99 protein-coding genes, 1 tRNA gene and 2 pseudogenes (2 of these 102 only partly in view) are annotated in these 115343 nt (G+C 65.1%); 76 read left to right on the forward strand and 26 right to left on the reverse strand.

The genetic code is table 11. The annotated features are described in order from the left end of the window. The 3 genes in view from G6N53_RS12395 to G6N53_RS12405 are tightly spaced (at most 28 nt apart) and all read left to right on the forward strand, a layout consistent with a single transcriptional unit that may run on beyond the window. Positions 1-545, forward strand: partial view of an alpha/beta fold hydrolase gene (locus tag G6N53_RS12395; RefSeq protein ID WP_163888723.1) — the 3' portion only. 250 nt of this gene lie to the left of the window's left edge; the window shows 545 of its 795 coding nt (coding positions 251-795); its start codon lies beyond the left edge, outside the window; it ends in the stop codon at positions 543-545. A 28-nt stretch (positions 546-573) separates the two neighbouring features. Next, on the forward strand, positions 574-3711 hold the full coding sequence (locus tag G6N53_RS12400; protein ID WP_163888724.1) for an ATP-dependent helicase: 3138 nt from the start codon (positions 574-576) through the stop codon (positions 3709-3711). Then, positions 3708-6962: an ATP-dependent helicase gene (locus G6N53_RS12405; protein WP_163888725.1), complete on the forward strand. Its 3255-nt coding sequence runs from the start codon at positions 3708-3710 to the stop codon at positions 6960-6962. Before G6N53_RS12400 ends, G6N53_RS12405 begins: the two co-directional genes overlap by 4 nt. Positions 6963-6976: 14 nt before the next feature. Here the strand turns inward: G6N53_RS12405 and G6N53_RS12410 are convergent, their stop codons facing one another. After that, on the reverse strand, positions 6977-7381 hold the full coding sequence (locus G6N53_RS12410) for a DoxX family protein (protein WP_163888726.1): 405 nt from the start codon (positions 7379-7381) through the stop codon (positions 6977-6979). A gap of 46 nt (positions 7382-7427) precedes the next feature. Here G6N53_RS12410 and G6N53_RS12415 point away from each other — a divergent pair, with 46 nt between their 5' ends. Both G6N53_RS12415 and nudC read left to right on the forward strand, forming a co-directional pair. Then, complete coding sequence (locus G6N53_RS12415; protein ID WP_163888727.1) at positions 7428-8507, forward strand: potassium channel family protein; 1080 nt, start codon at positions 7428-7430, stop codon at positions 8505-8507. 13 nt (positions 8508-8520) lie between these two features. After that, positions 8521-9453, forward strand: a complete 933-nt coding sequence (gene nudC / locus G6N53_RS12420) for an NAD(+) diphosphatase (protein ID WP_163888728.1) — start codon at positions 8521-8523, stop codon at positions 9451-9453. Between the two features lie 10 nt (positions 9454-9463). Here nudC and mrx1 read toward each other — a convergent pair whose 3' ends face one another. Continuing rightward, on the reverse strand, positions 9464-9718 hold the full coding sequence (mrx1, locus tag G6N53_RS12425; protein WP_163888729.1) for a mycoredoxin Mrx1: 255 nt from the start codon (positions 9716-9718) through the stop codon (positions 9464-9466). Between the two features lie 70 nt (positions 9719-9788). Between mrx1 and G6N53_RS12430 the strand changes: the two genes are divergently transcribed. The 3 genes from G6N53_RS12430 to G6N53_RS12440 all read left to right on the forward strand — a co-directional run bounded on the left by G6N53_RS12430 (position 9789) and on the right by G6N53_RS12440 (position 12654). Continuing rightward, positions 9789-11912 (forward strand): ATP-dependent DNA helicase UvrD2, encoded by a 2124-nt coding sequence (locus G6N53_RS12430; protein WP_163895817.1) that lies wholly within the window; start codon positions 9789-9791, stop codon positions 11910-11912. A 5-nt stretch (positions 11913-11917) separates the two neighbouring features. Next, positions 11918-12211 carry a hypothetical protein gene (locus G6N53_RS12435; protein WP_163888730.1) on the forward strand — a complete coding sequence of 98 codons (294 nt, stop codon included), beginning with the start codon at positions 11918-11920 and terminating at the stop codon, positions 12209-12211. 167 nt (positions 12212-12378) lie between these two features. Then, positions 12379-12654, forward strand: a complete 276-nt coding sequence (locus G6N53_RS12440) for a WhiB family transcriptional regulator (RefSeq protein WP_163888731.1) — start codon at positions 12379-12381, stop codon at positions 12652-12654. 19 nt (positions 12655-12673) lie between these two features. Here the strand turns inward: G6N53_RS12440 and G6N53_RS12445 are convergent, their stop codons facing one another. The 3 genes from G6N53_RS12445 to G6N53_RS12455 are packed head-to-tail and all read right to left on the reverse strand — an operon-like array spanning position 12674 to position 16353. Next, positions 12674-14011 (reverse strand): macrolide-binding ATPase MABP-1, encoded by a 1338-nt coding sequence (locus G6N53_RS12445; protein WP_163888732.1) that lies wholly within the window; start codon positions 14009-14011, stop codon positions 12674-12676. 42 nt (positions 14012-14053) lie between these two features. Next, positions 14054-14896: a bacteriocin biosynthesis cyclodehydratase domain-containing protein gene (locus G6N53_RS12450; RefSeq protein ID WP_163888733.1), complete on the reverse strand. Its 843-nt coding sequence runs from the start codon at positions 14894-14896 to the stop codon at positions 14054-14056. 56 nt (positions 14897-14952) lie between these two features. Beyond that, positions 14953-16353 (reverse strand): zinc-dependent metalloprotease, encoded by a 1401-nt coding sequence (locus tag G6N53_RS12455; protein ID WP_163888734.1) that lies wholly within the window; start codon positions 16351-16353, stop codon positions 14953-14955. Between the two features lie 92 nt (positions 16354-16445). On the opposite strand from G6N53_RS12455, the gene G6N53_RS12460 reads away from it, so the two are divergent. The 9 genes from G6N53_RS12460 to G6N53_RS12500 all read left to right on the forward strand — a co-directional run bounded on the left by G6N53_RS12460 (position 16446) and on the right by G6N53_RS12500 (position 30880). Next, positions 16446-17468 carry a YlbL family protein gene (locus G6N53_RS12460; protein ID WP_163888735.1) on the forward strand — a complete coding sequence of 341 codons (1023 nt, stop codon included), beginning with the start codon at positions 16446-16448 and terminating at the stop codon, positions 17466-17468. An 88-nt stretch (positions 17469-17556) separates the two neighbouring features. Beyond that, a complete protein-coding gene (locus G6N53_RS12465) occupies positions 17557-20571 on the forward strand; it encodes a UPF0182 family protein (RefSeq protein ID WP_163888736.1) in 3015 nt (1004 codons plus the stop codon). A gap of 12 nt (positions 20572-20583) precedes the next feature. Next, positions 20584-24036: an ATP-binding protein gene (locus tag G6N53_RS12470; RefSeq protein WP_205390368.1), complete on the forward strand. Its 3453-nt coding sequence runs from the start codon at positions 20584-20586 to the stop codon at positions 24034-24036. A 96-nt stretch (positions 24037-24132) separates the two neighbouring features. Then, positions 24133-24753, forward strand: coding sequence for a hypothetical protein (locus G6N53_RS12475; RefSeq protein ID WP_163888737.1), 621 nt, complete (start codon positions 24133-24135; stop codon positions 24751-24753). Positions 24754-24898: 145 nt separating this feature from the next. Continuing rightward, entirely contained in the window at positions 24899-26278 is a 1380-nt protein-coding gene (locus tag G6N53_RS12480) for an FAD-binding oxidoreductase (RefSeq protein WP_163888738.1), read from the forward strand. Between the two features lie 140 nt (positions 26279-26418). After that, a tRNA-Met gene (locus tag G6N53_RS12485) sits at positions 26419-26495 on the forward strand. Positions 26496-26760: 265 nt separating this feature from the next. Next, positions 26761-28590 (forward strand): hypothetical protein, encoded by a 1830-nt coding sequence (locus G6N53_RS12490; protein WP_163888739.1) that lies wholly within the window; start codon positions 26761-26763, stop codon positions 28588-28590. A 68-nt stretch (positions 28591-28658) separates the two neighbouring features. Beyond that, entirely contained in the window at positions 28659-29474 is an 816-nt protein-coding gene (locus G6N53_RS12495) for a GHKL domain-containing protein (protein WP_163888740.1), read from the forward strand. Then, positions 29465-30880, forward strand: coding sequence for a response regulator (locus G6N53_RS12500; protein WP_163888741.1), 1416 nt, complete (start codon positions 29465-29467; stop codon positions 30878-30880). The genes G6N53_RS12495 and G6N53_RS12500 overlap by 10 nt, the downstream gene beginning before the upstream one ends. 98 nt (positions 30881-30978) lie before the next feature. On the opposite strand, the gene G6N53_RS12505 is transcribed toward G6N53_RS12500, so the two are convergent. The 4 genes from G6N53_RS12505 to G6N53_RS12520 all read right to left on the reverse strand — a co-directional run bounded on the left by G6N53_RS12505 (position 30979) and on the right by G6N53_RS12520 (position 33219). Further along, positions 30979-31308 (reverse strand): type II toxin-antitoxin system RelB family anti-toxin, encoded by a 330-nt coding sequence (locus tag G6N53_RS12505; RefSeq protein ID WP_237166506.1) that lies wholly within the window; start codon positions 31306-31308, stop codon positions 30979-30981. Continuing rightward, a complete protein-coding gene (locus G6N53_RS12510) occupies positions 31305-31637 on the reverse strand; it encodes a type II toxin-antitoxin system RelE/ParE family toxin (protein WP_163895821.1) in 333 nt (110 codons plus the stop codon). The genes G6N53_RS12505 and G6N53_RS12510 overlap by 4 nt, the downstream gene beginning before the upstream one ends. A 77-nt stretch (positions 31638-31714) precedes the next feature. Continuing rightward, on the reverse strand, positions 31715-33034 hold the full coding sequence (locus G6N53_RS12515; RefSeq protein ID WP_163888743.1) for a site-specific integrase: 1320 nt from the start codon (positions 33032-33034) through the stop codon (positions 31715-31717). Then, positions 33031-33219 carry a helix-turn-helix domain-containing protein gene (locus G6N53_RS12520; protein ID WP_205390369.1) on the reverse strand — a complete coding sequence of 63 codons (189 nt, stop codon included), beginning with the start codon at positions 33217-33219 and terminating at the stop codon, positions 33031-33033. Before G6N53_RS12520 ends, G6N53_RS12515 begins: the two co-directional genes overlap by 4 nt. Before the next feature lie 484 nt (positions 33220-33703). On the opposite strand from G6N53_RS12520, the gene mobF reads away from it, so the two are divergent. Next, entirely contained in the window at positions 33704-36502 is a 2799-nt protein-coding gene (gene mobF, locus G6N53_RS12525; RefSeq protein ID WP_237166734.1) for a MobF family relaxase, read from the forward strand. Between the two features lie 187 nt (positions 36503-36689). On the opposite strand, the gene G6N53_RS12530 is transcribed toward mobF, so the two are convergent. The 3 genes from G6N53_RS12530 to G6N53_RS12540 form a co-directional block, all read right to left on the reverse strand. After that, positions 36690-36986 (reverse strand): hypothetical protein, encoded by a 297-nt coding sequence (locus G6N53_RS12530; protein ID WP_163888745.1) that lies wholly within the window; start codon positions 36984-36986, stop codon positions 36690-36692. A gap of 402 nt (positions 36987-37388) precedes the next feature. After that, positions 37389-37868 (reverse strand): styrene-oxide isomerase StyC, encoded by a 480-nt coding sequence (styC, locus tag G6N53_RS12535; RefSeq protein WP_163888746.1) that lies wholly within the window; start codon positions 37866-37868, stop codon positions 37389-37391. Beyond that, positions 37849-38862, reverse strand: coding sequence for an AraC-like ligand-binding domain-containing protein (locus G6N53_RS12540; protein WP_163888747.1), 1014 nt, complete (start codon positions 38860-38862; stop codon positions 37849-37851). The genes styC (G6N53_RS12535) and G6N53_RS12540 overlap by 20 nt, the downstream gene beginning before the upstream one ends. A 351-nt stretch (positions 38863-39213) precedes the next feature. On the opposite strand from G6N53_RS12540, the gene styA (G6N53_RS12545) reads away from it, so the two are divergent. From styA (G6N53_RS12545) to paaI, 21 genes are all read left to right on the forward strand, one after another. Further along, on the forward strand, positions 39214-40497 hold the full coding sequence (gene styA / locus G6N53_RS12545) for a styrene monooxygenase subunit StyA (RefSeq protein ID WP_163888748.1): 1284 nt from the start codon (positions 39214-39216) through the stop codon (positions 40495-40497). A gap of 47 nt (positions 40498-40544) precedes the next feature. Then, the gene (styB, locus tag G6N53_RS12550; RefSeq protein WP_237166507.1) at positions 40545-41033 is read left to right on the forward strand and encodes a styrene monooxygenase NADH-dependent flavin reductase subunit StyB; all 489 of its coding nucleotides are present in this window, start codon (positions 40545-40547) and stop codon (positions 41031-41033) included. Positions 41034-41064: 31 nt separating this feature from the next. Next, positions 41065-41574: a styrene-oxide isomerase StyC gene (gene styC / locus G6N53_RS12555; protein ID WP_163888749.1), complete on the forward strand. Its 510-nt coding sequence runs from the start codon at positions 41065-41067 to the stop codon at positions 41572-41574. 67 nt (positions 41575-41641) lie between these two features. Further along, positions 41642-43135 (forward strand): phenylacetaldehyde dehydrogenase StyD, encoded by a 1494-nt coding sequence (gene styD, locus G6N53_RS12560; RefSeq protein ID WP_163888750.1) that lies wholly within the window; start codon positions 41642-41644, stop codon positions 43133-43135. Between the two features lie 77 nt (positions 43136-43212). Beyond that, complete coding sequence (locus G6N53_RS12565; protein WP_163895827.1) at positions 43213-44157, forward strand: ABC transporter ATP-binding protein; 945 nt, start codon at positions 43213-43215, stop codon at positions 44155-44157. Continuing rightward, positions 44154-44933, forward strand: coding sequence for an ABC transporter permease (locus tag G6N53_RS12570; RefSeq protein ID WP_163888751.1), 780 nt, complete (start codon positions 44154-44156; stop codon positions 44931-44933). Before G6N53_RS12565 ends, G6N53_RS12570 begins: the two co-directional genes overlap by 4 nt. Positions 44934-45221: 288 nt before the next feature. Next, positions 45222-46019 carry an MlaE family ABC transporter permease gene (locus tag G6N53_RS12575; protein WP_163888752.1) on the forward strand — a complete coding sequence of 266 codons (798 nt, stop codon included), beginning with the start codon at positions 45222-45224 and terminating at the stop codon, positions 46017-46019. A gap of 1 nt (position 46020) precedes the next feature. Continuing rightward, positions 46021-46890, forward strand: a complete 870-nt coding sequence (locus tag G6N53_RS12580; protein ID WP_163888753.1) for an ABC transporter permease — start codon at positions 46021-46023, stop codon at positions 46888-46890. 5 nt (positions 46891-46895) lie between these two features. Further along, positions 46896-48113, forward strand: a complete 1218-nt coding sequence (locus G6N53_RS12585) for an MCE family protein (RefSeq protein WP_163895829.1) — start codon at positions 46896-46898, stop codon at positions 48111-48113. Beyond that, positions 48110-49153 (forward strand): MCE family protein, encoded by a 1044-nt coding sequence (locus G6N53_RS12590; RefSeq protein WP_163888754.1) that lies wholly within the window; start codon positions 48110-48112, stop codon positions 49151-49153. Before G6N53_RS12585 ends, G6N53_RS12590 begins: the two co-directional genes overlap by 4 nt. Next, positions 49150-50724 carry an MCE family protein gene (locus G6N53_RS12595; protein WP_163888755.1) on the forward strand — a complete coding sequence of 525 codons (1575 nt, stop codon included), beginning with the start codon at positions 49150-49152 and terminating at the stop codon, positions 50722-50724. The genes G6N53_RS12590 and G6N53_RS12595 overlap by 4 nt, the downstream gene beginning before the upstream one ends. After that, positions 50724-52307 (forward strand): virulence factor Mce family protein, encoded by a 1584-nt coding sequence (locus G6N53_RS12600; protein ID WP_163888756.1) that lies wholly within the window; start codon positions 50724-50726, stop codon positions 52305-52307. Before G6N53_RS12595 ends, G6N53_RS12600 begins: the two co-directional genes overlap by 1 nt. Then, positions 52304-53500, forward strand: a complete 1197-nt coding sequence (locus tag G6N53_RS12605; RefSeq protein WP_163888757.1) for an MCE family protein — start codon at positions 52304-52306, stop codon at positions 53498-53500. The genes G6N53_RS12600 and G6N53_RS12605 overlap by 4 nt, the downstream gene beginning before the upstream one ends. Beyond that, a complete protein-coding gene (locus G6N53_RS12610) occupies positions 53500-55053 on the forward strand; it encodes an MCE family protein (protein WP_163888758.1) in 1554 nt (517 codons plus the stop codon). Before G6N53_RS12605 ends, G6N53_RS12610 begins: the two co-directional genes overlap by 1 nt. After that, on the forward strand, positions 55053-55592 hold the full coding sequence (locus G6N53_RS12615; RefSeq protein ID WP_494337348.1) for an Rv1363c family protein: 540 nt from the start codon (positions 55053-55055) through the stop codon (positions 55590-55592). Before G6N53_RS12610 ends, G6N53_RS12615 begins: the two co-directional genes overlap by 1 nt. Then, complete coding sequence (locus G6N53_RS12620) at positions 55589-56548, forward strand: RDD family protein (RefSeq protein WP_163888760.1); 960 nt, start codon at positions 55589-55591, stop codon at positions 56546-56548. Before G6N53_RS12615 ends, G6N53_RS12620 begins: the two co-directional genes overlap by 4 nt. Further along, positions 56545-57099, forward strand: coding sequence for a mammalian cell entry protein (locus G6N53_RS12625; protein WP_163888761.1), 555 nt, complete (start codon positions 56545-56547; stop codon positions 57097-57099). Before G6N53_RS12620 ends, G6N53_RS12625 begins: the two co-directional genes overlap by 4 nt. Then, a complete protein-coding gene (locus tag G6N53_RS12630; RefSeq protein WP_163888762.1) occupies positions 57066-57707 on the forward strand; it encodes a mammalian cell entry protein in 642 nt (213 codons plus the stop codon). Before G6N53_RS12625 ends, G6N53_RS12630 begins: the two co-directional genes overlap by 34 nt. 22 nt (positions 57708-57729) lie before the next feature. Next, positions 57730-59307 carry a hypothetical protein gene (locus G6N53_RS12635; RefSeq protein WP_205390370.1) on the forward strand — a complete coding sequence of 526 codons (1578 nt, stop codon included), beginning with the start codon at positions 57730-57732 and terminating at the stop codon, positions 59305-59307. A 433-nt stretch (positions 59308-59740) separates the two neighbouring features. Continuing rightward, positions 59741-59941, forward strand: a complete 201-nt coding sequence (locus G6N53_RS12640) for a hypothetical protein (protein ID WP_163888763.1) — start codon at positions 59741-59743, stop codon at positions 59939-59941. A 69-nt stretch (positions 59942-60010) separates the two neighbouring features. Further along, positions 60011-60439 (forward strand): hydroxyphenylacetyl-CoA thioesterase PaaI, encoded by a 429-nt coding sequence (paaI, locus tag G6N53_RS12645; RefSeq protein ID WP_371870820.1) that lies wholly within the window; start codon positions 60011-60013, stop codon positions 60437-60439. A gap of 86 nt (positions 60440-60525) precedes the next feature. On the opposite strand, the gene G6N53_RS12650 is transcribed toward paaI, so the two are convergent. The 3 genes from G6N53_RS12650 to G6N53_RS12660 all read right to left on the reverse strand — a co-directional run bounded on the left by G6N53_RS12650 (position 60526) and on the right by G6N53_RS12660 (position 63628). Further along, entirely contained in the window at positions 60526-60837 is a 312-nt protein-coding gene (locus G6N53_RS12650; protein WP_163888764.1) for an EthD family reductase, read from the reverse strand. Between the two features lie 20 nt (positions 60838-60857). Beyond that, positions 60858-62891, reverse strand: a complete 2034-nt coding sequence (gene paaZ / locus G6N53_RS12655) for a phenylacetic acid degradation bifunctional protein PaaZ (protein ID WP_163888765.1) — start codon at positions 62889-62891, stop codon at positions 60858-60860. A gap of 113 nt (positions 62892-63004) precedes the next feature. Then, entirely contained in the window at positions 63005-63628 is a 624-nt protein-coding gene (locus G6N53_RS12660; protein ID WP_371870885.1) for a TetR/AcrR family transcriptional regulator, read from the reverse strand. A gap of 108 nt (positions 63629-63736) precedes the next feature. On the opposite strand from G6N53_RS12660, the gene G6N53_RS12665 reads away from it, so the two are divergent. From G6N53_RS12665 to G6N53_RS12745, 19 genes and pseudogenes are all read left to right on the forward strand, one after another. Next, entirely contained in the window at positions 63737-64957 is a 1221-nt protein-coding gene (locus tag G6N53_RS12665; protein ID WP_163888766.1) for a thiolase family protein, read from the forward strand. Next, entirely contained in the window at positions 64954-65694 is a 741-nt protein-coding gene (locus G6N53_RS12670) for an enoyl-CoA hydratase/isomerase family protein (RefSeq protein ID WP_163888767.1), read from the forward strand. Before G6N53_RS12665 ends, G6N53_RS12670 begins: the two co-directional genes overlap by 4 nt. After that, entirely contained in the window at positions 65691-66554 is an 864-nt protein-coding gene (locus G6N53_RS12675; protein ID WP_163888768.1) for a 3-hydroxyacyl-CoA dehydrogenase family protein, read from the forward strand. The genes G6N53_RS12670 and G6N53_RS12675 overlap by 4 nt, the downstream gene beginning before the upstream one ends. A 21-nt stretch (positions 66555-66575) precedes the next feature. Beyond that, positions 66576-67376 carry an enoyl-CoA hydratase/isomerase family protein gene (locus tag G6N53_RS12680; RefSeq protein WP_163888769.1) on the forward strand — a complete coding sequence of 267 codons (801 nt, stop codon included), beginning with the start codon at positions 66576-66578 and terminating at the stop codon, positions 67374-67376. A 36-nt stretch (positions 67377-67412) separates the two neighbouring features. After that, positions 67413-68390 (forward strand): 1,2-phenylacetyl-CoA epoxidase subunit PaaA, encoded by a 978-nt coding sequence (gene paaA, locus G6N53_RS12685; protein ID WP_163888770.1) that lies wholly within the window; start codon positions 67413-67415, stop codon positions 68388-68390. Continuing rightward, on the forward strand, positions 68390-68758 hold the full coding sequence (paaB, locus tag G6N53_RS12690) for a 1,2-phenylacetyl-CoA epoxidase subunit PaaB (protein WP_163888771.1): 369 nt from the start codon (positions 68390-68392) through the stop codon (positions 68756-68758). The genes paaA and paaB overlap by 1 nt, the downstream gene beginning before the upstream one ends. Before the next feature lie 18 nt (positions 68759-68776). After that, positions 68777-69694: a 1,2-phenylacetyl-CoA epoxidase subunit PaaC gene (paaC, locus tag G6N53_RS12695; RefSeq protein WP_163888772.1), complete on the forward strand. Its 918-nt coding sequence runs from the start codon at positions 68777-68779 to the stop codon at positions 69692-69694. Between the two features lie 5 nt (positions 69695-69699). Continuing rightward, positions 69700-70218 (forward strand): 1,2-phenylacetyl-CoA epoxidase subunit PaaD, encoded by a 519-nt coding sequence (paaD, locus tag G6N53_RS12700; protein ID WP_163888773.1) that lies wholly within the window; start codon positions 69700-69702, stop codon positions 70216-70218. After that, the gene (gene paaE / locus G6N53_RS12705; protein WP_163888774.1) at positions 70219-71319 is read left to right on the forward strand and encodes a 1,2-phenylacetyl-CoA epoxidase subunit PaaE; all 1101 of its coding nucleotides are present in this window, start codon (positions 70219-70221) and stop codon (positions 71317-71319) included. It begins immediately after the preceding gene. Positions 71320-71343: 24 nt separating this feature from the next. After that, a complete protein-coding gene (gene paaK / locus G6N53_RS12710) occupies positions 71344-72678 on the forward strand; it encodes a phenylacetate--CoA ligase PaaK (RefSeq protein WP_163888775.1) in 1335 nt (444 codons plus the stop codon). A 15-nt stretch (positions 72679-72693) separates the two neighbouring features. After that, a complete protein-coding gene (locus G6N53_RS30215) occupies positions 72694-73140 on the forward strand; it encodes an NAD(P)H-binding protein (RefSeq protein WP_237166509.1) in 447 nt (148 codons plus the stop codon). 137 nt (positions 73141-73277) lie between these two features. After that, positions 73278-73532 carry a Rossmann-fold NAD(P)-binding domain-containing protein gene (locus tag G6N53_RS30220; RefSeq protein WP_237166510.1) on the forward strand — a complete coding sequence of 85 codons (255 nt, stop codon included), beginning with the start codon at positions 73278-73280 and terminating at the stop codon, positions 73530-73532. Between the two features lie 249 nt (positions 73533-73781). Then, positions 73782-75062: a styrene monooxygenase subunit StyA gene (styA, locus tag G6N53_RS12720; protein ID WP_163888776.1), complete on the forward strand. Its 1281-nt coding sequence runs from the start codon at positions 73782-73784 to the stop codon at positions 75060-75062. An 89-nt stretch (positions 75063-75151) separates the two neighbouring features. Continuing rightward, positions 75152-75559, forward strand: coding sequence for an SCP2 sterol-binding domain-containing protein (locus G6N53_RS12725; protein ID WP_163888777.1), 408 nt, complete (start codon positions 75152-75154; stop codon positions 75557-75559). A gap of 51 nt (positions 75560-75610) precedes the next feature. Further along, entirely contained in the window at positions 75611-76060 is a 450-nt protein-coding gene (locus tag G6N53_RS12730; RefSeq protein WP_163888778.1) for a hypothetical protein, read from the forward strand. Between the two features lie 20 nt (positions 76061-76080). Next, positions 76081-76191 (forward strand): annotated as a pseudogene (locus G6N53_RS30225) (CAP domain-containing protein); the annotation flags it as partial. 78 nt (positions 76192-76269) lie between these two features. Next, positions 76270-77100 (forward strand): alpha/beta hydrolase-fold protein, encoded by an 831-nt coding sequence (locus G6N53_RS12735; RefSeq protein ID WP_237166511.1) that lies wholly within the window; start codon positions 76270-76272, stop codon positions 77098-77100. Positions 77101-77868: 768 nt separating this feature from the next. Beyond that, a complete protein-coding gene (locus G6N53_RS12740; RefSeq protein ID WP_163888781.1) occupies positions 77869-78093 on the forward strand; it encodes a hypothetical protein in 225 nt (74 codons plus the stop codon). Between the two features lie 75 nt (positions 78094-78168). Next, a complete protein-coding gene (locus G6N53_RS12745; RefSeq protein WP_163888783.1) occupies positions 78169-79338 on the forward strand; it encodes a GAF domain-containing sensor histidine kinase in 1170 nt (389 codons plus the stop codon). Here the strand turns inward: G6N53_RS12745 and G6N53_RS12750 are convergent. Further along, entirely contained in the window at positions 79310-79972 is a 663-nt protein-coding gene (locus tag G6N53_RS12750; protein WP_163888786.1) for a LuxR C-terminal-related transcriptional regulator, read from the reverse strand. The two genes, G6N53_RS12745 and G6N53_RS12750, sit on opposite strands and share 29 nt — an antisense overlap. Before the next feature lie 140 nt (positions 79973-80112). Between G6N53_RS12750 and G6N53_RS12755 the strand changes: the two genes are divergently transcribed. The 6 genes from G6N53_RS12755 (at position 80113) to G6N53_RS30740 (ending at position 85538) form a co-directional block, all read left to right on the forward strand. Next, the gene (locus G6N53_RS12755) at positions 80113-81651 is read left to right on the forward strand and encodes a ferritin family protein (protein ID WP_163888788.1); all 1539 of its coding nucleotides are present in this window, start codon (positions 80113-80115) and stop codon (positions 81649-81651) included. After that, positions 81651-82730, forward strand: a complete 1080-nt coding sequence (locus G6N53_RS12760) for a ferritin family protein (RefSeq protein ID WP_163888790.1) — start codon at positions 81651-81653, stop codon at positions 82728-82730. The genes G6N53_RS12755 and G6N53_RS12760 overlap by 1 nt, the downstream gene beginning before the upstream one ends. Then, positions 82727-83053: an MmoB/DmpM family protein gene (locus tag G6N53_RS12765; protein ID WP_163888792.1), complete on the forward strand. Its 327-nt coding sequence runs from the start codon at positions 82727-82729 to the stop codon at positions 83051-83053. The genes G6N53_RS12760 and G6N53_RS12765 overlap by 4 nt, the downstream gene beginning before the upstream one ends. Beyond that, positions 83050-84066 (forward strand): 2Fe-2S iron-sulfur cluster-binding protein, encoded by a 1017-nt coding sequence (locus G6N53_RS12770; RefSeq protein WP_163888793.1) that lies wholly within the window; start codon positions 83050-83052, stop codon positions 84064-84066. Before G6N53_RS12765 ends, G6N53_RS12770 begins: the two co-directional genes overlap by 4 nt. Positions 84067-84127: 61 nt before the next feature. After that, positions 84128-85240 (forward strand): NDMA-dependent alcohol dehydrogenase, encoded by a 1113-nt coding sequence (locus tag G6N53_RS12775; RefSeq protein ID WP_163888796.1) that lies wholly within the window; start codon positions 84128-84130, stop codon positions 85238-85240. 13 nt (positions 85241-85253) lie between these two features. Next, positions 85254-85538: a PaaD-like zinc ribbon domain-containing protein gene (locus tag G6N53_RS30740; protein WP_435405294.1), complete on the forward strand. Its 285-nt coding sequence runs from the start codon at positions 85254-85256 to the stop codon at positions 85536-85538. 372 nt (positions 85539-85910) lie between these two features. On the opposite strand, the pseudogene G6N53_RS12780 reads toward G6N53_RS30740, so the two are convergent. Then, positions 85911-86128: pseudogene (locus tag G6N53_RS12780) on the reverse strand (IS3 family transposase); the annotation flags it as partial. A 611-nt stretch (positions 86129-86739) separates the two neighbouring features. Continuing rightward, a complete protein-coding gene (locus G6N53_RS12785; protein WP_163888798.1) occupies positions 86740-87474 on the reverse strand; it encodes an SDR family NAD(P)-dependent oxidoreductase in 735 nt (244 codons plus the stop codon). A gap of 691 nt (positions 87475-88165) precedes the next feature. Between G6N53_RS12785 and G6N53_RS12790 the strand changes: the two genes are divergently transcribed. Both G6N53_RS12790 and G6N53_RS12795 read left to right on the forward strand, forming a co-directional pair. Continuing rightward, positions 88166-89383, forward strand: a complete 1218-nt coding sequence (locus tag G6N53_RS12790) for a PE-PPE domain-containing protein (RefSeq protein ID WP_371870821.1) — start codon at positions 88166-88168, stop codon at positions 89381-89383. Between the two features lie 245 nt (positions 89384-89628). Next, positions 89629-91170, forward strand: a complete 1542-nt coding sequence (locus G6N53_RS12795) for an alkaline phosphatase D family protein (protein WP_163888800.1) — start codon at positions 89629-89631, stop codon at positions 91168-91170. Between the two features lie 76 nt (positions 91171-91246). Here G6N53_RS12795 and G6N53_RS29895 read toward each other — a convergent pair whose 3' ends face one another. The 5 genes from G6N53_RS29895 to G6N53_RS12815 form a co-directional block, all read right to left on the reverse strand. Further along, complete coding sequence (locus G6N53_RS29895) at positions 91247-91390, reverse strand: hypothetical protein (protein WP_205390371.1); 144 nt, start codon at positions 91388-91390, stop codon at positions 91247-91249. Between the two features lie 389 nt (positions 91391-91779). Further along, positions 91780-93264 (reverse strand): NAD-dependent succinate-semialdehyde dehydrogenase, encoded by a 1485-nt coding sequence (locus tag G6N53_RS12800; protein ID WP_205390550.1) that lies wholly within the window; start codon positions 93262-93264, stop codon positions 91780-91782. Positions 93265-93272: 8 nt separating this feature from the next. Beyond that, positions 93273-96188 (reverse strand): FAD-binding and (Fe-S)-binding domain-containing protein, encoded by a 2916-nt coding sequence (locus G6N53_RS12805; RefSeq protein WP_163888802.1) that lies wholly within the window; start codon positions 96186-96188, stop codon positions 93273-93275. Between the two features lie 46 nt (positions 96189-96234). Then, on the reverse strand, positions 96235-97554 hold the full coding sequence (locus G6N53_RS12810; RefSeq protein WP_163895839.1) for an aspartate aminotransferase family protein: 1320 nt from the start codon (positions 97552-97554) through the stop codon (positions 96235-96237). Between the two features lie 32 nt (positions 97555-97586). Beyond that, on the reverse strand, positions 97587-98681 hold the full coding sequence (locus tag G6N53_RS12815; RefSeq protein ID WP_163888804.1) for a phosphotransferase: 1095 nt from the start codon (positions 98679-98681) through the stop codon (positions 97587-97589). Positions 98682-98962: 281 nt separating this feature from the next. Between G6N53_RS12815 and G6N53_RS12820 the strand changes: the two genes are divergently transcribed. The 7 genes from G6N53_RS12820 (at position 98963) to G6N53_RS12850 (ending at position 107040) form a co-directional block, all read left to right on the forward strand. Further along, a complete protein-coding gene (locus G6N53_RS12820; RefSeq protein WP_163888806.1) occupies positions 98963-99634 on the forward strand; it encodes a GntR family transcriptional regulator in 672 nt (223 codons plus the stop codon). A 279-nt stretch (positions 99635-99913) separates the two neighbouring features. Further along, positions 99914-101347 carry a gamma-aminobutyraldehyde dehydrogenase gene (locus tag G6N53_RS12825; RefSeq protein WP_205390372.1) on the forward strand — a complete coding sequence of 478 codons (1434 nt, stop codon included), beginning with the start codon at positions 99914-99916 and terminating at the stop codon, positions 101345-101347. 39 nt (positions 101348-101386) lie between these two features. Next, positions 101387-101731, forward strand: a complete 345-nt coding sequence (locus G6N53_RS12830) for a RedY/HapK family protein (RefSeq protein ID WP_163888808.1) — start codon at positions 101387-101389, stop codon at positions 101729-101731. Next, a complete protein-coding gene (locus G6N53_RS12835; protein WP_163888811.1) occupies positions 101728-103464 on the forward strand; it encodes a phytoene desaturase family protein in 1737 nt (578 codons plus the stop codon). The genes G6N53_RS12830 and G6N53_RS12835 overlap by 4 nt, the downstream gene beginning before the upstream one ends. 20 nt (positions 103465-103484) lie before the next feature. Then, entirely contained in the window at positions 103485-104969 is a 1485-nt protein-coding gene (locus G6N53_RS12840) for an APC family permease (RefSeq protein ID WP_163888813.1), read from the forward strand. Positions 104970-105309: 340 nt separating this feature from the next. Then, positions 105310-106659, forward strand: coding sequence for an NAD-dependent succinate-semialdehyde dehydrogenase (locus G6N53_RS12845; RefSeq protein WP_163888815.1), 1350 nt, complete (start codon positions 105310-105312; stop codon positions 106657-106659). A 27-nt stretch (positions 106660-106686) separates the two neighbouring features. After that, complete coding sequence (locus G6N53_RS12850; RefSeq protein WP_163888817.1) at positions 106687-107040, forward strand: Fe-S protein; 354 nt, start codon at positions 106687-106689, stop codon at positions 107038-107040. A gap of 9 nt (positions 107041-107049) precedes the next feature. Here G6N53_RS12850 and G6N53_RS12855 read toward each other — a convergent pair whose 3' ends face one another. Then, a complete protein-coding gene (locus tag G6N53_RS12855; RefSeq protein WP_163888819.1) occupies positions 107050-107847 on the reverse strand; it encodes an SDR family NAD(P)-dependent oxidoreductase in 798 nt (265 codons plus the stop codon). A gap of 67 nt (positions 107848-107914) precedes the next feature. On the opposite strand from G6N53_RS12855, the gene G6N53_RS12860 reads away from it, so the two are divergent. Next, positions 107915-109882 (forward strand): flavin-containing monooxygenase, encoded by a 1968-nt coding sequence (locus G6N53_RS12860; protein WP_163888822.1) that lies wholly within the window; start codon positions 107915-107917, stop codon positions 109880-109882. 14 nt (positions 109883-109896) lie between these two features. Continuing rightward, positions 109897-110679, forward strand: coding sequence for a glucose 1-dehydrogenase (locus G6N53_RS12865; RefSeq protein ID WP_163888824.1), 783 nt, complete (start codon positions 109897-109899; stop codon positions 110677-110679). Here the strand turns inward: G6N53_RS12865 and G6N53_RS12870 are convergent. Together G6N53_RS12870 and G6N53_RS12875 are read right to left on the reverse strand one after the other, a co-directional pair. After that, complete coding sequence (locus tag G6N53_RS12870; protein ID WP_237166513.1) at positions 110676-113450, reverse strand: helix-turn-helix transcriptional regulator; 2775 nt, start codon at positions 113448-113450, stop codon at positions 110676-110678. The two genes, G6N53_RS12865 and G6N53_RS12870, sit on opposite strands and share 4 nt — an antisense overlap. A 54-nt stretch (positions 113451-113504) precedes the next feature. Next, positions 113505-114488, reverse strand: coding sequence for an NADPH:quinone oxidoreductase family protein (locus G6N53_RS12875; RefSeq protein ID WP_163888828.1), 984 nt, complete (start codon positions 114486-114488; stop codon positions 113505-113507). A gap of 94 nt (positions 114489-114582) precedes the next feature. Between G6N53_RS12875 and G6N53_RS12880 the strand changes: the two genes are divergently transcribed. Next, positions 114583-115343, forward strand: partial view of an alpha/beta fold hydrolase gene (locus G6N53_RS12880; RefSeq protein ID WP_163888830.1) — the 5' portion only. It continues 310 nt past the right edge of the window; the window shows 761 of its 1071 coding nt (coding positions 1-761); it begins with the start codon at positions 114583-114585; its stop codon lies beyond the right edge, outside the window.

The following is a 115343-nucleotide window of genomic DNA, read 5'->3' on the forward strand; positions in this document are numbered from 1 at the left end:
TGCGCGACGCGGTGTTCGTCGGCAACTCGGTCGGCGGGTTCGCAGCGTGCCGACTCGCCCTCAGAGATCCCTCCCGGGTGGCCGGCCTGGTGCTGGTCAACGGTTCCGGCTTCACCCCGTGGACCCCGGTCAGCCGGGCGTTCTGTGCGTTGATGGGCCATCCGGGCACCATCGGCGCGGTGTTCCGCTTTTCGGTGCCGCTGTACATGGCGGCGAGGACCGACGCAGACCGTGACGTCGTCGCGCGGGTGCTCGCCCGCGCCCGCACCCGCGTCGGCAGGCAGACCGCGGCGGCGATGTGGCGCAGCTTTCCCGACCCCGCGGCCGACCTGCGCGCACTCGCCGACAGGATCACCTCGCCCACACTGATCACCTGGGGCACTCGGGACCGCACGCTGCGCAGGTCCTGGGGGCGTGCCATGCACCACGCGATCAGCGGCTCGGCCTACGTCGAGTTCGACACCGGCCATCTTCCCTTCACGTCGGATCCGCAGGGCTGGCTCGGCGTCGTCGAACCCTTCCTGGAGCGCGTGCTGGACCGCTGATGTCAGACCCTCGTGGTGTCATGCCAACATGTCTGCGCCACACACCGAGCTGACCCCTGACGCACTGGGTCGTCCCGAGATGCGCGGCACCATCCGGGTGCTCGGTGGTGCCGGCACCGGCAAGAGCCGCCTGCTCGTAGACACGGCCGTCGCACACCTGTCCGCGGGCTGTGATCCGGAATCGGTTCTGCTGCTGACGGGTTCGGCGCGCCTCGGCGCGCAGGCCAAGGCCGCGATCACAGCGACGCTGCTGAGCTCGGGCGCACGTACGGTGGTGCGGGAGCCGCTGGTGCGCACCGTGCATTCCTACGCGTTCGCGGTGCTGCGGCTGGCTGCGCAACGCAACGGGACCCCGCCACCGAGGTTGATCACCAGCGCCGAGCAGGACGGCATCATCCGGGAACTGCTGGCCGGCGACATCGAGGACGGTGCTGCATCGCCGGTGCGTTGGCCGGAGCGGCTGCGGCCGGCGCTCGGCACTGCCGGTTTCGCCGCCGAACTGCGTGATCTGATGGCGCGGTGCGGCGAGCGCGGAGTCGATCCCGCTGAGTTGCAACGCATCGGCCGGCTGGCTGGTAGGCCCGAATGGCGGGCGGCAGGCCGGTTCGCCCGGGCCTACGAGCAGATCATGTTGTTGAGATCGGCGGTGGGCATGGCGGCTCCGCAGGCCACCGTGCCGGCATTGGGCGCCGCCGAACTCGTCGGCGCCGCGCTCGAGGCGTTCGCCATGGACGCCGACCTGCTGGCCGCCGAGCGCGCGCGGGTCAAGCTGCTGCTGGTCGACGACGCCCAGCACCTCGACCCGCAGGCCGCTCGACTGGTGGCCGTGCTGGCGAGCGGGGCCGAGCTCGCCGTGATCGCCGGAGATCCGCACCAGACCGTGTTCGGGTACCGAGGGGCCGACCCGGCGCTGCTGCGTGGTGACGGACCGGTGTTGTCGCTGACCGAGTCACACCGGTGCGCAGCCCCGGTGGCCGATGCCATCGGTGCGGTCGCACGCCGGCTGCCGGGCCAGGAGAGCACCCGTCGGCTCACCGGCACCGACGTGCCCGGTGCGCTGACGGTGCGGATCGCCGCGTCACTGCACGCCGAGGCCACGCTGATCGCCGATGCGCTGCGCCGCGCCCATTTGATCGACGGAATGGCTTGGTCGCAGATGGCGGTGATCGTCCGGTCGGTGCCCCGGATGGGTGCCGGACTGGGGCGCGCGTTGGCGGCCGCAGGCGTGCCGGTTGATGTGCCACAGGCTGATTCAGCGCTGGCGGATCAGCCTGCGGTGCGCGCGCTGCTGACCGTGCTGGAGGCGACCGCGGACGGTCTGGACGGGCAGCGGGCCCTGCAACTGCTGACGGGTCCGATCGGTCGGGTGGATCCGGTGTCGCTGCGGCAATTGCGGCGGGCGCTGCGCCGGGCGGCCGAAGCCGGCTCGTCGACTGGGTTCGGGGATCTTCTCGTCGCCGCGCTGCACCGCACCTCCAACCCACTCTCCGACGAGCAGGGGCGGGCGCTGGGACGGGTACGCGCGGTGCTGGCAGCCGCGCAGCGCAGCGCCGACGAGGGCCGGGATCCGCGGCACACGCTGTGGCAGGCGTGGCACCGCTCCGGTTTGCAGCGACGGTGGTTGGCCGCGGCCGAGCGCGGTGGGCCGGCCGCGGCCCAGGCCGAGCGTGACCTCGACGCCGTCACCGCGGTGTTCGACGTCGCCGAACAGTACGTCGCGCGGACGGCGGGGGCCTCACTGCGCGGACTGATCGACCACGTCGCCGCACTCGCGCTGCCTCCCGTCCGCCGCGACGACGCTCCCCGCACCGACGCGGTCGCGGTGCTCAGCGCGCACTCGTCGTTGGGCCGCGAGTGGGACTTCGTGGTGATCGCCGGACTACAGGAAGGTCTGTGGCCCAACGTCTCTCCGCGCGGCGGGGTGCTCGCCACCCAGCAGCTGGTCGATGTGATCGACGGTGTCGCCGATGCCGGGGAGCGTGGACTCTCCAGCAGGGCGCCGCTGCTCGCCGAGGAGCGGCGGCTGCTGATCGCGGCCATGGGTCGCGCGCGCAGCAGGCTGTTGGTGACGGCCGTCGACAGCGATGACGGGGATGACGCGATGCTTCCGTCGTCTTTCTGTCGCGAGCTCAGCGCGGTGGCGACCGAACCGCTCGCCGAGGACGCCGTCCCGGTCCGGGCCCCGCGGGTGCTGGCCCCGGCGGCGCTTGTCGGACGCCTGCGGTCGGTGGTCTGCTCGGCTCCCGGCGCGGTGTCCGACGAGGAGAGATGTTGTGCGGCAGCACAGTTGGCCCGCCTCGCCGAGGCCGGTGTGCACGGTACCGACCCGGCGTCCTGGTTCGGCATGCGCGCACTGTCCACCGAGGAACCACTGTGGGACGGTGGAGAGGGCGATGCCCATGTGGTGACGTTGTCGCCGTCGACGTTGCAGATGCTCTCGGACTGCCCGCTGCGGTGGCTGCTCGAACGGCACGGCGGGTCCGCCGGGCGCGATGTGCGCTCGGCTCTCGGGTCGTTGGTGCACGCCCTGGTGTCCGAGTCGGGCAAGACGGAGTCCCAGATGCTCAACGACCTCGAGAAGGTCTGGAGTGAACTGCCTTTCGACGCGCAGTGGCACGCCGACAACGAGCTGGTCCGGCACCTGGAGATGCTGTCGACGTTCTTGCGCTGGCGTGCCGACACCCGCCACGAGCTCACCGAGGTCGGCACCGAGGTCGAGGTCGACGGACAAGTCGCCCATCCCGGCGACGGGTCCCCCGCGGTGCGGGTGCGCGGCCGCCTCGACCGCCTCGAGCGCGACAGCGAGGGCAGGCTCGTCGTCGTCGACATCAAGACCGGCAAGAGCCCCGTCAGCAAGGATGACGCCCAGGCCCATGCCCAGCTGGCGATGTACCAGCTGGCCGTCGCCGAAGGGCTGCTCGCCGAGGGCGACGAGCCCGGGGGAGGGCGCCTCGTCTACATCGGCAAGGCCCGCGGCGGCGGGGCGACCGAACGCGATCAGGCGCCGATGACCCGCGACGGCCATGCCGAGTGGCACTCGCTGATTCACCGGGCCGCCGCGGCGACGCAGGGTCCGCAGTTCCTCGCGCGGGTCAACGACGGCTGTGCGCACTGCCCGGTCCGGACCATGTGCCCGGCCCAGGAGACCAGGAGTGAACAGTCATGACGCCGCGGTACAGCCCCACCGAGTTGTCCTCCGCTCTCGGTCTTTTCGCACCGACCGAGGAGCAGGCCGCGGTCATCGCCGCACCGCCGGGTCCGCTGGTGGTGATCGCCGGCGCCGGTGCGGGCAAGACCGAGACGATGGCGGCGCGGGTGGTGTGGTTGGTCGCCAACGGATACGCCCGCCCTGGCGAGGTGCTGGGTCTGACGTTCACCCGCAAGGCAGCGAGCCAGCTGTTGCGCCGGGTCCGCTCCCGGCTGGCCCGCCTCGCCGGTGCCGGACTGCTGATTCCCGGCACCCCCACGCCCGACCTCAGCGACGACCCCGTCACGGTCGGCACCTACCACGCATTCGCGGGCACGCTGCTGCGTGAATACGGCCTGCTGCTTCCGGTCGAGCCCGACGCTCGGCTGCTCGGCGAGACGGAGCTGTGGCAGTTGGCGTTCCGGGTGGTGTGTGAGCATCCCGGCGCGCTGGACACCGAAAAGTCACCCGCGGCGATCACCGCGATGGTGCTGCGGCTGGCCGGTGCGCTGGCCGAGCACCTCGTGGACACCGAGCAGCTCTGTGACACCCACGTCGAGCTCGAGCGGCTGGTGCACACGTTGCCGGCCGGCCGGTACCAGCGCGACAAAGGACCCAGCCAGTGGCTGCTGCAGATGCTGGCCACCCAGACCGAACGCACCGCGCTGATCCCGCTGATCGATGCGCTGCACCGGAGGATGCGCGACGAACGGGTCCTCGACTTCGGCATGCAGATGGCCTCGGCCGCGCGGTTGGCGTCCCGGTTCCCCCAGGTCGGTGAGCAACTGCGGCAGCGCTACCGGGTGGTGCTGCTCGACGAGTACCAGGACACCGGGCATGCGCAGCGGGTGGCGCTGTCGTCGTTGTTCGGCGGCGGCGCCGACGATGGGCTGGCGCTGACCGCCGTCGGCGATCCCATCCAGTCGATCTACGGATGGCGCGGCGCCTCGGCGACCAACCTGCCGCGGTTCACCACCGACTTCCCCCTGTCGGACGGCAGCCCGGCGCCCAGCCTGGAATTGCGCACCAGCTGGCGCAACCCTCCCGAGGTGCTGCACCTGGCCAACGCGGTGTCCGCGGATGCACGGCACCGGTCGGTCGCGGTGCGGTCGCTGCAGGCCCGCCCCGACGCCGGTGGCGGCGACGTGCACTGCGCGTTACTGCCCGACGTGGTGGCCGAACGCGAATGGGTGGCCGAGAAGGTGGCGCGGCTCTACCACGAGGGTGTCAGCGCGGCCGGTGCAGCTCCCACGGCCGCAGTCCTGGTGCGCCGCAACGCCGATGCCGCTCCGATGGCTGAAGCGCTCACCCGGCGCGGGGTGGCGGTGGAGGTCGTCGGACTGGCCGGGCTGCTCTCGGTGCCCGAGGTCGCCGATGTGGTCGCGATGCTGCGGCTGGCCGCCGACCCCATGACGGGAGCTGCGGCGATGCGGGTGCTCACCGGTCCCCGCTGGCGTCTGGGTGCGCGTGACATCACCGCGCTGTGGCGGCGCGCCGTACAGCTCGACGACGTCGGTGCGTCGGCGCCTCGAGGCGGGGTCGATCAGGCCCTCGCACAGGTCGCCCCGGATGCCGACGCGGCCTGCCTGGCCGATGCGCTCTGCGACCCGGGGCCCGCCGCCGATTACTCCCCGATCGGGTACTCGAGGATCGTGGCGTTGGGCCGCGAGTTGACGGGGCTGCGTGCCCACCTGGACAGCCCGTTGCCCGAGCTGGTCGCCGAGGTGCGTCGGCTCCTCGGCGTCGATGCGGAAGTCAGGGCGGCCCAACCAGTTTCGGCGGGATGGGCGGGAACCGAACACCTCGACCGCTTCGGCGACGTGGTCGCCGACTTCTCCGCCCGGCCCGGCGCCACGGTGTCGGCGCTGCTGGCGTTCCTCGACACCGCTGAACAGGTCGAGAATGGCCTGGCGCCGGCCGAGATCACGGTGGCCGCCGATCGGGTGCAGATTCTGACGGTGCACGCGGCCAAAGGTCTGGAGTGGCAGATCGTGGCGGTGCCGCACCTCAGTGGACGGGTGTTCCCGTCGACGGCGTCCCCGCGCACCTGGCTGTCCGATGCGGCCGACCTGCCGCCGCTGCTGCGCGGTGACTGCGCGACCGTGTCCGCACACGGGGTCCCGGTCCTCGACACCTCGACGGTCAATGACCGAAAAGCTTTGTCGGACAGGATTTCCGAACACAAGCGTAGCCTCGACCAGCGGCGGACCGACGAGGAGCGGCGACTGCTCTACGTCGCGGTCACCCGCGCCGAGCACACCCTGCTCCTGTCGGGCCATCATTGGGGCGCCACCGGGGCCAAACCCCGGGGCCCGTCGACGTTCCTGAGTGAACTCAAGGATGTCATCGACGAGTCCGCCGCGGCAGGGACCCCGTGCGGGGCCGTGGACGTCTGGGCCGACGCCCCTGCCGACGGTGAACCGAACCCGCTGCGTGATCAGGTCGTCGAGGCCATGTGGCCCGTCGACCCGGTCGGGGGCCGCCGCGAGCACGTCGACCGCGGCGCCGAGTTGGTGGCGCGGGCGTTGGCGGACCGAATCGAAGACGGCTCCGCCGACGTGCACGGCTGGGCCGCCGACGTCGACGCGCTGCTCGCCGAACGCGAACTCGCCGCACACCGGCCCACCCCGCCGCTGCCGACGCAGCTGTCGGTGAGCACATTGGTCGATCTCGGTCGCGATCCCGAGGCCGCAGCGCAGCGACTTCACCGGCGGCTGCCGCGGCGTCCGGATTCACAAGCGCTGTTGGGAACGGCGTTCCACGAGTGGGTGCAACGGTACTTCCAGGCCGAGAAGCTGTTCGACCTCGACGACCTGCCCGGTGCGGTGGATGCCGATCGCCAGGACCGCGGCGAGCTCGAGGAGTTGCAGGCGGCGTTCGCGGTGTCGGCCTGGGCGGCGCGCACCCCGCTCGATGTGGAGGTGCCGTTCGACATGGTGCTCGGCGGGCGGGTGGTGCGCGGGCGCATCGACGCGGTCTTCGCCGACGACGATGGCGGAGTGACGGTGGTGGACTGGAAGACCGGAGAGCCTCCGTCCACGCCGGAAGAGATGCAGCTCAACGCGGTTCAGCTGTCGGTCTACCGACTGGCGTGGGCGGGGCTGCGGGGCTGCCCGGTCTCGACGGTGCGCGCCGCATTCCACTACGTGCGCTCCGGGCGCACCATCGTCCCCGATGCGCTGCTCAGCGCCGAGGAGGTGGCCGAACTGATGGAACTGCCGGCCGCGTGACCCCGAGGGCCGGGCTAACTCTCCCGGTAGACCTTCAGCGCCTGCATGATCATCGGGATCTGCAGGGGCAACCGGGCGATGGCGATCAGGCGCATCGGCAGCGACTTGGTCGGATCGTTGAACCACATCCTGACCATGTTCACGTTCCCCGGGAACACGCCGAGGAACAGCGCGATGGCCGCCAACGCGCCCACCCGGCGGGTCTTGGGGGCCACCAGCATGCCGCCGACGGCGACCTCGGCGACACCCGAGGCGAGCGTGTAGAAGCGCGCGCTGCCGGGGAGTTCGACCGGGACGATGGTGTCGAACGGTTTCGGGGCGGCGAAGTGCAGCACCCCCATCCCGATCAGCCAGGCACCCATCTTGGCGCCACGCGACGAAGTGGTGATCTGCTGCAGTTCGGGCGGGGGGGAGGTCATGGTTACATTGTGCTGGTGTTGCAGGCTCCGACGGTGACGGACCCCCATGGTTAGAGGGCGCTTACGGCGCCGGCTCGGCAGGATCAACCGGTCACTCGCCGATCAACCGGTGCACTCGCTCGTCGATCGTGTCGAGATCCCGCACGAGGTGGCCAGTCCCTGGGTGCGGATCACCAAGCGGATCGTCATCGCGATGGGCGTGCTGTGCGCGGTGGTGCTCATCGTCTACATCGATCGCGACGGGTACAGCGACACGCAGAAGGACGGCCTGTCGCTGCTCGACTGCTTCTACTACGCGACGGTCTCGCTGTCGACGACCGGATACGGCGACATCGCCCCCATCACCGAGACCGCCCGGCTGGTCAACATCGTGATCATCACGCCGCTGAGGGTGGCGTTCCTGATCGTGCTCATCGGTACGACGGTGGAGACGCTGACCACCGAGTCGCGGCAGGCATTCAGGATCCAGCAGTGGAGGAACAACGTGCGCAACCACACGGTCGTCATCGGCTACGGCACCAAAGGCCGCACGGCGGTCGCGGCGATGGTCGGCGATGAGATGGCCCCGGCCGACATCGTGGTCGTCGACGAGAACCCGGCGGCACTCGAGCGCGCCAAGAGCGCCGGGCTGGTGACGGTCCGCGGCAGCGGCACCGACTCCGAAGTGCTGCGGCTGGCCAGCGTGCAGCACGCCAAGTCCATCATCGTCGCCGCCAATCGTGACGACACCGCCGTCCTCGTCACTCTCACCGCACGGGAACTCGCACCCAAGGCCAAGATCATCGCCGCGGTGCGCGAGGCCGAGAACCAGCACCTGCTCCGGCAGTCCGGCGCCGACTCGACCGTGGTGACCTCCGAGACCGCCGGCCGGTTGCTCGGCATCGCGGTGCAGACGCCCAGCGTCGTCGAGATGATGGAGGATCTGCTGACCCCGGATGCCGGGTTCGCGATCGGCGAGCGGGAGGTCACCCCGAAGGAGGCCGGCGGGTCGCCGCGGCACCAGAGCGACATCGTCCTCGGTGTGGTCCGCAACCAGAAGTTGCTGCGGGTGGACGACCCTGAGGTCGATGCGCTCGAGCTGGGGGATCGGCTGCTGTTCATCCGCAGCGCGGACAGCGACCGATGAGCAGAGTGTCCCGATGAGCGCGCCGGGGTTCCGGCTGCGGAACGTCCCGCTGCTGTCGCGGGTCGGTGCCGACCGCGCCGACGCGCTGCGCACCGACGTCGACGCTGCGGTGGCGGGATGGCCGGATGCCCTGCTGCTGCGGGTGGACCGCCGCAACCAGGTGCTGATCTCCGAGGGCCGGGCGGTGCTCGGCCGGGCCGCCGAGGTGGGCGACGCGCCGCCGCAGGACGCGGTATTCCTCGGACGTCTCGCCGACGGCCGTCATGCGTGGGCGATCCGCGCCGACCTCCAGCCTCCTGAGGATCCCCGTGCGCCGACCGAGGTGCTGGATCTGCGTCGGGCCGGCGAGGTCTTCGACGACGTCAGTGCGCAGCTGGTGGCGACCGCCACCGCGCTGTTGAACTGGCATGACAGCGCCCGGTTCAGCCCCGTCGACGGGTCGGCCACCACGGCGATCAAGGCCGGGTGGTCGCGGGTGAACCCGGTAACTGGCCGAGAAGAGTTCCCGCGCATCGATCCCGCGGTGATCTGTCTGGTGCACGACGGACACGACCGCGCCGTGCTGGCCCGTCAGACGCTGTGGCCGGAGCGGTTGTTCTCGATTCTGGCCGGGTTCGTCGAGGCCGGCGAGTCGTTCGAATCCTGCGTGGTTCGCGAGATCTCCGAGGAGATCGGCCTGACCGTCACCGATGTCGAGTACCTGGGCAGCCAGCCGTGGCCGTTCCCGCGGTCGCTGATGGTCGGATTCCACGCGCTCGGCGATCCCGAGCAGGAGTTCTCGTTCAACGACGGCGAGATCGCCGAGGCGGGATGGTTCACCCGCAGCGAGATCCGCGAGGCGTTGGAGCTGGGGGATTGGAGTAGCGACAGCTCCTCGCGGCTGCTGCTGCCCGGCTCCATCTCGATCGCCCGGGAGATCATCGAATCCTGGGCGGCCCTGGACTAGCAGGCCAGGGTCAGCCGGCGAGCTTGGCCTTGACCTGTGCCCCGCTCGGGTTGGTCAGCGTGGAGCCGTCGGCGAACCGCAACGTGGGCACGGTCTGATTCCCGCCGTTGGCCGAGGCCACGAATTCGGCGGCGGCCGGGTCTGTCTCGATGTCGACCTCGGTGAAGGCGATGCCCTCGTTCTTGAGGACTTTCTTCAGGCGGACGCAGTAGCCACACCACGTGGTGGTGTACATGGTCACCGCAGCGGTGTCGTCGGAGCTCATAAGCACATCAACGTAGCCGATGCCGCCCGCATGCCCGCGTCGCGGCCCACGAATGTCGGGCCGCGCTGACATGATGGTCGGCATGTCCCCAACGGCCTCGCGTGACCGGTTGCTGGGCGACCTCGACGAGGAGCAGCGGGAGGCGGTGCTCGCCGCCCGCGGACCTGTCTGCGTACTGGCCGGCGCCGGCACCGGCAAGACCCGCACCATCACCCGTCGGATCGCCCACCTGGTGACCGCCGGGCACGTCGCGCCCGCGCAGGTGCTCGCGGTGACGTTCACCCAACGCGCGGCGGGGGAGATGCGCGGGCGGCTGCGTGCGCTCGACGACGGCACCGGCACCGGGGCAGTGCAGGCGATGACGTTCCACGCCGCGGCCCGTCGCCAGCTGTCGTACTTCTGGCCCCGGGTGGTGGGAAGCACCCAGTGGCAGCTGCTGGACACCAAGTTCTCGATCGTCGCCCAGGCCGCCAACCGCGGTGGGTTGCCGACCAGCACCGACGATGTCCGCGACCTGGCCGGTGAGATCGAATGGGCCAAGGCCTCGTTGATCAGTCCCGAGGACTACGCGTCGACGGTCGCTGCGGTCGGGCGTGACATCCCGTTCGACGCGGGCAAGGTCGCCACCGTCTACGCCGGCTACGAGACACTCAAAGCCCGCGGGGCGGATCTGATGCTGCTCGACTTCGATGACCTGCTGCTGCACACCGCCGCCGCGATCGAGAACGACGCCGCGGTGGCCCAGGAGTTCCGGGACCGTTACCGCTGCTTCGTGGTCGACGAATACCAGGACGTCACCCCGCTGCAGCAGCGCGTCCTGGACGCCTGGCTCGGCAACCGTGACGACCTCACGGTCGTCGGTGACGCCAACCAGACGATCTATTCGTTCACCGGTGCCTCCCCGCGGCAGCTTCTGGACTTCTCCAGGCGCTTCCCCGAAGCCGCGGTGATCCGCCTGGAGAGGGACTATCGGTCGACGCCGCAGGTGGTGTCGCTGGCCAATCGGGTGATCGCCGCGGCCCGCGGCCGGATGGCGGGCAGCAAGCTGCACCTCGTCGGCCAGCGCCCACCCGGGCCCGAGCCGACGTTCAGCGAGTTTCCCGACGAGGTCGCCGAGGCGGCGGCGGTGGCGCGCAACATCAAGAAGCTCCTGGACTCGGGCACCGCCCCCTCCGAGGTGGCGGTGCTCTACCGCATCAACGCGCAGTCGGAGGTCTACGAGGAGGCGCTCACCGAAGTGGGTGTCCCGTACCAGGTCCGCGGCGGGGAGGGGTTTTTCAGCCGCCAGGAGATCCGGCAGGCACTGCTGGCCCTGCAACGCGCCGCCGAACGCGACACCGCAGACCTCGAGCAGCCGCTGCCGGACGTCGTACGGGCGACGCTGGAGCCGCTGGGGCTGACCACCGAACCGCCGGCGGGCACCAAGGCCCGGGAGCGCTGGGAGGCACTGGTCGCGCTGGCCGAACTGGTCGACGAGGAAGTCGCGCAGCGCCCACAACTCGACCTGCGGGCCCTGGTCGTCGAGTTGCGCCAGCGTGCCGACGCCCGCCACCCACCGGTGGTGCAGGGCGTCACGCTGGCGTCGCTGCACGCGGCCAAGGGCCTGGAGTGGGACGCGGTGTTCCTCGTCGGGCTCGCCGACGGCACGCTGCCCATCTCCCACGCGCTGTCCCACGGCCCGGACAGCGAACCCGTGGAGGAGGAACGCCGGCTGCTGTACGTCGGCATCACCAGGGCGCGAGTGCATCTGGCGCTCAGCTGGGCGCTGGCCCGGACCCCGGGAGGCCGACAGGGCCGGCGGCCCTCGCGTTTCCTCAACGGCATCGCGCCGCAGTCGCAACGCGACGACGGCCCGAGCCGGTCACGCAAACCTCGGGGCCCGGCGCCGCGCTGCCGAGTCTGCAACTCCGCGCTGTCCTCGCCTGCGGCGATCGTGCTGCGCCGGTGTGAGAACTGTCCGTCCGACCTCGACGAGCAGCTGCTCGCCGAACTCAAGGACTGGCGGCTGCGGATCTCCAAAGAGATGAGCGTGCCTGCCTACGTGGTGTTCACCGACAACACCCTGATCGCGATCGCCGAGGAGATGCCGACCGACGACGCCGCGCTGGTCGCCATCCCCGGCATCGGCGCCCGCAAGCTCGAACAGTTCGGCCCCGACGTGCTCTCGATGGTCAAGAGCCGCCAAACATCGTAAAAATCGTGCCAAACCTGCTGGTCAGAAAATCGCTTGTCGGGTTTGGCTGCTACCGTCTAGCCTCAGAACACACAGACGACGGCCATGTGCGAAAGGAGGGTGTCTCGATCATGACAAGCAACAATGTCTTCGGCGGCGTAAGCGCTGCACGCGTTGCCGGCATGCCGGGGACCTTCCACGCCTTTGCTTGGGCGCATCCCGCCGCCGCCATCCCGGCTACCGCCGCTATTGCGGCGCCGCGTAAGCGCCGCGCCGCAGCCGGCACGATTGCCGCGTCCGTGAATCGGGGCTCCATCTAGCCAGAGCCCACGAAACGCCCTCAGGCCACGGACCCGCAATCACCCGGATCCGTGGCCAGATTCGTTTCAGGGCTTCTGACAGCCTCTCGAACTCGAAGACCTGGTCGCAGATCCATCCCAGACAGATGGCCGACAGAGTCAACGAACGAGGAAGCAGAGGACTGGACATGTCTTCCCTGACATGTGAGAGAACAAGACTGGCGGTTCCGTGTCGCGATGGGGACCCCGATCTCTGGTTCGCCGAGAACCCGGGGGACCTGGAGCAGGCCAAAGCGCTGTGTGCCCAGTGCCCGATCCGGCGCGAATGCCTGAACGCTGCGCTGGAACGTCAGGAACCGTGGGGCGTGTGGGGCGGCGAGATCTTCGAGCGGGGAACCGTCATCGCCCGCAAGCGGCCCCGAGGCCGGCCCCGCAAGGACACGAAAGAGCCTGTCGCCGCGTGAATCTCGGCCGGCCCCGGCGCTACACCGCGTCGGGGTCGGCGAATCCCGGCATCGTCTCCTCGGCGATGCGGCGGGTCGGGACGTGCGCGTCGAGCTGGCAGGAGATCGCCACGATCGACGCGATCACCCGCATCGGGATTGCCAGCTTGGGCGGGATGTCCATCTGGCGGGCGGCCTTGATCTGGCCGGCGGCCTTGTCGAGCTCCAGCGTCGTCATCCGCTGCAGCCACTTGCGGGTGTAGTGGAACACCGGGACCTGCAGGGGGTCGACGTACTGCTTGAGCATGTCGTCGATCTCGGCGACGGAGACCTGCTGGCCCTTCTGGATGAACCCCATCTTCTCCATCGTGGGCAGCAGCTTGTCGTAGTTCTTGTCCACGGCGTAGCGCAGGATCTGGCCCAGCTCGGCGGGCCAGCCGCCCGGCATCGGAGCCACCGCGCCGAAGTCGATGACGCCCATCCGGTCTCCGGGCATCAGCATGAAGTTGCCGGGATGAGCGTCGCCGTGCACCATCTCGAGTCGCCGTGGCGCGTCGTTGGCGAACACGAACATCCGGGTAGCCATCAGATCGCGCTGTTCCTGGGTGCCCTCGCGGATGATCTGCGACAGCGGGATGCCGTCAATCCATTCCTGCACGACGACCTTCGGCGCGCTGGCCACCACCTGCGGCACCACGAAGTTCGGGTCGCCCTGGTAGGCCTTGGCGAAGGCGCGCTGATTGTCGGCCTCGAGGCGGTAGTCCAGTTCCATCTCGGTGCGCTCGATCAGCTCGTCGACGACGCCCTGAACGTCGGCGCCGGGGGAGATCTGTTTGAGCACACTGACCATCCGCTGCATGGTCTTGAGGTCGGCACGCAACGCCTCATCGGCGCCGGGGTACTGGATCTTGACCGCGACCTCGCGGCCGTCGGCCCATACCGCCTTGTGCACCTGCCCGATGCTGGCCGACGCGATGGACTTGTCGTCGAACGACTGGAACCGGTCCCGCCACCTGGTGCCAAGCTGCTGATCGAGGACCCGGTGCACCTTGGGCGCGGGCAGCGGCGGTGCTTCCCGCTGCAGCTTGGTCAGCGCCTCGCGGTACGGCTTGCCGTACTGCTCGGGGATCGCGGCCTCCATGACCGAGAGGGCCTGGCCGACCTTCATCGCGCCGCCCTTGAGTTCACCGAGCACGGTGAACAACTGCTGAGCGGCGCGGTCCATCAGCTCGGCGTTGACGTCATCCCTGGACTTGCCGGTCAGACGCTTGCCGAAGCCCAGTGCCGCCCGCCCGGCCATTCCCACAGGCAGCGACGCGAGCTTCGCGTTACGCGCGGCGCGCCCACGCTTGATGTCACTCACCACTCCATCATCCACGACGGCGCGGCACTTCGACCAACTAGTTGGGCACGGGTTTCGTCAGCAGGTGCAGTCGGGATGCCGCGACCATCGACGGGCGGCGATCGAGCCGGTGGCGACGTCGAATTCCAGCGTGGTGTCGATGGTCGCCGGAGGCGCCGGGGGTGTCGCTCCGGTGTCTCGTCCGCTGTCGCTGCGGACCGCGCGGACGACGTGCTCGACCTCGTTGAGTGCCAGGCCGGCGGTCGCCAGAACCGTCGCCCGGTCGGCGGTGCCCACGGTCTGGCTCAGTTGCGCCGCCACCGCAGGCCAGGCGGCGTCACGATCACTGCGGTGCAGGTCAGCGCAGCGCAGACAGCTCGTCACGCCGGGGATCACCAGCGGGCCGATCAGCCCGCTGCCGTCGCGCACCCGCACCGGCAGGTGCGGTACGCCGGCGTCGTGCAGTTCGCGCACCACGCGCGGGTCGGCGACCAGGTTGTCGGTCAGTACGGCCAGGTCGACGGCGCCGGTGCGGGCGTGGGTTCTGCTGCTCTGACTGACCCGTACCCCGCTGCACCGCAGGGACGCGGTCAGCAGATCAGACAACGGGCCGTTGCCGTGGACGCGGATCGACACCGCGCGGCTGCGCCGCGGTGCCACCACGGTGACCGCGCCGGCCTCCGCCAGGTGCGTGACCAGCCCGGCGACCACGGACGTCTCGGCGCGGTCGGGGAGCATCGCCTGCAGCTCGGGGATCGTGGCTGTCGACTGCAACGCGCGCAGCAACCCGGTCAGCACCTCCGACGACAGGCCGGCCGGTGGGTGGACGATGATCGCGCGGAGCGGATTCCAGCCCACCTGCACGGTGCCGTCGGGCCGGGACAGCACCGGCGTCGCCGGGTTGAGCGCATATCGCGTCATACGACGACACTGACACGCCGCGACGCGCCCGAGCCGGGTTATCCACAGGGGCCGGGTTACTCCCGCGGGGTTCCGTCGTCGCCGCGCTCGGGATCGGCCTCGGGGTCGGAGATGCCACGTTCGATGTCGGCTGCGTCCTTCAAGGCCGCCTCGATCTCACTGTCCATCCCGCTGGTGTCGCCACCCACCATCCGGTCGATGAAGCCCGCGGGTTCGTCCAGGTCCGATGCGCTCGGCAGCAGGTCGGGATGCTGCCAGACCCCGTCGCGGGCGTCGGCCCCGACGGCCTCGGTCAGGCGCTCCCACAGCGACGCAGCCTCCCGCATCTTGCGGGGCCGCAGTTCCAGGCCCACCAGCGTGGCGAACGTCTGCTCGGCCGGGCCGCCGGTGCCGCGCCGCCGGCGCAGCATCTCGCTGAGCGCGGGTGTACCGGGGATGCGGTCCCCGAGAGCGTCGGAGACCACCGTCTGCACCCAGCCCTCGATCAGGGCCAGCATCGTCTCCAGCCGTTCGAGGGCCACGGCCTGCTCCGGGGTGGTCTTCGGTTCGAAGATGCCCTGGTTGAGCAGTTGCTCCATCTCGGACGGATCGGTCAGGGAGGCGGGGTTGAAGCCGCGGGCGAACTCCTCGATGCCGCTCATGTCGATCTTGGTGCCCTTGGCGAACGCCTCGACGGTGCTGAGCAACTGGCCCGACAGCCACGGCACATGGCTGAACAACCGATGGTGGGCGGCCTCGCGCGCGGCGAGGAACGTGACGACCTCGCTGCGCGGGTGCTCGAGGCCCTCGGCGAGGGCCTCGACCGCTTCGGGCATCAGCGCCGCGACGCCCTTGGGGCCCAGCGGCAGGCCGATATCGGTGGAGGTCAACACTTCTCGGGAGAGCTTGCCCAACGCCTGGCCCAGCTGCGAGCCGAACGCCATGCCGCCCATCTGAGACATCATCGATAGCAGCGGGCCGGCCATGGCCTTGGCTTCCTCGGGTAACGCCGAGGCCCACACCGTCGAGATCTGCTCGGCGACCGGGTCGCACAGCCGCTTCCAGGTGTCCAGCGTGTTGTCGATCCAGTCGGTCGGCGTCCACGCCACCGACTGGGTGGTCCCGGCGGGCAGCGCGGTGGCCCCGTCCAGCCACGTCTCGGCCAACCGGACGGCGTCGACGATGGCGGTGCGGGTCTGGTCGGGCACCGGTGCCACGAACCCGATGGAGTTCGACGCGAGCTGACGGGCCAGGTCGTAGTTGACCGGCCCGGACCCGGGCGCGCCGGGCGCCGCGGTGCCTGCGCCGCTGAACATCTCACCGAGCTTGCTGAAGATCTGACCCAGTTGCGACATGTCGAACTCGTTGCCCCCCGGGAATGCACCCCCGAAGGGGTCGCCACCGGATCCAGGGTCTTTCTTGCGCTTGTCACGCTCGGGGTCGTCCCCGGCGGAGAAGCCGAAAGGCGGGTCAGCCATGCCTTCAACCGTACTCACCACGGCGCCGCCGTGCGGCGATGCGGGTCACGCTGTCAGTGAACCCGTCCGGCGGTACCTCTACTGTGGGCGGCGTGAACAGGAGGATCGCGACCCTGATCGTCGCGCTGGTGCCGATTTTGACGTTCGGCATTCTGCTGACGGCGGTGACGGTGCCCTACGTAGCGCTGGGCCCCGGTCCGACGTTCAACACCCTCGGTGAGATCGACGGAATGCAGATCGTCGACATCGAGGGCGCTGATCTGCACCCCACCACCGGTGAGCTCAGCATGACCACGGTCTCGCAGCGCGACGGACTGACGCTGGGACAGGCCCTGGTGTTCTGGGCATCGGGTCGAGACCAGCTGCTCCCGCGCGATCTGGTGTACCCGCCGGACAAGACCAGGGAAGAGATCGACGAGGCGAACAGCACCGACTTCCGGCGGTCCGAGGACAGCGCCGAGTACGCCGCGCTGGACTACCTGGAGTACCCGATGGCCGTCACCGTGCGCACCGTCGATGCTGACGGAGCGTCCGAGGGCAAGCTGCAGCCCGGCGACGCCATCGACGCGGTCGACAACCAGCCGGTGGCCACCCTCGACGAGTTCCAGGCGATCCTCGAGGACACCAAGCCCGGCGACACCATCGTCGTCGACTACCGCCGCAAGAACGCCCCGGCCGGGATCGCCGAGATCACCCTCGGTGAACACCCCGACAAGGACCAGGGCCTGCTCGGGGTCGGCGTGCTGGACGCGCCGTGGGCGCCGTTCAGCGTCGAGTTCAACCTCGCCAACGTGGGCGGACCGTCCGCGGGCCTGATGTTCAGCCTGGCCGTGGTCGACAAGCTGACCACCGGCGACATCAACGGCTCGATGTCGGTGGCCGGTACCGGCACCATCTCCGGCGACGGCGAGGTCGGCTCGATCGGGGGTATCACCCACAAGATCGTCGCCGCCAGAGAGGCCGGCGCCAGTGTGTTCCTGGTCCCTGCGGAGAACTGCGACGAGGCCAAGACCGCCGACGGGGACGGCATCGAGCTGCTGAAGGTGGACACCCTCGGGCAGACGATCGACGCGCTGCGCACTCTTTCAGCCGGGGGCGAACCCCCCCGTTGCTGACGGTGCGCTCTGGCCCAGGTGCGTACAGTGAGGGCTTAGTTATAGTCCCTGCGCAACCGCTGGGAATGTTCGAGACTGGAGTGATCGAGTGGGGATGCGGCCTGCGGCGAAAATGCCGGCGCTGACGAGACGAAGCCGAATTCTGATCGCGGTCGCGCTGGCCGTCGTGGTGTTGTTGCTGATCGGGCCCCGATTCATCGACACCTACGTCAACTGGTTGTGGTTCGGTGAGTTGGGCTACCGCTCGGTGTGGACCACCCAGATCATGACGCGCGTCGTGTTGTTCTTCGTCGTCGCAATCCTCATCGGTGCGGTGGTGTTCGCCGCGCTGGCGCTGGCCTACCGCACCCGGCCGGTGTTCGTCCCGACGGCGGGACCCAACGATCCGGTGGCCCGCTACCGCACCGCGGTGATGTCGCGGCTGCGCCTGGTGGGCATCGGGGTGCCGGCGTTCATCGGTGTGCTGTCGGGTTTCGTGGCGCAGAGCTACTGGGACCGGGTGCAGCTGTTCCTGCACGGCGGCAGCTTCGGCGTCACCGACCCGCAGTTCGGCATCGATCTGGGCTTCTATGCCTTCGATCTGCCGTTCTATCGACTGGTGCTGTCCTACCTGTTCGTCGCCGTGTTCCTGGCGTTCGTCGCGAACCTGCTGGGCCACTACCTGTTCGGTGGCATCCGGCTGACCGGTCGCGCCGGTGCGCTCAGCCGCGCGGCGCGGATCCAACTGATCACCCTCGTCGGCCTTTTTGTGCTGCTGAAGGCGGTGGCCTACTGGTTCGACCGCTACGAGTTGCTCAGCCACACCCGCGGCGGCAAGCCGTTCACCGGCGCCGGGTTCACCGACATCAATGCGGTGTTGCCGGCGAAGCTGATCCTGCTCGCCATCGCGCTGATCTGTGCGGTGGCGGTGTTCTCCGCGATCTTCCTGCGCGACTTGCGGATCCCCGCGATCGGTGTCGTGCTGCTGCTGCTGTCGTCGCTGGTCGTCGGCGCCGGCTGGCCGCTGGTAGTCGAGCAGATCAGCGTCCGGCCCAACGCCGCGCAGAAGGAAAGCGAGTACATCAGCCGCAGCATCACCGCGACCAGGCAGGCCTACGGCCTGACCGAGGAAGCGGTGACCTATCGCAGCTACCCCGGCAATGCGCCCGCGACCGCGCAGCAGGTGGCCGCCGACCGGGCGACCACGTCGAACATCCGGGTGCTCGACCCGAACATCGTCAGCCCGGCGTTCACCCAGTTCCAGCAGGGTAAGAACTTCTACTACTTCCCCGACCGGCTCAACATGGACCGCTACCCCGACGAGGACGGCAACCTGCGCGACTACGTGGTCGCCGCGCGCGAGCTGAACCCGGACCGGTTGATCGACAACCAGCGCGACTGGATCAACCGGCACACCGTCTTCACCCACGGCAACGGCTTCATCGCCTCGCCGGCCAACACGGTGCGCGGGGTGGCCAACGATCCCAACCAGAACGGCGGCTACCCGGAGTTCCTGGCCAGCGTCGTGGGCGAGAACGGTGAGGTGATTTCACCGGGACCGGCCCCGCTGGCGCAGCCGCGCATCTACTACGGGCCGGTCATCTCGAATACGCCGGCCGACTACGCGATCGTCGGCGAGAACGGGGAGCCGCGCGAGTACGACTACGAGACCAACACCGCCACCCGCAACTACACCTACACCGGTGAGGGCGGGGTGCCGATCGGGAACCTGCTCTCCCGCAGCGTGTTCGCAGCGAAGTACGGGGAGCGCAACTTCCTGTTCTCCAATGTCATCAACGAGAACAGCAAGATCCTGTTCAACCGTGACCCGTCCGAGCGGGTCAAGGCGGTGGCGCCGTGGCTGACCACTGACACCTCGATGTACCCGGCGATCGTCGACGAGCGGATCGTGTGGATCGTCGACGGTTACACCACGCTGGACAACTACCCGTACTCGGAGCTGATGACGCTGTCTTCGGCGACCACCGACTCCACCGAGGTGGCGCTGAACCGGCTGCAGTTGGACAAGCAGGTGTCCTACATCCGTAACTCGGTCAAGGCCACCGTCGACGCCTATGACGGCACCGTGACGCTGTATCAGCAGGATGAGCAGGACCCGGTGCTGCAGGCGTGGATGAAGGTGTTCCCGGACACCGTCCAGCCCAAGAGCGCGATCACCCCCGAGTTGCAGGAACACCTGCGCTATCCGGAGGACCTGTTCAAGGTGCAGCGCGCGCTGCTGGCCAAGTACCACGTCGACGATCCGGTGACGTTCTTCTCGACGTCGGACTTCTGGGACGTGCCGCTGGATCCGAACCCGACGGCCAGCAGCTACCAGCCGCCGTACTACATCGTCGCCAAAGACCTTGCGCTGCAAGACCGGACGTCGTCGTTCCAGTTGACCAGCGCGATGAACCGGTTCCAGCGGGACTTCCTGGCGGCCTACATCAGCGCCAGCTCGGATCCCGACACGTATGGCCGGATCACGGTGCTGACGATCCCGGGCCAGGTCAACGGCCCCAAGCTGGCGTTCAACGCGATCAGCACCGACACCGCGGTCAGCCAGGACCTCGGTGTGATCGGTCGGGACAACCAGAACCGGATCCGCTGGGGCAATCTGTTGACGCTGCCGATCGCCGAGGGCGGGCTGCTCTACGTGGCGCCGGTTTACGCCTCGCCGGGCAACACCGACGCGGCGTCGTCGTACCCACGGTTGATCCGTGTCGCGATGATGTACAACGACAAGATCGGCTACGGGCCGACGGTGCGGGACGCGCTGACCGATCTGTTCGGAGCGGGTGCCGACGCCACCGCCACCGGGCCGGAACCCACCGGCGGAGAGCAACCCGCGGCCCAACCGCAGGCCGACCAGCAGGCTTCGGTGACGCCACCGGCGAGCCGGCCCGGCGGCGACAACCCGCAGGCGCAGCCCGAAGCGCCGGCTCCCGCGGCGGTTCCGTCCGGGCCGACCGAGTTGTCCGGGGCGAAAGCCGCTGCGCTGGAAGATGTCAACCAGGCTCTCGATGCCATTCAGGAGGCGCAGCGCAGCGGTGACTTCGCCGAGTACGGCGAGGCACTGCAACGCCTCGACGACGCGGTGAACGAGTACCAGACCACCGAGTAGTCGCCTCCGCCGGTGCGATATCGGTTGCTCGGCCCACTTCAGGTGGTCCAGGGAGAGACCGTCCTGGACCTCGGCCCGCCCAAACAGCGGGCGGTGCTGGCGGCATTGCTGCTGGCGCAGGGCCGGGTGGTGTCGGTGGACCGGCTCATCGACGTCGTCTGGGGGGACGACGTCCCCGCCAGCGCCACGGCCGGACTGCAGGCCTACGTCTCCAACCTGCGCCGCATCCTGCGTGCCGGACCGGGTGACTCGCCGATGGCTTCCTCGGTGGCACAACCGATCGTGCGCCGGTCGCCGGGCTACTACCTCGACGTCGATGCCGAGACCGTCGACCTGACGGTCTTCACCGCCGGGTGCGTGCGTGCCGCGGCGGCAGTCGAGGCCGAGCGCTGGGACGAGGTACTGGCGGAGGCGGAGGCGGCGCTGGCCCTGGTGCGGGGCGAGCTGCTGGAAGACCTGGCAGATGGGGCGTGGGTCCGGGAAGACGCGGCTCGGGTGGCCGAGATGTCCTCGGAATGCCTGGCCAACAAAGTGATTGCGCTGCTTGCCCTGGGGCGGGTACCGCGCGCGCTGACCGAGGTGTCACGACTGCGCGAACGGGACCCGTTCGCCGACCGCGGATGCCGACTGCAGATGCTGGCGCTCTACCGCGCCGGTCGGGCTGCCGAGGCTTTGGAGACCTACACCCGGCATGCGCGGCGGCTGGATGACGAACTCGGTCTGGAACCGGGACCGGAACTGCGGGCACTGCAGACGGCGATCCTGCGGCAGGCGCCCGAACTGGCGGGATGGCCGCGCTCGCCGGAATGGACCGGCGCCGCGGCACTCCCCGCACCCGAGGCGGTGAGCGTGGTCGAGACCACGGTCGAGGCCGGTCCGCGGCGGGTGCCACTGGTGGGCCGGGGACGCGAACTGGCCAGGGCCGGCGAGATTCTGGCACGGGCGAGCGCTGGTGCGACCGGATGGCTGGTGCTGTCGGGCCCACCCGGTATCGGAAAAACCCGCCTCGCCGAGGAGATCGCGGGTCTGGTGTCCGCCGACGGCGGCGAGGTCATCTGGGTCGGCTGCCCTGATGAGGGGGCGACGCCGCCGTGGTGGCCGATGCGCCAACTGGTGCGTGCACTCGGCGGGGACGCCGACGACGTGCTCGAGGTCCCCCCCGATGCCGACCCCGACACCGCCAGATTCCTTGTCTACGAACGTATCCAGTCGCTACTGGAATCGACGCCCGGTTTACTGGCGGTGATCGTGGACGATGTCCAGTGGGCCGACACCGCCTCGGCCGGCTGCCTGGCCTATGTCGCCGGGGCGCTCCGCGGCAGCAGGGTGCTGTTGATCGTGACGGTGCGCGACGCAGAGCTGACCCCCGAGGTCGCGCGGCTGTTGAGCACCGTGGCCCGCGGGGAGGACAACCGCCACATCGACGTCCCGGCGCTGTCGTCGGCCGACGTCGCGACGTTGGCCAACGAGGTCGCCGAGGAGGTCGTGACCGCAGCCGAGGCTGCCGAGCTGGCCGACCGCACCGGCGGGAACCCGTTTTTCGTCTCCGAGTACGCCCGGCTGCCGCGCGCCGAACGGGCCGGCAACGAGATCCCGCGGGCGGTGCGCTCGGTGCTCGACCGGCGGCTGGCCGCGCTGGACCCGGCCGTCGTGTCGGTGCTGCGCACCGCCGCGGTCATCGGCGACACGATCGACGCCGCCGCGGTCCCGCTGCTCGCGCGGGCGACCGGGCTGGATCTGGACACCCTCGCCGACCACCTCGACGAGGCGGCCGACGAACGGATCATCGTCGTCTCCCACGTCGGAGACGGATACGGGTTCGCCCACGGCCTGCTGCGGGAGCAGTTGCTCGCCACAATGCCGGCGTTGCGGCGGAAAAGGTTGCACGCCAAGATCGCTGAAGTGCTGTCGGACGATGCCCAGCAGGGCGGCCCGACGCGGCGCGCGCAGCATCTCGTCGCGGCGCAGCCCCTGGTCGAGCCGGCGGAGGTGGTGCGGGCCTGCCGGGTGGCCGCCGAACAAGCCACCGCACAGTGGAGTTCGGACATCGCGGCGGGGTGGTGGCAGTCGGCGCTGGACGCCTACGACCTGCTGCCGGCGTCGGCCCGCGAGGACGGTGAGCGGGACGCGCTGACCGTGGAGCTGCTCGAGGCGCACTCCCGGGCCGGTCGGGGCCAGTTGGTGCTCGACAGCGTGCAGCGTTATCTGGGCGAGGCGTTGCGTACCGGGCGGGCCGCGACGGCGGGCCGGGTGGCCAGCGCGCTGCTGCGTGCCAGCGGGGGATGGCCGTGGCTGGCCCCCGGGCACGACCCGGGGCAGTTGATTACGCTGCTGGAGCGGGCCGCGACGCCGTCCGAGGACGCCCCGGCCTCGGCGGCCAGGGTGCTGCCGGCGCTGGCCGTGGGTCACTGTTATCACCCCGATCCCGGCATCGCTGCCGAGCTGCTGGACCGGGCCGAGCGGCTCGCCGAAGCGGCGAGTGACCCAGATGTGCTGGCCGACGTCCTGGTGGGCAGGCTCATCACCTACTCCGGGGTCTGCACGCTGAGCCATCAGACGCTGTCCTGGGTGCGGCGGTTGAATTCGCTGCGGCACAGCAGATCACGCGAGGATGCGGTGATCGCCCATTCGGTGGCGACGATGGCGGCGATGAACCTCGCGGACGTGGCCGGGGCGCGCCGCCATCTGCTCGAGGGCATCGCGGGCAGCGAGGAACTCAAGCTCCCGGTGCTGCGGGCGCAATTGCGGTGGATGGAAGCGGTACTGGCGATGTGGGTCGGAGACTTCGCCCAGGCCGCACGCCACCACGCCACTGCCGCGCACGTGCACGAGCAGACCGAGCTCTACGAAGCGGGAAGCGGGCTGCTGGCCGCGGCGTCACTGCTGCGGGAGCGGGGCGGCCCGTTGGACCCAGGGTGGACCGATCTGCATGCCAGCCAGGCGACCGGCGGACAGGGCATGGTGGGGGTGGTGCGCACCGCACTGCTCACGTTGGCCACCGGTCCCCAAGCCCGCGCCGATGCCGCCGCCACGCTGCGCAGGAGCGTGGACGCCACCGGTCGGGGTCATATCTGGACGACGCTGGGTCACCTGACGCTGTTGGCCCATCTGGCCGCTGATCACCGGTTACCGGAGTTCGCGGACCCGCTGCTGGTCCAGCTCGACCCGTTCCGCGACCGGATCGCGGTGATCGGTCAGGTCGGCCTCGCCGGACCGGTCAGCCTGGCCACCGCGCGGCTGCACGCGCTGCGGGATGACCGTCAGCGTGCGGCACAGGACGTGGCGTCGGCGCGGGACATCGCCGAGCGCAGCGGCGGCGTGCCCACGCTGCTGCGGTGCCGGTTGCTGGAGTGTGAGCTGACCGAGCCTGGCCCGGGCAGGTCCGCCCTGGCCCGCACGCTGGCGAGCGACGCCGCGGCGGCGGGAATGTCCACGGTCGTGCAGGCGGCGCGCGCTCTGGTCTGACCCCCTGCGGCCATTGCTCTGGCCCGTGTCGAAGAGGACGATGGAGTGGTCCGGCGGCGCCGCTGGGACGCTGCCGAGGACCACGGAGGCAGACCCATGTACGCACGCAGTTCCACTATTCACGCGCGGTCCTCGGAGATCGACGCCGGCATCGCCTACATTCACGACACGGTCTGGCCGGCGCTGTCCGGTCTCGACGGCTACGTCGGGTTGTCCCTGCTCGTGGACCGGCTGACCGGTCGATGCATCGCGACCACCGCCTGGCAGTCCGAGGAGGCGATGCACGCCAGCGGCCCGGTCACCAGCGACCTGCGCGACCGGGCTGCGGCGATTCTCGGCGGCAGCCCCACCGTCGACGAGTGGGAGATCGCCGCTCTGCACCGGCATCACCACTCGGCACCGGGGGCGTGCGTCCGGGTGACCTGGGCCCGGGTCGATTCCGAGCTGGCCGATCGCGCGATCGACGGCTACCGGATGGCCACCATCCCCGCGCTGGAAGAGCTCGACGGATTCTGCAGCGCCAGCCTGCTGGTGGACCGGGACTCCGGCTTCGGCGTCGCATCGGTGACGTTCGACAGCCCCGAGGCGATGAGGCGCAGCCGGATCGCGACCGATGCGCTCAAGCTCGCCACCGCCCGTGACACCGGCGCCGAGGTGCTCGACGAATGCGAGTTCGACCTGGTGCTGGCACATCTGCGGGTCCCCGAGATGGCCTGACCCGGGGTGACTTCGGCGTAGCTGGTCACCGCGGGGGTGACGAAGCACGCCGAAACCGCTTGGTTTTTTCTTGGTGTCGTAGACCAAGGGTCCGCCAAGTCCGCTGGGTGATGCTTCTCGTCGAGCATTCCCAGAAAGGACTTCGATGACGACACCAACCAATCTGACCTGCGATGAGGTGCTGCGCACGCTGCGTGATCAGGTCGCGACACCCGTGGCACTGCCCGGAGAGCCGGGCTACGAGCGGTGCACGCCGTGGAACGTCGCGGCGCCTGTGACCCCGGCGGCGGTCGTGCTGGCGACCTCGCCCGAGGATGTGGCGGGCACGGTCAGGTTCGCAGCCGCCCACGGTTTCTCGGTCACCGTCCAGGCGACCGGGCACGGCGCCGTCGGGGTGGGGCGGGACACGATCCTGGTGCAGACCTCGGCGATGAGGCACTGCGAGGTCGACGTCGTACACCGCACGGCGCGGGTGGGGGCCGGCGCGCGGTGGCAGGATGTGCTCGAGGCGGCCACCCCGCACGGCCTTGCGCCGCTGTGCGGTTCGGCACCGGGCGTCGGAGTGGTCGGCTATCTCACCGGCGGCGGGATCGGGCCGCTGGTGCGCACCGTCGGGCTGTCGGCCGATCACGTGCGGGCCTTCGACGTGGTCACCGGGGAGGGTCGGCTGTTGCACGCCACGCCGGACGAGAACGCCGACCTGTTCTGGGGCCTGCGCGGCGGCAAGGCCACGCTCGGCATCGTCACCGCGGTCGAGATCGACCTGTTGCCGATCGAACAGTTCTACGGCGGCGCAGTCTATTTCGACGGCGCCGACGTGACCGCGGTGCTGCACGAGTGGGCGGCCTGGAGCGTCCAGCTGCCCGAGACGATCAACACGTCGATCGCGGTACAGCAGCTGCCACCGCTGCCGGGGGTTCCCGAAGCCCTGGCCGGCCGGATGACGGTCGCGGTGCGCTACACCGCGGTGGGAGATTTCGCGGAGGCCGAGCGGGCGCTGGAGCCGATGCGAACGGTGGCGACGCCGCTGATGGACACCGTGGGGGTGCTGCCGTATGCCGCTATCGGCGCGGTACACGCCGACCCGGTGGATCCGATGCCGATCAACGAGGACCAGGCGTTGCTGACGGCACTGCCCGCCGAGGCGGTGGATGCGCTGCTCGCAGCCGCAGGCCCCGGTTCAGGCTCCCCGCAGGCGATTGTCGAGCTTCGGTTGCTCGGAGGAGCGCTGGCGCGTGAGCCGCGGCACCGCAGCGCGTTCTGCCAGCGCGACGCCGCGTTCTCACTCGCGGTCATCGGCGCGCTCATCCCGGAGATCGCCGACATGGTGATCGGCCACGCCTCGTCGGTGGTCCACGCCGTCGCACCGTGGTCGACCGGGGGGCAGATGGCGAACTTCGCGCCGTCGTATGACCCGGCGCGCCCGTCGCGGGTCTACAACGACGACACCCGGTACTGGCTGGCGGCGTTGGCTGAGCGCTACGACCCGGCCCGGGTGCTGGCCACCGGCCAGGTGGTGCGCTGACCGTTTCCCCGCGAGCGCGCGTGTCTGCCCGTCGCCGCGCCGGAAATCGTGTGCAAACGCGCGCGCTCGCGGCCCGCGAGGGTGCCTGAACAGGCGATTTGGAGGCGGCGCGGCAGCATGGGTAACCTTGCGTTCACCATCGCGGGGTGGAGCAGCTCGGTAGCTCGCTGGGCTCATAACCCAGAGGTCGCAGGTTCGAATCCTGTCCCCGCTACCAGGTAAAACGGCCCTCGGAGGTAACTCCGGGGGCCGTTTTCATTGGTTTTGGGAACACTTTTGGGAACATTAGCTTGACTAAGTATTCGAGTTGGTAAATCACGCGGACCCCGCAAAGCAGGCACCAATCGCAAGTCGAGTGCCCCGCGGCGGCAAGCTGAAAGAAGGAAGGCGTCGAACACGTCATCTCGCTGTCCCGTCCGATATGGTCAGCGCGAACAGCCACCCGCTAATTCTCCACTTGCGGGGAGGAGGGGCAGAAGGACATGTGGATATCGAGGATTAGGATCACCGGCGGTTTCCTGAACGGCCTCGACGTGTCCTTGGCGAAGGGGCTGAATGTTGTCGTGGGCCCCCGAGGTGTAGGCAAGACGACATTTCTCGAACTTCTGCGTCACGCTGTTGGAGCCCAACACGCTGAGCAGAGCCCAGCTGCAGAGCGGAGTCGCCAGGCATTTCTCGACGCTGTGCTCGGCGCTGGCGAGGTGATCGTCGACGTCGAGTCCGACGACGGTGGTTTACATCTCGTCGTGGATGCACAAGGCGGAGGGCGGCGTCACGACCTTTCACATCTGGTTCTTGTGTTGGGTCAGAATGAGTTGGAGGAGATCGCCTCCGATGCGGCGAGTCGGTTGAATCTGCTTGACCTGCGCACCGGTTCGTCGACGGACATTCCCGATCGCGATCGAGCAGCAGATATCAGCGAAGAAATCTTCGATTTGAGAAGAGAATTAGAGGATCGCCGCGAAGAGGCGGCCAAGCGTAGTCGTCTGACGGCCGACCGCGAGCTACTCAGGTCGCAAGAGGCTTCCCTCCTGGGGAAAAACTCAGCTCTACTGGCAGGGGAGCGAGACCGACTCCGTGTTGCTGAGGAGTTGGTCATGCAGACAGGCCAAACTCTGCAGCGGATACAATCCGTGAGCGTTGATGTCGAGGATCTGGTTGAAACCCATGTGCGCCATATTGATCGTATGGTTCGGACAGCCGAACTGGCTGTATCCCTTCTGAGTTCGAACGAGGTTGTGAACGCACTGGATAAAGCGGTCACGCTGTCTCGGGATGCTTCCTCGGTTTTGGAGTTCGCTAGCGAAAGACTCCAGGACATCGCTGCGGCAACAGAGCAAGACAACATCACGGCGCGAGGTGTTGCCGCGCCAATCAGGGACGAACTCGATCAGGCCGAGGCGGGCTTAGGGCAAATTACAGCGCAACTCCGCAATATTGAAACCGCACTCCGAAATCTCGATGAGAATGATTTGGCAATTGGCGCTCTAGAAGCGCGTCGCGCACGCCTTTCAGAGCGGCGTGCCGATGAGTTTCATCAAGCGGAGCGCGCTGAAGAACTTCTGTACGAGACTCGGGCGGCCGTCGCGCGAGCGACGACATCCCAGATTGCGAATAATGTTGTCGTAGCAGTCGACCATCTTGCTGATTCCAGCGAGTTCCGCCGATTCCTACAGGGGGCTGTCCGGCGCTCTGGCACTCGAACTAATATCGTTGACGCCGTAGCGGAGCGCGTGTTGCCGAGGCAGCTGCTTGAAATCATCGAGAACAACGACGCGAATAGCCTTGCCGCTATTGCCGGTATCGCAGTAGACCAAGCGCGCCGGCTGATCGAAAATTTGGATGACCGCGAAATTGTCCATGGACTTAGCCGGGCTCGTTTGACCGATAGCGTCGATTTTCGCCTTCGGGATGGTTCGGTTGATAAGAGTGTAGATGAGCTGTCCACTGGGCAAAAGTGTGCAGTGACGCTTCCAATAGTTCTATCTGAGCAGAAGCGAACACTGATCTTGGACCAGCCGGAGGACCACTTGGACAATGCTTTTCTTGTGACAAACATAGTTTCTGGCCTTCGAGCTAGGCGAGAGCACGGAGCTCAGACGATCGTCGCGACGCACAACGCCAACATTCCCGTCTTGGGCTCAGCAGACAACGTCGTCGTTCTAAAAAGCGATGGCAAGTCGGGCAGTGTGGACGTGCAGGGAGCCTTCGACGACGACGAGATCGTTGATCGGGTCACGCGCCTGATGGAAGGTGGACGTGACGCATTTGCGCGCCGTTCGACGTTCTACGCCGAACACGGCGGTATTTAGTGAGCGACGGACCGCAGTCGCAACTGAGCGGATTGCGTTCAGGACCGCCGAGTGAGCGCGCACGATCAGTGGCTTGGCTACTGCAGCATCCGCAGCAGATAAGCACACGCGACCTTATTCAGGCGATACAGGCCGAAACTGTTCCGCGATTGCGGAAAACGTTGATCGAAGTCTTGGAAATCAGACAGAAGGCATCCGTGTCGGGAGCCGGCGACCGGGAAGAAGTGGACACCGGGGTTGACGGTACATCTCAGCGCTCGTCACTCCCGGATCACGCCGATGTCGCAGCACTGATTCGTCATGAACTGTCGGGACCAGTCGGTTGGATTCGGCTGGCGGCAGCGGACGAAATTCCGTCGTTTGCAACGAGCATGACCAACGATGCGATCCGCAAGTTGCAGCGGCGGATTGATGGGCTGGTAACAATGATCAAGGCAAGCGAACCTTTGAAAATTCAACGGTTGAGCTTGCCGCATGTCCTAATCGAGAACTGGCCCTATACACGCGACTCGGTGTTGATCTCGCCCGCAAACGATGCGTCCAGCGATGACATCGATACGGATGAGGGTCTCTTCGCCCTGATGCTGTCGAACATATTCCAGAACGCTATGGACGCTGCGCTGGAGGTCGAGGACGAACCGAAAATTCATATCGCATGGGGATGCACCGAGCGGGACTTCTGGGTCAGGGTGACGAACCCGTTTAAGGGCGATCGGCTCTCACTTGATGACGTTGTGCCAGTTGGTAGTTCGTCCAAGAAAGCACATCAAGGTCGAGGCCTCGCTTTGATCAGGACTGTTGGCGATCGTCTGGGTTTAAGAGTCTCGCTTGAGGGCGTGAGCGGGACTGCGTCATTTACATTCAGTGGAGAGCGTTGGAATTGACCAATCCTTTGGCGGTCCTCGTTGAGGACGATCAACAGCAGCTTGAAATATCGAAACGTGAAATGCAGACGGCCGGATTTGAGGTTCGCGATTTCGACGCCGTCGCCCCAGTGCTGGATTATTTACAAAGTTCCACGGAGCTCGTCGATCTTTTCGTATTAGACCGTCGGCTCCCAGTCAACTTCGGTGACGCCGCGGGTGACGAACTCGGCGACGAACTGTTACGGGCTGTTCGCGCTGCGTATCCAGACGCACGGCTCATCGTGTTCACCGGATATGCCAGCGTGCCCCACCTGCAGCAGGCGCTCGAAGGCGGTGGGTCGCTGCCATCTCACGGTGGTCCGGCCCTGGACCGGATCACCGTTCTTGAGAAGCATCAATCGCTCGAGTTCCGAAAGCACGTCATTGAATTTCGGCAGCTGCTTCAGCTACTCAACGACATCGAAATCACCACCGAAGACCCAGCTGAGTCGCTGACTGCACTGGACAAGCGCCTGCTGCGAAGGCTTGCATTCTCTTACCACGCCGTGTCGGTTTCAGCCTTGTCGCTCAGCGGAGGATTAACCGGGGCAAGAGTGTGGAAATGTGTGCTGAGAGGCCAGGAAGGGCTCCTAGCGACAGTAATTGCCAAGTGCGTCTCGAAATCGAGCCCCCTCGGGGGGCTCCCAGCTCTCCTCCATCGCAGCGCGACAACGTCAACGATCGCTACACTCGGCGGACCAATAGCTGGCAGGTACATCAACGTGCTCCAGATTGCAGGTGAAAATCCGTATTCGTTGATGTCTTTGCTGTCGCGGGACCCAGCGCAGGCGGTCGCCCTGGCGCGGCCGCTGTGGGACGCGCTCCACGCGGTCGATTACCAGCAGAGAGCGCGGCCGGTAGCGGAAATATGCAGTTCGTTGATCGATTGGGAGGAAATTTCTGAACGGCTGTCTGATTTTGAGATCACCGTTCCTGCCGGCAGTATCACTGCTTCCACCGCCATCGGTCTCAGGCACGGCGACCTCCATCCAGGGAACATTCTGATAGACGGCACAGACGCGGTGCTGATCGACTTTGATAGCAACACCTTCGGAAGCGGATTGCTGGATCCCGTCACGATTCTGCTATCGACACTCGTCCATCCTGAATCTCCAATAGCTGGCGCGCGGTGGCCGAGCCCAGTAGACATCACCGAAAGTCTCGGCACTTCCGATTTCGGTCGCGGGCACGCCTGCGAGGCGTGGTTTCGGGCTGTGCAAGAATGGATTTCGGAATGTAGGGCTAGTGATCGCGAGTTTTGGTCACTTGTTCTTGCCTTTGCCGCGCGCCAGCTGCGCTATGCAGATGTGCTCGCAGACGCGGAAACTCTTGGGAGAGTCGTGGCGATCGCGAAGCGCGCTGCGGGTGCGCTTTCAATGACCTAGAAGCATTGGGTCCTAAGCGTCGAAGGCGTTCCCGCCACCCCGGCAAGACGATCGCTAGATGTGCCTTGCTCTCATGCGACGTCTCGTGGCAGCCATCCTCACTTGTCGGTCAACCGCATCGTGCGCTGTCCGAAGTCAGCAATAACTCGCAACTCCCCGCCAAGTGCCGCGATGTACGACTGGAGCGTCCCGAGCTCAGTGTGCGAAAGGTCTCCGCTTTCGAGCTTGGACACTCGTGCTTGCGAGACACCCATCAGGGCAGCGACGTCAGACTGGCGATGACCGTGTGCCTCGCGGATGTCGGCAAGGCGCTGGGCCTGGACTGCCTCGTGCAGGCCCTTGCGCGAGGCATCGGCTCGCGAAGAGTCGACGAGGCCACGCTTGACCGCCTCGGCGCGGATATCTCGCCAATTGCGTGCCATCGTCACTCACCTCCCATGTCGAGCCAGTCCTCGTATCGCTGCTCTGCGATCGGAATGTTCCTGTCGTACCAGGCTTTCCAATTTCCTGCCTTGTCACCGCCGAGCAACAGGATTGCCTGTCGCTCAGGATCGAAGATGAACAGAATCCGGATGCTTGTGCCCGCTGGGCGCAGCTCCTTCATGCTGTGAAACTTCGATCCCTTCACCCTGTCGACTGCCGGCCGGCCGAGCGTCGGGCCCTCCAGCTCCAGAAGATCGATGGCTCCGGTCACCGACGCGATCTCGTCGGCATCGAGGCTGAAATACCACCGCTCGACCTCCTCTAGCAGGATCACCGTCCAAGCAGTCGACACGATTATAACCTCAGAGTTATATTAATGGATAGACCTGCAGGACGATCCGATAAGGGCGGTCAGTCCTCGGCGTCCCAGGAATCCCCGAGCAGGAACGCGGCGGCCTGCTCGGCGGCCTCGCGGTCGTCGATCTCCAGGACGTGGGCGTAGGTCTCCAAGAAGAAGCCGACGTTGGCGTGGCCGATTCGCTCGCTGACGATTTTCGGGCTGATACCGGCGCGCAGGGCGCCGGTGGCATACGAATGGCGCAGATCGTGGAAGGTGATGCGGGGGAGTCCGGCAGCGACAGCCAGGCGGTCGAACCGCTGCCGAATTGAGTCGGGGTGCACCGGCCGACCGTCCTGCTGAGTGAACACGTAATCGGTTGATGGATAGTCAGTTCCGAAGAACTCGCGCTCGACGTCTTGCGCTTCCTTCCATCGCTGTAGCGCCGCCACCGTTGTCGGGTCGATGGAGATCGTTTTGTCGGCGTTGCGGGTCTTGCCGCCGGCTTTGTCGACCGCGTGGCCGCCGACGACCACTCGGTTGTCGTGGACCCTGATCCGGCCACCGTCGAGGTCGACTGCCGACCATCTGAGCCCGCACACTTGTCCGCGGCGGATACCCGTGGTCAGTTCAAGCAGAAACAGCGCTGCGAACCGGTCGTTGCGTACCGACGTCAGGAAGGTTCTGATCTCCTCGGTGTTCCAGACCTGCCGCCGGGTGCGTGGGCGGCGCGGCGGCTTCACGCGGCTGGCGGGATTGTCGATCAGGTACTTCCAGTTGACCGCATCCACGAGAGCTCGATGCAGGAACGCGTGAACGTTGCGCACGGTCTTCGGCGAAAGACCCGGCGAAAGTGGCTTAGGCACAACGCCCGAGCGGAAGCGCCGCACCGCGTCACGCGCCGCGTGGATCGACGTCCCGCAACTCTCCGATACCTGACGCGGAGTCGGCTCCTCACCGCGGGAGGTCCGCTGCACCCAGTACTTGTACATCACGGTGTTGTTGTCCCGCTTGACGCGTCCCTCCGCCAGCAGCTTCGCGTACAGCTTCAGTAGGGTCGGTTCGTCGACTTGCTGTAGGCGCATCTCGCCGATATGCGGCACGACGTACACCCGCGCATAGTCACTCCAGTTCCGCCACGTCGTTGCGTCGATCGAGGGCTCGACCGCGGTCAACCACTCACTGAGAAATTGAGCAATCGTCCGCGCCGACGGTTTGACGATGCGGCCGTGGTCGGCGTCGCGCATGGCGTCACGACAGGCCTTCCACGCTTCGCGCTCGGTGTCGAAGCCGCCCTTCGAGATCCACGCGTACTTGCCCGTCGCTGGGTCACGCTCCGTCAGGCGGAACTTGTAGTACCACTTCGACCCACGCTGTGTCACGAAGCCTTTCATGACGCGATTTCACGAAGCCCGGAGGTCACGACGTACACTCGGCCGCCGAGGCGGCGGACGGGCAGTTCGCCCGAGGCTGCCAGTCGGTAGGCCGCCGCACGACTGATTCCCAACAGTTTCGCGGCGCGCGGCACGGCGAGCAAGAGCGGGAGTTCGTTGAATACGTTGTCTTCCAATTTATTCACCACCCTCCAAAAGGGGCTAAGCGGGATTGCGCCGGCACTGCGTGGCAGGCGACCTGTGTGGTTGTGCTGGTTGTCCGGCAGCGTCGAACTGCTGCGTGGACCCTTGATCGTCCTGTGCTATCGGGACTCTCAACATGACTGTAATTCCTGCCAGGGACAACGCTGTGCACAATCTTTTCGCACCGACTCAGACCTCCGGCCGGCGCTACGGATACCTACGCGGACCCTAGCCGTCGATCGAAACGCCGACGCTAAGAAATCCACAAACAGCCCCACCTATCCACAAGTCTCCATCTATCCACAGCATCCCTCTGCATCTCACACACTCCAAAAACCCTGTCCCCGTTACACTCACACCACCACGCTCCACCGCATCTCCATGCCCAAACCGCCGAAGAAAGCGATTGGCACATTTGCACAGGGGTGCGAGAATGGTTGTGGCGCAGCAAGTGCCGCTGCTTCTAATCCCGGGTGGGTGGTTCTGTTGTTGACGATCGCGAAGCTGAAGCGGTGGTCGATCAGCTACTACATCGACACCGCCCAGGCCGCCGAGCGCGCCACCAAGGACCGGGCCCGCGCCGGAGGCGGACTGGGGGAGTACTACTCCGAACACGAGACCCGGACGCCGGTGTGGCTACTGGCCGGTGACACCCATACGACCGCCAGACTCGTCGGGCTCACCGATCACGAGCGGGCGGGCGGTGAGGCCGACCCGGAGGTGGTGGCGCGCTGGCTCGATGACGGCGTCGGACCCAGCGGTGCGCGGGGGCGCACCTTCGGGGTGCGCGGTGTGCACGGTTTTGATCTGACGTTCTGCGCACCCAAGAGTGTGTCGCTGGTCCGCGCGCTGAAAATCGACGACGTGATCGCCAAGGCGATCGCCGATGCGCACACCACCGCACTGGCGGAGGCGATGGAGTATCTGAGCGCGCATGCCGGCTATACCCGGGTGCACAACCCGGTTACTGGGGAGAAGGATTTGGTGCGGTTGCCGGGATTGGTGGCGATCGCCTATCAGCACGAGACATCGCGCTGCGGCGATCCGCACCTGCACACCCATGTCATCGTCCCGAACCGCCAGGCTCGCGGCGACGGGCAGCTGGTCTCCATTGATGGCACGTCGCTGTATCACGAGGCGCGCGCGGCCGGGGTGATCTATCAGGCCACGCTGCGTCGCGAGATGCACCGCTCGCTGGCTTTCGAGTGGGAGCCAGTGGACCCGGCGACGGGAATGGCGGAGCTGGCCGGGGTTGAGCGCGACAGTATTACCGCGTGGTCGCGGCGCTCGACCGCGCTGCGCGAGTGGGCGGCCGGAAACCTCACCCTTGTGGACGGGCAGGTGTCGGCGGCGCAGCTGGCAGCCGCGCAGAAAGCCACCCGGCCCGACAAGCCGGAAGAGCTCTCGTGGGGGCAGTTGCAGGAGCAGTGGGCGGCGGATGCGCGGGGGCTGCGGCTGGACCGCGCAGCGTTCGAGGCGGCGCGTGCGGCGCGCACGGCGCGGCGCACATCGGGGCGTGCGCTGTTTGATCGGGAGCACTTGGCCGCGGCGGCAGCCACGATTGAGAAGGCGGCGTTCACGCGTGCTGACTTGGTGGAGATCGTGGGTGCGCAGCTGCCGGTGGACACCGCACAAGCGCCGCGTGCGGTGGTCGAGGCCGCGGTCGACCAGGTGGCGGTGCGCCTGTCCGGGGTGCGCGCCCCGCATCAGCGGGAGGGTCACGAGCGGTTCACCCTGGATCTGATCCTCAATGAAGAGAAAGCGGTGCTCGATCTGGTCGATGCGCAGGAGCCGCGCGCCATCCTGTGGATCAAGCCGCAAGACACCGCTGGGCTGTCGGAGGATCAGCGGCGCGTCGTCGAGAACATCGGGCGCTCCCCGTGGGTGGTGCAACCCTTGTCCGCCCCGGCGGGTGCGGGCAAGACCACCACCATGCGCGCCCTGATGCCGGCGGTGCACCGCCGTTTCAACGGGCACGTCTTGGTCCTGGCCCCGACGGGGAAGGCGGTCGATGTCGCGATGCGTGAGGGTGTCGGCGACACCGGCCACACCGTCGCCAAAGCACTACAGATGCTGCGCGACAGGCATCTCGACCTGAGTCCGGCGAAGTTGGTCGTCGTTGACGAGGCCGCGATGGTGGGCACTGACGATCTGCGCCAGCTGCTCACCGCGACCACCGCCGCCGGCGCGAAGACTGTTCTGGTGGGGGATGAGCATCAGCTCGCCCCGGTCAAAGCCCGCGGCGGCATGTTCGCCCAACTCTGCGAGGACCTGCCCTGGACCCAGAAGTTGTCCGAGGTGTGGCGGATGCATGACCCGGACGAACGCACCGTGTCTCTCGCGTTGCGCGACGGCAATCCCGCCGACGTCGCCCGTGCGGTGCACTGGTACCGCACCCACGACCGGCTGCACTGCGGAGACGCCGTCACCATGGCCCACGACGCCCTCAACGCCTACCAGACCGACCTCACCAAAGGCCATGACGCAGTGCTGATCTGCGACACCACCGAAATGACTCGCGCGCTCAATCGACGCCTCCATGAACAACGGATCGGCAGAGACGAGCCCACCCTCACTGCGGCCAACGGGCAGCGCGTGGGAGTCGGCGATCTCATCATCAGCCGCCGCAACGATCCCAGCATCACAATTCTCCAAAGCCCGCGGGCCACCGAAGCCGCCGCGACGATGGTCCGCAACGGAAACCGCTGGCGAGTCACCGCGATTGATGAGGAGAACTACAGGATCGTGGCGGTTCGCCTTGATGACGGAGCCGGCGCAGTGTTCACCGGCGACTATTTACACGAGCACATCAACCTCGGCTACGCCGTCACCGTGCACTCCGCCCAAGGCGTCACCGCCGACACCAGCCATGCCGTCCTCAGCGAAAACACCACTCGAAACCTGCTCTACGTAGCCATGACTCGCGGGCGCCACACGAACACCGCACATCTCTACGAACGGATTGCCGATAGCCAGGAACAATCAATGACTCAGGTGCCACTGATCCGCGGAAGCTCGATGGAAGCAGCCCAATTGGTGAGATCGCTGCTCGCCCGCGATGATTGTCCGCGCAGCGCGCACGAAGTCGCGGCGCAGGCAGACCCCGCAGCAACTCCCGACAGCGTCTCGCGGTTTGTGGAGCGCCGCGCAGACGCCTTCGCGTCCCGATGCGCCAGCTTCGATGCATGGCAGGCGGTGCGGACTCATCAAGCCCGGGAAGGGAGTGTGGTCCGCGAACAGGGTGTCAGCCTGGGGCGAGACACGGGCCACAGCCTGGATCTGTAAATCCCATCGAGGATTGGAGCCGCCTCCGCTCATGCACGTCGACTCCTCATCTTTCCGCGCTTTGCCATTGTGTCCGGCGGTTGCGGCCCGCAACCTAGCGTCGCCGATCAGGCGAGAACGGCTTCTCCCTCTATCCTCTACATGTGGCTGTCGAGCAGCGCCTGCATCTTCGGGACCGCCTGCTGGATCAGCTCACCCATCGCCTGAATGTTGGTAATGCCGCCTCGGACTCGAAATCAAGGATGGGGCTGAACAGGTCGATGCGCGACTCGTTAATCCACTTGACGATGGCTGGCTCGGTTAGCCAGATGGACATGTTCACGCCGTTGGCGATCGCACAGCGCAGGTAGTCGGAGTGGTTGTAGGGCAGTGGCACGGGCCGGGTCAACTCGTTCTTGCGCTTCTCGTCAGCGTGCACGTTGCATTCGAACTTGCGGCCAGGATCGACAACGAAACGGCTGAACATCCAGGCGTCTGACGGCATGATCCATGATCGATGCTGTGTCCGCCCATCTCGGTGGAGTTCACGCCGTAGCAGGTGGAGGTCTGATGCAGTCGAACGAAGGAATAGGCATCGTTCCGAGTCCGCTTCGATAGTTTCGGTCATTCTAATATCTTCAACTCGCGCTTCAGACGCCTGTAGCACCAGAGCGTCATATGTCTTGCAACAGTGACGCTCGCGACGGCTCCGTTCGTTAACCCGCTACCAAGATGCATCGGGGCCCACGTCGACTGCGTCCAATGTCATCGGCAGATATGTTGCGCAAGAACGTAGGTGGGGTTGAGCCGATGTTGAGATGCGAGCTTCCCCGCGCCATCATGGCCAGCACGGGCATTTCGGTTACGGCCGTCGTAGTTGCGGCTCACTGGTTCCGTACGCGAAGACTCAGGGAAGCCGGTTGTTGCGCAACGCCTTCCACCCGATCACAGGTAGCGCGTAGGTCACGAGAACGCCGAACAGGTAGGCCGGCGCCAACCCGATGGTCGACCACAGATTGGCCTCACCGTGTCGGTTGCGGCCGAAGCTCAGCGCTCGATTATTCGTCAGGTTCGATGCGAAGTAGAAGATCACATTGGCCCAGCCGTCGGCGACGACGATCCATGCCAGTCGCTTCGCGCGCTTCTCCGGAAGCCCGGTCATCGGCATTACCGCCGCGGTCGCGACCACCATCATGCCGTTCAGTGCCGGGCCGGTATGCGCTCGGGCCCATCCTTCGTCCGTGCCGGGGACGTTGAACTTCACGATCTTGCCGGGGCGGACTTCCCACCCGCCGAGCAGCTTCGCCCACAACACTAGCCCCGCGAGCAAGGTCGAGAAGATCATCAAGATGCCGTGGCCGGCCATCTTACGCTGAAGCGATTCCATGCGGTTTCCTTAATTTCAGATCGACTGCGCCAGAGGCGATTTGGGCATGGGCGCGGAACTCGCGGGGGGCTTCTCCGTACGCAAGCTTGAAAAGGCGGGAGAAGTAGGACGAATCGATCAAGCCCCAGCGTGCGGCGATAGCACCGATGGACGTACCCGCGAAGCGGGGGTCAAGCAGGTCGCTGCGGCAATGCTCCAACCGGCGACTCCGGATCCAGTCGGTGACTGTCATTCCTTCGCTCTCGAACAGCTTCTGCAGATAGCGGGACGAGATGTTGTGCGCCTCAGCGATTCTCGACGAACTCAGCTCGGGATCTTCGAGCCGGGCGTCGATGAACGCCTTGATGCGCAGGATCAACGCTGCGCGGTGCGTCTCGGGCGGGACACGCGACTCGACACCGAGCTGCTCGGTGATGGCCGCCGCCAGCATGTTGATGACCGCCGACGACACCTCGAGGTTGGCGGAGAGTTCGTCACTGCGCATCTGCTTGCTCATGGTGAGAAGCAGCGGAGCGACGAGACCCCCAATGCCCTGACGACCGGAGACTCGGCGGGCCGTGAATTGACCGAGTTCGTCATTGCGCAGCGGCAGGAGCTCGCGCGGGAACATGACGACGAGACACTTGAACGTGTCGTCGAACGACAGCTGGTACTGCCGGCGAGTGTCGTACAGCGCGAAGTCACCGGGGGTCAGCGCCGCCTCGCGACCGTCCTGAGTGAGCACGCAGTAGCCGCGCAACTGCAGGCCGAGCTTGAGCAGGCCGGGGTCGCTCTGCCGAATCGTCTGTGCAGTCCGGGCGACTTCACACGAGCTGCCGCTGATCTCGCTGATATGTGTTGAGCCGACGCTCTGGCTGACCAACTCGCCGCCGAACGGGAGACCGCCAGTGTGCGCGGTCGCGGCAAGCGGCACGTAAGTCTGCGAGACAGTCTCGCTCCAGGAATCGAACTGGTCCTTGGCGGGAAGATCGGTAAACGAGACGATCGACGTCACTTCCGACCACCTCCTTCCACGAGAACACCGGAGTTGTGGTGCTCGCAGTGTGTACCACGCCCCACTCTAGCGCCAAATGTAATCACCATCACAGCGAATGTAACCGAACAGTCGGTTGGTTAATCGACGATCAATGCATTTCAGGGCGCTAATCTGCGATTTTCGACGTTGGGCGCGTCCGTCGTATCAACAGTTCGCAATAGTCCAAGACCCTTGCGGTGACCACGCCGATACTCGGTGACACGGATCACGTACGCGGAGTGCGTGAGACCTCTGTCGCCGAATTGGTCGGGCAAATGCCAACAACGTTGACCGGGGGTTGACGTCCGCGCGAACACGAAGGGGTTCTTCATGACCAAGCGCATTGCCATCGTCGGAGCCGGCACCGCCGGTCTGCAGCTGGGCCTGTATCTGCAGGACAAGGGCGTTGAATCGACGATCTTCACTGACAAGAGAATCGAGGACTACCCCCACGTTCGGCTGCTCAACACTGTGGCCCACCACCAGGTGACGGTGCAGCGTGAGGACGCACTCGGCGTCAATCATTGGCCAACAGACGGCTACTTTGGCCATTACTACTACATCGGCATGCCAGGTAACCCCATCGAGTTCTACGGGGACCTCACCACCGGGCCCAGCCGTGCGGTCGACTACCGCATCTACTTGCCGACGCTGATGAAGGACTACCAGGACCGCGGCGGGCATATCCAATACGGCGACATTAGTGTCGCCGACCTGCCCCAGCTCTCCGATGCATACGACCTCGTCGTGATCGGTACCGGTAAGGGCGGGCTCGGCACTCTCTTCGCACGCGACGAACAGAGTTCACCCTTCACGTCACCGCAGCGTCAGCTGTGCGTCGGATTGTTTAAGGGCATCGCGCAACAGGACACGAAAGCGGTCAGCTTCTGTATCTCGCCCGGCGCCGGCGAGATGATCGAAATCCCAACTGTGACGTTCAGTGGTGACGCATCGGCGCTGGTCTTCGAGAACCACCCTGGCAGCGACCTCGAGCAGCTCACTCACACGCGGTACGAGGACAACCCCCGCGCATTCCTGGATCTCGTACTGGACAAGCTGCGCACGCACTACCCGATCACCGCTCGCAGAGTCAACGAGGAGGAGTTCGACGTCGCCAACAGCCCGCTGGACATCCTGCAGGGTGCAGTCACGCCGACGGTCCGCCACGGCCACGTCAAGCTCGCGAACGGCAAGACTGCACTACTCATCGGCGACGCGCACGCGACGGTGGACCCCGTCTTGGGCCAGGGCGGAAACATGGCGTCGTACGCCGCGCATGTGGTTGGTCAGGAAATCGTCGCCACCGACTTCTTCGACGAGCGTTTCTTCGCGGAGGTCGACGCTCGCCGGGCCAATCGAGTGCTCGGTGCCACGCGGTGGACCAACTTCATGCTCGGCGCGCTGAACACCCTGCCTGACGCTTTCACGCAATTCCTCGGTGCGGTATCTCAGAATCGGGGGCTGGCGGATCGGTTCACAGACAACTTCAACTATCCCGAGAAGCAGTGGGATCTATTCTCCAACCCGGATGCAGTCAGGCTGTGGATTGACGAGAACTCCAGCGTCCCTGGGGAGGATGGTCACCCTTTCGTGCTAGCGGGGGCGCAGTCGTGACTGCGGCCCTCGTGGCCCCCGCTCCCGCCGCCGTTCCTGTCGACGAGGTGCCGTCGGCCGCGGTCGTTGCCGACGCGACGCAGTTCCGCAGTTCCGTCGCTCTCTTCGCCACAGGCATCGCCGTGGTGACGATGCCGGACGGAAAAGGGGGCGTCCATGGCATCACCGTGAACAGCTTCACTTCTATCAGCCTCGATCCGCCCACGGTGATGATCTCCCTCAAAGCCGGCCGAGCACACCAACTGATTTCCGATAGCGGTTGCTACGGCGTCAGCGTGCTCAGTGAGGCGCAGCAGGGACATTCGCGCTACTTCACCGGGAAGCGCGAGGGAGAGTGGACGCCCGAGTACGTCGAGGGCCATCGCATACCGACGCTCGCCGGAAGCCTCGCTCGCTTCGAGTGCGAAGTGGTCAACGCGGTTCCGGTGAACGATCACACGCTGTTCATCGCCCGAGTCGTGCGGTGCGAGTCGGAGACCGGCTCACCGCTCATGTTCTTCGCCAGCAACTACCACCAGCCGCTGCTGGCGCCCTGACAGCGTCCCATCTCAACGAAAGAACCTCGTAATGCTGACTTTTCAACGCAAGATGTACGGCCACGGCGTACTGATGATCTTCTCGACCCTGGTCGCCGGAGTGTTCCTCTGGATGAACCTGGTGGGCGGATTCGAGCTCGTCCCCGGCTACATCATCCACTTCAACATTCCCGGCACCCCCGAAAGCTGGGCGCGCGCACATGTCGGTCCTGCCCTGAACGGCATGATGGTCATCGCGGTCGCACTGGTTATCACCCGAGTCGACTTTCCCGAAAGGAAGGCGAGACTTCTCGCGTGGATTGTCATCCTCGACGGTTGGTCGAATGTCATCTTCTACTTCTTCGCCAACTTCGCACCCACGCGAGGACTGAGCTTCGGTGACAACAAGTTCGGCGAGACCAACATCTTCGGTGTGATAGCGCTTGCCGGTGCGTATGTCTTCGGAGTCCTAGCGCTGGTTGCCCTGGCGATGATCGGTTGGAGGTTGATCCGACAGAAGACCACCAACGACGAGTTACCTGAGAAGCTCACCGTCGCCTGACCGCAACCATTCCAGTAGCCACACCAAAGTCATCCGCTCCAGCCTGGAGCGATGCGAAAGGAAACCAATGACCATCGTCAGCGGCGCGCCGGCATCCGCTACTGCCCACCTGCCGGAGGGCACACGGACGGAACTGTTTGTGGACGGACAATGGCGGCCGGCCAGCGGCGGTGCCACGCTCCCCGACCTCAACCCCGCTAATGAGGAAACCCTAGCCGACATCGCGGCAGGTTCGGTGGAGGACATCGATGCCGCCGTACGCGGGGCACGTGCGCAGCTCGACGGCGCTTGGGGAGCACTTTCGGGTGGTGCTCGCGGCCAGATCCTCAGCCGCATCGCCGATCTCATCGAACGCGACGCGGGCAAGCTCGCCATTCTGGAAGCGCTAGACATCGGGAAACCCGTCGGGCAGCCGCAGGTGCTTGACATCCCCAATGCCGCGGCCACTTTCCGCCACTTCGCGGGGTGGGCCGACAAGATCAGCGGAGCGACGATTCCCACAGCGGGGTACATGGGCCGCCCCACCCACTCCTACACGGTGCGCGAACCCGTCGGCGTCATCGGAGCGATCATCCCGTGGAACACACCGCTGATGATCGCAGCGTGGAAGCTCGCTCCGGCGCTCGCAGCCGGTAACACCCTTGTCGTCAAACCAGCCGAGGACGCTCCGCTTTCAATCCTGGCACTCGGCCTGATTCTAGAGGAGGCAGGTCTTCCAGCCGGCACCGTCAACATCGTGCCGGGCGCCGGATCAATTGCAGGCAACGCGTTGGTCGAGCATCCGGGTGTCGACAAAATTAGCTTCACAGGTAGCCCCGAAATCGGCCGGCTGATCCAGAAGAAGGCGGCGGACACGTTCAAGCGAGTCACGCTTGAACTCGGCGGCAAGTCACCGCAGATCATCCTTCCGGACGCCAACGTCGAAGCAGCGGTGGCTGGTACGGCTATGGGCCTGTTCTTCAATCAGGGTGAGGTGTGCGCGGCCGGCACTCGCATCTTCGTGCACAGGTCGCTCTACGCCGATGTCGTGGACGCGCTCAGCGCCGCAGCCTCCGCTCAAGTGCTGGGCGACCCGTTCGACCCCGACACCACGCTCGGCGCATTGGTGAGTGCGCGGCAGCGTGATTCGGTCCTGGGTTATATCCAGCGTGGCCGAAGTGAAGGTGCTCGCGTCACAGCCGGTGGTGGCCGTCCGGACGGACCTGGCTATTTCGTGCAACCGACGATCTTCGCCGATGCGACCAACGACATGACGATTGCACGCGAGGAGATCTTCGGGCCCGTCGGAACCGTGATCGCATACGATGACGTCGACGACGCGATTCGCCAGGCCAATGACACGAAATACGGTCTTGCAGCGACAATCTGGACCAATGATGTGTCGCAAGCCCATTCGCTGGCCCGCCGTGTACGTGCCGGTGCGGTATGGGTCAACGGCTGGGCCGCCATCGATCCCGCCCTGCCCTGGGGCGGAATGAAATCCAGCGGCATCGGCCGCGAACTCGGCTGGAGCGGCATCCTCGCCAATACCGAGGAGAAGGTCGTGACAGTCGTTCTATAGTCCTGCGCGCCCGCACGGCCGACGTACGCTTTCCGGCCGTGTGGGCGCGTAACCGACCGAGGGGAGAGGTCTTGGCAATCAACGGGATTCGTGCGTCACACCAGCCGATCCTCGTTGCCGAGGGCGTCTCCAAGCAGTTCGGCGGTCTGTTGGCCGTAGATGGTGTCGACCTGGTGGTATGGCCGGGTGAAGTTGTTGCGCTCCTTGGGCCCAACGGTGCTGGCAAGACCACCACGATCGAGATGTGCGAGGGGTTCCTCGCGCCGGACAGCGGGCGCGTGCGCATCCTGGGCATGGATCCGATGGCGAGCCGGGACCGCCTACGCCCTCACCTCGGTGTCATGATTCAAGGCGGAGGCGGTTATCCGGGCATACGAACCGGAGAGATGCTCGAACTGGCGGCGAGCGCGGCTGCCGAGCCACTCGACACGAAATGGCTGCTAGGCATGCTTGGCTTGGCCGAGGCTGTTCGGACGAAATATCGACAACTCTCAGGCGGTCAGCGGCAGCGCCTTTCGCTAGCGTGCGCTCTCGTGGGACGACCCGACGTCGTGTTTCTAGACGAACCGACCGAGGGGCTCGACCCCGCTGGGCAACAGCTCGTGTGGGACATAACCCGACGTCTTCGCGCAGACGGCGTCGCAATCGTCCTCACGACACACGCGGTCGATGAAGCCGAACAAATCGCGGACAAAGTGGTCATCATCGACAACGGCCGGATCATTGCCCAGGGCAGCCCCGCCGAGGTGACTCATCACGGCGCTCAGGAGCAACTCATCTTCACTGCCTCGAGTGGGCTGAACACCGTCGAGTTGAACACTTCGCTCGGCACGCGCTACACCGTCCAGGAGTCCACACCCGGGCGATATCTGGTACTCGGACGAATCTCCCCGGCAGTCGTCGACGCCGTCACAGCGTGGGGTGCCGCGGAACGAGTTCTTCTGTCGGAACTGCACGTTCGTAGCAGTCAGCTCGAACAGACCTTCGTAGAACTGACTCATCGCGAACTGGGCGTCGGATGACCTCGACCGCGGTCGCGCCCATCGCACCGGGAACGTTCGTCCCAGCGCCGGGTGCCGTTCCCGTCGCACGAACTGTCATCAGACTGAGCTGGCTGGAGTTCAAGCTATTCGCGCGCAACGGCGAGCAAATCGTTGTGAACCTGATCATTCCCGTGACGGCGCTCTTGGCCCTGATACTGCTTCCCGTAGGCGATCTAGGCGCCGATCGGCCGGCCGTAGTAGTGCCAGCCGTCATGGCCGCTGCAATCATCTCTAGCGCATTCACCGGTCAGTCAATCGCCATCGCGTTCGATCGAAAATACGGGGCAATGAAGCGCGTCGGCGCCACTTGCGCGCCACGATGGGCCATCGTCGTCAGCAAGTCAGTTGCCGTATCTGGCGTCATTGCTGCGCAATTGACCATCCTGGGTGCCATCGGACTCCTCGTCGGATGGTCGCCGGCAGCGACTGAGATCTTCAACATGGCTGTTATTGCTGCCGCCGGGGCCTCATGCTTCTCCGCGCTGGGTTTACTACTGGGCGGCGCGCTTCGTGCCGAACTCGTGCTACCACTCGCAAATGTGTTGTGGCTGATCCAACTCGGGATGGTCGTCAACGGAACATATACTCCGACAGCGAGTCCTGCTGATGTGCTGGTCGACTTCAGTCCCGCCGGCGCTCTCACTTCGGGGATGACGTCGACATCGATAGCGTCCCAGGAGCATGCGCTTCTGGTGCTGGCGATCTGGACGATCGCGGCCGGCTGCTTGGCGAAACGGTGGTTCCGCTTCACGTAGTGCGGTGCTCGCGAGCCCTGCGACGGTCCCGATGTAGGCGCCAATCTCGGTTGTGTACAAAGCGTTTGCGGTTGGAACGTGACAGGGCGTAATCGTCTCAGAAGCCGTTCGCCTCCGTCGCATACCGAGTGTCAGGTAGGCCACATGATTCTGGGCAGTTGATTACGGACCGATTGCACGCGGACGCGACATGGCCGCATACGGCACGAGTTTCGAAGAGAGGCGACTAACGATGAGCTCGCCGACGACGATGTCACCGCGCACGCTTCGCGGACGAGCGGGCGTCCGGTGACAACCACATCGCGGCGCGCGGGCTTCGTCGGCGCACAACTGGGTCGACCCCTCGGACATGTCGGTGGGTTCGCGCGAATGTGCACGCTGACGGGGAAGGGCCTTTTCCAGCGACCTTTCGAGTGGCGTGAGCTCATCATGCAGTCGTGGTTCCTGTTGAGCGTCACCATGTTTCCCACCATTCTGGCGGCCATACCGCTGACCGTGCTTTTGACTTTCACATTGAACGTCCTATTGGCCGAGTTCGGTGCGGCGGACATCTCCGGTGCCGGCGCCGCCCTCGGTGCCGTGACCCAGCTCGGTCCGCTCACCACAGTTCTGGTAGTCGCGGGGGCGGGTTCGACTGCGATCTGCGCTGACCTCGGAGCGAGGACCATCCGCGAGGAGATCGATGCGATGGAGGTGATGGGTATCGACCCTATTCGCCGTCTCGTGGTTCCGCGAGTTCTCGCGGCGACGATCGTTGCGAGCCTGCTGAACAGCCTCGTGATCATTGTCGGCCTGGTCGGTGGTTTCTTCTTCAGCGTGTACCTGCAGAACGTTTCCGCTGGTGCTTACCTGTCGACTCTCACCCTCGTCACCGGCTTGCCCGAACTCGTCATCGCCATGGCCAAAGCGGTGTCGTTCGGGCTGATCGCCGGACTCGTTGGCTGCTATCGCGGGCTGACGGTGTCCGGCGGAGCAAAGGGTGTCGGCACCGCTGTCAATGAGACGGTGGTGCTGTGCGTCATCGCGCTCTACGCGGTGAACGTCATCCTGACCACCATCGGTGTGCGTTTCGGAACGGGGAACTGACATGGCGAATGCTGCAGTTGTACGCGCTCGCTTCCCGAGAACAGCGGGAAGTATCGATCGCTACGCAGGGGGTCCGGCACGAATAGCGGATTCCTTTGGTCGCATGGTGTGGTTCACCATTGAGAGCGTCGGCGATATCCCGCTCACTCTGCGACGGTACCGCGCCGAAACGGTTCGGCTGATTGCGCAAATCGGCATGGGTAGCGGAGCTCTGGCCGTCGTCGGCGGAACCGTCGCGATCGTCGCCTTCGTGACGTTGTCTGGTAGCTCCTTGGTGGCCATCCAGGGTTTCTCCTCGCTGGGAAACATCGGTGTGGAGGTGTTTACCGGCTTCTTCGCGGCCCTGGTCAACGTCCGCATCGCCGCACCCGTGGTCACCGGCATCGCGCTGGCCGCCACCGTGGGAGCCGGTGCGACTGCGGAACTCGGGGCGATGCGCATCAGCGAAGAAGTGGACGCGCTCGAGGTGATGGGCGTGAAATCGATCGCTTTCCTCGCGTCTACGCGCATTATCGCAGCAATCGTGTGCATACTGCCGCTCTACGGCCTTGCCATGGTGATGGCGTTTCTGTCGCCGCAACTCGTTACCACGCTCTTCTACGGGCAATCCAGCGGAACGTACGACCACTACTTCCGCACCTTCCTGCGGCCCGAGGACGTGGCGTGGTCGTTCGCCATGGCGGTGGTCATCGCGATCGTTGTCATGGTCACGCACTGTTTCTACGGGTATACGGCCGCGGGCGGCCCGGTGGGCGTCGGGGAAGCGGTTGGCCAGTCGATGCGGTTTTCTCTCGTGGCGGTAGTCGTTGTTGCCATGTTGGGCTCGTTGGCGCTCTACGGCGTCGACCCGAACTTCAATCTCTCGGTGTGAACGTGATGGATACTCAGTACCCGGAGAACACTCGTCGGAGGCGCCCGTACCGCATGACTGCCGTGGCGGCATGGGTCGTGCTGACCCTGGTCGGCGTCTTGGTGTTCGTGCAGTTTCGCGGCGGATTCACGCCCACCCAATCGCTGACATTGTTTTCCGACCGCGCGGGACTTCTTGTCGGCACCGGTTCGCGAGTTACGTTGAACGGCATCGAAATCGGCAAAGTGAAGTCGATCGACGAGGTCGAGCGTAACGGGCGACCCGCCGCCAAGTTCACGCTCGACGTTTCGCCGCGATACCTCGCAATGATCCCCGTCAACGTTGACGCCGCGATCAAGGCGACAACTTTGTTCGGAGGCAAGTACGTCGCGCTGGCCTCGCCGTCGAGCCCCGGCGCACCGATCGGAGCCAACGGCGTCATCGATGTTCAATCGGTTTCGACCGAAATCAACACGGTCTTTCAGACTTTGACGTCAGTTGCGCGATCGGTCGATCCGGTCAAGCTGAACCTGACTTTGAGTGGTGTGGCCGAAGCACTGTCCGGATTGGGGCAGAAGTTCGGCGAGTCGCTCGTCGACGCGAACCAGGTGCTGGACAACCTCAACCCCCAGATGGACCAAGTCCAGCACAACTTTAAGCAATTCGCCGCCCTCACCGATGCCGTGGGCGATGTGTCACCCGAGCTGTGGAACGCGCTGAAAAATTTGTCGACAACAGCCCGCACACTGAATGAGCAACAGAGCGACCTCGATGCAACGCTGCTCGCGGCCGTCGGATTCTCGAACACCGGAGCTGACGTGCTGGACGCGAGCAGCCCGCATCTCACCCAAACTCTCGCCCAGTTGACGCCGGTGTCGGCCCTGCTCGACACGTATTCCCCCGGTTTGCACTGCGCGATACGCAACGCTGCCGAGGTTGCGCCGACTGTGGCGGCGGCCCAGGGAACAGGCAACGGCTATTCAGTACGGGTTCACACGCAACTCGTCGGCGGGACGAATCCGTACGTCTATCCCGACAACCTGCCGAGGGTCAACGCCCGCGGCGGACCCGGCGGAGCGCCCGGATGCTGGCAGCAGATCACGCGGGAACTCTGGCCTGCACCAGCACTCATCACCGATACCGGCGCAAGCGTCGCACCGTACAACCACTTCGAGATTGGCTCGCCCTGGGCTAACGAGTACATCTGGGGCCGCCAGGTCGGCCAGAACACGGTCAACCCATGAGGCTCACTGCGACTGCCATCAAGCTGGCTGCGCTATCTCTGGTGTTGGTGTTCTTCGCCGCCGTCACCGTCGTGATCTTCGGTCAGATCCGATTCGACAAGACGGTCGGTTATTCCGCCGTGTTCGCCGACGCCAGCGGTCTGAGAGAGGGACAATTCGTCCGCGCCTCTGGCGTCGAAGTGGGGAAGGTGCGAGAGCTGCACCTGATCGACGGAGGCAAGCGAGTGAAGGTCGACTTCGATGTTGACCAGACCCTGCCGCTCTACTACTCGACGAACGCACAGATCCGATACGCCAATCTCATCGGCGACCGGTACCTGGAACTGAAGAGGGGTGACCGTCACGGCAGCGGCGATGGCGTGCTGGCTCCCGGCGGTGAGATCCCGCTTGAACGCACGGCCCCCGCGCTAGATCTCGATGCGTTGATCGGAGGCTTCAAACCGGTCTTCCGCGCGCTCGAACCCGAAAAGGTCAACACCATCGCCTCGGCAATCATCACCGTCTTCCAGGGGCAGGGCGGAACCATCAACGACATCCTCGACCAGACAGGTCGGCTGACCTCGGCACTGGCCGATCGCGACGAGGCCATCGGAGCGGTCGTCAAGAATCTCGGCATGGTGCTCGACACGATCATCGCGAAGGCCGGCGATGTAGACGCCACCGTCACCAATCTCGAGAACCTCATTGCCGGCTTGGCCGAACAAGCAGATCCGCTGGCTGACAGCGTGGCCAATCTCAGCAACGCCACGGGAGCGGTGGCAGATCTACTGGCCGACAACCGGCCGCTGCTGAAGGACACTGTCGCGTCCGCGCAGAACATTCTGCAGCCGCTCGTCGTCCAACAAGACCAGGTGAATGACCTGCTGCAGAAACTCCCCACCGCGCTAACACTTCTCGGCCGCAGCGCCGGCACCTACGGCGACTTCATCAACCTCTATCTCTGCGATGTCACGCTCACGCTCAACGGTCTTCAACCAGGCGGTCCCGTCCGGACCGTCCGACTTACGCAGCAGCCGACCGGGAGGTGCACGCCTCAATGAGAGTGCTTGAACCAGCCAACCGGATCCGCACCGGCATCATGGCCGTCGCCCTCGTCCTGCTCGTTACGGCGGTAGGGCAGAGCTTCACCAGCAATCCGATAGTTTTCGCTGAGCCGCGCTACTACGGCGAATTCGCCGATGCCGGCGGTCTGCGGACTGGGGACAGGGTCCGGATCTCCGGCATGGATGTCGGCACGGTGCAGGAGGTGAAGATCGGCACGGGCCATGTCCGAGTCCGATTCACGCTTGGCGGCAACACGATCGGCGAAAAGAGCCGATTGATGATTCGCACCGACACCATCCTGGGGAGAAAGGTGCTGGCGGTCGACACCCGTGGAGAGCAGCCCCTGCGCCCCGGAGCGACGGTGCCCGTAGAACTGACGACGACGCCCTATCAAATTTACGACGCGTTCCAGGACGCCACTAAGGACGCCCAAGGATGGGACACGGACACCATCCGGCAGTCACTGCAGGTGCTTTCCGACACGCTGGACCAGACGTCACCACACCTCAGCGAAACACTAGCCGGCGTACGGAGATTCGCGGATACCCTCGGTAAGCGTGACGAGCAGGTCCAGCATCTGCTCGGCGAGACGAGCAAGGTCGCCGGAGTGCTTGGCATCCACGGCGACCAAATCAATCGACTTCTGGTCAACGCCCAGACGTTGATCTCGGCGATCAACCAACGCGGCAAAGCCATCGAAGCCCTGCTGAGCAATGTCAATGCAGTCGCCAGTCAAGTGCACGGGCTGATCGACGACAACCCCAACCTCAACGCGGTCCTGAAGCAGGTGGGCACCATCAGCGGGATCCTCGTGAACCGCAAGGACGATCTGGTCAAGACCGTGACTCAGCTCGGCCAATTCGTCGCTTCGCTGTCAGAGATCGTCTCGTCGGGACCGTATGTCAAGGCGGCAATCTTCAATCTGCTGCCGTATCAGATGCTGCAACCGTGGGTCGATGCGGCGTTCAAGAAGCGAGGTATCGACCCGCAGAAGTTCTGGCGCGACGCAGGCCTACCAGCATTCCAATTCCCCGATCCCAACGGGCAACGCCATGCCAACGGTGCGCCGCCGCCAGCCCCCGTCCCACTGGAGGGCACTCCGGATCATCCGGGACCGGCTGTGGCACCCGGCACACCGTGTTCCTACACTCCGCCCGAGGATGGGCTGCCGACTCCGGCGAATCCTCTTCCGTGCTATCAACTTTCGGTGGGGCCGTTCGGTGACAACCGCTATGGCCCCAACTACGAGGGACAGCGTCCCGACGTGGTCGGTCTGCCCCCGAATCCGGCCAACCCGGCACCTGCACCCGGGGTTCCGAGTTCCGCGTTCCCCAGTCAGATGCCGCCGACGCTGCCCGGCGCCCCAGCCGCGCCAGCCGCGCCAGTCGCGCCAGGTCCCCCAGGGGCCAGAACAGTGCCGGTCGAGCCACTCCCCGGTGACCCCTACATCGCACCGGGCTCGCTACAGGGTGACGGCACATCGCCGCTGCCGCCGGCACTCGTCGGACCGCCACCGCCCCCCGGGCCGGGCCCGCAGTTACCCGTCGGAACCGGAGGAAACGGCTAGTGAACACCGATCTCAAATCCCTTGAGAGGCCGCGCAAAACGCTGGTCATCTCGATCGTCGCCGTTCTGCTTGCCATCGTCGCTGGCTACGGTGGCTGGCGGCTGTTCACCAAACTGACAACCAACACCGTGGTGGCGTATTTCACGCAGACGAATTCGCTGTACGCCGGTGACGAGGTCACGATCATGGGCATCCCCGTCGGGGTCATCGACAGCGTCGAGCCCGCCGGCGACAAGATGAAGGTGACCTTTCATTACCCGACGAAGTACAAAGTGCCCGTCAACGCTTCCGCGGTCATTCTCAACCCATCGCTGGTGGCATCGCGCAACATCCAGCTCGAACCGGCATACACCGGCGGTGAAACTCTCGGCGACAACACTGTCATTCCAATCGAGCGCACGCAGGTGCCCGCGGAATGGGATGACCTGCGCAACAGCGTGAGCGACGCGGTGACCGCCCTGGGCCCGACGCCCGAGCAACCCAAAGGTCCGATCGGTGACACGATCGAATCCCTCGCCGACGGGCTGGCCGGTAAGGGACAGGAGATCAACAAGTCGCTCAACGCCGTGTCCACCGCACTGTCGGCGATCAACGACAGTCGTGGCGAAACGTTCGCGATCCTGCGTGGTCTCGCGGCCTTTCTCAACCAACTGCAGATTAGCGAACAGCAGTTGGAATCGTTGAACACCAATCTCGCCCAGATCACCTCGAGCCTGTCGCCCACTGATCACGACGTTGCCGATGCCGTCGAGAGTCTGAACGGTCTTTTGCCCGTGCTGCAAAAGTTTCTCGACGAGAACGGCGAAATCGCCACTCAGGACGTCAACAATCTGTCAGAAGCGACCACACCCCTGGTGCAGGCCGACACGGCCAGCTACTTGGAAACTTTCCTGCACGTGTTCCCGACGTTCGCGGCCAACGCCAACAACGCCTATCATCCCAGCCACGGCTCGTTGACGATCATTCCGGCGGTCACCAACTTCGCCAATCCCATTCAGCTCATCTGCGGCTCGATACAAGCCGGGAGCCGACTCGGCTACCAGGATTCTGCGGAGCTCTGTGCGCAATATCTGACACCAGTGCTCGACGCAATCAAATTCAACCACTTGCCGTTCGGCCTGATGCCGTTCAGCACCGCAGAGTCCCTGCCGAAGCACGTTGCCTACTCCGAACCTCGGCTCCAACCCCCAAGCGGATACAAGGACACCACGGTGCCCGGCATCTTCTCACCGGACACGCTGTTCTCCCACGGCAATTTCGAGCCCGGATGGGTGACGGCACCCGGGATGCAGGGAACTCAGGTCCGTCCGTCGACAGGTAATCTGCTGACACCTGCGTCGCTTTCGCAGCTGATGGGCGGCCCCGATCCTCTACCGGCGCCAGCGGGGCAGAACATGGCTGGCCCACCGAACGCGTACGACGAGAGCAGCCCGCTCCCGCCCCCGTGGTACCCGCAGCCGGCTCCGCCGCCGCCTCCCGGACCCGACGTGGTCCCCGGCCCAGTCGCGCCCGTGCCGGCCCCTGCCGCCCCGGGACAGCCCGCCGCCGGACCATTGCCAGCCGAAGTCGGAGCAGGTCGATGAACGCTATCCAACGATTCACATGCGCGGTGCGACGCCGTGCGGGAAAGTGCCGGACCCGCAGGGGCATCCGAAAGTCAGTCGTGTTACTGGGTTTAGCCGTTGTGCTGAGTGCGTGCTCGCAATGGCGTGGAATCGCCAACGTCGCGATACCGGGCGGACCGGGCGGAGGCCCCGGCTCGTACACCGTGTACGTGCAGATGCCGGACACGCTGGGACTCACCCCCAACAGCAAAGTGCTGGTTTCCGACGTCTTTGTCGGCAAAGTCCGGTCCATCGCATTGAAGAACTGGGTGGCGACGCTGACCCTCGAGGTAGATGGCGGAGTCCGGCTGCCGAAAGACGCCACTGCAACCATCGGCCAGACCAGCTTGCTCGGCACGCAGCACGTCGAACTAGCCGCGCCACAGACGATTTCATCGACAGAGATTCTACGCAACGGCGACACGATCCCGCTGAAGCACTCATCGGCGTATCCGACGACCGAGCAGACGCTGGCAAGCATCGCGCTCCTCCTACGTGGCGGCGGGGTGGCCAATCTCGAAGTGATCCAGAACGAGGCATACGCCATCGTCAACGGGCGTGCCGGTCAGATCCGCTCACTGCTGGACAAGCTCGACACGTTTACGGCCAAGCTGAACGAACAGATCGCCGACATCACCCATGTCATCGATTCGGCCGACCGGGTGCTGTCGATCGCAGCCGAGCGCAACGAGACACTGGCCGACGCCTTGGCCACGGTGCCGCCTCTCGTTGACTACCTCAACAGGTCCCAAGGCCGCGTCATCGACGCCGTCACCGCCCTGGGTAGGTTTAGCGACGTCACGCAAAACACCGTCGAGCCGCTGGAAGTGGACCTCAACCGCAACCTGGTGTCGCTGCAGCGGCCGCTGGCACAGCTCGTCCGTTCGGCGCCGCACCTCGTGCCCGCGCTCAAGTTGGCGCTCACCGCGCCGTTCAACATCGATGCCGTGCCCAAAGCTTTCCGGGGTGACTTCATCAACACATCCCTCAACGTCGATCTCACCCTCAGTGCCATCGACAACGGCTTCCTCACCGGCACTGGCGTTTCCGGCTCGTTGCGTGCTCTCGAGCAAGCCTGGGGGCGCGACCCGGCGACGATGATTCCCGACGTCAGATTCACCCCGAACCCCAACAACGCGCCCGGGGGGCCTCTCGTGGAACGAGGACCCTGATGAGGATCACCCGGCTGGTTCGCATTCAGCTCATCCTGTTCACGATCCTGACGCTGGCCACCCTTGCGATCCTCGGCGGCTACTACCTGCGCCTACCCGCGGTGGCCGGTCTGGGTCAGTACACGCTCAAGGCGGATCTGCCGACGTCAGGAGGCTTATACCGCACGGCGAACGTGACGTACCGCGGCGCGACCATCGGCAAGGTCACCGCCGTCGAACCCACGGCAACCGGGGTTCAGGCGACGATGCGGATCGACGACGAGTACAAAATTCCTCTGGAGGCTAGCGCCAACGTGCACTCGGTATCCGCAGTGGGCGAGCAATACCTCGACCTGGTCGCAGAAAGCGATTCGGGACAGTACTTTTCACCAGGGGAGACCATCACCAAGAGCACCGTCCCAGAGGAAATCGTTACAGCCCTCGAGGCGGTCGACCGCAATCTGTCCGCGCTACCGAAGGACAAGATCGGCTCGCTGCTCGATGAAACATCGCAGGCCGTGGGGGGACTGGGACCCGCTCTTCACGACCTCGTCAACGCGACACAGTCGCTGACCGGGGAGTTCGCCGCCAACACCGCTGATATCAACGACCTGATCACCAAATCGGTCCCGTTGCTCGACAGCCAGGCCGCGACCGGCGACGAGATCCGACAGTGGATCCGGAATCTAAACACGGTACTCACTCAGACCGCGGATAAAGATCCGCAACTCAGGAACGTCCTGTCAACCGCCGCACCGACCCTGGACACCGCGAACCAGCTGGCCGGTGGGCTCCGAGATTCGCTTCCTCAAACCCTTGCCAATCTCGAGATTGTGACCGGGCTACTCCTGCGATATCGCCAGGGTGTCGAACAGGTTCTCGTGCTGCTGCCGCAGGCGAGCGCGGTCGCACAGACGACCACGCTGCCGTTTCCGGGTGAGGCCAACATCGACCTTGGACTGGCGATCAATCAGCCGCCGCCGTGTCTGACCGGGTTCCTGCCAGCCGCGCAATGGCGGTCACCCGCCGACACGAGCCTTGCGCCGTTGCCGTCGGGAACGTACTGCAAGATCCCACAAGACGCGACGGCGAACGCTGTTCGCGGCGCCCGGAACTTGCCCTGCGTAGACGTACCAGGCAGGACCGCGGCGACGCCGCAGGAGTGCCGGAGCGGCGAACCCTACGAGCCGATGGGTACGAACCCGTGGTACGGCAATCCGAACCAGATCGTGGCATGCCCGGCGCCGGCGGCACGCTGTGACCAACCTGTCAAACCGGGGATGGTCATCCCGGCGCCCACAGTCAACACCGGTCTCATCCCTCTGCCGGCCGACCAGCTGCCCGGCACGCCGCCCGCGGTCAGTGATCCGCTCACTCCACCCATAACCGGCACGGTCAAATGCGATGGGCAGCAGCCGAATCCGTGCGTGTACACCCCGGCTGGATTGTCACCATCTGCCAATCCCGTGGGCCAGAGCGGAGAAGCAACGGGTCCGGACGGCGTCAGGTACACGGTGACCAATGCGAACGGAGGAGAGGACGGATGGAAGCACATGCTGGCTCCAGCGAGCTGATGAGCTCCGAGCTTGACGAATCAGCCTCGCCGCGACGAACGAGACGGCCGAGCAGACGCTCGCTGGTGATCACCGCGGCCGCGTTGACCGTGCTCGCCGGAGCGACCACAGCCGCCGGCCTCCTTGTCGCACGCACACACCAGCAGTCCACTTCGGTCAGAAGCGAAGAGACTGCCGCAATCGCAGCGGCCAAAGACTGCATCTCGGCGACGCAGCCGGTCGACACCGCCGCGCTACCGGCGAGTCAGCAGAAGCTCATCGACTGTTCCACAGGCGATTTCGGCACCCAAGCGCAGTGGTACGGAGCGGTGCTGGATGAGGCCTATCGGGCCGTCAACGTGCGCGTCCAGGTGCCCGCGATGTACGCCGCGGTGGAGCGGCACAACGATGATGGTTCCATCACCGCCATGGTCGCCTTCCGCGCGGTCATCTCGCAGCCCGGAATGGCTGATCGGGAGAACGGCTACCGCGTCAGAGTGCGCATGGTCTCCGAGAACGGCACCTTCAAAGTGGCCAATCTCGACCAGGTCGCGCAATGAGCACCGCGGGGAACTTCGACGCGGACATCCAGCCATCAGACGCTGTTCCGGCGGGCTGGTTTTCTCGCCTCGGAGCGGCCACAGTGGATGTGCTACCTGGAGCGGCCGTGGTGTCCACTGCCGCGCTGGCAGCGCTGGCGCTGCCATCACGCGATTCATGGTGGTGGGTGTGCGCCGGTGTCGGTGTCGCCGCGATCGTCTGGACCGCCGCCAACAGACTGATCCTCCCGGTTGTCTGGGGCTATAGCGTGGGGCGAGCTGTGTTCGGCGTTCGCATTGCCACTCGGGACAGTACGGACATCGGTCCTTGGCGGCTGGTTGCGCGTGAGATTGCTCACCTGCTCGACGTTCTCACGGTGGTGGGCTGGCTATGGCCCGCCTGGAGCCCGCGCCGAGGCACCTTCGCGGACATGGCTACGCGTACCCAAGCGTGCAGGCCGATGGATCACGCCGATGGACAGCCACGCCGAATAGGTGCCGCGCTGGTGGCGACGGCCGCATTGCTGTGCGCGGCGCTGGCCGGCATCAGCTATACCGCCGTCGGCCAGTATGACTCCGCCGTTCGCGACGCACAGCTGCAGGTCTCGGCCGACGGACCCCGCATGGTGGAACAGCTGCTGAGCTATCAACCCGAAACCGTGGATGATGACTTCGACAGGGCACGCGCGGTAGCCTCTGAGACCTACCGCGATCAACTCATAGCCCAGCAGCAGGCGATCCAGGCGGCCGCACCGGTTCGCAACCAGTACTGGGTGGTGCGTAGCGCAGTCGTCGCCGCGGAACCCGATGCCGTGACGATGCTGATGTTCCTTGAGGGCGAGCGGGGGACATTGCCGGACCTGCGCTACCTCACCGCTTCCGTTCGGGCCAGCTTCGTTAACGGTGGCGATGGAGGCTGGCGCGTCGATCGACTCGACGTTATCACCTCTCCCCAGACCGGCGGCTCGCAATCATGAGTCCGCGTCGCAAGCTGGAACCCGATGAGGTGTCGTTCTTCGCAGGGTGGCGGCCTCGACATCGCTTCCGCTGGGGACTCCCCCTAAGTGCGCTGGCCGGGGTCATCATCGCGCTGATCTCGATTACGTTGTGCGCCGACGTTTTCACGAGCCATCAAACGCAGCGACTGGACGCCGTCCGCGATATCGAGGCACTTGGCTACGTGCGAGATTTCATGACGGAGTTCACTTCACCGGATCCCTTCCACGCCAACGACTACGCGAGCCGAATCCTCGCGCAGGCGACTGGCGACTTCGCCGAGTACTACAGACAGAATCAGAACGCGATCCTTATCGGCGTCGCTCGGTCGGAACCCACCACTGGGACCGTTATGGACGCGGGAGTGTCGAGACGAAACGACGACGGAAGCGTCGACGTTCTCGTCGTCACCAAAATGCTGGCCAAGTCCACCGACGGTGCGCTGCTGATGGAGCGTGCCAACCGGTGGGTGGTCACCGCGAGAGAGGAGGGTGACCGGTGGATGATCAGCAGCCTGAGTCCGATGATCTAACCGATACGCACGGCAAAAGTCTCGTGACCGAGGACACTGCCGTTGAGGACGACGGTTGTGCCCAACACCCTGAGCCACAACGGCGGCTCGACAGAATCGGCGGATGGCCAGGTGCGGCCGTTGCCGTCGCGACGGTGTTCTTTCTGGCCTCGGTGGCGTTCGCCGGCGCGGCCCTGCAGCCTTACCTCGCCGACCGCGCAGATGCAGCCAACCGGCTGGACGTCGCCCACACCGCCGCCGAGGCTGTCACCACCCTATGGACATACACTCCGGACACGATCGATCAATTAGCCGATCGCACCGACGAATTCTTGACCGGCGACTTCCGCACCGAGTACCGGAAATTCCTCGACTCAGTCGTCCTCCCCAACAAGCGCGCACAAATCACCGACACCACCGATGTCGTCGGGGTATCGGTCGAATCGCTCACAGGCTCAGACGCCGTGGCCCTCGTCTTCACGAACACAAGCGCCACCAGCCCCATGACCCAAAACGTGCCGGCCCTCAAGTACATCGCGTACCGCCTCGAAATGAAGCGTGAGAATTCCAGCTGGCGCGTTAACACCATGACCACCGTCAGCTTCATCGATATGACGCCGCAGTTGTGACGGCACAAGGACGGAAGTGCGCATGAGTCGCAGCAGATCAGTGCCCTACGCGTGGGCCGGCGTGACGCTAGTCGGCGTCATCGTGATCATCCTTGTGATTTCATGGCAACTTTTCCCACGGCTATTCGCGGCGCAGGGTTTGGTCAACGACCTCAGCCCCGCATTCACCGTCGAGCGGGTTATCGGGGACCGCGGCGGAATCAACATGGTCTCCAACGCGACCGAAACGGGAGACGCCATGATGCATCCCGACGGCGCGGCTGCCGAATACCCGAAGTTGATCAGCCTCGTCGCCGAAAGAACCGCAAAGTCCGAGGATGACGCGGCAGCCTTGTTGCGCAACGACTATCCGGCGATCAATGGCTTTCTCGCCTCGCTGCCGCTGCCGGAGGTCAGCGCCGAACTGCCGAAGCTCGTGCACTATCTGGGCACGGTACTGCAGATGACACCCGCCGAGGTGGACCAGATGCTGCAGTCGGACTATCCGAAGATCTGGCAGGTCTACGTCAACTTGCCGCAACTCACGCAAGGGTGGGATCACATCCCTGGTACTGAGAAGCTCACACGCTTCGACGGCACACCTGTGCAGTCGATGCCGGAACTTCGAACGTATCTCAGTGAGGAAGTTGTCGCTCCGGTAGAACGCCAGCAGGCCAACTTCCGACCGCTGGGAGTGCGCGGTGGCGTAGCGTTTCTCGCACCACTGCTGCTCGCGCTGGGTATCGCGGTAATCGTCTTCGGTGCTGTGATGATGGTCAAGACTTGGCGCGGAGTGCCCGTAGGTAAGGGCCGTTTCGTTTGGGTCTTGGTGCCGGTGATCGGCGTCATCGTCGTAGCGTTGGTGCTGGCACTGAACTTGTTTCCTCGCTTGATCGGTGGCCAACGACTCCTCGATGACACCCGGGGCGTCTTCGCCCTCGACCGCATTCAAGGTGACCGTGCAGGTATCGAGTTCATCAATGTCTTCGTCAACGCGCTTGGCCCGGCAGTGCTGCCCGACGGGGGAGTCACCGAGGAGTATCCGAAACTGCTCGATCAAGCGGCACAGCACGTAGGTGTCCCGGTCCAGGATGTTCGAGATCTCGTACACCTCGACTTCCCGCACACAGCGGATCTCCTCGATGGAGTTCCCTTCTCGGCGTCCACCGCTGATGCGAGCCGACTGATCGACGATCTCGCCAGCTCCTCGAACGTCACGCCGGCCGAGATGATGGCCACCCTGCGTGAGCAACTACCGCAGACGTATCAGCTCATCACCAATTTGAAGGTCGTCACCGATGGGTGGACGGAGGTACCCGGTACCGACGGGCTCACTCGATTCGACGGAACACCGGCTCGATCGGTACCACTGATACGAGATTACTTTCGCGGCGACGTCATACCGGGCCTCGAGCGCCAACAGCGCAACTACGTTGTCGTCGACACCAACTGGCCGGAACTGACGGTGTTCGCTCCACTTCTCACCGCACTGGGCATCGCTGTGGTCCTGTACGGCCTGTTCTTGGGTCACCTCACGAAGAGGCAGCTGCGCCGTCAAGGCGTGGCGACGGGACCATTCGAGCCCACGCACGGTCGTCCCGCTCTGGCGAAGTTGCGCTGACGCATTCGTTGCAATAGGTGTGCGGCGCTGTTCAAGTACCGATGTGTTGCGTGTCACATGATGGCTAGAGGCGACGAAAGCTGTTTTCGGTGAGCATCTTTCGTCTCGCAGAGGCAATGGTGTGCTGCGCACGCGGGTCATCGGTTTTTCAAGGATGACACCACCAGGCGTCGTCGGTCCATAACGGAGATGGAGGGTTCTGCCCCCGGCGCCGACAGCCAGAGGCCTGGCGGAAACCGGCCCAGTGGCCGCCGGTTGCCGATCGACACAGCGCGCACTGTTGCGGACGCACTGGAGCATCGGGCTGACCGAGGGGGCCGGGCAACCGGGTCGATGGCCACCTGATCAAGGACGGAAGAAAACTGTGATGCAAAGAATGCAGACATGCAGCGACATCAATGCGGAGCATCAGCCCGACGACGTGGAGCGAGCCATGATCGAGTTCGTCAGGCGTTGGCACTCCTATGGCGGCGGTCCGGCCTGCACGATCTTCGTAGAGTTCGGAATCACCGAGCGAGACTTCTTTTCGCGGACCTTGGCACTGTTGAAGACGGACTACACGGCAGCTCGCCTATCTTCGGCCACCATTGCCCTCATGCAAAATGTGTGTCTGTGGCGTCTGGACGCCCGGTGACCGGTCCTGAGACCATAGACGGGACGCCACTACCGACCGATCGATCGGTCGGTGCGATAGACTCTGACGATGTCGGTCGGTGATGAAATTGATTCCCCCGGAGCCACGTTCGCATTGCGCATGCTGGCCAACGACCGTGCTTCTGCGCACCTAGGAGTGCGTTTGATCAGTTGCGGGCCAGGAGCCGCGACGGTGGGGATGACGATCACGGAGTTCATGACCAACGGATACGACATCACTCATGGCGGGTTTGTCTTCGCACTCGCCGATACGGCGTTCGCGCTCGCCTGCAACGGCCACGGGGAGACAGCGGTGGCGGCGGCCGCGCGCATCGACTTCTTGGTGCCGACGAAGCTCGGGGACGAGCTCACAGCGGAAGCGGTGGAAAGAGTCCGCTGCGGCCGCAGCGGAATATACGACGTTACCGTGCGTCGCGGAGACGACATCGTCGCTGAATTCCGCGGAAACAGCCGGCAGTTGAGCCGTACCGGCGGGTGACCGACGTGTGGGCGTCGGGGAACTGAACGGAGAGGCGCCTCGACCTGGAGAAAAGGACGACGCGCCGTCACCGCCGCGTGGAAACACTAGGCGCGGGTGATCTCTTCTGTGCTGTACAGCGTGACTCCACCCGTCGCGAAATTGGCGACATCGGCGCTCGCCGCGCCCATTTCGGATGACTTCAACGCAGCCTTGAGGTGGTCGGCGGTGTCGAACAGAAGGCTCGCCACCATGTAGTACGGCGCATCCTGATTGGGCATGAGCGACTTGGGTTTCCCGGTCGTGAACCCGGCCAGGCCGGGAATCTTCAGCGCCAGAGGCGTGTGAGTGCTCTCGTAGTACTCGTCGAATGCGGCCGGGTCGGTGGGCTGGCCGTAACAGACTGAAACGCGAAACATCGTTGTCTCCTTGGAGTTTGCTAGTTCTTCTTCGCGACCAACGTCAGGACGTCGTAGGTCGCCACCGGGTCGTCGTTCTGATTGGCCACGACGGCATCCCAGCGGACCTCGCCGTAGTCCGCCGACAACCGCGGCGTCACCTGCTTGGCCGTCAGCGTCACGGTCAGCGCGTCGCCGGCCTTCACTGGCGTTAGGAAGCGGAGTCCGTCGACGCCGAAGTTCGCGAGGACAGGACCGGGATTGGGCTCAACAAACAACCCCGCCGCCAAGGACACGACCAGGTAACCGTGCGCGACGATCCCACCGAAAAGCGGGTTCTCGGCTGCGGCCTTCGGATCAGTGTGCGCGTAGAAAGTGTCGCCGGTGAACTCCGCGAAGTGGTCAATGTCTTCGAGGCTCACCACCCGCGGCCCACCCACAACGGTGTCGCCGATCTGCAGCTCTTCGAGGTGCTTCCGAAACGGGTGAACATCGGTGTTGGTACGAGCTGAACCGGTTGTCCAACGACCGGTGATCGCCGTCAGCATGTCGGGGCTTGCCTGGATTGCCGTGCGCTGCATGAAGTGGAGTACGCCGCGGATCCCGCCAAGTTCCTCGCCGCCGCCGGCGCGTCCGGGACCGCCGTGAATAAGGGTCGGCAGCGGGGAACCGTGGCCTGTCGACTCTTTGGCATCGTCACGATCGAGGATGAGAATGCGGCCGTGAAACGGCGCAACACCGAGGGTGACCTGCCGCGCAACGGCGGGATCGTGCGTGACCAGCGAACCGACAAGGCTGCCCTTGCCTCTTGCCGCCAGTTGTATGGCGTCGTCCACGTCGCTGTATCCGATCACGGTGCTGATGGGGCCGAACGCTTCCACCTCATGGATGGCGGCTGCCGCGGAATCCTGGGCGCGCAACAGCAGCGGAGGCAGAAACGCACCGCTCGACGCGTCCGCACCTTCAACGGAGAAGTCATCAGGATCACCGAAAACCACTGTGGCGGAATCACGCAGGCTCTTCAGGGACCGCAGCACCTCTTCGCGCTGATCGAGGCTTGCCAAGGGCCCCATGCGTACACCCTCGGCGTTGGGATGGCCGACGACGACCTTGGACAGACGTGTCCGTGTCGCCTCGACGACATCATCGACGAGCTCGTTCGGTACCAGGGCTCGACGAATGGCCGTGCACTTCTGCCCGGCCTTGGTCGTCATCTCCGCGACGAGCTGCTTGATGTAAAGCTCGAATTCGGGCGTGTCCTTCGCGGCATCGGGTCCGAGGATCGAGCAGTTCAGGGAGTCGGCTTCGGCGTTGAAGCGGACGCCGCCCTCCACGACATTGGGATGTCCGCGGAGTTTGGAGGCGGTAGATGCCGAACCGGTGAATAGCACCGTGTCCTGTCCGTCGAGATGATCAAGTAGCGCCCTCGGGCTCGCGCACAGCAATTGAATCGATCCCTCGGGCAGCAGGCCCGACTCCACGATTGCGCGCACCACAAGTTCAGTGAGATACGCCGTCTGGTGTGCGGGTTTCACGATGGACGGCACGCCGGCCAGGAACGCCGGTGCGAGCTTCTCGAGCATGCCCCACACGGGGAAGTTGAAGGCGTTGATTTGGACTGCGACGCCGGGTCGCGACGTGTAGATGTGCTGACCGACGAATGTTCCACCACGGCCCAAAGGTTCGAGGCCGCCATCAAGGTAGATCGTGTCGTTTGGCAGCTCGCGGGTGCCCTTACTGGCATAGCTCAGCAGAGTGCCGATACCGCCGTCGATATCGATCCCGGAGTCCTTCGCTGTCGCGCCGGTGGCAGTCGACGACGGATAAAATTCCTCCTTGCGGCTCATGAGCAGCTTGCCCAGCGCCTTCAGCGCGCCTGCTCGCTGGTGGAATGTCAACGCACGCAACGCCGGTCCACCGACTTCGCGGCCGTACGCGATAGCCGCAGCCACATCCAAAGAGCCTGACGCGAAACGTGCGACTTCCTCGCCGGTGGAGGCGTTGATGAGCGGGATCGACTCGCCTTCGGGAGCGATCCACTTTCCGGATACATAACTTTCCAACACTGCGGTCACAGCGGACACACTCCTTTACCAACCGTCCATTCGTTCGGTATCCACTGTTACAGCGGTCGGCCCAATGCGTCTAGGACAGAAGCGAACAATTAGGAGCCAACCGAACGGTCAGTTCACCTGGTGGGAGTGCGGAGCCCGTCGAACACCATCGCGGCGACGGCATCTGCCACCTCGTCCGCGCCCAGATTCCGGCTCGGTCGGTACCACTCGATGAGCGAATTCACCGTCCCGAAGATCAGCCGGCTAGTCAGAGCAGGATCGACCCCAGGGCGGATGGTGCCGTCGTCACACGCTTCCTGCACAAGGTCGCCGACGATGTGGTCGAACTCGCGGCGGCGCGCCAACGCGCGCCGTTCGACCGCGGTGTTGCCTCGAATGCGCAGCAACAGTGTGACGTAGGGAAGCTCACCGACGAGAACGTGAATACTGCGCTTGACCAGGTTTTCCAGGCGATCGATGGCCGATCCGCTCGTGGTGTCCGACGCCTCAGTCGCCGCGAAGAGGGCGTCAAGAGCACGATCGGTGGCAAGCCTGAGTAACTCCTCTTTCCCGCTCACGTGATGGTAGATCGACGACTTGCTGATGCCGAGCTTCGCCGATAGGTGTTCCATCGACGTTCCGTCGTAGCCCCGCTGGATGAACACGCCGACGGCAACGGCGAGCAGGGAGTCCAAGTCGTAGCCCGGTCGGCCGACCTGACCGTTCGAACGTGCTTTGGGCGCGGCCATGCGAATCATCATCGCACTGCACCTGCTTTCTGGGTCGATCATCGGATCTGTTCGCATTTGTTATAGACGACCGAACGAACGGTCGGTTATTCAAGAGTAGAACGAAAGGAGTGTTCCGTGGGAGAGGTGTTCCTCGTCGACGGCGTGAGGACCGCGCAGGGTCGCTACGGCGGATCCCTTGCATCCGTCCGTCCCGACGATCTGGCCGCCGCGGTGGTCCGTGAGGCCATGTCGCGTGCCGGAGTCCCCGTCGAGGTCATCGACGAAGTGATCCTCGGTGCGGCGAACCAAGCCGGCGAGGACAACCGAGACGTCGCGCGGATGGCCGTCCTTCTCGCGGGTCTACCGGACACCGTCCCCGGATACACCGTCAATCGCCTGTGTGCCAGTGGCTTGACAGCGATCGCCTCCGCATCGCAGGCGATCCGGTCCGGCGACGCGGATGTCATTGTCGCCGGCGGTGTCGAGTCGATGACCAGAGCACCCTGGGTCATGGCCAAGCCCGGTACGCCGTGGGCGCGGCCAGGGGAGGTCTTTGACACCTCGCTGGGTTGGCGATTCACCAACCCGCGGTTCGTCGAGATGGACGCCGCCGTGCCCGCCGGCGCCGGACCCGACTCGACGAAGGTGACCTTGTCGATGGGCGAGACCGCGGAAGAGGTCGCCGCCCTCGACGGAATCACCAGGGCGGAATCCGACGCCTTCGCCTTGCGCAGCCACACCCGTGCCATCGCGGCGCAGGAGGCGGGCCGCTTCGTCAAAGAGATCGTGCCCGTCACCACCAAAGACGGCGTCGTCGACACCGACGAGGGTCCCCGCCGCCAAACCACACTCGACAAGCTCGCCTCGCTTCGGCCGGTGTTCCGTAAAGACGGCATCGTGACCGCTGGCTCGTCATCTCCACTGTCCGATGGCGCTGCAGCCGTGGTCCTGGCAAGTGAGGACGCTGTGCGCCGGCACGGACTGTCCGTGCGCGGACGGGTCGTCGCCGCGGCCAGCGCGGGCCTGCAGCCGAATCTGATGGGCCTCGGCCCGGTGCCAGCAACTCAAAAGGTGTTGAGCAGGTCCGGCTGGAGCGCAGGGGATCTCGACGCCATCGAGCTGAACGAGGCTTTCGCCGCCCAGAGCCTGGCAGTGATCAGACGCCTCGGATTGAACGAGGACATCGTCAACGCCGACGGTGGCGCGATCGCACTCGGCCATCCCCTCGGATGCTCAGGCGCTCGGCTGATCGTCACGCTGCTCGGCCGACTGGAACGGAGTGGCGGTTCGCGCGGTCTGGCCACCCTCTGTGTCGGCGTCGGCCAGGGCGTCGCCGTACTGATCGAGGCGTTGTGACGGGCTACTCGACTCTCCACGTCACACCAGGGGACGACCGTGTGGTGGTCGCGTTGAATCGTCCGGAGCAGCGCAACGCGATCAACGCAGCGATGGTGGCCGAACTCCACCGGGTTTGCGCCGATATCGAGTCACATCCACGCGTCCTCATCGTGACCGGCACCGGCGCGGACTTCGCCGCCGGGGCCGACATCGCCGAGCTTCGTGGTCGAGGTCGAGACGAAGCACTCGCGGGGATCAACCGCAGTGTGTTCGACCGCATAGCGTCGCTGCCGCTGCCGACGATCGCCGCAGTTGAAGGAAACGCACTCGGGGGCGGTGCCGAACTGACCTATGCCTGCGACCTCAGGGTTGCGGGTGCGGGCGCGCGGTTCGGGAACCCGGAGCCCGGCCTGGGCATCCTCGCCGCCGCGGGGGCCAGCTACCGGTTGGCCGACCTCGTGGGCAAATCGATGGCGAAGCAGGTGATCCTGGGCGCTCGCGTCATCGACGCACAGACAGCTTTGCGGTGCGGTCTGGTCGGCGAGGTTGTCGCGGACGGCACTGCGTTGGCAACAGCATGCGGGTGGACGGACCGCATCGTCCGGCAGTCGTCGCTGGCACTTCGGTTGTCGAAGGCCGTACTCGACGCCCAGTCTGCGCACCCCTTGCTCGACGATATCGCGCAAGCGGTGCTGTTCGAGAGCCCCGACAAATCGGAACGCATGACACGATTCCTGGAGAGGAAGACCTCATGACCGACGTAACTGTGCCGGCAACCGTTTCCGTCATCGGAGGCGGCCGAATGGGTGCCGGAATCGCCCAGGTGTTTGCGACCGCCGGTGCGGTCGTCACGATTGCGGAATCGACCCGGGACGCTGCCGACGCGGCGCGAGACCGCGTGGCCACCGGACTGCGACGCGCGTCCGAAAAAGGCAGTCTGGCCGACGATCCCGACAGCATCCTTGGCCGCCTGGACACGGTCACCTCGATCACCGAGTTGCCGGGCGACTCGGGACTCGTCATCGAAGCCGTACCCGAGGATCTCGCGGCGAAGATCCAGGTACTCAGCATCGTGGAAAAGATCGTTGAGCCGACTGCGGTGATGGCGTCCAACACGAGCTCGCTGTCCATCACGGAACTGGCGGCCGTGCTCGATCACCCTGAGCGCTTTCTCGGTATGCATTTCTTCAACCCGGTGCCTGCGTCACTGCTGGTGGAAATTGTCCGGGCGCCCGAGACGGCGGGAGCCGTCATCCGTGACGCACTCAATTGGGTGCACGCGTTGGGGAAGTCCGACGTCGTCGTGCGCGACTCGCCGGGTTTCGCAACCAGCCGGCTGGGCGTGGCCTTAGGACTCGAAGCGATCCGCATGCTTGAGGAGGGCGTCGCCGACGCGGAGTCAATCGATCGCGCAATGGAACTCGGCTACCGCCATCCCATGGGACCACTACGCTCCACCGACCTCGTCGGACTCGACGTGCGCCTCGCGATCGCCGAGCACCTACACACCACACTCGGCGAGCGCTTCCGCCCGCCGCAGCTGTTGCGCGACAAGGTCGCACACAGCGACCTCGGCCGCAAGACAGGGCAGGGCTTCTTCAACTGGCAGAGCTGAATCAATCGTCAGGAGATCACCATGACCGAAACCGCTACTGCGACAATCGCGTACTCCGTGGACGCCGGCGTCGCGACCATCACGCTGGATCGGGCCGCGGCATCGAACGCGCTCAATCGGGCAATGAAGACCGAACTGCTAGACGCCTTGACGGCGATCCGTGACGACAACACGGTGCGCGCGGTCGTCATCCACGCTGCCGGCAAGAACTTCTGCGTCGGTCAGGATCTCGCCGAGCACGTCGAGGCGCTGCGCGCTGACCCAGCGCACGCGATGGATACCGTCACCGAGCATTACAACCCGATCGTCGAAGCGCTCGATGCGATCGCGGTGCCGGTAATTGTTGCCGTCAACGGTGCCTGCGTCGGAGCCGGTCTCGGACTCGCACTCGCCGGCGACATCCGAATTGCCGGCGCACGAGCCAAGTTCGGCACGGCGTTCACCGGTATCGGACTCGCTGCCGACTCGGGTTTGTCAGCTTCCCTGCAACGCTTGGTGGGCGCTAGTCGTGCCACGGGACTATTCCTGCTGGGTGGAAACGTCGACGCCGCCACGGCCAAGGATTGGGGAATGGTCCACGAGGTGGTCGACGAGGATGAGTTGGCGGTATACGCGGGCGACGTCGCGAGGCGACTGGCTTCAGGTCCGACGGCGGCGTTCACGTCGGTAAAGGCGCTCATCCGAGAGAACGTCACAGCCCCGCTTTCAGAAGTACTCGCGAACGAAGCCGCCACACAGCGGCGGCTCGGAGCCTCAACAGATCATGCCGCTGCGGTGGAGGCCTTCCTCGCGAAAACGAAACCCACGTTCGTCGGGCACTGATGCCTTCCGAACTCTCATCGGCACTAGGAGGAATCGATGACCGTGAGTGATACGTCGTCACAGCTGAATGGCAATGAAGGTGACAACTGGGAGACCGAATTCGATGCGATCGTGGCCGACGGTCTGCGCGTCGAGCCGCGTGATCGCATGCCCGACGGATACCGCAGGACTCTGATCCGCCAGATCGCACAGCACGCGCACTCCGAGATCATCGGTATGCAACCTGAGGGCAACTGGCTCACGCGCGCACCGTCACTCCGCCGCAAGGCAATCCTCATGGCGAAGGTGCAGGATGAGGCGGGTCACGGTCTCTATCTGTATTCCGCAGCGGAGACACTCGGTGCGGACCGTGCCGACCTCACCACAAAACTGATCGAGGGGAAGCAGAAGTACTCCTCGATATTCAACTACCCAACGCTGACCTACGCAGATGTCGGCGTCATCGGTTGGCTCGTTGACGGGGCTGCGATCTGCAACCAGGTGCCGCTGTGCAGAAGCTCGTACGGCCCGTATGCGCGATCGATGATCAGGGTGTGCAAGGAGGAGTCCTTCCATCAGCGGCAGGGCTACGAATTGCTGACCACGATGATGTCCGGCACGGACGCGCAGCGCGCGATGGTCCAGGACTCCGTCGACCGCTGGTGGTGGCCGGCGTTGATGATGTTCGGCCCACCAGATGCGGATTCGCCGAACACCGAACAGTCGATGGCCTGGGGCATCAAGAGGCATACCAACGACGAGTTGAGGCAGCGCTTCGTAGACATGTCCGTTCCGCAGGCGGCGGTGCTCGGGGTGACCTTCCCCGATCCTGAGCTTCGGTGGAACGAGGAGCGCGGTGCCTACGACTTCGGAACACCAGATTGGGACGAGTTCATGGACGTTGTCAGAGGGCACGGTCCGTGCAACGACGAGCGCATCGCGATCCGGAAGCGCGCTCACGACAGCGGAGCTTGGGTCCGCGAAGCGGCGATGGCATACGCGGCGAAGGCACACCCCACGGAAGGACAATTATGATGAGCGACAACGGTTTCACCGCCGAGGGAGGCCACGGGGCAGTTCCGGTCAACGACGCTCCGACGAGTTCCGATACCAGCCAGGTCGCCGCCGACTGGCCGCTCTACGAAATCTTTGTGCGCGGCAAGCGCGGACTGAACCACGTGCACGTGGGATCTCTTCACGCCGCCGACAATGCGATGGCACTTCGACACGCTCGCGACGTCTACACCCGGCGCAATGAGGGCGTGAGCATCTGGGCAGTGCGCTCAACCGACATCGTCGCGTCGAGCCCGGACGAGAAGGATCCGTTCTTCTCTCCAAGCGGTGACAAGGTCTACCGGCACCCAACCTTTTACGACATCCCCGACAGTGTCCCCCACATGTGATGAAGGAGGACAAACGATATGAATGACCACGACTCTGCCTACGTGGGCCTCGTCGACGCCGATGCCCATGACCAATGGGCCTTCGGAACGAGCTTCGACGACCCTCTCAAGGGTGTCGACACGACGTTGGCCGCCGGGATCGACGGGCCCGACTTGGCGGCGTACTGCGTGATGCTCGCCGACGACGCGCTGATCTCTGCACAGCGGCTGGCCGAATGGTGCACGAACGCCCCCGAACTCGAGGAGGAAGTGGCGCTCGCCAACATCGGTCTCGATCTCCTGGGCCAGGCCCGGCTGCTCCTTGCACGTGCCGCCGCCGCCGATCCATCCAGCGTGCCGGCGATGCCGGAGGGCTCGCCGGTCCCGGCTGAAGACGCTTTGGCCTTCTTCCGAGACGAGCCGCTGTTCCGCTGCGTCCGACTGGTCGAGTTGCCGAACGGTGACTTCGCCTTCAGCATCGTGCGTCTTCTCGCCTTCGCGACGTATCGTCTTGCCGCCATGCAGCGGTTGCGCGAATCTCGCGATCCGGTACTCGCCGCGGTCGCAGCCAAGGGCGTCAAGGAACTGACCTATCACCGCGATTACGCCGCGCGTTGGTTCGTGACTCTCGCGGGCGGAACCGATGAATCGCGTCGACGCTTGAACAGCGGTGTAACGAGCGTCTGGCCGTATGTCGCCGAGTTGTTCATTCCTAATCCCGTGGAGCAGAGACTTGAAGCTGCCGGTGCAGCAGTGGACGCATCTGCACTGCGTGCCGAATTCGACGGGGTTATGAACCAGATTTTCGACGCCGCATCGATGGAACCGCCTCAGGTTCGGCCGGCCCCGTTGGTGGCGCGTCGGGCGGGGCGAGACGGCACCCACACCGAAGCCCTGAGCTATCTGCTGGCCGAGATGCAGTCGGTGGCTCGCGCTCACCCGACGGGAACATGGTGATGTCGATGTGCGCCAAGGTCGAGGACACGGTGCTCAGGGCGCGTGAGGTCGCCGCCTGCGTCACCGACCCAGAGATGCCCATGCTCAGCCTCGTCGATCTCGGTGTGCTTCGAAGCGTCTCCGAACAGCCTGACGGCACCATCGTCGTGACGATCACGCCGACGTACTCGGGATGCCCCGCGATGGCCACCATGCGGGCCGATCTCGAATACGCACTCGCTGCAGCGGGCTTTGGCAAGGTCGACGTGAGAACGGTGCTGACCCCGGCGTGGACGTCGGACCTCATCACCCCAGAAGGGAGGCGCAAGCTCGAAGAGCACGGGATCGCACCGCCCCACAAAGTCGGTATTCCGGCTGCCGGCCCGGTGCCGCTGACCCTGAGACCGCGGCCAGCGCCGGTGCAGTGCCCGCAGTGCGACTCGTTCGACACCGAACAGACCTCGGCGTTCGGATCGACGGCGTGCAAGGCGCTGCACCGATGCCGAAACTGCGGAGAACCGTTCGACCGATTCAAGGAAATCTGAATGACTACCGCCGAACTATCAGTGCCCACCGGCCGCGCGTTGCGTAACCGGCCGTTCCGAACGGTTCGTATCGCGGAGGTGCAGCGACTGTGTGATGACGCGGCCGCCATCACCTTTGCGATACCCGACGAGTACGCGTCTGAATTCGTCTTCTCGCCTGGTCAATCCGTGACGATCCGCCGCACCATCGACGACATCGAGCAGCGTCGTACGTACTCGATCTGCGCGGCAGCTGGATCGAGCCCTCGCGTCGGTGTGCGGGAGGTGCCGGGAGGAGCATTCTCGGGTTGGCTCGTTCATCAATTGGCGCCGGGCGACGAAGTTGACATTCAGCCGCCGTCGGGTAGCTTCACGGCCGATCCTGACGTCGCCGCCAACCACGTTCTGATCGCGGCCGGGTCGGGCATCACACCGGTCCTGTCGATCGCCGCATCAGTTCTGGCGCATCCGGATTCGACAGTCACTCTGCTGTACGGCAACCGGCGCGCCAACACGGTGATGTTCGCTGACGAGCTGGCAGACCTCAAGGACGCTCACGGATCACAACTTCAAGTCGTGCACGTGCTCTCGCGCGAGCCGCGCGCCTCGGAGTTGTTCAGCGGACGACTCGATCGCGAGCGCATCCACGCTCTGCTGCAGCGTCTGGTGCCGGTGGCGGCCGTCGATCACTTCTGGCTGTGCGGGCCATTCGGGATGGTGAACGACGCCCAGGCGGCGCTCGACGATCTCGGGGTGGGTGCCGATCGAGTCCACTTGGAGCTGTTCTTCGTCGAGGACGCCGCCCCGGATCAGGCGAAACACGCAGAAGCCGCAGCTACCGGACAGGTCAGCAGCGTCACCATCATTCTCGACGGAAGCGAGAGCACTCTGTCGCTACCGCAGACCATTTCGATCCTCGATGGTGCTCAGCAGGCACGCGACGACCTTCCCTTCGCATGCAAGGGCGGCGTGTGCGGAACCTGCCGGGCGAAGATCACCGACGGCGCGGTCGACATGCGCCGAAACTACGCCCTGGATCCGTCCGAGGTCGAGGCCGGCTTCGTGCTCACGTGCCAGTCCTTTCCGACCACCGACTCACTGACTGTCGACTTCGACGCCTAATCCCAACCACCACCGGAGAACGCCATGACCGAGATCGTCGATCGTCCCGCGACCGCCACTGCGACACGCTCACCGGATGACCTCGAGCCCATCGAGACGGCATCGCGTGACGAGATTTCCGCATTGCAGCTGAGCCGCCTGAAATGGTCGCTGCACCACGTCTACGAGAACGTGCCGCACTACCGAACCGAGTTCGACGCGGCGGGAGTACACCCCGGCGATCTCAAAGATCTTTCGGACCTTGCCCTGTTTCCGTTCACGACGAAGGCCGACCTGAGGAAGAACTACCCGTTCGGCATGTTCGCGGTTCCTCAATCGGAGATCGTGCGTGTGCACGCATCCTCGGGCACGACCGGTCGACCTACCGTCGTCGGATACACCGCGGCCGACATCGACACGTGGTCGAACCTCGTGGCTCGGTGTCTGCGCGCAGCCGGCGTGCGATCCACTGACAAGGTACACATCGCCTACGGATACGGACTGTTCACCGGTGGTCTCGGAGCGCACTACGGTGCGGAGCGGTTGGGCTGCACCGTCATTCCGGTTTCGGGCGGCATGACCGAGCGCCAGCTCCAACTGATTACCGACTTCGAGCCCGACGCCATCATGGTCACCCCGTCCTACATGCTCACCCTCGTCGATGCGATGGAACGTGCCGGTATCGATCCCCGAAGCACGTCGCTCCGCACCGGAGTGTTCGGCGCCGAGCCGTGGACCGAACAGATGCGTTCGGAACTTGAGCAGAAGCTGGACATGAACGCAGTCGACATCTACGGTCTGTCGGAGGTCATCGGACCCGGCGTCGCGCAGGAATGTGTGGAAACCAAGGACGGACTGCATATCTGGGAGGATCACTTCTACCCCGAGATCATCGACCCCGAAACCGGAAAAGTGCTCCCCGACGGATCCGAGGGTGAGCTCGTCTTCACATCTCTCACCAAGCAGGCCTTCCCGATCGTGCGGTACAGGACGCGCGACTTGACGGCGCTGCTGCCGGGTACTGCACGATCCATGAGGCGCATCCACAAAATCACAGGTCGCTGCGATGACATGATCATCCTTCGGGGTGTCAACCTGTTTCCGACGCAGATTGAAGAGCTGATCCTCGGAATCGATACCTTGGCTCCGCAGTTTCAGTGCGTGCTGGAACGCGCGGGACGCATGGACTCTCTCACAGTCCGCGTCGAGGGGCGTCCTGGAGCGACGCCGGATCAGTGCACGGATGCCGCAGGCACCCTGGTCAAGCAGATCAAGAACCGCATCGGTGTGAGTGTAACCGTCGACGTTGTGGAGCCCAACGCCGTCGAACGGTCCGAGGGAAAGGCCAAGCGGCTCATCGATAACCGTCCCAAGGGTTGAGTTGAGGCCGCGCTGATGATCGGCGTCACTGGCGTTACGGGCGCCGTCGGGAGCCGCGTCGCGCGTCTGCTCGCGGCGGAGGAAGCACAGTTCGTGATGCTCGCCCGGCGTCCGGATCGCGCGCCCACGTTGTCAGCCGACGTGCGTCGTTGCGCATACGGAGATCCTGGGTCGGCAACTGCGTCGCTGGTGGGCGTCGACACGCTGTTCATGGTGTCGGCGACCGAATCGGAGGATCGTGTCCAGGAACACCGCACGCTCATCGAGGCGGCTGCAGAAGCCGGGGTCGAGCACATCGTGTACACCTCGTTCGTCGGGGCTGCTCCGGATGCGATGTTCACGCTCGCTCGCGACCATTTCGCTGCCGAGAGGACCTGCGCTCGTCCGGAATCACGCATACGATCCTGCGCGATAATCTCTAGCTTGATTTCCTCGCGACGCTGCCGGGGCCAGACGGTGTGATTCGGGCACCGGCGCGTGAGGGACGTCTCCCCGGGGTTGCGCGGGATGACATCGCTCGCGCGGCGTCGAACATCCTCAATACGCCTGCGGCGTATGCAGACTCGGTGTACGAACTCACAGGTCCCGAGGCGATCGGATTGGACGCGGTCGCATCGTTACTGTCGCAGGCGCGTGCCGAGCGGATCACCTACCATCGCGAAAGTCTCGCTGAGGCATATGAATACCGTCGTCGGTGGCGTGCGCCTCAATGGCAGTATGACGCGTGGGTATCGACTTACACCGAGATCGCCGACGGGCAGATGAGTTCGGTGAGTGGCGATATCGAACGGATCACGGGTGTCCCGCCGCTCTCACTCGCGCAGTTGTTGGCCGGTCCACTGTCGAACCTGTAGAGGCAATTCGTTTGCTCACAGGGGCATTGGACAGTCGCGGCTTTGCGAACCCACGTGATTGACGCTGAACAGTGCGCTTGTGTCCCAGAAGCCGGGCGCATCTATCCAACATTCCGGCCTCGCGCGGGACCACTATCAGTGAGTGACACGGGTCACGTACCCACCGGCGTGACGCCCAGTAGCAGTCGTCTTTAGCGGACGGCCAGTTGCTGTCGGAAGTCGATGCAAGCGCGACAGAAGGAGATTTGAATGAGCAAGCGGGTTGCCATAGTCGGCGCCGGAACGGCGGGCCTGCACCTGGCTCTGTACCTGCAGAGGGAGGGCCTGGATTCCACCATCTTTACCGATAAGAGGATCGAGGACTATCCCAACGTCCGGCTGCTGAACACCGTCGCACACCATGCGGTCACGGTTCAGCGTGAGAAGGCGCTTGGCATCGACCACTGGCCGAACGACGGATACTTCGGTCACTACTACTTCGTGGGCATCCCCGGCAATCCGCTCGAGTTCTACGGCGACCTGGGCACTGGGCCCAGCCGCGCGGTCGACTACCGCATCTACCTGCCGACGCTCATGCAGGACTACCTCGACCGGGGCGGCAAGATCGAGTACCGCGACGTCGATCTGTCGAACGTCTCCGAGCTGTCGGAGGAGTACGACCTCGTCGTGATCGGTACCGGTAAAGGCGGACTCGGCACCTTGTTCGCTCGCGACGAGCAGCATTCCCCCTACGCGTCCCCGCAGCGGCAGCTGTGCGTCGGTCTCTTCAAGGGCATTGCGCCGCAGCAGACGAGGGCCGTGACCTTCTGCATCTCGCCCGGTGCCGGCGAGATGATCGAGATTCCCACCGTGACGTTCAGCGGTGACGCGTCGGCGCTGGTGTTCGAGAATCACCCTGGCAGCGACCTGGAGCAGCTCACGCACGCGCGGTACGAGGACGACCCGCGCGCCTTCCTCGATCTCGTGCTGGACAAGCTACGGACCCATTACCCGATCACAGCTCGCAGGATCAACGAGGACGAATTCGACCTGGCCAACAGCCCGCTCGATCTGCTGCAGGGCGCGGTCACCCCGGGTGTGCGAAACGGCCACGTGAAACTCGACAACGGCAAGACGGCCCTGCTTCTCGGTGATGCACACGCGACGGTCGATCCGGTGCTCGGTCAGGGCGGCAATATGGCGTCGTACGCCGGCCACATCGCCGGTCAGGAGATCGTCGCCGCCGAAGCGTTCGACGAGCGGTTCTTCTCGAGAGTCGACGCGAACCGGGCGCCTCGGGTCCTGGGAGCGACCAACTGGACCAACTTCATGCTCAACGCGCTGACGACGTTGCCGGAGAGTTTTATTCAGTTCCTCGGAGCCGTTTCGCTCGACAGGGGGCTTGCCGACAAGTTCACCGACAACTTCAACTTCCCCGAAGCCCAGTGGGAGCTGTTCTCCAATCCGGATGCAGCCGCGCCGTGGATCGCCGAGCACTCGAATGGCGTTGTCGTCGACCCCCAGGCCGCAGTGGTGGGCGCGCCTGCGTAAGCGCATAAGCGCCGGTGAGCCGGATCTCGCATCGAATCGCCGACAGGCATTGCCTGGTCCTACAACAACTCGTATCTCGAAAGGTAATGATGGCTGACGAATTGACGTTCTTCTCGCAGGAATGGCTCGATGCCGCGCGCGAGGCGGTCAACAACAACAATGAGGTCTACAAGGGATTCAAGAATCCGGACACGTTCACCAACAAGATGGTGTTCCAGACGGTCGACGGTCCGGCCAGCACCCTCGAGTGGGACCAGGGCGAGCTCGTTTCGTGGATGGCGGGCGTGATCGACGAGTCGGAAGTGTGGCTGATCATCGAGGGCAGCCTCGAGACCTGGCAGACCGCGGCGGCTGGCAAGGAGCAGGGCGGCAAGCTCCTGATGCTTGGCAAGATCAAGTTCCTGAAGGGCCCGATGAGCGCTGCGATCGAGAACTCCAACGCGCTCAACAACTTCCTGTTGACCTGGGGTGAGATTCCGACGGACTGGACCGTCTGACTCCCTGGGCGCGGCCGACACCACTGACCCGCATCATCGAGGAGACGAGCTATGACAATCACATCCACCTACGAGGTGGCAAAGCACGACGGCAGTAACGCCAACGGCGTTGTCGACATCGTCAGCATGCTGCTTGGCCAGAACTTCGCCAGCTACCCCAAGCGGATCGCCATCGCGCAGCGCATCTCTCGGCCGATCAGCGTCTACAGCGCCGACACCGATACGGCCTGCACTGCCGTCTTCGGAACTGATGGCGCGACGGTGTACAACGACATTCAGGGGCGCCCCAGCGTGACAGTGAAGGCGACCGTGGATCAAATTCTCGACGTCTCGCAGTTGGAGATGAAGGCCGGGGGACTGTGGCCGGCAGGGTTCTTCACCAAGCGCGGTCTCGGCGTTCTCGGCTCGATCGCCACCGGAAAACTCGTGGTTCGAGGACTATTCATCCACCCCATCACGGCACTGCGCTTCATCGCGCTGATGTCGATTGTCGAATCGTAAGCAAGGGGGCGCAGTTTCTCATGGATCCCAATCCTGATTACGACGCCAGCGACGAGATCGAATACTTCTTCAACTGGCTGCCTTGGGCACTCAGAGGTGTATACCCACCGCCCGCGTACCCGCCGGTCTAGACACGCAACAGGGCCATGGAAAGATCCAGCGGAACCGCCATCCGTCTCCTCCACACAGCATTGATCGCGGTTCTCGGCATGTGTCTGTGGAGCGCCGTTCAGGCTAAAGCCGATTCGATCGAGATGCTGATGGTGCCCTCGGGTGCTATGGGGCGTGACATCCCGGTGGCGTTCCGGGCAGGTGGCCCGCACGTGGTATTCCTGCTGGACGCCTTCAACGGCGGGCCCGATGTCAGCAACTGGGTCGGCAACGGCGGACTCAACACGTTCGCGGGTAAGGGCGTCTCGGTCGCCGCGCCGGCGGGTGGCGCCTGGAGCATGTATACCAATTGGGAGGCCGACGGCTCCAAGCAGTGGGAGACGTTCCTCGCCGATGAGCTGCCGAACTGGCTGGCGGCGAATATGGGCCTTGCCCCCGGTGGGCACGGTGTCGTCGGCGTCGCGCAGGGTGGCACCGCGGCGGTGACGCTGGCCGTGTTCCATCCCGATCGTTTCCGCTACGCCGGTTCGCTGTCGGGTTTCATGACTCCCTCGTCGACGTCGATGAACGGTGCGATCACAGCGGGCCTGGCACAGTTCGGCGGCGTCAACACGCAGGCGATGTGGGGTGCTGCGCAGCTCGGCCGGTGGAAATGGCACGACCCTGATGTGCACGTTTCGCTGTTGGCGCAGAACAATACTCGCCTGTGGGTCTTCAGCCCGGCCACGTTGGGGTGCAGCGATCCGGCGGCGATGATCGGGTACTGCGACCAGGCCCCCGGGAGCAACCGCGCGTTCTATCAGCACTACCGGGCCGTAGGTGGGCGCAACGGGCACTTCGACTTTCCTACTGGGGGTCAGCACAACTGGGCCACCTGGGGGCCGCAGCTGGGTCCACTGTCCAGTGACCTCGCAGCGGCGATCCGATAGCGCTGCAGGCGAATACACGGGAGCAGAGTCCAATTGGGCGTCGGTATGCAGGCGAGGGACTGACCAAGTCGTTAGGGTCCTGCCGAATCTGCGTAGGACGTCACCTCACCTCCCCGCAGGTGAGATGAGCGTTCTCCTCAGTGCGTCCGGCACCGGCAAATCCGTACTCTTGAAGTACCGGCGCCGGGAGCGCCGACAATCGCGACTAATTCCCCGGCGATGCCACCCGGGGCCTCAAACGCCACCAGCAAAACTTCGTCGTCGAAATGAACTAGCCCGAAGGCTGAGTTTGGCACCTTTGCTGACCCCCTGGGTCCTGCAGCGGTGGCCTACAGCCTCTTGGGTCGGTTGATCAGAAACAATCGCCACGGCAAAACATAGCGTCGCCACCCCCCCGCGCACGCGTCCGACCCAACCCTGCCGGTCGAGGTGCGCTGACGCATTCGTCCCACAACATGTGCGGCATAGTCCAAGTCAATCTGTGTGCCAGGTCACATACTGTGCGTCGCGGTCACCGCCGAGGCGGAGCTGCCGGTGCCAAGCCGGCGCACGCAGACCCGCCATGACGCGTAGTGGGCGGGACTCCGGACTGAGGGGTGAAGAGGCTCCAGTTTGGATCCGTCCACAGTGGACCACCAACAGGAAGGAGGCCCGAGCGTGCAACAGCACAAAGGCCGGGGTGATCACTCCGATGCGCGTTCAGCGGAGAGTCCGGGATACCACGGTCGCCCCGCTGTGGGCCACGGACCCGACGTTGTCGAGCGTGCGATGATTGAATTCGTCACGCGGTGGCACCTCTACGGCGGTGGGCCAGCTTCTGAGATCTTCGTGGACTTCGGCATTTCCGAGCGAGAATTCTTTGCGCGGACATTGCGGCTGCTCGCCACCGATTACACCGCCTCTCACGTCGATGCGGCGACAGCGGGCCGCCTGCGTGAAGTATGTCGGCGACGATTGAAGACACCTGATCGCTTCATAGCAGCCCCGTCATGACAGCCAGGCTCACACCGACACGTCGTGCGTCGAGCGAGGCCGGTTTCTGTTCTACCGGCGAGGGCGGATTGAGTCATGACCGACGCGCCGGCCGCTGAGCCCAGTGGTGGCCTGGTCGATTTACGTAGCCAATACGGTGATCTCGCCGGGGTTTTGCCCCTTCTCGACAGTACGGCGGCGCTGCGCCAAGCGACGGTGTTGGTGCGGCAGCAGATGGACGTCGAGGTAAGTGCGGCGGCGATCCGTGTCGACGACGATGACACCCTCGAGGTGATCGCGGCATGCGAAGCGTCCGCGCTGATCGGCCTGAGGATCGCTCCCGGTACCGGGCTGGGCGGCCAGGCAGCGGTCCTGCGCCATCCGGTTGCTGTCACTGACTACTGCACCAGCAGCGACATCAGCCATGACTACGACGACGATATCCGCGCCGCCGGGCTGCGAGCAGTACTCGCCGCGCCCATCTTGCGTGGTCACCGGCTCTACGGGGTGCTGTATGCGGCACACAGATTCCCCGCCCCGTGGAGTGACGACGATCGACAGCAATTGTTGGACATGGCCAGACAAGTTGCGCTGGCTATGGAAGTCGCTGACTGCGCGCGCGAAATGTCCGATGTGGCCGTCTACACCGAACGTCAGCGGTGGGCCGTGGAGATGCACGACACGGTGGGCGCTGCGTTGTTCAACATCCGGGCTGCCCTGACACGGCTTCAGGACGAGCCGGGGCTTCCCGCTCACCTCGTCGACCATGTCGTCAGAATCGACCGGCTGGCCGAGCAGGTCAGCACCGGTGTGCGGGTCCGGCTGCGCAATATGCACGCCACGCCGGCAGACAAGGCCCTAGCGGTGGCCTTGCGCGCGGACTGCCACGAGCTGACCACTCGCACCGACATCCGAGCAGACGTCGTCATCCTTGGCGATCTGCCACCGCTGGAATCAACCCGTAGCGACGCCCTACTGCGCGCCAGTCGCGAGGCACTGCTGAACATCGAAAAACATGCCAACGCGAATTCTGTTGTGCTGACCCTGTTTAGTGCAGACGGTGGGATGGGTGTCGCGTTGGCCGATGACGGAGCGGTCCGCGACCGAGCAAACGACCGCGATCCGGCGGGTCTAGGGCTGTCGGCGGCCGCAGAACGTCTGGAACGGGTCGGCGGCTGGCTGACCTTCGCTGTTGGCGAGGACGGCGGCGGGATCGTGCGCGCCTGGGTTCCGTCAGCTACAACAACCCTGCGCGCTGAGCGTTGACCACTGCCTCGAGCCTGTTTCTGGCGTCCATGCGTGCCAGCAGCATCTGCACATACGACTTGACGGTGTTGCTGGCCAAGCCAAGTTTCGCCGCGATCTCGGCGTTACTCTCGCCCATCGCGATCCGTTGCAGCACTTGGTATTCCCGCCGCGACAGCGGTGCGTCGGGTTCGAGGTCCAAGGTGGAGTCGAAGAATCTCCGGCCAGCGGCGACGTCGCGGATCGCTGTCACCAGCGACGTGCACGCGGTGTCTTTGTGCACGAACCCGTCAGTGCCGATCAGTCCGAGATTCAGTGCGGCCGATCGGCGTGCATCCCCGGTAAACAGGATCACCTTGACTCCCGGGCGCGCGGAACGGATGGCCGCGGCCGCCTCCGGTGCGGACCCATCGGGTAGGTGCAGATCCAGCAGGACGACATCGCATGGCTCGCGCGCAGCGATCGCCGCACCCTCACGGGCGGAATGGGCACGACGACACATGCGGAGATGCGGATCGCGTCCAATCAGCGTTTCCACACCCTCGTGGACGATCGGGTGATCATCAACGAGCAGCACATGGGTAACACCGCGGTCAGAACCCGCCGGCCCCCACCGCACTTCCCCGTGGCCTGCGTCCCCGCGGTCTGCGTGCATATAGGAACGCTAGGGCCGCACTCTCACCCTGGCAAGCGCTCTAGCGACACCAACCTCCGATCGGAGGTAGTGCTCCACATCACCTCGACACACAATCGGCGCAACAGATCACACGGTTCCATACAAGCAAGGAGATCGGAATGGCGACGTCACTGTCGGCGCAGCACGACAAGATCAAGAAATTCGACTGGGAACCGAGCTATTTCCATAAGGAGGCCCGCTATCCCACGCGGTACAAGATCCCGCCTCGCACCAAGGATCCGTTCCGGACTCTGGTCAGAGAATACGTCGGCATGGAGGAAGAGAAGGACGACCGTCAGTACGGCGCGCTGGAGGATGCGCTGGGTCGGATGAACAACTCCGCTCACGCTGAACCGAGGTTCATGGAGGCGCTCAAACCGGTCATCTCGATCGTGGACTTCGGTGAGTACGCCGCGGTGAAAGCAACGGCGATGCTCGTCGATACCGTCGAGAATCCTGAACTGCGCCAGGGTTATCTTGCGCAGATGATCGACGAGGTGCGCCACGTTAACCAGGAGGCCTACCTGATGCGCTATCTAGCCAAGCACGCCCCGGATCCTGCCGGTTTCAATTCGGCCTTTCAGATGCGTGCACACGACCCCATCGGTCGGGCTGGCCGGGCGGCCCTGGAGGGTTTCATGAACAACGACCCGATCGCCAATGCCATCAACCTGCAAGTCGTCGCCGAAACCGCCTACACCAACCCTTTATTCGTCGCGCTGACCGAAGTCGCGGCCGCCAACGGCGACCAGGCCACTCCGTCGGTGTTTCTGTCTGTCCAGTCCGATGAAGCGCGTCATATGGCCAACGGCTACTCAACCTTGGCCGCCGTGCTCGCCGAGCCCGACAACCTGCCGATGCTGCAGGAGGACTTCGACACTGCGTTCTGGCGTAACCACATCTTTCTCGACAGCTTCCAGGGCGCGGTCTATGACTACTTCTCCAAAGTCCGGACGAAGTCCTACAAAGAGTATTGGATGCAATGGATTTGGGAGGACTGGGCCGGCAGTTACATCGAACAGCTAGCACCGTTCGGCCTGCAGGTTCCTCGCTGGATCAACGATGCGCGTCGCAACGTCGACTGGGCCGGACATTCTTCGGCGATGGCCTCAGCTGCGTTGTGGCCCGTGCACGCTTGGCGATCCGACTACATGGTCGAAGACGATTTCGCCTACCTGGAAGACAAATACCCGGGCTGGGAGGAACACTTCGGTGGTTTCTGGCGCGCGTATCGCGAGATGGCGCACCCGAGGCACGGACATCTGGCGCTGGAGCTGTTCCCCGCGCTTCCGCCCATCTGCAACACCTGCCAAATGCCGGCGGTGTTTCCGCGGCCCGACATCAACGAGGTTCGTTTCTTCCTCGGTGCAGAAGGCCGTCGGCTGGCGTTCTGCTCGGACGGATGTGAGCACATCTACCGGCAGTCACCGGACCGATTCACTGGATTGACCTGGTATGAACTCAATCACGGTGTCGAGTTGTGGCGCTACATCGAGACCAAGGGCCTGTTGCGCTCCGACGGAAAGACACTGATGGGCCAGCCGCACGTGCACACCGATGAGGAATGGTTGTGGACCATCGACGACATCAAGCGCAGCGGGGTGGTGATCGCCGACCCGCTGGAGGCGATGCCGATCGAGCAGTTCGGAGTGCTGTGATGACAACGACCAGCAAGAGTTCCGTCAAGGTACCTGAGAGTTTCTATAGCCCACGCGATTTCACCTACATCAAGCCGATGCGACGACGGCTGACCGAATACGAGGCTGTCATCTGTAACGCGCAGCCAGATATGAATCAATTCGACACGGGCGGTTGGTTTCTGCTTCGACCTGATCTGCGCGCATCATTCGATTCGGCCTCCACGGCGCTGCGCCACCCGAACTGGTTCGATTACCGCGACCCGTCGGGGTTGTGGCAACGGCCCTACATCAAGCTGCAGGCCCAGCATGAACGATCGATCAGTCAGGCCAGTGAGGCCGCGGTTCTCAACGGCTCACTCAAAGACATCCAGCCGCCATGGGTTGAATTGCTTGCGCCCTACTACGAGGCATTCGCCTCGCTGGAGTGGGGCATGTTCAGAGCGCACGCGTTCGTCGCGCGGGAGGCCTTGTCCGACACGCTGACCATGGCGTTCACCTTCAGCGGTATGGACCGGTTACGGCATCAGCAAGACATCGCTCTCTACAGCTTGGAGTTGCACGATCAGATCGGTAGCTACCAGGAAGGCCTTGGCATGGATGCGTGGCTTGGCGACGAGGTTTGGCAACCGACCCGCCGACTGGTGGAGCGACTGTTGACGCTGACCGACTGGGTGGAGATCGTCGCCATGACCAACCTTGTGATCGATCCTATGGTGACCGCATTCATCGGAAGCGAATTCTTCCGCGCGTTAGCACCGCTACATGGAGACGTCGTCACACCGGTTATTGAAATGACTGCGGAAGCCGACCGAATCCGCAACCTTAATGCTACCCGCGAGCTTGCCAGGATGGTGACCGCTGAAGCCGATCGGGCCGGAGAATCGGTTCCAGCACAACATAACCGGGAGACCCTGCAGGCATGGACGGACTCGTGGTATCCGATGGCCGTTGAGGCGGTTGACGCATTCGAAGGCGTCTTCCACCGGCTGCCGGCAGGGACGCAGCGGGCCGGGCAGGCCAAGGCAAGTGTCGCGGCCAACACCCGCGACATACTCGAGCAGGTTGGACTGCAGGTGCCGGTGGAGGTGCGCGCATGAGCATTCATGCCGACCGCGCTGCGACTGTCGGAGTCGTGCTGATGAAAAGCGAAGAAGCGCAGGCGGTAGTCGAGTACTGCCGGGACTGCGATCCCAGCATCACTGTGACTGATTGCGGGACCTACTTCCTGCTGCAGTCGACCGGCGACATCCGGATACCGTTGCCCGAAGTGGCCGAGTACCTCGGCAAGCCGCTGGGCCTGTCACGCTTCCTGGTGGTCATGTCCACCTACTACGGGCGGGTGCAGACCACCGATGACGAGTTCGTGGTCACCCCGGAGGTCACCCAGTTCGAAGGAGTGCAAGGGGCGCCGGCGCGATGAAGGTCATCTTCAAACCGACCGGTGACGAATTCGCGATCTCGGCCGACGAGGACATTCTCACCGCGGCGTTACGTCACGGGATCAACCTGCAATACGGCTGCCGTCATGGGAACTGCTCGTCGTGCAAGCATTGGCTGCTGGAGGGCGACGTTGACGATTCGGCAGCGTCAGTTTACGCGATACCTCGCGACGAGCGTGAAGATGGAGCGATCCTGCTGTGCTGCAGCTATCCCCGCACGGACCTGCTGATTGAGATCGACCAGCACGAAGGCAGCGAGGAACTCCCGCCGATGGAGCCACCAGCACGCCGTGTCGCCACTGTCACCGGCGTCAGACCGCTTACGAAGTCCCTCGTGGAGCTGCGCGTACGACTAGATCGAACTCTGTCGTTTCGGGCTGGACAGTATGCGGAGTTCCTCATTCCAGGCACGTCCGAACGGCGATCCTTTTCGTTGGCCAGCGCCCCCAGCGAGGAACTGGACTGCCTCTTCTGCATCAAGCGCGTCGATGGCGGCGCCTTCGGCACTCTCTTACAAACTTTGCGCCCGGGTGACAGTCTCGACATCGAGGCGCCGTTTGGCGCCATGTTTTACCGTGACACGGGCCGTCCTGTGCTAATCGTCGCGACCGGCTCGGGCATTGCTCCGATCATGTCCATCCTCAACGACATTGCCGGCGCCGAGGTGCCGATTCGGTTCTACTACGGCATCCGCTGTGCTGATGACCTCATCTACCAGGATGCGTTGAACGGACTTGCCGAGCGATTCAGCGACTTCGAGTTCATCCCGTGCGTTAGCCGTGGTAGCGGTGAGGGAATCAATGGAGCACGCCTCGGTAGGGTCAACCGTGTCATCGCCGAAGACATCCGCGACGCCAGCGCGTACGACGCCTATCTGTGTGGGCCACCGGCGATGTGCGACGCGGTGCGGTTGCTCTTGGAAGTGAAAGGGCTGCCGGATAGGCGGATTCACGCCGACCGATTCTTCCCGGCGATCGCGCCGGAACGGCGCTGACTGCGCTGCCCGCGGACGGCCTGCATAGTCCTGAACCGTCGAAACCTTAGAGGAGAGACCAATGAAGACCACAGCCGCTGTCATTGTCGAGGCTGGAAAGCCGTTCGAGATCGAAGAACTCGAACTCGAGGGCCCCGGCGAGAATGAAGTCCTCATCCGCTACACGTACGCGGGCCTGTGTCACTCGGACCTGCATGTTCTCAACGGTGACTTCCCGGCACGCTTACCCATGGTCGGCGGCCATGAGGGCGCCGGGGTGATCGAGGAGGTGGGGCCCGGGGTAACCAGGGTCAATCCGGGCGAGCATGTCGTGTGCTCATTCATTCCCAACTGCGGGGCGTGCCGATGGTGTGCCAGTGGACAGCAGGCGATCTGCGACTGGGGCGCCAATATCCTTGAAGGGTATTTGCCGCCGAACCGATTCCCCCGCACCGGAGCTCGTGGCGACTACGGTGCGTTGTGCATGCTCGGAACATTTAGCCGGTACGGCACCATCCACCAGAACTCCGTCGTCAAGGTCGAGCCTCACCTCCCCCTCGACAAGGCTGTACTCGTCGGCTGCGGCGTTACTACCGGGTGGGGATCGGCGGTGTATGCCGCCGACGTGGAGCCCGGCGACACCGTGATGGTGATCGGTATCGGCGGAATCGGCGTCAATGCGCTGCAAGGCGCTGCTCATGCCGGTGCGCGAGCGGTCATTGCGGTTGACCCCATCGAGTACAAACGCTCACGCGCCGCCGAGTTCGGCGCCACCAATGTCGTGGCCACCCTCAACGAGGCATTGGCGCTAAGCCAAGAACTCACCTACGGAGTGGGCGCAGACAAGGCGATCATTACCACCGGGACGGTGCAGGAGCCAGAGGTCACCGCGGCCTTCAATGCGGTGCGCAAAGGTGGGACGGTCGTGATCACCGGGATGGGAAGGCTCGATGAACTCACCGTGCAGCTGCCCAGCACCGTTATGGCCCTCTACAAAAAGACTGTCAAAGGCACACTGTTCGGCGATGCGAACCCCACCGCCGATATCCCCAAATTGCTTGCCCTCTATACCGAGGGCCATCTCAAGCTCGACGAGCTGATCACTCGCCGGTACAGCCTGGAGCAGGTCAACGACGGCTATGACGATCTGCAAGCCGGTGTGAACATCCGCGGCGTCATCGACCTCGCCCTCTGAGGTGTGGTCGATGATGCCAGCGCGTACTGCGCTGCTTGAACTGCTGCCAGCCAGCTCGTCCTCAAGTGAATGCTGCGAGGTTGTCCGCTGTCGGATGTGTGCATCCCTGGACACCAGCCAGATCGCCGAACACGGATCGTGCAGCTGCAAGGTGCTCTATCTGTGTCGAAGCTGCGGCGAGCCGTTCGACCACACCAGGGTGCCGATAGATGACGGCGGTGCGGCCGCTCGACCCACCGGTGTTACCCAACGATCGCTCGGTGCAATACAATTAGCCGATTGCGACCGAAAACCGTGAAATAATCAGTGCTGGAGAAGATTTCGCTCATCAGATGTAGGCCGTCGGTGTAGCCTCCTCAAACCTTGGCATGTGGTTGGTCGACAGTCGCGAAGGTCGAGTTGCTCTGTCGATGACGGTGACCGAGTCCATGCTTGGATGGGGCAGGCGTTATTCGCCCTCGATGCCCACGCCGAAGTCGAGGCCAACTGGACGATCTTTCAGCGCACCGTCGCCGCCTACCGACATCCCGACCGCGAGACCGGCCGCACCATGATGGCCGCACTGATCACTGCGCTCAGCGCCGGTGTCCCCAAGCCACTGCAGAAACCGATCGCCCTCGGACCGACACTGAGGAGAGGGTCTGCTGCACCATCAGGTGACAGTTTTCGGTCACCGGGCCTGACTGGCCGGTGTGGTCATGATCGCTTCGTATTCGATCAGGGTCAGCCACCCGAGGCCGGGCTGGCGTCGGCGGCGGTGGTAGATGCGTTCGATCCAGGTGACAGACGCGATCCGTAGTTCTTCTCGGGTGCCCCAGCGGCGGCGGTCCAGAACGTTCTTCTGCAGCAGACTGAAGAGCTCTCCATGGCCGCGTTGTCGCCGGCCGCGCAGCTGCTCCAATGCATTTGCGTACCGGGCAAATTGCGCGGAGATGCCGTGGTGCTGTTCGTCCGCCGCTCGGTCGCGCGCGGCGTCGCTGGGAGCAAGTAGTGGATCGTGGGCGTGAACCCGCTTGGTGGTGTACCTAACCGCTGACTCATAATCACCGGTTCTGCTGTCCGCGACCCTAACGCGGCCGCGTACCGATACAGTCGGCGGCTTGATCGGGGCAGGCCCCGACAGCGCTGGACAGCGCTGATATGTATTGGCATCGAGCCGACTTTGACCGTTCTCACGGCCGTACCGGACCCGATCTTTGGGAACAAATTTGGGAACAAGACTCTGCGAAACGGGCCTAAATATGTGCAATCGGGCGGAACCGCTCGGACTGTGTACCAGTGCTGATCTGCACAAATGAGAGACCGCGGGTACGCCAAAACTCCAGATTTCTGTCTCATAACCCAGAGGTCGCAGGTTCGAATCCTGTCCCCGCTACTAGGTAAAACGGCCCTCGGAGATTACTCCGGGGGCCGTTTTCATGGTCCGGGGAACGCATTTGGGACCGTTGGCGGTACGAAGCGGCGTCAGATGTTCGACGCTCCACGCGACAGTCCAGAGGTCACATCTTCGCGACGGTGCGCTTGATGGTGTTCGGTGCGATCCGCAGCATCGTCGGCAGCATCCTGGTCGGGCCCGGCAAGGCCATGGGCCGGCGCCGCGCCAAGGCCTTGAGGGTGACGGCGGCAACTTCTGCGGGCGGCGTCTTCTTCCCGGTGGAGTCGGCGTTCATGGGGGTGTCCGTCCTCGGCGGAAGTAGTTCGAGGACATGGGTGTTGGGAGCGAGCTGTCGGCGCAGCCCTTCGGCGAAACCATGCAGCCCGGCCTTGACGGCCCCGTAGGTCGGTGCGCGAGTGGGCGAAACGAGCGCGAAGCCCGACGTGACGAAGACGATTGCAGAGATTCGCGGCCAGCGCCGCAACACCTCGCCCGTCAACTGGATGGGAGCTGTGAGATTGACGGCGACTTCTTGTTCCAGATCCTGGGTGGCGTCCGAGTCGCCGAGGAAGTCACGGTCGACGAAAGTGCCGGCGTTGTTGACGAGGACGTCGAGCCGACCGAACCGCTCGGCCACTGCCTCCACCATGGCGGCCCTGGCCTGTGTGTTGGTCACGTCTGCCTGAATGGCCAATACGTCCGGATGTGCGCGGGACAACCTCTCCAGGGCCGCCGCTGAGCGGCCGCACACCGCTACCGCAGCGCCCTGGGCCAGAAAGGCCTCCGCCAGGCTGAGGCCGATGCCCGAGGTGCCCCCAGTGATCAAGACAACCTGTGTCGACTCATCGTGCGTGCTCATCGCCATCCCTCCGACTACTTCGGTACCGACCGGTACCGATCACGCTAGCACTTCTGTACCGATCGGATCAAAAATGCGTTCGTCGCCGGAGGGGTGGATGGCGGCGTAGTTGCTCCGCGGCCAGGCCGTCATCATCATCGTGCCTCAAATTATCATCGCGTCAGTTAATTAACCGAGAGGTCCGCCAGCGGCATATCAATTAAGAGGTTCATCGCCGTGCGAATCTGTAGTAATACAGAGTTTGTGATAACTGAAGCGAAACTGCCGAAGAAATAATCTTCTCCTCGACGCGATATGGCAACGCAGTGGCAATCGGTGCCACCTTTAATTGACGCGAATGTCGTATGTGCCTTCCGGTAATACCGAGACGGCCTGTTGCCAAGCCATTCTCGCTGTAGAGACCGCGGAACGCCGCACATCGCCGAGCCTGGTTCCAATCGGAATACGCACCCCATTGGTCGGCTACGGAATGAAAAGGCCGCATATGAAGCGGGACATGGCAATGGCAAACGGATTTGCTCTGGGTGTCACAACGGGGATACGCCTAGCGCAATAAGCGAAGCAACCAATATGCTCCGAGCACGCCAACTGGCGAATCCATTCCGGTCATTCTTGGGGAGTCTTCGTGCGAGTACGGATGCGTAAAGCCGGCGTTGCCTGCGGTGGTGCTTTGGCTGCTGTGGTTCTGGGAGTGTCTTCCGCCACGTCGGGGTGGGCCGCCAGCACAGCGCTGGTCATCGGCGGCATCGGAACCCCGACGATGCATGACGTGGTGATGTCGCAGCTTCTCGGCGGCGCACTGAGCGACGTGGAGCGGGTCAGCGTCGACTGGCCGGCAGAGGCCAGGCCGTACACCGGGGCCGACGACCTGACGTTGGGCGCCTCGATCAATGTGGGCATCACCAACCTCAGCGCCCAGATCGACGCAGCACTCGCTCGTCTCTCCCGGGACGAGGATGGCAATGTGATCAACGGCGAGCGCGTCACCGTGGTCGGGCTCTCGGCAGGGTCGCTGGTGGTGACCGAGGTGCTGCGGCTGGCCGCAGCGGACCTCGATGCGCCCGACGAGCGGGAGATCAATTTTGTCGTGGTGGCTGATTCCAGCCGCCAGGAGATCATCGACGACACGGAGAACTACAACCCCGTCTACGACTACACCTACCGGCCGGCACCCGAGACGGTGTACGACACGATCGTCGTCACCGGCGAATACGACGGGTTCGCCGACTTCCCGGACCGCTGGTGGAATCTGACCGCGGTCGCAAATGCGATGGCCGGTTCGATCTTCGTCCATATTCCGACGATGTTCGCCGACCTTACCGAGGTGCCCGAGGAGAACGTCACCGTGGAGGTGAACTCCCAGGGCGGCAGCACCACTCACTATCTGATCCCGGCCGAGAGGCTGCCTCTGGTGCAGCTGTTCCCCAGCCTCGCGCCCCGCGAGGCCGAACTGAAGGCCTCGATCGACAAGGCGTACACCCGCAACGATCCGGTTCCCTCCTGGTTGCGCAGCACCGCCGTCGCTGTTCCGGAGGCGGTCGAAGACACCGTCGAGACGCCGGCCGAGGAGACTGTGCCGGCCGAGGAAACTGTCAGCTCCGATGACGAGGCGACCGAATCCGATGCGAGCGAGGTGGAGTCTGTCTCAGACAGCGACGACGCCGACGCGAGCTCGCCGAAGGACGAGGACGACGCTGCGAGCGAGCGGGAGTCCGACGACGCCGCAACCGACGCCGACGCCGACGCTGACCGGGCCGACAGCAACAGCGACAGCGACAGTGACCGAGCGGGCGACAAGGATCGCGCTGCCAAGAGGGACAAGTCGGACCGGGGCACCAAGCGCGGCAGCGATTCCCGCGCGGACAAGTCCGACTCCAGCGATTCCGGCTCCACCGACTCGTCGGATTGACCCCCGGTACCACCAGCGCACCTTTTGATTGCCTGAGGCTGCCCGGCGTTCACCCGATCGTCGGGCGCAAGCCATGTTCTGGGGTGAAGGCGCCGTAGGCCACCGCGATTTGAAGCGAATCATGGTGGTGCCGCGGCCGCTTGCCGAGCGAATGCATCCAAGAGTTTCCCGAACGGCATACCGACAGGCGGACACCGTACCGCTGCGCGTCACCACCGCGACAGCTGCGGGACTGACACTTCGCCGTGTCCCCTCATCCGTCCCGCCGGACCGTGCTCAAAGGTGCCGCGCTACTCGCGGCGCTGCCCGTCGTCGGATTCACCACGCCACAGCGACTGAGCCCCGCGGCCGATCCGTTCACCCTCGGCGTCGCCTCCGGGGAACCTGCCACCGACGGTGCGGTGATCTGGACCCGGCTGGCGCCGCAGCCGTTGGCCGACGACGGCCTCGGGGGTATGCCGGCACGGCCTGTGGACGTGGATTGGGAAGTGGCCGAGGACAACACGTTCACGCGAACCGTGCAGCGGGGGACCGTCACCGCAGTGCCCGAGGCCGCACACAGCGTGCACGTCGAATTGGTCGGGTTGCGGCCCGGCGCCGAGTACTTCTACCGGTTCCGCTCGAACGGATATGTGTCGCCGTCGGGACGTACCCGGACGACACCCGCGGCGTCTTCGCTCGACCCGCTGACGGTCTGCGTCGCCTCCTGTTCGAACTACGAGCAGGGCTGGTTCACCGCCTACCGCAGGCTGGCCGAGGAGCACCCGGATCTGGTACTGCACCTCGGCGACTACCACTACGAGTACGGTGCCGGGCGCAGCGCAGTCCGGGTGCGTGACCACATCGGTTCCGAGACGGTGACATTGGCCCAGTACCGGCAGCGGTACGCGCAGTACAAGACCGATCCCGACCTGCAGGCCGCCCACGCCGCCGCACCGTGGCTGGCGGTGTTCGACGACCACGAGGTGGCTGACAACTGGGCCGGGACGGTGCCGGCTACACCGGACCCGGCGTTCCTGCGCCGGCGTACCGCCGCACTGCAGGCGTACTACGAGAACATGCCGTTGCGCGCGTCGGCGCGGCCCCGCGGTGCCGACATCGATCTGCACCGCAGGGTGCACTGGGGCGCGCTGGCGACGTTCCACATGCTCGACACCCGCCAACACCGAACCGATCAACCGTGTGGTGACGCGTACGCCTCCGAGTGTGTCGAACGGTATTCTCCCACTGCGACTTTGACCGGTTCGGAGCAGGAGCGGTGGCTGCTGGACGGGTTAGCGAGATCCCGTGTGCGCTGGGACGTCCTGGGCCAGCAGGTGTTCTTCTCCCAACTGGACCTCACCGCCGGCGATCAGCGTTCGTTCAATCCGGACGGCTGGGACGGATACGTGGTCAACCGGGACCGGATCGTGGCCGGCATCCGCGACTCGCCGGTGCGCAACGCGATGGTGCTGACCGGCGACGTGCATTCCCATTGGGCCGCAGACGTCCACGAACGTCCTGGCGACACCCGCACGCCCGTGGTGGCGACAGAACTGGTGACCAGCTCGATCAGCTCAGGCGGTGACGGCTCCGATACCCGTGACGAGATCGTGTCGGTGCTGGCGGACAACCCGCACATCCGATACTTCAACAACCGCAGGGGATATGTGCGGATGCGGGTGACCGCCGACGAGGTGCGTGCCGACTTCCGGGTCCTGCCGTACGTCTCCCGGCCGGGCGCCGCCGTGCAGACGGACGCGACGTTTGTGGTTGCCGACCGTGCACCGGTGATGCAACGGGTGTGAGCGCCGCCCGCCACCTACAGAAACAACAGAGCCGGCACCCCGTCGGGGCTGCCGGCTCTGAACAAGGAGCGTCGCCTCAGCGATGCATGCCCTCGTGCCGCTGGGCGATGGCCAGAAGCTCGTCACGAACCGTGGAATCCGGCATGGCGTTGATCCGCGCGTAGAGGCGGCGCCGTTTCATGGCGCGCCGGACGTCTGCGCGGAAGTGCGCGATGGACATTTCTCTCAACTCTCCTTTGGCCCCGGATTGCGGGGTTCTGTTTGCTGCTCGCTCCACTTGGGCGAGGATCACTCGGCAAGTAGAACGTCACGATGGTCTCTGTAAATTCTGGGTAAATCAACTTTGCCGGTGTGAGTTTGGATACATCCGCAGGTTGGTGCAGGTGGAGGGCGGTGTACTGGTCACCGACTAGCGGAATGCCCCCGATTCGGCCGGGCACCACTGCGGCGGACGTCAGCAGCGATCTAGCTTTGCTGAGTGGCCGCGGTCACACCGCTCGTCCAGCGGCCGGGTGTCGCTGTCTAGTCCGCCACCGCGCACTGAACGGCAGTCGGCTCGCCCTGGGCACCCATTGGCGTGATCGTTGTCGCTGGCGATTGTCCGACAGGTCAGCGTCCCTTGCGTCGCGGAATCGAAAGGTACTTGTACTCCAGGAACTCGTCGATGCCGACCTTGCCCCCTTCGCGTCCCAGTCCGGACTGCTTCACCCCACCGAAAGGCGCGGCAGGGTTGGACACCACCCCGGTGTTCACACCGACCATGCCGACTTCGAGACGGTCACTCAGGTCCAGGGCGCGATCGATGTCCTGGGTGAACAGGTATCCCACCAACCCCCAGTCGGTGTTGTTGGCACGGTTGATCACCTCATCTTCATCATCGAAGGGAACGATCGGAGCCACCGGTCCGAAAATTTCGGTGGTCATCAAGTCGGAATCGGCGGACACATCTGCCAGGACGGTAGGCGGATAGAAGTAGCCCGGCCCCTCCGGCAGCCGGCCGCCCGTCAGTGCGGTGGCGCCGCGCTGCAGCGCGTCGTCGACGAGCCGCTGCACTTTCGCGCGCCCGGCCGAGTCGATCAGTGGCCCGACCTCGGTGTCGTCGTCGAGTCCGTTGCCCACCGTCAATGCCGCCATCCGCGCCGCGAGCCGTTTGGAGAACGCGCCAGCGATGTCGCGGTGGACGTACATGCGGTTGGCCGCGGTGCATGCCTCACCCATGTTGCGCATCTTCGCTGCCATGGCACCGTCTACGGCGGTATCGATGTCGGCATCGGCGCAGACAATGAATGGGGCGTTGCCGCCTAGTTCCATCGACGCACGCATCACGGTCTCAGCCGCTTGTCGCAGCAGGAGCTTGCCCACTGTGGTGGAGCCGGTGAAACTCACCTTCCGGGCCTTGCCGCTGGTCATCCAGCGCTCCACCACAGTTGCCGCATCAGTGGTGTTCACGACGTTGAGAACTCCGTCGGGCAAACCACTTTCCTGCAGAAGCGCTGCCAGGGCCAACGAGCTCAGCGGAGTTTGGGGTGCCGGCTTGAGCACCATGGTGCATCCGGCGGCAACGGCGGGCGCGATCTTGCGGGTCCCCATGGCGAGCGGAAAATTCCACGGGGTGATGAGGACGCAGGGCCCGACGGGTTCGCGGGTCACGACGATGCGGTTCGCGCCGTCCCCGGTGGTGGTGTGGTCACCCGAGATGCGGACTGCTTCCTCGGAGAACCACCGCAGGAACTCGGCCGCATAGGCCACTTCTCCCTTGGCCTCGGCCAGCGGCTTGCCCATCTCCGAGGTCATCACTTCCGCCAGCCAATCCTGCCGGGCCATCACCAAATCGTAGGCACGACGCAATATTTCACTGCGATACCGCGGTGCGGTGCGCGCCCAAGAGGCCTGTGCCTTCACCGCAGCCGCGAGCGCATCGTCCCCGTCTGCAGGACCGGCGTCGGCGACAGCAGCAAGCACTTCGCCCGTCGCGGGGTTCTCTACGTCGAAGACCTTGCCGTCAACGGCTTCACGCCAGCGCCCACCGATCAGTAGTCCGGTGGGAATCGTGGCGATGCGAGAGTGGGAGGTGGTCGAGCCGGAACTGGTCATCGGTGCGGTCATCGGTGTAGCTCCTGTGGGGCGCGTGGGTCGAGGATCTGCGCAAGGTGTGAGGAAGCACTGGGCGCAGCGTTGCCGGTGAGTTTTCGGGCCTGCATGTGGCAGCTGAACCCGTCGGTGAGCACGACGGCGTCCGGATCGGCCCTCAAGGCCGGGGCGAGTGCCTGCTCGGCGACGGCCATGCTGACGTCATAGTGTTGGCGCTCGAACCCGAAGTTGCCGGCCACGCCGCAGCACCCGGTTGCCTCGCGGACTTTTTCGATTCCGACTGCTTCGAGCGCCCGGCGTTGGGTGGTGGCACCGAAGACTGCGTACTCATGACAGTGGGTCTGCACGGTCACCGAGGACGGTGGCGCCGCGCTCGGTGTCCAGCCGCGGTCACTTTGTGCACTGACTTGTTCGGCGAAGCTGCGGACGCGTCGCGCCACCCGGTGCGCGGCAGGCGTGTCAACGAGTTCGGGCAGGTCCCTGCGCAGAGTCGCCGCGCAGCTCGGCTCGGTGACGACGATGGGACGCTCTGTCCCATCATCGAGAGCGGTGGCGCTGCGGAACAACCGTTTTCGCGCCTGTCGTAGCTGGCCGGTGGAAATCCAGGTCAATCCACAACAGACATCGGTGCGGACCTCTGCACGATGTCCGGCGTCTTCGACGACCCGTCGCGCGGCCCCGGCGACCTCAGGCCGAAATCCCTGGGTGAAGGAGTCCACGACGAGCACCACATCGCCATCGCCCTGTTCCGTGCCATGGGACTGGAGTTCGTTTCGGAGCTGGCGCTTGGAAGCGAAGCGCGGAAGTGGCCGTTCGGTGGTCAAGCCGCCGATGCGCAGTCCGATCGAACGCAGCGGACTGGACATCACACCGTTGACCAGTGGCGCCACCCGCGAGGTCACGGCGAGCCAGCGAGGCAACCATCCCAGTGAGTAGTGCGCGATCGGGCGAACCCGACCGCGGTAGTAGTGGTCGAAGAACTCGGCCTTGTAGGTCGCCATGTCCACGCCGGTCGGGCAGTCCGACGTACACGCCTTGCACGACAGGCACAAGTCCAGTGCCTCCCGCACGTCCTCAGACGCCCACCCCTGCTCGACGGTGCGGGCGCCGCGAACCATGTCCTGCAACACCCGGGCGCGCCCGCGCGTGGAGTCCTTCTCATCACCGGTCGCCCGATAACTCGGGCACATCACACCGCTGCCATGGGAGCGGCACCGGCCGACGCCGATGCAGCGCTGGACGGCGTCGGCGAAAGTCCCGCTACCGGAACCGTTCACGTCGTGCAGAACGAACGTCGTCTGCCAGGGCAGGGCGGGAATGTCCGCCAATGCCAGTGCCTCGGTCACCGGCGCCGGATCGACGATCATGCCGGGGTTCAGCACGTTGGTGGGGTCGAAGAGACCCTTGAACTTGGCGAAGGCTTCCATCACTGCCGGGGAATACATTTCGGGTAGGAGTTGCGAGCGAGCCCTGCCGTCGCCGTGTTCCCCCGACAGCGTTCCGCCGTGTTTGACGACCAGGCGGGCGGCCGCGGTGAGGAAGGTCGACATCACTTCCCGACCCTGAGATGTTTGTTGGTCGAACGTGATGCGGATATGCATGCAGCCCGCACCGAAATGGCCGTACATCACCCCGATGAGGCGATACTGATCGAGCAGGAGCCGAAAGTCAGCAAGGTAATCGGCGAGATCCTGGGGAGCGACCGCTGAGTCTTCCCAGCCTGGCCACGAGGTGACCGTTGATCCGTCGGGTAACTCCAGCCGCGACGACAGGCCTGCCCCATCCTCGCGGACGCGCCACAGCTTCTTGCGCTCAGCGGGGTCGCGGACTTCGTGGCAGTCCAACGCTCGCCCGTGGGCCCGAAGGTCGCTCTGGAGCTTTCTGGCCTGCGCCGAAACGGCGACTTCGTCCTCTCCATCGAGGTCGACGTAGAGCCACGCACGCCCGACGGGCAACTCAGACACCGAGTCCGGGCCCCGCCGAGCCTTCATGGTCGCCACGATCTGCTCGTCGATGCCTTCGATCGCTGCCGGCGAGTATTGCAGAATCGTCATCACGTCCCGCGCGGCGTCCACGATGTCGTCATAGGCCACGATCAACAGCAGCGCCGACGACGGCACCTCCACCAGTTTCATGGTGGCTCCCACCACGATCGCGCATGATCCTTCGCTACCGACGAGTGCGCGCGCAACGTTGAAGCCGTTCTCCGGGAGGAGATTTGCCAAGTGAAAGCCTGACACCTGCCGGGGGATGCGGCCCAGTTCGAGGCGGAATTGCGTCATGTAGTCAGTGGCCAGCGCCTTGAGGCCAGCAGAGAGCTCACTGGCCCGACCCACAGCAGCCACGTCCGTGGGATCGGTGGCCTGCAGCGCGGTGCGGGTGGCGGTAAGTCGGGTGCCGTCATCGAGAACCAGGTCGAGGGACACCACATGGTCGCCAGTGCGGCCGTAGCGCACCGAGTGATTGCCGCAGGCGTCGTTGCCGATCGATCCTCCGACGGTGGCGCGGTTCCTGCTGGAGGGATCCGGCGCAAAGGTGAGCAGGTTGCCCGTGCTTTGTTCGACGGCCTGCGCGAGATCGGCCAGAATGACTCCCGGCTCGACGACGGCGGTTCGGCTTGCGGCGTCGATGGACACGACACGATTCATGTGTCGCGACAGGTCGAGCACGACTCCACGGCCAATCGCATTGCCGGCCATCGACGTTCCGCCACCTCGCGCGACGATGGGGACACCGGCCCGATGGCACGTCGCCACGAGGCGGCTGACGTCGCCGGGGTCACGAGGGAACGCGACGGCCAGCGGCGCTACGCGGTAATTCGATGCGTCGTAGCTGTACTCGGCGAGGCGCCTGCTGGTGGTGTCGATCTCGACCCCAGCGGTATCGAGTAGTCCGCCGATGTCGACGCCGTGCCCTACCACAGTCATAGGTTACCCCGACCGGGCCGGCGGGAACGGGCCCGGCGGCCACCGTTCAATGAAGTTCCTCGGCGAGAACGACGGCCAGATTTTCCAGCATCCGGTCCGCATCGCCGATCGAGAATGGCAGCGGCGGGCGGACCTTGAGGACGCTTCCCCGTGGTCCCGATGCGGAGATCAGAACGCGGCGCCGGCGCATGTGGTTGACCACGCGTAGGGTCGCCTCCCCGTCTGGGGTGTTGGAGTCCCGGTCGGTCACGATGTCCACACCGACGAACAACCCCGCACCGCGCACCTCGGCGATCTGTTCATAGTTGTCGGCAAGTGTGGAGATTTCGGACTTGAGGTAATTGCCGACGTTGTCGGCGTTGCCGATGAGATCTTCGTCGTTGATCACATCCAGCACCGCCTGTGCGGCCGCGATGGACACCGAGTTCCCGCCGAAGGTGTTGAAGTATCGGATGTTACGGCCGAACTCCACGAGCAGTTCCGGGCGGAAGGCGGCCGCGGCAATGGGAATACCGTTGCCCATCGGCTTGCCGGTCGTCACGATGTCGGGGACCAAGCCGTGGCGCTGAAATCCCCACCAGTGCTGGCCGGTGCGCCCGAAACCCGGCTGCACCTCGTCTGCGATGAACAGTCCGCCAGCGTTGTGGACCTCTTCGATGACCGGCTGAAGGAATCCCGCAGGGTCAGCGTAAATGCCATCGGAGGAGAAGATCATGTCGGCGATGAACGCCGCGACCCCGAAACCGTGGCGCTCCAGGTCGGAGATGGCTTCCCGGATCTGACGGCGCAGGCTGTCGATCAGGTCCTCGTCCCCACCGTGCCGCAGGCGGTCGGGGGCGCTGATCGTGCGCACGTGCGGCCCCAACGGGACCCCGATGCCCAGCGACGGCGAGAAGGCCGACACGTCGGCCGTGAGGCCGTGGTACGCCCCGGAGGTGACGATGATGCCCTGGTTTCCGGTGTAGTACCGGGCCACTCGCATGGCCAGATCGTTGGCTTCGGAACCCGTGCAGGTGAACATGACGTGCCCGAGGTCGGCGGGCATGGTGCCCAGGAATTGTTCGCTATAGCTGAGAATCGACTGCTGGATATATCGTGTGTTGGTGTTCAGCGTGGAGAGCTGTCGGTGAATGGCCTCGACGACGTAGGGATGACAGTGGCCGACGCTCGTGACGTTGTTGTACACGTCAAGGTAGTCATTGCCGTCGGCGTCGTAGAGCAATGTGCCGGCGCCGCGAACGATTTCGACCGGATCGTTGTAGAACAGTCGGTACCCGGGTCCCAGAAGCCGTTCTCGGTCGACGACCTGTTGACGCGTCCGTGGGGACAGCTCGTCGATGTGTGACGGGTCGAAGCCGTTCACCATGGGTTCGGACGCCTTGGGGCTGAGAGGCTTGATCATTGCCAATCCCTTTCTGTCGGAGACGTTGTTGCGCCGGTCTTCGCCAGCAGCGCTTCGACGGTGGGTGTAGCCACCGATAGCGCGCAGCGCAGCCTGCTCCAATCGAGCGCCGAATGCGACAGTCCATAGTGCCGACTGTCAGGATGGATGTTTGCGCGCCATCCGAAAACCAAGGCACGCAGTAGAAGCCGTGCAGGGGCGGCGATCGCCAGCAGCATGATGTCGCGGTCGGCCAATGGACGCACAGAGCGGTACCCGCGCACGATGTGCAGCGCGCGGTCCCACGGCCGGCGCTCGTCGACGCCGATCTGGTTGGCCACCGCGACAGCGAGCTCGAATATCAAGGGGCTGCGTACCACGTCACCGAAGTCGATGATCCCCGTCACGAACTCCTTGGACATTGGATCGACAACAACGTTGAAGGGACTGAAATCACCGTGAATCATCTGAGTTTCGAGCGTGCTGAATCGGGGCGCGACAACAGCCTCGAACTGGTCGAAAACCCACGTAGCCATGGTCACGTCGTCGCGGTCGGGAACCAACTCCAGCAGGGGCCGCAGGTGCAAGAAGCTCTTGAGATCCCAGATGAGCAGCCGCGACTCGTCCACGTGCCGAAAGTCGGTCAGTGCGGAGTCCAGCCGGGCCAACATCGCACCGACACAGGTGAATTGGGAAGACGTCGGCGTCGTGTTGGCAAGAAGAGCCCCCTCGAGGAAGGTCATCACCCGCATGATGCGGACATTGCCGCGAGGGTCGACGACAGCGGACTCGACCTGGCCGCTCGCACCGCGAACCAACCGCTGGGACGGGATGGTGTGTGCGGAGCTCTCGAGATGCAGCATGACCGCACACTGAAGGTTGACAAGCTGGGCACTCTCCGTGGCTGGAGCGATCTTGACGAGGTATTGCCCGCTTGCGGTGGCGAGACGGAACGTGTCGTCCTTTTCCGTGGGAATGCGGGTCAGCTCACCCGCCAGGTCGTACTGGCGGCGAAGCTCGGCCTCGACCTGCTGTTCGGGGAACTTCTCGGCACTCGACTCCAGCGCACTCTCCTTGGCGATCTGCGCGAGCGCGTCCGAACCGGTGATCACAGCGCCGACGCCTGCACTGGTTCGGACCGCTTGGAGCGGCGCCTCGCTGTTACCCAGCTATCGACGGAGTTCGGCATCCGAGATCTGATTCCTTTGTGATCGGGGAGACGCGCCACCGCTGGCGATGCGCGCTCCCGAGCTAGCACTCGATCGGTCATCCGGGGCCGCGACCCGGTCGGCGCCAACTGTAGAACATTAGGGCAGAATAGCCAAGGAGCTCGTTCCGTTGTCCCGTCATGGGCATGCATGTTGTTTAACAGTTGTACGCTGAGGCTATGTCTGTGGCAGATCGCATCCGGATCGTCGGGCGCAGCAGTGCGCAACAGATCGCCGACGGGTTGATGGATATGATCCTGGAAGGCGAGCTCAAGCCCGGGGAGCGCATCCGGGAGAGTGTCATCGCCGATCAGCTGGGGATTTCGCGCAACACGGTTCGTGAAGCCGTGCGGTTGCTGCAGGGGACGGGGCTGGTGAGGTACGTGTTCAATCGCGGCCTCGCGGTTTGGGACCCCTCCGACGAGGAGGTCCTGGATATCTATCGCGCGAGACTTCATCTGGAGACGGCTGCCGCGGCGTCAGTGGGATACGACACCGATCTGACGAAGCTGACGGCCGCCATGGAAGCTCTGAAGATGGCGATGTCGACCGAGGATCCGCGCACGATCGTGGAGAAGGACCTGGATATCCACCGCGCGATCGTGGGGTTGATGAATAGTCCACGGCTGAACAAGTTCTATGACGAGCTGCTCGGCGACCTCCGGTACTTTCTTCTCATCCTGTCCTTGGATCACCACGAGTACGAGAGCGACTCGACTCTGGAAGAGGAACACCAGCGGATCGTGACTGCCTTCGCTTCCCGTGACCCGGACTTGGCGCGCACCACCATCGCCGAGATCATCACGGAGAACCGCGACAAGGTCCGCAAGATCCTTGCGATTCGCACCGCTGACTGAACACGCCTGACTCGGACTCTCACTCGAGCCCACCCGACTTCGCAGCTCGCAGAACGTATCTCGCAGGCGCCGAGCAGGCCAACGCGGGATGCGCGGTAGTCCGCGCGACGAAACCGAGCGCAGTCGGTGGTCCACCCTGGCCGGGGACGCATCTGACAATGCTTCGGGCCGTTGTCTTGCACACACAGTCCGCCTGTGCTTAAGTCGATTACGCAACTGTTCAACACTAGGACATGAACGGCCGATTCGGTCGTCAGCGCCAGTCTGGAGAAATCGCACATGGCAGACGGCCAACTCATGTACGTCGCTGGCAATCAAGTCTCCGCGGCCAGCGGCGCAACCGAACCGGTCATCAACCCGGCCACCAACGAGCAGATCGCGACCGTACCGCTCGGCGACGCCGCCGACGTCGATCGCGCAGTTGCCGCGGCGGAGAAGGCTTTCGACGACTGGGCAGCCACCCCGCCCGGGAAGCGCGCCGAGCTGCTGCTGAAGCTGGCCGATCGGCTCGAGGCACACGCCGAAGAGTTCGCGAAGCTGGAATCCCAGAACGTCGGCAAGCCCATCGCGGTGGCACGTGACGAAGTTCCCTTCGGCGTGGACAACATGCGCTTCTTCGCCGGCGCCGGCCGTGTGCTCGAGGGCCGCGCCGCCGGCGAATACTCCGCCAGCCACACCAGCATCATCCGTCGAGACCCGCTCGGTGTGGTGGGCAGCGTCGCACCGTGGAATTTCCCCCTCGTCATGGCGATCTGGAAGATCTGCCCAGCGTTGATGACCGGAAACACGTTGGTGCTCAAACCCAGCGAGCAGACCCCGCTGTCCACGCTGCGGTTGGCCGAACTCGCGGCGGATCTCTTCCCGCCCGGCGTCTTCAATGTGGTCACCGGCCAGGGCGAGACCGTCGGGGCTGCTTTGACCTCGCACCCGCGGGTACGGATGAGCTCGCTGACCGGTGACACCGCAACCGGCAAGGTCGTCGCCCGCGCCGGCGCCGACAATCTCAAGCGTCTGCATCTCGAATTGGGCGGAAAGGCGCCAGTGTTGGTGTTCGACGACTGTGACGCCGAGTTGGCAATCACCAAGATCTGTGAAGGTGGCTACGGGAACTCCGGGCAAGACTGCATGGCCGCATCCCGCGTGTACATCGCCGACGGAATCTACGACGACTTCGTCACCGAACTCACCCGCGCCGTCTCGAAGGTCGCCATGGGCGACCCCCAACTCGAGTCCACCGAAATGGGCCCAGTGATCTCCGAACGCCAACGCGACCGCGTCGCAGGCTTCGTCGACCGAGCGGTCGCCACCGGACCGGCCGCGCTCGCCGTCGGCGGACTCGGCAACGGACCCGGCTTCTGGTACAAGCCCTCGCTGGTCATCGACGCCGCACAAGACTCCGAAATCGTGCAGAAGGAAGTATTCGGTCCCGTCGTCACCACTACCCGGTTCAGCGACGAGGCCCAAGCCTTCGCATGGGCCAACGACGTCGAATACGGCTTGGCGGCCTCGGTATTCACCCGCGACGTCGGCCGCGCGATGCGCGCTGCCCGCAAGCTCCAATTCGGTACGGTCTGGATCAATGATCACCTGCCGATCGTGTCGGAAATGCCACATGGCGGCTTCAAACAATCCGGCCACGGCAACGACATGTCGATCTACTCCATCGAGGAATACACCGAGATCAAGCACATCATGATCAACCTCGAATCTTAGTTATCAGCCATTCCCTCACAACATTTTTGGAGTTCCCGGATGACTGCCCCCAGCCGCTCCGTCGTAGCGGTCAACCTTTTCTCGATGCTGCCCGGCGTGGACCCGGCCGACTTCGAGCGCTTCTCCACCGAGGTCGACCGGCCGACGTGCCTGGCCCACCGCGACATCGTCCGGCGATTCGAAGCGTTTCGAGTCAACGAGGCGCCCGATGGCGCCCCTGCGGACATCTTGGAAGTCATGGAGGTCAGTGATTGGGCGGCGTGGGAGACACTTCGCGACACCCACCCCACGATGAAGCCAGTCACAAAGGGCTTCGACGAACTCGTCGACCCAGCCACCGTTCGTACCTACTTCACTCACGCCATCCCTGGAGAACTCCAATGACCCACCCCGCCAACACCTATGACGCGATCGTCATCGGAGCCGGGCACAACGGCCTGATCGCCGCCGGATACCTGGCCCGCGCCGGCAAGAAGGTTCTCGTCGTCGAAGCCCGAGACGTCGTGGGCGGCGCGTGTACCAGCGAGGAGCTGATCCCGGGCGCCACGTGGTCGTCGTGTGCCTTCATCGCCAGCCTGCTGCGACCCGAGATCATCGCCGACCTGGAGCTCGAACGGTACGGCCTGGAGATGTACCAGACCGAGGCAAACGAGGTCAGCATCTTTCCCGACGGTAGCCATCTGTTTCTGTGGCGGGATATGGACAAGACGCTCAAGGAGATCGAGAAGTTCTCCAAGAGCGACGCCGGTGCGTTCCTGGACTTCGGTCTGCGGGTGAAGAAGTTCGCCTCCATCCTGACGCCGTTCCTGATGTCGCCCGCGCCGAGCCGCTCGCAGGTGTTGGCCGCGTTCGAGGCTGCCGGCGCCGAAGACTTGTTCAACGAGATGGTTCTGCTGTCCACCAAGGATCTGCTCGACCGATACTTCGAAAACGAGCACATCAAGGGCCTTTTCACCTTCTTTGGGATGATCTCTGTCTGGGGCGGTCCGTCGACGCCGGGTACCGGGTACGTGTACGGGCACCACTCCGTGGGCGAGTTCAAGGGCACTCTCGGCCAGTGGGGCTTCGTGAAGGGCGGCATGGGTGGCATCACCCAGGCGATGGCCCGCAGTGCCGAGGCCTACGGCACTGAGATCCGGTTGAACTCGCCGGTCGAGAGGGTTGTTGTCGACAGGGGTCGAGCCTCCGGCGTCAAACTAGCCAACGGCGAAATCATTTCGGCGCGCACGGTCATCTCCAATGCCGACCCGCAGCGCTCCATGCTGCAGCTACTGCCCGCCGGCACCGTCGACGCCAAACTGACGGCGAAGCTGGAAGACTACGACGCCCGCGGCTCGATGGCCCGCATTCACCTGCTGATCGACGAGCTACCCGACTACATCGGATTCCCTGCCGGAGTGCAGGGCCCACAGCACCAAGCACAGGCGATCATGGGCGCCTCCATCGAAAATTTCGAGCGCGCATGGGAGGCCGAACGCCGCGGCGAGATCCCCGACGACTTCGTCATCGAAGCCGTCATCCAATCGACCCACGACGACACCTTGGCGCCCAAAGGCAAGCACACCATGACCCTTGGCGTACAACAGCTTCCGTTCAACCTGGCGAGTACTGACTGGGACACCATCCGCGACGAGTGGGCCGACAAGGTGCTTGAGGTGCTGTTCCGCTACGCCCCCAACCTGCGCGGGCACATCCTCGAGCGGGTCATCATCACCCCCAAGGACCTCGAGCGTGACTACGGCCTGACCGGCGGCAACATCTTCCACGGCGCCATGTTCTTCGACCAGCTGTTCAACAACCGACCCACCCCGGAGCTCGCCGACTATCGCACTACCGTTGGCAACTACTACCTCTGCGGCTCAGGTACGCACCCCGGCGGCGGGGTGATGGGAGCCAACGGCCACAACGCCGCCCAGGTCGTCATCGCCGACCTCAACGGCACGCCGGCACCTACCGCTGCGCGCGTCGGACCCGCAGCCAAAGCCGGCGTCGTGGACCGGGCGATGGAGGCAGTGATGAGTACCAAGACCGGCAAGAAGCTCGGATACACCGTTGCGACCAGCCCCGCACTGCGCATGGTCGTCAAGTTCGTCGCCCGTAGTAAAACCACCCGCTAACCCAAGACAAAGGACCCGCCATGCTCGATCAGGACAGCCCTCAACCACAGGCAACCGCCAAAGAATCGCCCGATGGCGCACCAGGCCTGGCGCGCAACCAGGTTGGTGTTCTCGGCATTGTTTTCTTCGTCGTCGCCGCGGCGTCTCCCCTGACGGTTGTGGTGGCATTGTTCCCGGTGATCATCGGATCGGGAAACGGTGTCGGCATCGCCGGTGCCTTCGTGCTGGTAGCAATGGTTCTCACCGTCTTCGCAGTGGGCTACGTCGCGATGAGTAAACACATCACCAATGCCGGGGCCTTCTACGCCTTCATCACCCGAGGTCTCGGTAGGCCGGTGGGCCTGGGCTCAGCTTCCCTGGCGATCTTCGGCTACAACGCCATCCAGCTCGGCGTCATCGGCGGATTCGGCTACTACGCATCCGAATTCGTCACCAGGCACACCGAAGTTGTCATCCCGTGGTGGGTGTTCTCATTCCTGGTCATGGGCGCATCGCTGTTCCTGGGGATCCGGCAAATTCACGTCGGTACCCGCGTACTGGCCGTACTGCTGACGTTGGAGACCGGCATCATCGCGCTGCTCAACGTCGGAATCCTGTTCAATTCACCGACTCCGATCAGCGACTACTCGTTGCAGCCGTTCCTCCCTTCGGCCGTCTTCGCAGGCGCGCTGGGTGTCGCGCTGATGTTCGCTCACGCCTCGTTCATCGGATTCGAGGGCACCGCCATCTACGGCGAGGAAGCGAAGGACCCCAAACGCACCGTGCCCAGGGCCACATACGGCTCGGTGATCTTCATGGGGGCTTTCTACTCCGTCACCGCGTTCCTCATTGTCAACGCTGTCGGCGTGGACAATGCTGTCGGCCTCGCCGAGACCGAGGGGGGCAATCTGGTTTTCGCTGTCAGCAACAGTGTGCTCGGCAGCGTCGGCACCGAGGCGTTTCAGCTACTGATCATCACAGCCCTGTTTGCGGCCATTCTCACCTTCCACAACAACGTCGCCCGGTATCTCTTCTCACTGGGCCGCCAGGGCGTCCTCTGGTCCCGTCTGGGCACCACCCACCCCACCCGCCGGTCACCGGCGATCGCGTGCTACGTCCAGATCGGAATGGTCGCCGTCGTGGTGGCGATCTTCGCCGCCTTCGGCCTCGACCCCTACGCCACCCTGTTCACCTGGTGGACCGGTGTCGGCGCGGCAGCCATCATCCTGCTGCAGACCCTCGCCAGCATCGCGATCTTCGTGTTCTTCCGCCGCTCCGATGTGGACAAGCGGCCCTGGAACACCTTCATCGCACCCCTGCTCGGTATCGCCGGTCTACTGCCATTCCTCTGGTACGCAGTAACGGGAATGGATGTGCTGCTCGGTGGCGGCGGCTGGCTACAGATCTCGTTCACCGCGATGCTGTTCGCCTCGCTGGCCGTCGGAATCATCGGCGCATACATCATCAAAGCTCGGTCGCCGCAACGGTACGAGCAGCTGAACTCGACACTGGGCGATCGCGTTTAGACGACTCGAATGGTGAGCCCGGCGGGTGCTACGGCACTCGCCGGGTTGACCTTTTGGATCGGTGGATTGTCGTACCCCGTTGGCTGCAGGTGGCCCGGCAGCGCGTGCCGACCGAAGTCGCTGTCATGCCGCGGGCTCAAGGACGTCGACCCGGTCGGCTCAGGTCCGACAAGGTCCCCGCCACAGATGTACGGACCAGTGATTGCCTCGAGCGGGTTCGGCCAACAGCGTGGCCCTTCGAATCCGGGACCGTAGTGATCCGGGACCGTAGTGTTGACGCTGAGCGCCAGACCGAACAGACCTGGTCCGGGAGGACCACGACACCAAGGAGTGGAACACGATGAGCACATCCGCGTACGCGGTGGTCGATCCGTCGACCGGCGAGCTGATCCGGGAGTACCCGACTGCGACCGATGAGCAGGTCGAGCAGGCCGTTGCCGCCGCGGCGAAAGCCCACCGGGAATGGTCCCGTGGGTCGACCGTGGCCGAGCGCGCCGCGCTGCTCCGCAAGGTCGCCGAGTTGCACACCCAGCGCAAGAGCGAACTCGCCAAGATCATCCAACGTGAGATGGGCAAGCCGCTGGACCAGTCCGAAGGCGAGGTCGACTTCAGCGCCGCGATCTACGAGTACTACGCCGACAATGCCGAGAAGTTCCTGGCAGACGAGCCAATCGAGCTACTGGAGGGTGAAGGCTCCGCACTGATCCGCCGCAGCTCCGTCGGCGTGCTGCTCGGGATCATGCCGTGGAACTATCCGTACTACCAGGTGGCCCGGTTCGCCGGCCCGAACCTGGTGCTGGGGAACACCATTGTGCTCAAACACGCCCCGCAGTGCCCGGAGTCGGCCGCGGCATTGCAGCAGATCTTCCTCGACGCCGGCTACCCGGAGGGCGCCTACGTCAACATCTACGCCACCAACGAGCAGATCGCCGACGTCATCGCCGACCCACGCGTGCAAGGGGTTTCGCTGACGGGTTCGGAGCGTGCCGGCGCCGCCGTCGCGGAGATCGCGGGTCGCAACCTGAAGAAGGTGGTGCTGGAACTCGGCGGTTCGGACCCGTTCGTGCTGCTCAGCACCAACGACCTGGACTCGGCGGTGGAGGCGGCGATCGACGGACGCTTCGAGAACACCGGGCAGGCCTGCAACGCCGCCAAGCGGATCATCGTCGCCGAGGACGTCTACGACGAGTTCCTGGACAAGTTCACCAACAAGGTTCTCGCAAAGGCGGACGGGCTGGCCCCGCTGTCGTCGGTGGCCGCCGCGGAGCGCCTGGATGAGCAGGTCAAACGCGCCGTCGACGACGGTGCGACGCTGGTGTCGCAGGGGGAGCGCAACGGCGCCTTCTACCCGCCCGGCGTGCTGACCGGCGTCTCGCCGGATTCGCCGAGCTACAAGGAGGAGCTGTTCGGCCCCGTCGCCACCGTGTTCAAGGCGACCTCGGAGGAGCAGGCGGTCGAGATCGCCAACGACACCCCGTTCGGGTTGGGGTCCTACGTGTTCACCACCGATGACGAGCAGGCGCGCCGGGTCGCCGACAGGATCGAGGCCGGGATGGTCTTCGTCAACGCCGTCGGCGCCGAAGGCGCCGAGCTCCCGTTCGGCGGCGTGAAGCGGTCGGGCTTCGGCCGGGAGCTCGGACGCTTCGGCATCGACGAGTTCGTCAACAAAAAGCTCATCCGGATCAGCTGACCGGGGAGTGCGTTGTAACCTCACCGCATGGAAGTACTACGTGACGTAGTTGTACTGCTTCACCTCGTCGGCTTCGCGGTGACGTTCGGGGCATGGGTGGCGGAAGCGGCGGCGCGCCGCTTCCGCACCACCCGGGTGATGGACTACGGACTGCTGCTCTCGCTGTTGACCGGCCTCGCGCTGTCGGCACCGTGGCCGGCGGGGATCGACCTGAACTACCCCAAGATCGGGGTCAAGCTGGTGATCCTGGTGGTCCTCGGCGGCCTGCTGGGCATGGGCAACGCCCGGCAGCGCCGCACCGGGGACCCGGTGCCGCGCCCGCTCTTCGTCGGCGTCGGGGTGCTGGCATTCCTGGCGGCGGCGATCGCGGTCCTGTGGTGACCGACCCGACTATTGCTCGCCCAGGCCGATCAACTCGGTGACATGGTGGTCGCGTCCGGCGGTGTAGCCGCCGTCGACGGCGATGGCCTGGCCGCTGACGAAGCTGGCATCGGCCGAAAGCAGGAACGCCGCCACGGCAGCGACCTCCTCGGGACGGCCGAACCGGCGCAGCTTGTGTTCATGGCGTAGCCCCTCGCGCGGCCCGTCCATGCCGGGAAGCCCCATCACCGACTCGAACAACGGGGTCTCGATGAACCCCGGGCACACCGTGTTGGCGCGGATTCCGCTGGGCCCGTAGTCGATTGCGGCGTTCTTGGTCAGCAGCACCACCCCGCCCTTGGATGCGTTGTAGGCGCTGCCGCCGGCTGTCCCCTCGAGGCCCTCGACGCTGGACAGCGTCACGATCGCGCCGCGTTCACCGGCCACCCGGTCCTGGGTCAGCATCTGGGTCAGCGCGGCACGCATCACCACGAACGTGCCCTTGAGGTTGACGTCGACGACGCGATCCCATTCCTCCTCGGGTAGCAAGTGGATCGGACCGCCACCGCCCACGCCCGCCGAATGGACCACGCCGTCGAGGCGGCCCGCTGCCTCGACCACCGCGGCGACCGCGCGCTGCACTGCCCCGGAGTCGAGGACGTCGGCACGGTGATAGCCGAAACTCGTCGAAAGTCCGGGCGGCGCTTCGGGACTGACATCCACACCGATCACCGAGGCGCCCTCGTCGAGCAGCCTCCTGACGGTGGCCTCACCGATGCCCGACGCCGCGCCGGTGACCAGGACGCCCTTACCCGCAAGCCTGTGCATCGGCACAGTATTGCGCACGTCGGTGGATGTTGATCATCCATTGGCTGCCATATGTATGGTGTGGTGCATGCCACACGTCACTGGTGCCGCGGTCCGCGATCCGGAGCTGGCACGGCTGACCGGTCTGCCGTTCGACGACTCCGACGACGTGATCCGCACCGCGATCGCCGAAGCCAGTGTGCCCGCGCTGCTGATGTCGATGGTGCACATGACCGGCGACCTCGCCCTCCTCGACGAACTGCCGGGTCCGTTCATGCTCATCGCGATGGACCTGCAGGGCGGGATGAGCGAACCGGACAAACAGGCCGTGCGCGACCGGGCGTTCGAGGTCGTCCGCGACTACCGCGACAGGGGGTGCCCGCCGCCGTTCATCCCCGACGCGCACCAGCTGCGGGTGATGCTCGACGTGATGTCCGCTGGACAGGTCACCGACGAGTTCGTCGACTACATCGCTGCCGACCTCCGGTTCACCGACAAGGACCAGGCCGGGCCGGTGCTCTCCTCGACCGCTGAGCAACGTGCCGGCTTCCCGGTGGTCATCATCGGGTGCGGCGAGTCCGGGCTGCTGGCGGGGATCAAGCTCAAACAGGCCGGCATCCCGTTCACGATCATCGACAAGCAGTCCGGGGTCGGTGGCACCTGGCTGGCCAACCGCTATCCGGGATGCCGTGTTGATATCGCCAGCCAGTACTACACCTACTCGTTCGAGCCCACCGACCACTGGCAACACCACTACGCCACCCAGCCCGAGATCCTGCAGTACCTGGGCGACGTGATGGATCGCTACCAGATCGGCGAACACGTCCGGTTCGAGACGGAGGTAACCGGGGCCGCGTGGGACGACGCGACGTCGACATGGCAGGTGCAGATCAGGGACGCCGGCGGCACCTGCGAGACGCTCACCGCCCGCGGGCTGATCTGCGCGGTCGGCCAGTTCAGCAACCCGGTGATCCCGGACATCAAGGGCGCCAAGAACTTCGACGGCCCGTCGTTTCACACCGCCGACTGGGACGACACCGTCGACCTCGCCGGTAAGCGGGTGGCGGTCATCGGTGCCGGCGCCAGCGGGTTCCAGTTGGTCCCGGCGATCGCCGAGACCACCGCACACGTCGACGTCTACCAGCGCACCGCGCAGTGGATGGCGCCCAACGTCAACTACCACGCGCCCGTCGGTGACGGCGCCCGCTGGGCCATCCGGCATCTGCCGTACTACGGCCGGTGGCTGCGGTTCGTGTCATGGTGGCCGATCGCCGACGCACTCAACGAGCAGATCACCATCGACCCCGACTGGGACAACGGCGGGCTGTCGGTCAGCGCGGGCAACCAGACGATCCGGGAGGTGTTCGTCGCGTGGATGCAGGCGTTCACCACCGACGAGCAACTACTGGCCAAGGTGACGCCGAAGTACCCGCCGATGGGCAAGCGCACGCTTCAGGACGACGGCACCTGGCTGACCACGCTGACGCGTGACGACGTCGAACTGATCACCGACGGCGTCGCCGAGATCACCGCGGATGGGGTCGTCGACGGTGCCGGTGTGCACCGGCCCGCCGATGTTCTGTTGTGGGCCACCGGTTTCGACGTCAACCACCAACTCGGCCCCGTCAACATCCGTGGGGTGGGCGGCGTCGGCCTGAACGAGGTGTGGGGTGACGCCGCCTACGCCTACCTCGGCATGACGGTCAACGACTTCCCGAACTTCTTCTGCATGTTCGGGCCGGGCACCAACGCCGTCAACGGCGCCAGCCTGATCTACAACTCCGAATGCCAGATGCGCTACATCCTCGGGTGTATCGACATGGTGCTCACCTCGGGCGCCGCGTCGGCGATGCCCAAGGCCGAGGTGTGCACCGACTACGACCGGCGCAGCCAGGAACGGCTGAAGACCATGGTCTACTCCCATCCCGCCGTCACCAGCAGCTACTACAAGAACTCCGCAGGTGAGCTGCCGACGCTGTTCGCGTGGCGCATCGTCGACTACTGGAAGTGGACACACCGTCCGGACCCGGACGACTACGAACTGAAAATGCCTTGACAACAGGAGGATCGATGACAGGACGGCTGGCCGGCAAGGTTGCCCTCATCAGCGGGGGAGCCCGCGGAATGGGGGCGTCGCATGCCCGCGAGATGGTCGCCCACGGTGCGAAGGTGGTGTGCGGCGACATCCTCGACGGCGAAGGTGAGCTGGTGGCCAAGGAACTCGGTGAGAGCGCCCGCTACGTCCACCTCGACGTCACCCGCACCGAGGACTGGGAAGCCGCGGTGGCCCATACCGTCGCCGAGTTCGGCGGGCTGGACGTGTTGGTGAACAACGCCGGCATCCTGAGCATCGGCACCGTCGAGGACTTCGAACTCTCGGAGTGGCACCGCATCCTCGACATCAATCTCACCGGTGTCTTCTTGGGCATCCGCGCCGTGACGCCGACGATGAAAAACGCCGGGCACGGATCGATCATCAACATCTCCTCGATCGAGGGGATGGCCGGCACCATCGCCTGCCACGGCTACACCGCGACGAAGTTCGCGGTCCGCGGGCTGACCAAGTCCACCGCACTGGAGTTGGGGCAGTTCGGAATTCGGGTGAACTCCGTGCACCCGGGCCTGGTCAAGACGCCGATGGCCGACTGGGTGCCCGAGGACATCTTCGCCGGTGCGCTGGGGCGCATCGCCCAGCCCAGGGAGGTCAGCAACCTGGTGGTCTATCTGGCCAGCGACGAGTCGAGTTTCTCGACCGGAGCCGAGTTCGTCGTCGACGGCGGGGTGCTGGCCGGACTGGCCCACAAGGATTTCTCCGCTGTCGACGTCGACCAGCAACCCGACTGGATCGCCTAGGGCTCGCTGCGGGCCCGGTCCATCCGCCGGCCCAACTCCGCTCGGGATCCGATGCCGAGCTTGCGGTAGATCTTCGTCAGGTTGTGCTCGACGGTCTTGGTGCTGATGAACATCGACGCGGCGATGTCCTTGTTGGTGGCGCCGGAGGCCGCCATCTCGGCGACCTGCTGCTCCGACGGGGTCAGCCGGCTGAGGTCGTCGTTGGGCGTCACCACGGCGCGGGCGAGCTCGGCCTGGGCCCGGCGTGCCCACAACGGGGTGCCCAGCTGCTCGAACTGCTGCAGCGCCTCGGTGAGATTGGCTGCTGCCGTGTGCTTTTGGCGCAGCCGACGCTGCAGCTGGCCGAGGATCAGCTGGGTTCTGGCCCGTTCGAACGGCATCGGCAGCGCATCGTGTTCGGCCAACGCCTGATGCGCGGTCTTCTCGGCCGCGGTGACGTCTCCGCGCGCGGCCAGCAGCATCGCCCGGCAGCGGGCCCCGACCGCCTTCATCCAAGTCCGTCCGTGCTCGGCGCCGTTGTGCTCGAGTGCGGCGGTGAGGAACTCGGCGTCGTCGAGCCGGCCCACCCCGACCATGGCCTCGATCACGTCGGGAAGGTGCCAGGCGTACATCAGCTCGGTGGCAGGCGGGCGGCCGCTGGTCAGAAACGTCTTGTCCAGCGCCTCGAGTGCCTCGCGGTGATTGCCCAGCGACTCCTCCAGGAAGCACAGCGTCATCCCCGGCCAGTCCGCGACGTGCGACGAACTGCGGTTCTTCATCGCGACCAGGACCCATCGAGCGTCGGCGCGCGCGTCGTCCACCCGGCCGGCGTACGCCGCGACGGCCGCTCGCACCGTCATCGGGATGATCAGCACGTCGTCGCCGCCGAGTTGCTCGGCCCGTTCGACGGCCTCGGCGGCCTCCGCGGCGGCCTCTGCGAGCTGTCCGCGCCACACGTGGTTGATCGCCAGGAATCCGGCGATGGCCATCATGTCGCTTTCGGCGCCCCGCTCGACGCAGATCTCCCGGGCCGCCATCAGCTCCCGGTGCGCCTGCTCGAGCCGACCGGTCCAGGACAACGCGAGCGCGTGCACGAACGGCGCCCGGAAGATGATCGGGACGTCGAGGGAGCTGTCATAGAGCTCACGGGCCCGATCCAACGCGGCATGGTCCAGGCCGCGTCCGCACTGGAAGTCCACATGGACCGACCAGGACAGCGCGGCACTGGTCAGACCGGGCACGCCCAGCTCCTCGGCGAGCTTGACGGCGTCGCGGACGTGCCTGCGGGCATCGTCGAGCTCGCCGGTGCTGTTGAGCGCGAACGACAATCGAAGCAGCACCGTCACGGTCACGAAGATGTTGCCCGCAGCGTCGTCGAGTGCCTGGCGGAGCAGCTCGACAGCTTCGTCGTGCTCGTTCTGGTACATCCGCACCATGGCGAGCTGGCTGAACGCCATGGCCCGCAGGATTCCCGGCTCCATCGTCTCTGCGGCGGTGCTGACCAGTGTGCCCGCCTGGGTGGTGTCGCCGGCCAGGAAGTGGTTCTCCGCGGCCTTGATGCGCCGCAGCGGGTTGTCGCCACCCAGGCCGATCGCCAGGTCGACCAGTTCGGCGGCGGCGGCCGGAGCGCCCCGGGCCCGCGCGGCGTCGGCAGCCTGGTCGAGCGCGGTGAAGATCTCGTCGTCCGCATTCGCCGCGCCGAGCGCCAGGTGCCGCGCCTTGAGTTCGGGCTGGATTTCCAGCGCGCTCAGCCTGCGGTGCATGGCGCGGCGCACCGTCGGCCCGGCGTCGGCGTAGACGCCGCTGGCCAGCAGGGGGTGGGTGAAGCGGACCCGGTTTCCTTCCAGGGTGAGGATGCCGTCGGCTTCGACGTGCTCGACCCGCCGGACCAGCTCCGCGGTGGTGATGTCGTTGGCGCCGGCCAGCAGCTCGACGGTGGGTTCGGCGACGCAGGCCACGCTGAGCAGCAACGAGCGGACGTCGTCGTCGAGCAGGCCGATCCGTCTGCGGACCACATCGGCGAGCGTGGCGGGCAGCGGTTGTTCGGTGCCGGCCGGGCCGTCGCCGATCGCGCGGGCCAGTTCGATCGCAAAAAACGGGTTGCCGCCGGAGATCTCGGCGATTCGGAGCACGGTCGGACGGGAGAACGTCCGTCCCAGTCGTTCGGAGAGCACGCGGTGCAGTTGCCGGGTGTTCAGCGGGCGCACCGTGGCGCGGTGGACTCCGTCCGGACGGTCCAGGTGCATCCAGCTCACGGCCGTACCGTCGCCGGGTTCGCATCGTTCGGTGACCAGCACCCCGAACGCGCCCTTGAGCCGGCGTACGGCGAACTCGACCGCCGCGCGGCTGGAGCTGTCCAGCCACTGGGCGTCGTCGATCGCGACGATCACCGGCGCGTCGTCTGCCAACGCGTGCAGCACGTTCAGGAATCCTGCGGCCACGACACGCTGATCGGTGGGGGGTCCGTCTGCTCCCGCGCGCAGCAGCACCCGGTCCAACGCCAGCAGCTGCAGCGACGGCAGCCGCGCGAAGCACGCCGGTTCGAGGTCGCCGAGCAGGTCCGCCAGCGCCGCGAACGCCATCACCGACTCCGCCTGGCCGACACGCGCCGTCAGCACCCGGAAGCCGCGGTCGCGGGCCTGCTGCAGCAGCGACATCCACAGCGTGGTCTTGCCGATGCCGGCTTGCCCCTCGATGACCAGCCCGGTGGGCCGTGACGCTGCGGCAGTCAGGAATCCAGCTACCTGCCGATCCTCGGCAGGTGACCCGCTAGCGGAGGACACAGGGTCCATCATCGCAGTGGGCAAAGGCAGGCGCACGACTTCGGTCGGTTCTGCGGGTCCGCGTCACCGCAGCACCACCACGACCTTGCCTTTGGCGGTCCGATCCTCCAGCGAGGCGATCGCCTCGGCGGCCCGCTCGAGCGGATACACCACCGGCTCGGGCGCGGGCACCGCACCCGAGGCCAGCAGCGGCTCCAGCTCCGCCCACTGCTGCTGCAGGTAGCCGGGATGGCTCAGTGTCCAGGCGCCCCACCCGACACCGACGGCGTCGACGTTGTTGAGCAGCAGCCGGTTCACCTTGATCGTGGGGATCTCCCCGCCGGTGAACCCGACGACGAGCAGCCGCCCGCCGGGAGCCAGCGAACGCAGCGAATCGGTGAACCGGTCGCCGCCCACCGGGTCGACGACGATGTCCACCCCGCGCCCGCCGGTGAGTTCCTTGACGGCGTCCTTGAAACCGTCGGCCAGCACCACGTCGTCGGCGCCTGCCGCCCGGGCGACACCGACCTTGTCCTCGCTGCTGACCACGGCGATCACCCGGGACGCGCCGAACGGGCGCGCCAGCCGCAGCGTGGAGGTGCCGATACCGCCCGCGGCGCCGTGCACGAGCACGGTCTCCCCGTCCCGCAGTCTGCCGCGGGTACGCAGCGCGAAGTGCACCGTCAGGTCGTTGAACAGCAGCCCAGCCCCTGCCTCGAACGACACCGAGTCCGGTAGCTTGAACAGCCGTTCCGATTGCAGCGCAACGACTTCGGCCATCGCCCCGCACAGCATCGTCAGCCCGGCCACCCGGTCTCCCGGCGCGACGTGGGCACCGTCGGGCGCGCTTCGGACGACCCCGGCGATCTCCGCACCCGGGGTGTAGGGCATCGCCGGCTTGTATTGATAGAGCCCGCGGGACTGCAGTGCGTCCGGAAACGCCACCCCCGCGGCGTGTACGTCGACGATGACCGTGTCGTCCCCGGCGGCGTTTTCGGCGGGTTCGTCGATCTCGACCACCTTGGCGGCCTGCGGTCCCTCGAGCTCGGCTATCTGTATGGCGCGCATCTGACCATTTAACTGCACCGTCGCGGCCGCCTCGGCCGGTACAGTCAGCTCGCCGGCAAAGTCGCCGGACCAGGGGAGTGCACAGGGAGCGCGGATGGCACGAAGCTTTGGCACCCGATTGCAGGGCGGATTCGCCCCGGCCCGGGAACTGCCCCCGGGCAGGGTCGTCGACGTCCGGTCCAGAGACGGCGTACGGCTGCACACCGAGGTGTTCGGACCCCCCGACGGCTACCCGATCGTGCTCGCGCACGGGATCACCTGCGCCATCCGGGTCTGGGCCTATCAGATCGCCGACCTGGCCCAGCACTACCGGGTGATCGCCTACGACCATCGCGGCCACGGGCGCAGCTCGGTGCCGCCGCGCCGGGGCGGTTACAGCCTCGACCACCTGGCGGCCGATCTGGACGCCGTGCTGGACGCGACTCTGGCGCCCGACGAGCGCGCGGTGGTCGCCGGCCACTCGATGGGCGGCATCGCGATCAGCTCCTGGTCGGAGCGGTATCCGCATCGGGTCGCACAGCGTGCGGACGCGGTGGCGCTGATCAATACCACCACCGGTGACCTGCTGCGCAATGTCAACCTGCTGCCTGTGCCCGCGACGCTGGCCGACGCGCGGGTGCGGGCGGCGGGGTCCTTGCTGAGGACCTTCGGGGCGGCGCCGTTGCTGCGCGCCGCGGACCGTCCGAGTCGCCGCTTCGTATCGACGATCGCGGTTGGCCGAGACGCCGACCCGGACGTCGTCGACTTCGTCTTCGAGTTGTTCAACGGCACCCCGCCGGCCGGACGCGGGGGTTGGGCGCGGGTGCTGGTCGACCACCTCGGCCCGAAGCACATCGCGCTGAAGAACCTGACGGT

The organism is Mycolicibacterium hippocampi (genome assembly GCF_010723735.1).
Classification (GTDB): Bacteria; Actinomycetota; Actinomycetes; order Mycobacteriales; family Mycobacteriaceae; genus Mycobacterium; species Mycobacterium hippocampi.

Excerpts from the sequence above, each read along its gene's own strand:
- G6N53_RS12440 (WP_163888731.1), top strand. The coding sequence starts at position 12,379 with ATGTCTTCCCTGACATGTGAGAGAACAAGACTGGCGGTTCCGTGTCGC.
- G6N53_RS12680 (WP_163888769.1), top strand. The coding sequence starts at position 66,576 with ATGACCGAAACCGCTACTGCGACAATCGCGTACTCCGTGGACGCCGGC.
- G6N53_RS12865 (WP_163888824.1), top strand. The coding sequence starts at position 109,897 with ATGACAGGACGGCTGGCCGGCAAGGTTGCCCTCATCAGCGGGGGAGCC.
- G6N53_RS12730 (WP_163888778.1), top strand. The coding sequence starts at position 75,611 with ATGACAATCACATCCACCTACGAGGTGGCAAAGCACGACGGCAGTAAC.
- G6N53_RS12585 (WP_163895829.1), top strand. The coding sequence starts at position 46,896 with ATGGATACTCAGTACCCGGAGAACACTCGTCGGAGGCGCCCGTACCGC.
- G6N53_RS12405 (WP_163888725.1), top strand. The coding sequence starts at position 3,708 with ATGACGCCGCGGTACAGCCCCACCGAGTTGTCCTCCGCTCTCGGTCTT.
- nudC (WP_163888728.1), top strand. The coding sequence starts at position 8,521 with ATGAGCGCGCCGGGGTTCCGGCTGCGGAACGTCCCGCTGCTGTCGCGG.
- G6N53_RS12400 (WP_163888724.1), top strand. The coding sequence starts at position 574 with ATGTCTGCGCCACACACCGAGCTGACCCCTGACGCACTGGGTCGTCCC.
- styD (WP_163888750.1), top strand. The coding sequence starts at position 41,642 with ATGACCATCGTCAGCGGCGCGCCGGCATCCGCTACTGCCCACCTGCCG.
- G6N53_RS12860 (WP_163888822.1), top strand. The coding sequence starts at position 107,915 with ATGCCACACGTCACTGGTGCCGCGGTCCGCGATCCGGAGCTGGCACGG.
- G6N53_RS12775 (WP_163888796.1), top strand. The coding sequence starts at position 84,128 with ATGAAGACCACAGCCGCTGTCATTGTCGAGGCTGGAAAGCCGTTCGAG.
- paaC (WP_163888772.1), top strand. The coding sequence starts at position 68,777 with ATGAATGACCACGACTCTGCCTACGTGGGCCTCGTCGACGCCGATGCC.
- G6N53_RS12755 (WP_163888788.1), top strand. The coding sequence starts at position 80,113 with ATGGCGACGTCACTGTCGGCGCAGCACGACAAGATCAAGAAATTCGAC.
- G6N53_RS12480 (WP_163888738.1), top strand. The coding sequence starts at position 24,899 with ATGACGACACCAACCAATCTGACCTGCGATGAGGTGCTGCGCACGCTG.
- G6N53_RS12410 (WP_163888726.1), bottom strand. The coding sequence starts at position 7,381 with ATGACCTCCCCCCCGCCCGAACTGCAGCAGATCACCACTTCGTCGCGT.
- G6N53_RS12635 (WP_205390370.1), top strand. The coding sequence starts at position 57,730 with ATGAGTCGCAGCAGATCAGTGCCCTACGCGTGGGCCGGCGTGACGCTA.
- G6N53_RS12430 (WP_163895817.1), top strand. The coding sequence starts at position 9,789 with ATGATGGTCGGCATGTCCCCAACGGCCTCGCGTGACCGGTTGCTGGGC.
- G6N53_RS12840 (WP_163888813.1), top strand. The coding sequence starts at position 103,485 with ATGCTCGATCAGGACAGCCCTCAACCACAGGCAACCGCCAAAGAATCG.
- G6N53_RS12825 (WP_205390372.1), top strand. The coding sequence starts at position 99,914 with ATGGCAGACGGCCAACTCATGTACGTCGCTGGCAATCAAGTCTCCGCG.
- G6N53_RS12850 (WP_163888817.1), top strand. The coding sequence starts at position 106,687 with ATGGAAGTACTACGTGACGTAGTTGTACTGCTTCACCTCGTCGGCTTC.
- G6N53_RS12415 (WP_163888727.1), top strand. The coding sequence starts at position 7,428 with ATGGTTAGAGGGCGCTTACGGCGCCGGCTCGGCAGGATCAACCGGTCA.
- G6N53_RS30740 (WP_435405294.1), top strand. The coding sequence starts at position 85,254 with ATGCCAGCGCGTACTGCGCTGCTTGAACTGCTGCCAGCCAGCTCGTCC.
- mrx1 (WP_163888729.1), bottom strand. The coding sequence starts at position 9,718 with ATGAGCTCCGACGACACCGCTGCGGTGACCATGTACACCACCACGTGG.
- G6N53_RS12740 (WP_163888781.1), top strand. The coding sequence starts at position 77,869 with ATGATTGAATTCGTCACGCGGTGGCACCTCTACGGCGGTGGGCCAGCT.
- styC (WP_163888749.1), top strand. The coding sequence starts at position 41,065 with ATGCTGACTTTTCAACGCAAGATGTACGGCCACGGCGTACTGATGATC.
- paaI (WP_371870820.1), top strand. The coding sequence starts at position 60,011 with ATGTCGGTCGGTGATGAAATTGATTCCCCCGGAGCCACGTTCGCATTG.
- G6N53_RS12800 (WP_205390550.1), bottom strand. The coding sequence starts at position 93,264 with ATGACCAGTTCCGGCTCGACCACCTCCCACTCTCGCATCGCCACGATT.
- G6N53_RS12590 (WP_163888754.1), top strand. The coding sequence starts at position 48,110 with ATGAGGCTCACTGCGACTGCCATCAAGCTGGCTGCGCTATCTCTGGTG.
- G6N53_RS12530 (WP_163888745.1), bottom strand. The coding sequence starts at position 36,986 with ATGCCGTCAGACGCCTGGATGTTCAGCCGTTTCGTTGTCGATCCTGGC.
- G6N53_RS12830 (WP_163888808.1), top strand. The coding sequence starts at position 101,387 with ATGACTGCCCCCAGCCGCTCCGTCGTAGCGGTCAACCTTTTCTCGATG.
- G6N53_RS12770 (WP_163888793.1), top strand. The coding sequence starts at position 83,050 with ATGAAGGTCATCTTCAAACCGACCGGTGACGAATTCGCGATCTCGGCC.
- styA (WP_163888748.1), top strand. The coding sequence starts at position 39,214 with ATGACCAAGCGCATTGCCATCGTCGGAGCCGGCACCGCCGGTCTGCAG.
- G6N53_RS12640 (WP_163888763.1), top strand. The coding sequence starts at position 59,741 with ATGATCGAGTTCGTCAGGCGTTGGCACTCCTATGGCGGCGGTCCGGCC.
- G6N53_RS12625 (WP_163888761.1), top strand. The coding sequence starts at position 56,545 with ATGAGTCCGCGTCGCAAGCTGGAACCCGATGAGGTGTCGTTCTTCGCA.
- G6N53_RS12475 (WP_163888737.1), top strand. The coding sequence starts at position 24,133 with ATGTACGCACGCAGTTCCACTATTCACGCGCGGTCCTCGGAGATCGAC.
- G6N53_RS12785 (WP_163888798.1), bottom strand. The coding sequence starts at position 87,474 with ATGAGCACGCACGATGAGTCGACACAGGTTGTCTTGATCACTGGGGGC.
- styC (WP_163888746.1), bottom strand. The coding sequence starts at position 37,868 with ATGGAATCGCTTCAGCGTAAGATGGCCGGCCACGGCATCTTGATGATC.
- G6N53_RS12750 (WP_163888786.1), bottom strand. The coding sequence starts at position 79,972 with ATGCACGCAGACCGCGGGGACGCAGGCCACGGGGAAGTGCGGTGGGGG.
- G6N53_RS12605 (WP_163888757.1), top strand. The coding sequence starts at position 52,304 with ATGAACGCTATCCAACGATTCACATGCGCGGTGCGACGCCGTGCGGGA.
- G6N53_RS12745 (WP_163888783.1), top strand. The coding sequence starts at position 78,169 with ATGACCGACGCGCCGGCCGCTGAGCCCAGTGGTGGCCTGGTCGATTTA.
- G6N53_RS12490 (WP_163888739.1), top strand. The coding sequence starts at position 26,761 with ATGTGGATATCGAGGATTAGGATCACCGGCGGTTTCCTGAACGGCCTC.
- paaK (WP_163888775.1), top strand. The coding sequence starts at position 71,344 with ATGACCGAGATCGTCGATCGTCCCGCGACCGCCACTGCGACACGCTCA.
- G6N53_RS12580 (WP_163888753.1), top strand. The coding sequence starts at position 46,021 with ATGGCGAATGCTGCAGTTGTACGCGCTCGCTTCCCGAGAACAGCGGGA.
- G6N53_RS12650 (WP_163888764.1), bottom strand. The coding sequence starts at position 60,837 with ATGTTTCGCGTTTCAGTCTGTTACGGCCAGCCCACCGACCCGGCCGCA.
- G6N53_RS12610 (WP_163888758.1), top strand. The coding sequence starts at position 53,500 with ATGAGGATCACCCGGCTGGTTCGCATTCAGCTCATCCTGTTCACGATC.
- G6N53_RS12735 (WP_237166511.1), top strand. The coding sequence starts at position 76,270 with ATGTGTCTGTGGAGCGCCGTTCAGGCTAAAGCCGATTCGATCGAGATG.
- styA (WP_163888776.1), top strand. The coding sequence starts at position 73,782 with ATGAGCAAGCGGGTTGCCATAGTCGGCGCCGGAACGGCGGGCCTGCAC.
- G6N53_RS12570 (WP_163888751.1), top strand. The coding sequence starts at position 44,154 with ATGACCTCGACCGCGGTCGCGCCCATCGCACCGGGAACGTTCGTCCCA.
- G6N53_RS12810 (WP_163895839.1), bottom strand. The coding sequence starts at position 97,554 with ATGGTGAACGGCTTCGACCCGTCACACATCGACGAGCTGTCCCCACGG.
- paaB (WP_163888771.1), top strand. The coding sequence starts at position 68,390 with ATGAGCGACAACGGTTTCACCGCCGAGGGAGGCCACGGGGCAGTTCCG.
- G6N53_RS12615 (WP_494337348.1), top strand. The coding sequence starts at position 55,053 with ATGAGCTCCGAGCTTGACGAATCAGCCTCGCCGCGACGAACGAGACGG.
- paaD (WP_163888773.1), top strand. The coding sequence starts at position 69,700 with ATGTGCGCCAAGGTCGAGGACACGGTGCTCAGGGCGCGTGAGGTCGCC.
- G6N53_RS12450 (WP_163888733.1), bottom strand. The coding sequence starts at position 14,896 with ATGACGCGATATGCGCTCAACCCGGCGACGCCGGTGCTGTCCCGGCCC.
- G6N53_RS12515 (WP_163888743.1), bottom strand. The coding sequence starts at position 33,034 with ATGAAAGGCTTCGTGACACAGCGTGGGTCGAAGTGGTACTACAAGTTC.
- G6N53_RS12875 (WP_163888828.1), bottom strand. The coding sequence starts at position 114,488 with ATGCGCGCCATACAGATAGCCGAGCTCGAGGGACCGCAGGCCGCCAAG.
- G6N53_RS12455 (WP_163888734.1), bottom strand. The coding sequence starts at position 16,353 with ATGGCTGACCCGCCTTTCGGCTTCTCCGCCGGGGACGACCCCGAGCGT.
- G6N53_RS12845 (WP_163888815.1), top strand. The coding sequence starts at position 105,310 with ATGAGCACATCCGCGTACGCGGTGGTCGATCCGTCGACCGGCGAGCTG.
- G6N53_RS12870 (WP_237166513.1), bottom strand. The coding sequence starts at position 113,450 with ATGGACCCTGTGTCCTCCGCTAGCGGGTCACCTGCCGAGGATCGGCAG.
- G6N53_RS29895 (WP_205390371.1), bottom strand. The coding sequence starts at position 91,390 with ATGTCCATCGCGCACTTCCGCGCAGACGTCCGGCGCGCCATGAAACGG.
- paaE (WP_163888774.1), top strand. The coding sequence starts at position 70,219 with ATGACTACCGCCGAACTATCAGTGCCCACCGGCCGCGCGTTGCGTAAC.
- G6N53_RS12760 (WP_163888790.1), top strand. The coding sequence starts at position 81,651 with ATGACAACGACCAGCAAGAGTTCCGTCAAGGTACCTGAGAGTTTCTAT.
- G6N53_RS12595 (WP_163888755.1), top strand. The coding sequence starts at position 49,150 with ATGAGAGTGCTTGAACCAGCCAACCGGATCCGCACCGGCATCATGGCC.
- G6N53_RS12835 (WP_163888811.1), top strand. The coding sequence starts at position 101,728 with ATGACCCACCCCGCCAACACCTATGACGCGATCGTCATCGGAGCCGGG.
- G6N53_RS12675 (WP_163888768.1), top strand. The coding sequence starts at position 65,691 with ATGACCGACGTAACTGTGCCGGCAACCGTTTCCGTCATCGGAGGCGGC.
- G6N53_RS30215 (WP_237166509.1), top strand. The coding sequence starts at position 72,694 with ATGATCGGCGTCACTGGCGTTACGGGCGCCGTCGGGAGCCGCGTCGCG.
- G6N53_RS12765 (WP_163888792.1), top strand. The coding sequence starts at position 82,727 with ATGAGCATTCATGCCGACCGCGCTGCGACTGTCGGAGTCGTGCTGATG.
- paaA (WP_163888770.1), top strand. The coding sequence starts at position 67,413 with ATGACCGTGAGTGATACGTCGTCACAGCTGAATGGCAATGAAGGTGAC.
- G6N53_RS12660 (WP_371870885.1), bottom strand. The coding sequence starts at position 63,628 with ATGATTCGCATGGCCGCGCCCAAAGCACGTTCGAACGGTCAGGTCGGC.
- G6N53_RS12620 (WP_163888760.1), top strand. The coding sequence starts at position 55,589 with ATGAGCACCGCGGGGAACTTCGACGCGGACATCCAGCCATCAGACGCT.
- G6N53_RS12855 (WP_163888819.1), bottom strand. The coding sequence starts at position 107,847 with ATGCACAGGCTTGCGGGTAAGGGCGTCCTGGTCACCGGCGCGGCGTCG.
- G6N53_RS12725 (WP_163888777.1), top strand. The coding sequence starts at position 75,152 with ATGGCTGACGAATTGACGTTCTTCTCGCAGGAATGGCTCGATGCCGCG.
- G6N53_RS12805 (WP_163888802.1), bottom strand. The coding sequence starts at position 96,188 with ATGACTGTGGTAGGGCACGGCGTCGACATCGGCGGACTACTCGATACC.